The following is a 108,974-nucleotide window of genomic DNA, read 5'->3' as shown; positions in this document are numbered from 1 at the left end:
AGGTGTGCCAGCGGACCGTGTCGGACTGCGGGGTCCCGTGCACCGGGGTCGTCGCCGCCGACACGGCGCACCCGCTCGGGAGCTGCGCGAAGCCGGACTGCGCGAGCAGCGCCTCGTCGCGCAGCGCGAGGAACTGCCCCGGGCTGAACGGCGCCGTCACGGTGGACACGGCGTTGGCCGGGAGGCCGCCCACCGTGGGCAGCCCGAGGTTGACCCGGTTGGCCGTCAGGCCCGAGCTGCCGACCCGCTCGACGTGGGTCTCCAGGGGAAGGCGGGACTGGGTCACCTCGAGGACGGCGAGGGGGTGCGCGAGCACCTGGTCGGCCGAGGCGTCCACGGCCGCCAGGCTGGCGAGCAGGTCGCCGTCGAGGGGCTGGCGGGCCTTCCACGCGTCCTTGTCCTGCAGCCCCTGCTGGACGAGCGCGAGCGGGCTGGTCGACGCCTCGAGCGGCGGGGGCGGGTCGCCCCACGTGACCGGACCGAGGTCGAAGTGGAACGTGGGCAGGAACCAGACGTCGATCGTGGCGGTGCCCTCGATGCTCCACGGCTTGGTGCCCTGCAGCGACCCCTTGAACGACACCGACGCGAAGCTGCACCCGAACACCTCGATGTCGAGCCCGATCTCGAGGTCGATGGCGAAGCCGAACCGCGGCACCCAGTAGAAGATCATGTCGAGCGAGAGCCAGGCGTGCGCGCTCGCGACCGCGACGTCGGCCTTGAAGTCGCCCTTGACGCCGGCCATGATCGCGCCAGCGGTCACGGCGAAGTAGCACGTGACGACGATCTTGATCGGGCCCTTGCCCTTGCCCTTCTCGTCCTTGACCGGGGACAGGTCGATGGTGACCCGCTCGAGCCCGGCCAGCTCCTTCGGGGCGTCCTTGTACCGCGGGTGGAAGCCGCCGATGGACAGGGCGAACGCCCCCGTCCCGCCCCACTGGATCAGCAGGCCCAGGTCGCCCGAGACGTCGATGAGGGCGATCTTGGAGTTGCTCATCCGGGCGATGACGAGCAGGTGGTCGCTGGTGACCTCGCCGAACACCTCGCACCGGATGTCGGTGACGGGCGCGACCTTGGCCGGCGCCTGGATGCGGATCGCGCCGAGGATGATCAGCTTCGGGTCGGGCAGCGACAGGACGACGCCGAGCTTGGCCTCCACCATCTTGGTCTGCGAGCCCCAGCCGAGCTCGATGATGGGACCGACCACGAAGCCGCCGTCCCGGGGCGGGAAGACCTTCGCGACCTTGTTCAGCAGGGTCGGCGCCTCTGCGACGGGGTCGTCCGGGAAGAGCACCTTGTCGATGAAGTGGTCCTTCATCCCCTTGACCAGCTCGTCGGTGTCGACGGTGCGGTTGATCGCGAGCATGCCGCCGACGCCGTTGAAGGTGAACCCGAAGGACAGCTCGATCGCGGTCGGGAAGCGCACCCCCATGACGACGACCATGGAGAACGGGTCGGGGCTGAGCAGCCCGATGGCGTAGACGCCGACCTTGAGGATCTCCAGCTGCAGCACGCCGCCGAACTCGACGAGCTCCTTGCCGTCGTAGGTCCGGGTGACCCGCTCGAGGTAGCCGCCGCCGGTGACCGGTCCGGCCTTGATCCGCAGGCCGATCCGGTCCGGCCAGCGGGGGGAGAACGCGATCGGGAACATCGACTGCGGGGTCGGCTGGCCGTCGAGGCCGATGACGGCACCGGCCCCACCGATCTGCATCCCCACGGCGCTGCCGAGCTTGGCCGCGATGATCGTCGTCAGCTCCAGGCCGGTGACCTCCTTGGCGGGGTTGCGCACGATCCCCAGCGCCACCTCGCGGATCTCGACCATCGGGAAGTTGAACTGCACCGGCAGGACGGCCTTCTCGTTGCCGGCCCCCCGGCCGTCGCCGAGGTAGAGGCCGTCGACCGAGTCCAGGGTGATGGCAGTGGGCTTGATCGTCTCGGGGTCGGTCGATCCCGGCATCACCTTCTTCAGCAGCGGGTCGTTCTGCAGGCCAGGCTTGATGACGGTGTAGATGCGCAGCCCCAGGACCGACTCGTCCGCGCGGTACCACTTGCCGCTGCGCTCGACGAGGCTCTTCTTGTCCTCCTCCGACGGGTTGAGGAACTCGCGCTCCTTGAACGACAGGAACGCCTCGAGCCTGGTCTCGTTCAGGCGCAGGACCCCGTAGTCCTTCTGGCCGGTGGAGACCAGCTGGGCGGCGAGGCGGAAGTTCGCCTGGTCCCAGCTGAGGACGTCACCCAGGGACTTGGTCGCGTGGTCGACCCCCAGGAGCTCCTTGCCGAGGGAGTCCACGACCTTGCCGGCACCGTCGGCGAGGTCCTGGAACGGCTTGACCCAGGGGTTCCACGCCTCCATGAGCTGGTCGACGATCGGCTGCTGGACGTGTCCCTGGGCGTCCTTGGACAGCTCCCGGGCGACGATGCGGACGGCCTCGTCCATCGCCAGCAGCGCCGTCCCGATCCGGGTCGCGATGCGGGTGGCCTCGTTCACCGAGAAGCCGGGCACGTTGATGTCGGCCGCGCAGTCGCTGGCCATCTTCGCGATGACCTTGGTCTGCTTGTCGATGGCCTTGACGATGGGCTCGACGATCGCCTTGGCCTGCTCGATGTCGGACTTGAGCTGCTCGAACGCCGGCTTGGTGTTGTCCGGCACCCCGTCGACCAGCGAGCTCATGAGCGAGCCGGTGTCGTGCCAGGTGGACGAGGAGGCCCGGCCCAACCGGGTCGTCCCGAACGCCGAGACCGCGTGGAGGAAACCCGTACCCACATCCGTCATGACAGCCCCCCGGCTGGCGAACCACGATGTGACTGCTGCGTCTGCTCGGTGGTCCCGGCCCTGGCTGGTCCCGGGTCCCTCATCGCACCCAGCCGAACGAACCGGCGGTATGTCGAGGCTAAGGAAGGATTCCGAAGGCTTCACGCTATGGCGGGGTCCTAGTACGCGGCATCGGCCATACGTCGTAGACAAAAGGGATGAGTGACGTCGAACCACCACGGACCGACCGGGCAGCGTCCGCGGCGACCCTCCCCTAGCGTGGAGCCCATGACAGCCAAGGCGAGCTCCCCCGCCCTCGAGGTCGAGGTCGGCGACCGCGAGGTGCGGATCAGCAACCCCGACCGCGTCTACTTCCCCGCCCGGGGCGAGACCAAGCTCGACCTCGTCAACTACTACCTGTCGGTCGGCGACGGCATCGTCAACGCCCTGCGCGAGCGGCCGTGCATGCTCCACCGGTTCCCCAAGGGGGTCGGGGGCGGGGACAAGGTGCACCAGAAGCGGATCCCCCAGGGCGCGCCGCCGTGGGTGGAGACCGTCCGGCTCACCTTCCCCCGCTGGAACCGGACGGCCGACGAGCTGTGCGTCACCGAGCTCGCCCAGGTCATCTGGGCGGTGCAGATGTCGACCGTCGAGTTCCACCCGTGGAACAGCCGCCGCGCCGACGTCGAGAAGCCGGACGAGTGGCGGATCGACCTCGACCCAGGCCCGGACTGCCCGTGGTCCCGGGTGCAGAAGGTGGTGCCCGTCGTGCACGAGGTGCTCGATGAGCTGGGTGCCGTCGGGTGGCCGAAGACCAGTGGTGGCAAGGGGGTCCACGTCTACGTCCGGATCGAGCCCGAGTGGGGCTTCAAGGACGTGCGCCGGGCGGCCCTGGCGTTCGCCCGCGAGGTGGAGCGCCGTCTGCCGGACGACGTCACCACCACGTGGTGGCGCAAGGACCGCGACCCGGCGGACCTGTTCGTCGACTACAACCAGAACGCGCGCGACCACACCATCGCCGCGGCATACTCCGTGCGCGGCAACGCGATCGGCACCGTCTCGACCCCGATCACCTGGGACGAGGTGGACGACGTGGAGCCGGACGACTTCACCATCGCCACCGTGCCGGGACGGTATGCCGAGAAGGGCGACCTGCACGCAGGCATCGACGACGCGGTGTTCCGGATCGACCCACTGCTCGAGTGGGCCGATCGGGACGAGCGCGACGGCGCCCAGGACCCGCCGGAGCCGGAGGACTCCTGATCCGCGGATCAGTGCCGATGGCCCTGTTCCACCCGCACCTGCGTCTGTAGAGTCGCTCCCATGCCGCTCATGAGGGTCCGTGACGCCGCCACCTTCCTCGGCGTCAGCGACGACACCGTGCGCCGCTGGGTCGACAGTGGTGCGCTCCCGGCCGAGGCCGACGACGCGGGGCGCAAGGTCGTCGACGGCTACCGCGTCGCCCTGCTCGCGCGCGAGCAGGCTCGAGCCGTCGAGGACCCGTCGGGCGTCGGGCGCTCGGCCCGCAACCGCTTCGTCGGCCTGGTCACCGACATCCGGCGCGACACGGTCATGGCCCAGGTCGAGCTGCAGTGCGGGCCCTTCCGCGTGGTCTCGCTCATGAGCAGCGAGGCCGTCGACGACCTCCGGCTCGAGCTCGGCTCGGTCGCGATCGCGGTGGTCAAGTCGACGACCGTCATCGTCGAGACCCCGGTGGGGGCGTCATGAGCCTCCCGTGGCGCAGGCCGGCCGGCGCACGGGCCGCCCGGACGCTCCCGGCGCTGGCCGTCCTCGCGGTGGTGGGGCTCGTCGCGGCCTGCGGGTCCGGCGAGGCGTCACCCCAGGGCAGCGGCTCGCGCCCGGTCTCAGGCTCGGGCTCGACCGGTGCGACCTCCGGCGGCCCGCTGTCCGGCGAGATCACGGTGTACGCCGCTGCCTCCCTGAAGAAGACGTTCACCGAGATCGGCGCGCAGTTCGAGAAGGCGCACCCGGACACCACGGTCAGCTTCAGCTTCGCCGGCTCCTCCGACCTCGTCGCCCAGCTCCAGCAGGGGGCGCCGGCCGACGTGTTCGCCTCGGCCGACGAGAGGAACATGGCCAAGGCGACGGCCGACTCCCTCACGGCCGGCCCGCCCGTCGCCTTCGCCACCAACACGCTCGAGATCGCAGTTCCGCCGGGCAACCCCGCCCGGGTCGCCTCGCTGCAGGACCTGGCCCGGCCCGTCCTGAAGGTCGTCGTCTGCGCCCCGGCCGTCCCCTGCGGCGCCGCCGCGGCCAAGGTCGAGACGGCCGGGAAGGTCGACCTGAAGCCGGTCAGCGAGGAGCAGTCGGTCACCGACGTGCTCGGCAAGGTCTCCACCGGCGAGGCGGACGCCGGCCTGGTCTACGTCACCGACGTCAAGGGCGCCCACGGCTCGGTGCAGGGCGTCGAGTTCCCCGAGGCGTCCCAAGCCGTCAACACCTACCCCATCGCGGCGCTCAAGGGCAGCCGAAACCCGGCGCTCGCGTCCGCGTTCGTGCAGGCCGTCACGGGCGCTCAGGGCCAGGAGGTCCTCGCCCGTGCCGGCTTCGCCGGGCCCTGAGGTGCGCGCCCACCGGGTCGGGCTGCCCGCCTGGCTCTTCGTCCCCGCCGTCGTGGGGGCGGCCTTCGTCGCGCTGCCCCTGGTCGCGATGCTGACACGGATCGAGTGGAGCCGGTTCGGCGCCCTGGTGTCCTCGGAGTCCTCCCAGGCCGCCCTGTGGCTGAGCCTGCGCACGTCCCTGGCGAGCACGGTGCTGTGCGTGCTGTTCGGGGTCCCGATGGCCGTCGTCCTGGCTCGCACCCGGTTCCGGGGCCAGGCCCTCGCCCGCTCGCTGGTCCTGCTGCCCCTGGTGCTGCCCCCGGTCGTGGGCGGCATCGCCCTGCTCTACACCTTCGGCCGGCGCGGACTGCTGGGGCGAAGCCTCGAGGTGCTCGGCGTGCAGGTCGCCTTCTCGACCACGGCGGTGGTCATGGCCCAGACGTTCGTGGCCCTGCCCTTCCTCGTCGTCAGCCTCGAGGGCGCCCTGCGCAGCTCGGGCGAGCGCTACGAGGAGGTCGCCGCGACCCTGGGGGCACGCCCCACGACGGTGTTCCGGCGCGTGACGCTGCCCCTGGTCCTGCCGGGTCTCGCGTCGGGTGCCGTGCTGGCGTTCGCCCGTGCCCTCGGCGAGTTCGGGGCCACGATCACCTTCGCCGGCTCCCTGCAGGGAGTGACCCGGACCCTGCCGCTCGAGATCTACCTCCAGCGTGAGACCGACCCCCAGGCGGCGGTCGCGCTCTCGCTCGTCCTCGTGGCGGTGTCGACCGTCGTCATCACCTTCACCCGCCGCTCCCGGACCGCCCTGTGAGCCTGCGGGCGCGCATCGACGTCCCCGAGCGCGGGCTCGAGCTGGCCCTCGACGTCCCCACGGGGCATACCGTCGCGCTGCTCGGGCCCAACGGCGCGGGCAAGTCCACGACCCTGGCAGCCCTGTGCGGGCTGCTCCGCCCCACTCGCGGCGAGGTCGTCCTCGACGACCGGATCCTGTTCCGCAGCAACGGATCGCAGCGCGAGGTGCCGCCGCACGCCCGGGGAGTGGCCCTGCTGGCGCAGGACGCCCGGCTGTTCCCCCACCTGTCCGTCGCCGAGAACGTCGCCTTCGGCCCGCGCAGTGCCGGTGTGCCGCGCGGCCGCGCGCGCGAGCTCGCCTCCCAGTGGCTGCGCGAGGTGGACGCGGCCGACCTGGCCGACCGCACCCCCGCACAGCTGTCCGGCGGACAGGCGCAGCGGGTCGCGGTGGCGCGGGCCCTCGCCACCGAGCCGGCCCTGCTGCTGCTCGACGAGCCGCTGGCGGCCCTCGACGTCGAGGCGGCTCCCGCCCTGCGCCAGCTGTTGCGCCGGGTGCTGGCCGAGCGCACCACCGTCCTGGTGACGCACGACGTCCTGGACGCTGTCCTGTTGGCCGACCAGGTCGTCGTGCTCGACTCCGGCCGGGTGGTCGAGCAGGGCTCCACGTCCCGGGTGCTCACCCGGCCGACCAGCGCCTTCGCGGCGCGCATCGCCGGGCTCAACCTCGTGCGCGGGACCGCCCGCGGGGGCGGCGTGGACGGGCCCGGCGGGCTGCACGTCGCCGGCATGTCCGAGCAGGGCCTGCGCGAGGGCGAGCCGGCCGTCGCCGTCTTCAGCCCGGCGGCGGTCGGCGTCTACCGCCAGGAGCCGCACGGGAGCCCGCGCAACGTGGTTCGGACCACCGTCACGGAGCTGGAGCCGCACGGCCACCTGCTGCGCGTGCACACGCCTCACCTCTCGGCCGACATCACCCCAGCGGCCCTGGCCGAGCTCGGCATCGCACCCGGCGACGAGGTCGTGCTCACCGTGAAGGCCAGCGAGGTCGCGGTCTACGGGGGCTGAGACCCCCGCGGTGGCCGGGTCCGTCCGGGAGGGCTCCGCAGGAGCTCCTCCGGCTGCCCGTCCGCGTCGGGCGGTCAGGTGGTCAGGCCGACCGGTCCGGCAGCTGCTGGAGGGACCACACGTTGCCGTCGGGGTCGGTGAAGCGCACGAACCGGCCCCACGCGAGGTCCTGGACCTCGGAGCAGTCGATCCCCCTGCTCGTGAGCTCCGCGTGGGCCTCGTCCGCGTCAGCCACCACGGCCTGGAGGTGCTGCGTCTGGCCTTCCGGGAACATCTGCAGGCCGGTGCCGAAGCAGAACGAGCACGCCGAGCCCGGTGGGGTGACCTGGACGAAACGCAGGCCCTCCGCGGGGGTCTGGTCGTGCTCGGCGGTCCAGCCGACCTGCTCGTAGAAGGCCTTCGTCCGGTCGACGTCGGCGCTGGCGATGGGGACGAGCTCGATCCGGTAGTCCATGACGGTCCTCTCGTGGTGCCGCCGGGAGGTCCGGCGACCGGTTTCCACGCTAGGGACCCCAGCGGTCAGTTCCTGACCGGAATCAGACCGGGGCGGAGTCGGCCGCCGACCGGCGGTGCAGCTCGGCGAGGATCGCCTGCTCGCGGTCGATGGCGGCCTGCAGGTAGGGCGGGACCCGGGTGCCGGACGCCACGGGCCGATCGCGCAGGGCGTCCTCGAGCTCGGCGAGCGCCGCGACGAGCTGGCGCACGGTCCACTGCGCCGGGTCGGCCGGGAGCCTGGTCGCCGAGGAGGGCCTGCCGGCGACCGTCGGCTCGAGGAAGTCGGTCATGACAGGGCTCCTGGCGACGACGATGTCTGGGGGCCCCGACTGCTTGAAGCCAATCGATCGTCGACCGCTTTGTCATGTTCTGTCAACTGGAACAGGACGAGCCTGCCGCGGCTGACGCCCCCGGTCGCGGGGAAGTGAACCGCGGTCGGTCCGCTCACGTCAGGACGGGTACCAGTTCCGTGAGAGTTCCGAGGCGCGTCATGTCCAGTCCATCACCCACCACCCTCCGCGCCGCTGCGGCCGTCGCCGGCGCCCTTCTCCTCGCCGGGTGCGGATCCTCCAGCGGGTCCTCCGGCGGCGGCCTCTACGGCAACGCTCCCGCGGGCTCTTCGTCGGCGGGCGGCTCGGCCGCCACGACCAGCTCGTCCGGCTCGTCGGCCGCGGCCGGCCGCTACGGCAACCCACCCGCCCGGTCCAGTGCCTCGTCGGTCGTCGCCGGCGGAGGCGGTGTGGCCACCGCCGGATCCCGCTTCGGCACCATCCTCGTGACGTCCCAGAAGATGACGATGTACGCGTTCGCCCGCGACACCAAGGGCCACTCGAACTGCACCGGATCGTGCGCGACCTACTGGCCGCCCGTTCCGGCCGCCGACGCGCCCACCCACCCGGTCCCGGGTGTGACCGCCACGTTCGGCGCGATCACCCGCTCCGACGGCACGAAGCAGCTCACGGTCGACGGGTACCCCATGTACACGTACGCCGCCGACCGGGCCGCAGGCGACGTCAACGGCCAGGGCGTGAACGCCTCCGGTGGCCTGTGGTGGGTCGTGTCCCCCAACGGCTCCTGGGACGAGAAGACCGGCTGACGGTCAGCGCAGGCAGGACCGACGACCCGGTTCCGGGCGCTGCGTCCACCCTCGCGTCGGGGAACGCATCCGAGGGCTCCGTCAACAACACTCCACCCGGGGCGAGAGCGCGTCGCAGCACCGGCGCTGGCCGAGCTCGGCGACCCCCATCCCCACGACGACGAGCGCTCCCCCGAACCACCCGGGGACGCCGAGTGGCCGCTCGCCGAGCACAGCGGCGATCACGGCCGCGAACACCGGTTCCATGGTCATCGTGACCGCCGCGGTGGTGGCGCTCAGCGCGCTCTGGGCCCACGCCTGCACCGCGAACCCGACGCACGTGGCCAGCAGCGCCAGGTAGAGCACGGCCGCCCATCCGCCCGCGGTCGCCGGGGGACCGAGGTCGCGGCCCGCAAGGGCCGCGCCGAGGCACACGACGGCGGCCACCGTCACGCTGGCCGCGGTGAGGGCGTATGCCGTGTGCGGTGTCGACCACCGGCTCAGGCCGGCGATGTGGACGGCGAAGCACGCCGCACCACCGAGGGTGAGGGCGGCACCGGCCGCCGGGGGTGCACCGGCGCCACCGGTCAGTGCCGAGATGCCGACCGCCGACGTGGCCACGGCGAGCCACCCGGACAGGCCCACCCGCTCCCGGAAGAGCAGCCCGGCCACGACCGGCGTGAGGACCACGGCGGCGCCCGTGATGAACCCCGACACCCCCGCCGGTGTGGAGCGAAGACCGTTGGTCTGCAGGAGGAATCCTCCCGACAGGGCCGCACCCAGCACCGTGGCGCGACGCCACTCGGCAGGGCCCAGCCGCGTCACTGCCCCCGGGCGCACGAGGAGCAGGACGACGGCCGCGACCCCGAACCGCCACGTGAGGAACGAAGCGGGCGCAAACTGCTCCAGCGACCCCTTGGTCACCACGAACGTCGAGCCCCACACCGCCGTGGCAGCGACCAACGCGGCTGTCGCTGGAAGCGTCCGGTTCACACCCATCCCCCGAACCCGAGTACGCCGCCACGGATGGCCGGCTGCCCGCCATGTTCCTCCGGCTCCTCCACCCTGTCACCGGGGCGAAACCTCACGAGGGCGCCGGGAGCACGGCTCGGCCGAGCCCGGGGTGCCTCAGCCGGCGAGCATGCCCTTCATGGTGGAGATCTCCTTCGCCTGCGCGTCCACAACGTCCTGGGCGAGCGTGCGGACCTGGGGGTTCTTGGTGGTCGCGAGGACGTTCTCGGCCATGGTCACCGCGCCTTCGTGGTGGGCGACCATCATGGTCAACCACATCCGGTCGAACGCCTGACCACCCGCCTGCCGCAGCGCGGCCATGTAGGCGTCGCTCATCATGCCGTCGGTGCCGTGGTCCATCCCGCCGGCCGTGGCCGGGGCGGCCCACTCCCGCAGCCACCCGTTCATCGTGGTGATCTCCGGCCCCTGGGCCGCCTTGATGTCGGCGGCGAGCGACTTCAGCGGAGCGGACTGTGACCTGGCCAGGGCCAGGTCGGCCATCTCCACGGCCTGCTGGTGGTGGGGCACCATCATCTGGGCGAACATGACGTCCCCTGCCGAGGCCGATGAGGGTGCCGACCATGCGGCGCCCGGAGACGTCCCCATGCCGTTCATGCCGGTCATCGTGTCGTGCGAGCCGGACCCGCATTCTGCGACTGCCAGGGTCGTCGCCAGCGAGGCGGTCACGGCGAGGGCGCGGAGGGTGCGGCGCACGGGGGCTCCTTGAGTGGTCGGCTGCGAGGTCCGGTCCCGAGACGGGGCCGGCACCACTGCGCAGGGGCGCGGCTCGGCTCCTGCGGCACCACCCTCGCCCGCGCGCCCGCGGGGTCCCGTGGGCATCCGATGAAGGTTCGATGAAGACCCGGGCGCCGCGGCGTCGCGCCCGGACGGTGGGCCGGGTGCGCGGCCCCGGATGTCAGGTGCGGTAGGACAGGGTCGTCATCATGCCCGCCTCGCCGTGGTAGGCGTTGTGGCAGTGCGTCATCCACTGCCCCGGGTTCGTCGCGTCGAGGTCGACGAGCACCGTCTGCATGGGCCGGACGATGACCGTGTCCTTGCGGACCCCAGGTCGGCCGGTCGCGTCGACGACACCGAACGTGTGGCCGTGGACGTGCATCGGGTGGAACATCATGGTGGCGTTGCGCAGCCGCAGCCTGACCCGCTCCCCCTGGCGCACCTCGAGGGGTTGCTGCTCGTCATAGGTGCGCCCGTTGATGGTCCACCGGTAGCCGCGCATCGACCCACCGAGCAGCAGGTCGTGGGCGCGGTCGACCCGCCGTGCCCTCATGGCCACGGACTCACGGGCGGACAGGTCGGCCACGGTCAGGAGACGGCCGCCGAGCTCCCCCGGCACTGCGCCGGCCGACGGCGCCGCCCCCGAGGCGGTACGGATCACGGCCAGCCCGTACCCGGACCTGCCCTCGGCCGACGCGACCAGCGGGAAGGCGCCGTCGCCCAGCCTGAGCAGGAGGTCCACCCGTTCTCCCTGGCCGAGCAGGACCGCCTGACCGGTGACCGGCTCGACCGGCAACCCGTCGGCGTGGGTGGCCGTCAGCAGGTGCCCGCCCACGGCCACCCGGAAGGCCGTGTCGGACGCGGCATTCACCACCCGCAGCCGGACGCGCTGCCCGGACCGCCCGGTCAGGGTCACCGGCGCCGCCGGCACCCGTCCGTTGACGAGGAAGTAGGGGTAGTCGACGTCACCGGCGTGCCCGAGCAGCGCCGAGCCTCCGGACGCGCCCAGGCCGCCACCACCCATACCGCCCATGCCGCCCATGCCGCCGCCCATCCCCGCACCCGGGGTGCCGGCACGCAGCGACGCCAGGACCTCGTCGGGGGTACGGCCCGTCCCGTCGACCCAGTCGTCGAGGACGACGAGCCACTCGAGGTCGTAGGCCCCGGGCTCGGCCGGGTCCTCCACGACCAGGGTGCCGTACAGGCCGCGGTCGAGCTGGACGCCGACGTGCGGGTGGAAGAAGTAGGTGCCGGGGTCCGGGACCGTGAAGTCGTACCGGAACGCCGACCCCGGAGCCACCGGGTGCTGCGTCACGTCCGGCACGCCGTCCATGTCGTTGCGCAGCGCGACTCCGTGCCAGTGCAGTGTGGTCGGGTCGGGCAGGTGGTTCGTGAGGTCCACCACCAGTCGGTCACCGGCGGTGGCTCGCAGGGTGGGACCGGGGACGGAGCCGAACGACCAGGTGTCCACCACGGCCCCACCCAGGTCCACCCGGCCGGGAGCGGCGGCGAGCCGGGCAGTCACCGTGCGACCGGTGTGGCGGCGCGCACGCTCGGCTCCCCGCACGGCTGCCGCCGAGGGAGTGACGAGCGTCGACCCGGGGCCGCCGCACGCCGCGAGCACACCGACCCCCGACAGTCCCGCGACACCCGCGAGGACCGCCCGTCGGGACAGCAGGCGGGCACCGGCCGTGGGTGCGCTCATGCCCTGCCCCGCAAGGCGGCCAGGCGAGAGGCGTACTCGGCCTCGTCGATGTCACCGCGGGCGAGACGCTCGGCCAAGACCTCGTGGGCGCGCTCCGTCCGCGGCTCGGTGTCTCGCCTGTCCACGCTGCGCGGGGTCGCGGTCCAGCGCAGCAGCGCGACGATGCCGACGACCACCAGCGTCCAGAACGCGACCATGACCAGCACCATCGACACCCAGGTGCCCCAGCCCGTCCCCTCGTACCAGCCCATCATCGTGACCACCGTTCCTTTCCTCGGTGTTCACAGGGTCCGCCGCCCGTCCCCCTGGTCGGGTCGTCGGACGATGAAGGTTCGCTGAAGAAGCAGCACCGGGACCCTCCGCCCGGGCGACCGGTGCCATCGGGCTGGGACGATGGCACCGTGACCATCAGCGCGTCCCCACCCCCGAGCCGCACGACCGGGCTGCGGGCCCTGGTGGTCGAGGACGACGAGCCGATGGCCGACCTGGTGGCGAGCTACCTGGTCCGGGACGGCTACGAGGTGCAGGTGACGCACGACGGGCTCCGCGCCGTCGAGGTGGCCCGAGAGCTCGACCCCGACGTGGTCGTGCTCGACCTGGGGCTTCCGGGACAGGACGGGCTCGAGGTGTGCCGAGAGCTGCGGACCTTCTCCGACGCCTACGTCGTCATGCTCACGGCTCGCAGTGACGAGGTGGACACGCTGGTCGGGCTGTCCGTGGGGGCGGACGACTACGTCACCAAGCCGTTCAGCCCACGCGAGCTCGTCGCCCGGCTGAGGGCCATGCTGCGGCGCCCCCGGCCGCTCGGCACGAGGGGGCAACCGCAGTCGCACGTCCGGTCGTTCGGCGCCCTGTCGATCGACCCGCTCGGACGCGACGTATGGGTCGACGGCGAGCCCGTCCCGCTGACGCGCACCGAGTTCGACCTGCTCGCCGCCCTGGCCGAGCGGCCTCAGCTTGCCTTCACCAGGCGCCAGCTCATCCACGCCGTGTGGGGGACCGGATGGGTCGGCGACGAGCACCTCGTCGACGTCCACGTCCTGCACCTGAGGCGCAAGCTGGGCGACGACGCCGCGGCGTCGCGCTTCATCCGGACGGTGCGGGGCGTGGGGTACCGCATGGGTACGGGCACGTGAGCGCCGGGACCCGGCCTCGAGCGGGTCGTCCGCTGGGGCTGTCCACCCGTCTGCTGCTGGCCCAGGCGTTGCTCCTCGTCGCGGGGGCGGGCACGGCCTGGCTCGTCGCGTCGGCCATCGGCCCGGGGATCTTCCACCAGCACCTGGTCCAGGCCGGCGGCGGCCACACGAGCGGTGAGCTGCAGCACATCGAGCGCGGGTTCCGGGACTCGCTGCTGGTGGCCCTCGGGACCGGGCTGCTCGCCGCCGTCGCCATCGCGCTGGTCGTCACCGCCTGGTTCAGCCGCCGCCTGCAGCGCTCGACCGACGCGGTCGCGGGCTCGGCCACCCGGATCACCGACGGGCACTACGACACCAGGGTCCCCACGGTGGGTCTCGGGCAGGAGTTCGACCACCTCGCCGGCACGGTCAACGAGCTCGCCACCCGCCTCGGCGACGTCGAGCGCACGCGCACCCGGCTGCTCTCCGACCTCGCCCACGAGATGCGCACCCCGCTGGCCAGCATCGAGGCCCACCTCGAGGCCATCGAGGACGGCGTGCGGGCCGCCGACCCCGCCACCATGACGGTCCTGCGGGACAACACCCGTCGCCTGCACCGCCTGGCCGACGACATCAGCGCGGTCAGCCGAGCGGAGGAAGGTCGCCTCGACGTCCACCCCGTCGCCACGCCCGCCGCAGACCTCGTCCACGCCGCCGCAGCAGCGGCGGCCGAGGCGTACCAAGGGCATTCCGTCACCCTGCGCACGGAGGTGAGCGCGTCCGGCAGCGTCGAGGTGGACGCCGACCGCATGGGCCAGGTCCTGGCCAACCTCCTGGACAACGCCCTGCACCACACACCGGCCGGTGGGGTCGTGAGCCTCCTGGCCCGGCCCGGCGCCCGGGACACCGTCGAGCTGGTGGTCACCGACACCGGATCAGGCATCAGCGCCTCCGACCTGCCCCACGTGTTCGAGCGCTTCTACCGCGCCGACCCTGCCCGGCGGCACCACGGCGGGACGGGCATCGGGCTGACCATCAGCCGCGCCATCGTGGACGCCCACGGCGGAACGCTCACGGCGAGCAGCGACGGGGCCGGCCGGGGGGCGACGTTCACCGTCCGAGTGCCCCTCGCGCGCGCCCGGGGCGGAGCTACGGGTGGGAGCCGGACGGGCTGACGTGGATGACCGCGCTGGACAGGCGCGGCAGCGCCTCGAGGAGGTGCGCCTCGGCGTGGTGGGCGATCTCGTGTCCCTCGACGACCGGCAGCTGCGCGGGGACGGTGACGTCGGCGTCGGCGTGCAGGGTGTGCCCGATCCAGCGCAGTCGCAGGTCCCGCACGTCCAGCACTCCGTCCACCGTGGCGACGGCCGCGCGTCCGGCCCGGACGAGCTCCGGCTCGACGGCGTCCATCAGCCGGGCGCCGACCTGGCGGACGGCCGAGCGCAGGACGCCGAGGATCGCCACCGCGATCAGCAACCCGATGACCGGGTCGGCCCAGGGCAGGCCCGCCGCCACCCCGGCTGCTCCCGCGACGACGGCCAGCGACGTGAACCCGTCGGTCCTCGCGTGCAAGCCGTCCGCGACCAGGGCCGCCGACCCGATCTGGTGGCCGACCCTGATCCGGTACCGCGCCACCAGCTCGTTGCCGGCGAACCCGATGACGCCGGCCGCCGCCACGGCCCACAGGTGTGACACCTCGCGCGGGTGCAGCAGTCGGCTTACCGCCTCCCACCCTGCCAGCAGGCTCGACAGGGCGATCATCGCGACGACGAAGAGCCCGGCGAGGTCCTCGGCCCGGCCGTAGCCGTAGGTGTAACGGTCGTTGGCCGGCCGTCGGGCCAGCCAGAACGCGATGAGGAGAGGCACCGCCGTGACGGCGTCGGCGAGGTTGTGCAGCGTGTCCCCGAGCAGCGCGACGGAGCCCGTGAAGGCCACGACCAGCCCCTGGAGCAGGGCGGTGACGGCCAGGGCAGCGAGGCTGATCCACAGGGCACGACGGCCTCGGGCGTCCGCCTCCAGCGCCTCGTCGACCTGGCCGGCCGCGTCGTGGGAGTGTCCGCCCAGCAGCTCCGACAGGGCGTGCAGCACTCGCGGCCACCAGCCTGAGGCGTGGTCATGGTCATGGTCGTGACCGTGGTCGTGACCGTGGCCATGGTCGTGACCGTGGTCCGGGTCCTGATGGCCCGGGCCGTGGTCGGGCAGCCTGTGCGTCACGCCGTCGCCTCCGCGGTCCGGTGGCGGGCGGGCACGGCATCGAGCAGGTGCTCGACGTGTCCGATCGTGTCGACGACCAGCTGGCGCACGTGCCCGTTCTCGACGCGGTACAACACGGAGGTCCCCTGCTTGCGCGTCGTGACCAGCCGGGCCATGCGCATCTTCGCCAGGTGCTGGGAGACCCCGGGCACGGGCTTGTCCAGCGTCGTGGCGAGATCGGAGACGGACTGCTCCTCGTCGAGGAGCAACCCGGCGAGCTGCAGCCGGGTCGGGTCCGCCAGCACGCGCAGCACCTCGACCGCCAGGGTCACCACGTCGTCCGGCCAGACCGGAGGTTGCGTGCTTGCATGCATGCGCAAACTCTACAGGAGGTATGCCGGAGAGCCTTCGCCCCCACCCATACGTCCGCGGCAGCGCCGGCACGCCTGCGCGGCCGGGCCAGCCGCCATCGGGCAGTCCCGGCGGCCAGGAGCAGAGCGGCGTCGCGAGCAGGTCGGTCGGATCGGCACGCAGGACGCGGTGGACGACGACCCCGCGGAAGGCGGCCGCAGCTTCAGCCGGGAGGATTCACCAGGGTGAGGCCTGCGGCCGTGGCCACCACGGCATTGACGAACGCTGGGGGGATGTGGGGGTGGCACTTCGACACCCGCCCGTGGGCCTCCCGTTTGTCGTCGTCCGATATCAACGGGAAGTGCCTACGCGCCACGCTTCAACGGAACAACCGGACATTCCACGCAACCCTGCCGATGACCGGGCGCTTCATCGAAGGGCTAGACCAGATGCGGCTGGTGAGCTGCGAGATACCACCAGAGCCACAGGGCATAGCCGGCTGCGACGAAGCCGAACGACGCTGCAAGGACGACCCAAGGGCGTGCTGGCCAGTGTCGGCGTCGCCACAGCGCCACGAGGGTCGCGGCCAGAACGGTTCCGCCCAACCAGACGAAACTGTCGAATGCGGGCGGGGCCATGTCGACTGCGATGAGCGCCGCTGCGACCAGAGCAGTCAGCGCAGCGACAAGCAAGGCCTCAGCCTTGGGGGACCTGGTGGACTCCACTGCGCCCCCTGGGTCGGATCTCCACTCGGATATGCCAACACTGCCGTCCCCGGACTGCGCGCGGGGCCAGAACACACTCATCCGCCGCCGTCAGTGCTGGCCAAACCGTTGCTGGGCAGCTTGACGCGAGATGTCCAGCGCAGCACCGATCACCGTCCAAGAGTCGCCGGCCGCACGGGCCGCGCGGACCGCCTCCCGCAGCTCCTGCTCGGCATGCACCAGCTGACTCCTGGCGGCGATGATGCGGCGAAAGGACGCGGCATCGCGGGCCGGGTGAGTCGATGGGTCAAGCTCGTCCAAACCGGTGTGGTCATGGTTGGTCTTCAGTGCCATGTCATTCACCTCATCTCAAATAGTCGAAGAACCTGGGCCGTAGCCGATCGCCGTGGATGATCTGGGTCGGCTCTCCGGCTGGCACAGCGACGAGCTCCAGCATCCGACCGTGTTGGTCCGGGCCGATCACTAGAAGACGGTCCTCGCCGCCGTACTCGTACTCGACCAGCCGGATGGCGTTGGTCCATTCATGTCTGATGTCGGCTTCGTCGATCCCGTGCTTCAGGGCGGACTCCGCCACCTCCATGGCGTCAAGGTTAGGTTGACGGGGGTGCCGCGTCAACCACGGCTTGACGCACCGAGATACCGCGATGCGTGGGCGAGCGGGGTGCTGTGGACCCCGGCCTGAGGTGTTCGTGCTGGTCAGAGAGCCGGCGATGGGACTCGAACCCACAACCCCCTGTTTACAAGACAGGTGCGCTACCGATTGCGCCACACCGGCGTGCCCGCCAGGCGGACGGCGACGATCGTACCGGCGGCACGGCATACCCACCGCACAGGCCGACGGGCCCGCGCGTGGTGCGCGGGCCCGTCGGAGTGGTCCGTCAGGGTCGACCCACCAGCGGTGGGTGACGGGTCAGTGGCTGTTGAGGTAGCTCTGCAGCGCCCGGACCGTCGCGCGGTCCAGCGAGTGGGACCCGTTGTGGCGGGCACCGATCTTGGTCTGCAGGGCGCCGACCGTCTTGGGGCCGATGACGCCGTCCGGGGTCGAGCCGACCTTGCGCTGCAGCGCTCGCACGTCCGACCGGGAGAGGGACCCGTCGACCGCGGCACCCACCCAGCGCTCGATCGCGGCGTTCGACTTCGGGCCGCGGATGCCGTCGACGGCCAGCTTGCCGGCCGGAGCGGCCTGTCGGGCGGGGGCCCTGCGCACGGTTGAGCGCGACACCGAGTCACCCGAGGACGTCGAGCCCGCACTGACCGCGCCGCCGTTGGAGCGGGTCAGGCCGGCCCGTGCACCGCAAGTGGGCCAGGCGCCCGGACCCTGCGAGGCGAGCACGCGCTGGGCGACGGTGATCTGGGCGCCCTTGCTGGCGAGGTCCGCGCGGGGCGCGTACCGGCCACCGCCGTAGGCGCTCCAGGTGCCGGACGAGAACTGCAGGCCGCCGTAGTAGCCGTTGCCGGTGTTGATGCTCCAGTTGCCGCCGCTCTCACAGGCGGCGACCCGGTCCCAGACCGTCCCCGCTGCGGAGGAGGAGGTGGCGGTGGCGATGCCGCCGGCGACGGTGGCGGCACCGGCGACGGCGACGCCCGCGACCCGGCGGCGGACCGGGTTGGGCTTACGGGCGGAGTGCTTGGGGGCATAGAACATGGGGGCGGGGGGTCCTTCCTGACCGGCGCCTTCGAGGTGAGCTGTCGGGTTCGGGCTGTCAGGTGCCCGGCCGGCCGGAGCCGGCTTCACCCCAAGGCCGCCGTCGGCGACCGAGGTGGTTCCCCCGCCCTCGTCTGCCCGGGCTGGTGCCCGGCGGGACACCCACCTGACGAGGTTCGGCGCGGTGGGTGTGCGGTTGCTGTGGGTATGCCGTGTGCAGTTGTGGCGTGAGCCGGGAGGCGCACTCGTCCAAGGTAGATAGGTCACGGGACGGTCACAAGCCCAGGTCGACATATCATCCGAACGGACGAGGACTTATCTGGACCTGGCGCGCCTTTTCTGGACAATTCGCCGGTCGAAGGGGGCCCCCAGGTAGTCACCGAGGACGGTGCCCGCGGCGATGGCCAGCAGCACCGCCATCGCCCCCAGCAACGTCGTCAGACCACCCTGCAGGGACAGCGTCCCCGAGTCCGGCCGCGACCCGTTGACCATCTCGTACAGCCCTCGGAAGATCGCCAGACCGGGCAGCAGCCCGTACGACGCCGGCACGACCAGGACCATCGCCGGGGCGCGCAGCCACTGGCCCCCGACCCGCCCGAGGGCGCCCAGCGCGGTCGCCGCGGCGCCGGCCGCCGCGAGCGGGCCGAGCCCGTCGACCCTGCTCACGAAGAGCGAGGCGACACCCGCCGCCGCACAGAGCAGCCCCGCGGGCACGACGAGGCCGCGACGGCTGCGCAGGGAGAGGGCTCCTGCCACGCCCACGACGAACGCACCGGCGACGGCCATGCCCACCGGGGCGGAGTACTGGCGGGTGGCGACGATGGAGGGGTTGACCAGGCGCAGGTCGAGGGCCTGCGTGACGGCCAGGGTCACGGAGAGCCCGGTGGCCACCCCGAGGATGATCCCGGCCGTGGTGAGGAAGACGCCGAACATGCGCCCCGCCCCGGTCACCGAGTAGCCGGAGATGGCGTCCTCGAAGGCCGACGCGACCGTCCGCCCTGGCAGCAGCACCGTGATGCCGCCGGCGACGATGTAGGCGAACTCGGTCGACGACACGGGCACCCATCCGGCGGCCCCGAGGCTGAACGCGCCCCAGGCGACGGCGGTCGCGAGGAACCCGCCGACCGCGCACTGGTAGAAGTCCGGCAGGCCCGCGCGCCCGAGCGAGCGCGCGGCATACCCGACGAGCAGCCCGGCAACGCCGGCGACCAGGGCGGCCATCGGCCCGGCCCCGAGCATCACCGCGATCGCGGCGGCCAGCACGCCGAGGGCGCCGCGCACAGCCCACCGCGGCCAGAACCGGGGCGCCCGGCGGATCTCGCGCAGCCTCGCGGCGGCGGCCTCGCGGTCGTAGCTGCCGGCGACGAGGTTCTCGACGAACTCGTGCACCGCGGCCAGCCGGGCGAAGTCGCGGGTCGACGACCGGACGACCCGCAGCATCGTCAGCGGCGCCCCCGACGGGGAGGTGCACTGGACGAGCAACGACTGCAGGGTGATGTCGACCTCGAGGTTGTCCAGGCCGGCCGCGGCTGCGACGGCCACCACGGACGCCTCGACCTGGGGCGCCCCTGCACCGCAGCGCAGCATCAGCTCGCCCACGCGCAGGGCGAGGTCGAGGGAGGCCCGCGCCTCCCGCTCCTCCGCGACCGCCTGGCGCACCCGCGCGTTGCGGTACGGCGTGTGCCGCAGCGAGTCGACCATAGAGATCGTCTCGGTGACCTCCTCGCCACGCCAGATGCGGCTGTGGCGCAGCGCGGGCCGGCGCGGTCGCGCCGGGCGGGTCCCCTCGGTCATCAGCGGACGGCGACCCCGCCGGGCAGCAGCCCGGACGGGGACTGCGCGGGCCACCAGTCGGGCTGGCCGGCGTGCTGGAGGCTCCACAGGGCGCACCCGGCGGCGACCACGAGCGACACGGCGACGAGCACCTGGGCCGCGCGGGGGCCCCGGCTGACGCCACGGACGATGCTGCGCGAGCCGCGGCGCAGGCCCGAACCGCCGGGCCCCCACCAGGCCATCAGGGTCGTGAGCGCACCGCCCACGGCGAGGGGCAGCGCCGCGTCCGGCTGCGGCGAGCCCCCCGTCACCGCCACCGTCGCCAGGGCGGCGCTGAAGACCGCGCACGCGCCGACGACCAGTGGCAGGAGCGCTCCGGCCACGGTGGCGAGGGCTCCGACGACGAGGTGCCACGGGCTCGCCGCGACGGCGAGCGGCACGTCCGAGCGGCGCCGACCGCGGTGGTAGCGGCGCACGACGAGGGAGGTCACGGACCGGTCGGCGGTGCGCGCCGCCCAGGACCACAGGACCGCCACGGCCCCGGCGACGACCGGGAAGGCGGCCGTCAGCGCGACGACGGCGACGAGCATGGCCACCAGGGTGCCCGTGCGCTGGGGGCGGTCGATGCGGGGGTCGGGCTCACCCGGGCCGCCCTGCCAGGCCGCCTGCCAGTCGGAGACCTCCTCGCCGCCGTCCCAGGGAACGAGGTCCTCCGGCTGGTCCCCCGGCCGGTCGGTCCACGCCTGCGGCTGCGGCTCCACGTCCCTCCGGAACCACCCCTGGTCCTGCGCCGGGGACCCGGCTGGCAGGAGCCCCGCCGGCGGTGCACCCTCGGCCCTCTCCCACTGGGCGGTGGGTCGCTGCTCGAGCACCTGCGTGCCCCGCACAGGCGGCGGCAGCGCCTGGGTGACGGGCCGCCCGGTGGCATACCGCTCGAGCGCGTCGAGCACCTCGTCGATGTCGGGCCGCTCGCGCGGCACGGGGGACAGGGCGGCGTGCAGCAGCGGGGCGAGCCTGGGGTCCACGCCGGTGAGGTCGGCCTCCCCGCGGCTGACCCGCGACAGGACGAGGTCCATCGGGCCGCGGCCGAAGGGCGGTGCCCCGCTGGCGGCGAAGGCCAGCGTGGCCGCCCAGCCCCACCAGTCGGTCGCCACCGTGACCGGGGCCCCCTCGACGACCTCCGGCGAGAGGTAGCCGGGCGTGCCCATGACCAGGCCCGTCATGGTGATGCGCACGTCGTCGGCGACGTGGGCGATGCCGAAGTCGATGAGCACGGGGTCGTCGTCGAGCATCAGGACGTTGCCGGGCTTGAGGTCGCGGTGGATGACGTCGGCCGAGTGGATGGCGTCGAGCGCCTCCGCCAGCCCACGACCGAGACGCAGCAGCTGCTCCCCACGGACCGGGCCGCCGTCCCGGACCACCTCGTCGAGCGGGGGCCCCGGCACGTAGCGCGTCACCAGGAAGGGCCGCTCGCCGTCGAGGTCCGCGTCGATCACGGTCGCCACCCGCGGGTCCTCGATCCGGCGCAGCACGTCCACCTCGCGGGCCAGGCGCGCCCGGGCGTCACGGTCGTGGGCGACGTGCGGGCGCAGCAGCTTCAGGGCCACCGCCCTGCCGTGGGGGTCCAGGGCGAGGTGGACCACGCCCATGCCGCCCTCGCCGAGCTCGGAGATGACTCGGTAGGCGCCGATCCGGGTCTGCTCGGGCAGCCCGCGGCCGCCGTCGCTCCCCTGGATGGCCTCGGTGGTCACGTCCCTACGGTAAGGGACCGGGCCGGAGCTTTCCGTGAGGCTGGCGTTACTGCTGGATGTAGCCGACGAGCTGGTCGCGCTCGGCCTGCAGCTCGTCCATCCGGTGCTTGACGATGTCGCCGATGCTCACGATCGCGTGGAGCCGGCCGTCGACCACGACCGGCACGTGCCGGATGCGCTGGTCGGTCATGGTGCGCGCGAGGTCCTCGAGGGACACGTCGGGGTCACAGGTGGTCACGTCCGCGGTCATGATCGAGGAGATCGTGGCGCGGACCACGTCCGGGCCGTCGCTGTGCAGGTGCCGCACGACGTCGCGCTCGCTGACGATGCCGGCCACCTGCTCCCCGTCCTCGCTGACCACGACGGCACCGATCCGATGGTCGGCGAGGAGCTGGAGCAGCCGCTCCACGGTCTCGTCGGGACGGATGGTGACGACGTCGTCACCCTTGCGGCGCACCACGTCCGAGATCCTCATGGACAGACCGTAGTCCCCGGTCGCGAGCGACCGCTAGGGGAGCCGCATAGGGTGGACCCAGCCGATGACGACCCTCATGGAGCTGATCCCCGTGCCCCGCAGCCGCAAGACGTTCGACCTGGTGGTCGCCGCCAACCGACTCCCCGTCGACCGGGTGGTGGAGGCCGACGGCAGCTCCACCTGGCGCACCAGCCCCGGTGGGCTGGTGACCGCGATGGAGTCGGTCATGAAGGGCCGCGACGGCGCCTGGGTCGGCTGGGCCGGCGAGGCCGGCGACGCGCCCGAGCCGTTCACCGAGCAGGGCATGTACCTGCGCCCGGTGCCGCTGTCGGCGCAGGAGGTCGCCGAGTACTACGAGGGCTTCAGCAACGACACCCTGTGGCCGATCTACCACGACGTCATCGTGCCGGCCTCCTTCCACCGCCAGTGGTATGCCGCGTACGAGCGCGTGAACCGCCGGTTCGCCGAGGCGATCGTCGAGGTCGCCGAGCAGGGCGCGACGGTGTGGGTGCACGACTACCAGCTGCAGCTGGTGCCCGCGATGGTCCGCGAGCTGCGGCCCGACGTGCGGATCGGCTGGTTCGACCACATCCCCTTCCCGCCCGTGGAGCTGTTCGCCCAGCTGCCGTGGCGCAAGGCCGTGCTCGAGGGCCTGCTCGGCGCGGACTACCTGGGGTTCCAGCGGGTGGCGGACGCGCAGAACTTCGTCCGCGCCTGCCGCCAGCTGCTCGGCCTGCCCACCAAGGGCGACGTGGTCGCAGTGTCCCGGGCCGAGGACGCGCGCCGCGTCCGGGCGAGCGCGGTGCCGATCTCGATCGACTTCGTGGGCCTGGAGGAGAACGCCCGGCGCCCGGAGACGGCGGTGCGGGCCAAGGAGATCCGCGAGTCGCTCGGCAACCCCCGGACGCTGATCCTCGGCGTGGACCGGCTCGACTACACCAAGGGCATCGGCCACCGGATCAAGGCCTACGGCGAGCTCCTCGCCGAGGAAAGGGTCGCTCCCCCGGACGAGGTGTTCGTCCAGGTCGCCACGCCCAGCCGCGAGCGCGTGGCGGCATACCAGGCCCTCCGCCAGGAGATCGAGGGCGAGGTGGGCCGGCTCAACGGCGAGTTCAGCCGGATCGGCGCGCCGGCCGTGCACTACCTGCACCACTCCTACCCGCGCGAGGAGATGGCGGCCCTCTACCTCGCCGCCGACGTGCTGCTCGTGACGCCGCTGCGCGACGGGATGAACCTCGTCGCCAAGGAGTACGTCACCTGCCGGTACGACGAGGGCGGCGCGCTGGTCCTGTCCGAGTTCACCGGCGCCTTCCACGAGCTGCACCAGGCGTTCGTCGTGAACCCGCACGACATCGCGGGTCTCAAGCAGATGATCATGCGGGCGATCGAGACCCCCGACAAGGAGAAGCGCCGCCTCATGCGGGCCATGCGCCGGCGGGTCGCGGACCACGACGTGCAGCGCTGGGCCGCACGCTTCCTCGAGAACCTCGAGACCGCGCCGGACCGCCCGCAGCGCACGGTGCGCGAGCAGCGGGCCGACGACGCCCACGCCGCCGCCGACCGCACCGCCCGCGACCGGCACCTGGCGACCCGGCCCACGGCAGCCCGCTGATGGGGCTGCCCGACGGGGTCGCGGACGCCCTCACGGCTGCTGCTCGAGCGGACTCGCTGCTGGTGGCGACCGACTTCGACGGCGTGCTCTCCCCGCTCGTCCTCGACCCGTCGACCTCACGACCCCTGCCGGGCACCGTCGAGTCGCTGCGCCACCTCGTCGAGCTTCCGGGGACGTATGCCGCCGTGGTGAGCGGGCGGGACCTCGCCACCCTGGGCCGGCTGACCGGGCTCGATGACGACGACGCCGTCACCCTCATCGGCAGCCACGGCGCCGAGACCAGTGCCGCGCCGGGCGGGACCGCCCTCACCGACGACGAGCGCGAGGCCCTGCGGGGCCTGACGGAGGAGCTCGAGGCCCTGCGCCGTCGGCTGCCCGGGATCCGGCTGGAGACCAAGCCCAGCGCCGTCGTGGCGCACACCCGCGGCCTGGGCGAGGACGACGCGGCCCGGGCCGAGCAGGCGGTGCTCGACGTCGTCGCCCGCCACGACGGCATCCGGGTCATGCAGGGCAAGCACGTCGTGGAGCTGAGTGTCCACGACGCCGACAAGGGCACGGCCCTGGGCGAGCTCCGGGCCGCCGTGGGCGCCGGCGTCCTCGTCTACTTCGGGGACGACGTCACCGACGAGGACGTGTTCACGCGCCAGCGGGAGGGCGACGTCGGCGTCAAGGTCGGCGACGGGCAGACCGCCGCCGGGTGGCGGGTGGCCGAGCCGCAGGATGTCGCGGACGCCCTCGCCCTCCTGGTGGCAGCGCGCCGCTCCCGCTGAGGCGCGCCGATCCGGCTGAGGCGAGCCGCTCCCGTTGAGGAGACACGAGACAAGCGGCCGCCGCGTCAGCGACCCGCCGCGGCTCCGGTCAGCGACCCGCCGCGGCTCCGTCAGCGACCCGCCGCGGCTGCGTCAGCGACCCGGCGCCGCCCCGGTCGAGCCCCGCACCACCAGCTCGGGCCGGAAGATGTACTCCGCCCGCGGCGCCGGCTCACCGGCGACCTCGTCGAGCAGCGCCCGGACGGCCGCCTCGGACATGGCCTGGACGCTCTGGCGCACGGTGGTCAGCGGCGGGTCGGTGAACGGGATGAGGGGGCTGTCGTCGTACCCGACGACCGAGAAGTCCTCCGGCACCCGGCGACCGGATCGCCGGGCCGCGCGGATCGCCCCGAGCGCCATGAGGTCCGACCCGCACACGACCGCCGTGCACCCCCGTTCCATGAGCCGGGCCGCGGCCGTGTCGCCCCCCTCGACGGAGAACAGCGTCCGCTCGATGAGCTCGTCGACGTCGTCGCGGCCCAGCAGCGTGCGCATCGAGCTGCGGAAGCCCTCGATCTTGCGGATGACCGGCACGAACCGGTCCGGGCCGACGGCCAGGCCGATCTGGGTGTGGCCGAGCTGCACGAGGTGCGACAGTGCGAGGTCCATCGAGGCCACGTCGTCGTTGGAGATGAAGGGCGCGTCGATGCCTTCGTGGTACCCGTTGACGAGCACGATGGGCAGGCCGCGGTCCCTCAGCGCGGTGTACCGCGCGGGGTCGGTCGTCACGTCGGCGTGCTGGCCCGAGACGTAGATGATCCCCGCGACGCCCCGGTCGAGCAGCATCTGCACGTACTCGTCCTCGTGCACGCCACCGGGGGTCTGGGTGCACAGCACCGGCGTGAACTGGTGGCGCGCCAGCGCCGTCTCGATGATCTGGGCGAACGCCGGGAAGATCGGGTTGGTCAGCTCCGGGACGATCAGGCCCACGAGGTCGGCGGTCTTGCGCCGCAGCCGGGAGGGCCGGTCGTAGCCGAGGATGTCGAGGGAGGTCAGCACCGCCTCACGGGTCGCCTCGCTCACCCCGGGCTTGCCGTTGAGCACCCGGCTCACCGTCGCCTCGCTGACCTCCGCGTGTGCCGCGATGTCGGCCAACCTCGCCTTCATGCGCAAAACCTAGCAAGGCCGTGCAAGAAGTTTCAGGGACCCGCCCAACGGCGCCCGTGGCCTCGTCCGGGCGTCGTCCAGGGCGGCGGCGGGGAACCCGGGCGAGGCCCCCACCTGCGCAAACGTTTCCACCATCCGGCCCGCTGTGGTCAAAACCCGCTCGGTCGGTCAGACTGAGCCCACCCGCGCACACCGATGTCCGCGGGCGTTCCACCTTTACAACGGATCGTCCGGCACGTTCCTGCCGGTGAAGGAAGGCAAAGACGCCATGGCAACTGTGAAGTTCGACGAGGCCACCCGCCTCTACCCGGGCAACGACAAGCCCTCGGTCGACCGGCTCAACATCGACATCGAGGACGGCGAGTTCCTCGTCCTCGTCGGCCCGTCCGGCTGCGGCAAGTCCACCTCCCTGCGCATGCTCGCGGGTCTCGAGGAGGTCAACGCCGGCAAGATCTGGATCGGCGACCGTGACGTGACCAACCTGTCCCCCAAGGACCGCGACGTCGCGATGGTGTTCCAGAACTACGCGCTCTACCCGCACATGACCGTGGCCGACAACATGGGCTTCGCGCTCAAGATCGCCGGCGTCGACAAGGGCGAGATCCGCAAGCGCGTCGAGGAGGCCGCCAAGATCCTCGACCTCGAGCAGTACCTCGAGCGCAAGCCGAAGGCCCTCTCCGGTGGCCAGCGCCAGCGCGTGGCCATGGGCCGCGCCATCGTCCGCTCCCCGCAGGTCTTCCTCATGGACGAGCCGCTGTCCAACCTCGACGCCAAGCTCCGCGTCCAGACCCGCACCCAGATCGCCTCGTTGCAGCGCCGCCTGGGCGTCACCACCGTCTACGTCACCCACGACCAGGTCGAGGCCATGACCATGGGTGACCGCGTCGCGGTCCTCAAGGACGGCCTGCTCATGCAGTGCGACACCCCGCGCCACATGTACGACCACCCCAACAACGTCTTCGTCGCCGGCTTCATCGGCTCGCCCGCCATGAACCTGCTCGACGTCGACGTCAGCGACGGTGGCGTGCAGGTCGGCGGGTCGAAGATCCCGGTCGAGCGCGAGCGCCTGGACTCCTCCAGCGGCAAGCAGGTGACCCTCGGCGTCCGGCCCGAGGACCTCGAGCTGACCACCGAGGGCCAGGGGATCCCGGTCACGGTGGACGTCGTCGAGGAGCTCGGCGCCGACGCGTACATCTACGGCACGACCAAGGCCAAGCAGCACGCCGACTTCGACGAGTCGGGCGCCGAGGTGCCCGAGCGCCCGTTCATCGCGCGGGTCGACGGCCGTCGTCCCCCGGCCAAGGGCGAGACGGTGTTCCTCGCGCCGAAGCCCGGCCACGTGCACCTGTTCGACGCCGGCAGCGGCGAGCGCCTCGGCGACTGACAGCCCGATCCCGTATGCCGTGTGGCCGGCTCCCGTCCGCGGGGGCCGGCCACACGCGTTCCCCCTCGAAGGTTGACCACCCATGGCCCTGTCCATCACCGCGTCGCGCCCCGACCCCGCCCTGCTCGACCTGCCCTGGGACCTGCCGTTGGAGACCTGGCCCGAGGAGCACCTCGCTGCGCTCCCCCGCGGCATCTCCCGGCACGTCGTCCGGTTCGTCAAGCTCTCGGGTCGCGTGCTGGCCGTCAAGGAGATCAAGGACGAGCTGGCCACCCGCGAGTACCAGATGCTGCGCATGCTCGACCGCCTCGACCTGCCGACCGTCGAGCCCTTCGGCGTCGTCAGTGGACGGGTGGGCCACGACGGCGAGCCCCTCGACGCCTGCCTGGTGACCCGGCACCTCCAGTTCTCCCTGCCGTACCGCGCGCTGTTCAGCCAGTCCCTGCGCGCCGACACCTCGAGCCGGCTCATCGACGCGCTCGCCGTCCTGCTGGTGCGGCTGCACCTCACCGGCTTCTGGTGGGGCGACGTCTCCCTGTCCAACACCCTGTTCCGGCGTGATGCCGGCGCGTTCGCGGCGTACCTCGTCGACGCCGAGACCGGCGAGCTGCACCAGCAGCTCACCGACGGCCAACGCGAGCACGACCTCGACATCGCGCGGGTGAACATCGCCGGTGAGCTCATGGACCTCGAGGCGGGCGGGATGCTGCCCGAGGGCGCCGACCCGGTCGACACCTCCAACCAGATCGTGACGCGCTACGCCGAGCTCTGGGGCGAGCTGACCGGCCAGGAGCGGTTCGAGCGCGGCGACCGGTGGCGCGTCGACGAGCGCATCCGCCGGCTCAACGAGCTCGGCTTCGACGTGGACGAGCTGGCGATCTCGACCGACGTCGACGGCACGCACATCCAGATCCAGCCCAAGGTGGTGGACTCCGGCCACCACTCGCGCCGGCTGCTGCGCCTCACCGGGCTCGACGTCGAGGAGAACCAGGCGCGTCGCCTGCTCAACGACCTCGACTCCTACCGGGCCGGGACCGACCGGCAGAACGACGACGAGGAGATCGTCGCCCACGACTGGCTCGCCCGGATCTACGAGCCGGTCACCCGCCGCGTCCCGCGGGCGCTGGCCGGCAAGCTGGCGCCGGCCGAGCTGTTCCACGAGGTGCTCGAGCACCGGTGGTACCTGTCCGAGCGCGCCGGCCACGACATCCCCGTCGAGGACGCCATCGCCGACTACGTCGCGACCGTCCTGCCGGGCAAGCCCGACGAGGCCACGGTCGTGGGGGTCGACACGGTGGAGATGCCGGTGCTGGCCATGTTCGACGACGAGGAGCCGAGCCGCTCCTGACCGCGGGGGCGCTCGCTAGGCTGGCGCGCGACGCCCGACGACGAGGGGATCCCGTGACCGACCAGACCGCGCCTGCCCACCAGCCCCACCCGGCCGGCGCCGGCGGCTACGAGCCCTGGGGTCCGCTGGCGACCTGGGGCATCCGGGTGGCCGCCTCGCTGCTCGACGCCCTGCTCCCCCTCATCGGGCTCGTCCTGTACATCCCCGGCATCTTCGCCATCGTCGCCGGCAGCCCGGACCGGCAGTTCGACCCCACCACCGGCACCTACGAGGCGAGTCGTGCGGGGAGCACCGGGCTCATGGTCGTCGGGTTCGTCCTCGTCGGGCTGGGAGGCCTCGCCATGATCGGCCTCCAGCTGTGGAACCGCGTGTTCCGGATGGGGCGGACCGGGCAGAGCCTCGGCAAGCGGGTCATGGGCATCCGGCTCGTCGAGGAGTACACCGGGCAGCCGATGGGCGCCGGCATGTGCTTCGTGCGCGAGCTGGCCCACACCCTGGACGGCTTCTTCTACCTCGGCTACCTCTGGCCGCTGTGGGATGCCAAGCGCCAGACCTTCGCCGACAAGATCCTCTCCACCGTCGTGGTGCACCCGAGGGCCTGACCGACCCGGCACGGCGCGACGACGGAGGCGGCCCCGGCGATGCCGGGACCGCCTCCGTGGGCCTCGCTCAGTACCGCGGGGCAGACTGTGCCTCGTAGTACTGCGTCGACTCCGGCCGGTAGAGCAGGTAGATGATGTACGCCCCCAGCGCGAGGCTGACCAGGCTCACGACGAGGCTCAGGACCGGCGGGTGCTGGACCAGGCTGCCCAGGGTGCTGAGCACGCTCAGCCCGAAGAAGACCGTCGCCACGATCCGCGCCCACTTGCGGCCCTTGCCGTTGGCCGAGGCCATCCAGAGCCAGAGCGCGACGCCGATCAGGCCGACCACGACGGAGAACCCGATCGCGAGGCTGACGGCGGAGTCGACCTGGCTCGCGGTCATCGACGTCCCCGAGTCGGCGGACGCCTTCTCGACCGCGTCCCGGATGGTGCTGCGCATCACCACGGTGAACAGGATGCCCAGCAGGCTCAGCGCCGCGCCGACGTACATCAGCTTGACGGCCGTGGCGATCGACGCCGGCCGGCTCACGGCCGCTGCCTGCGGCGGTGCACCGGGAGTGGGCATCGACCCCATCTGCGGGTAGCCCTCCGCTCCCGGCCCCGGACCGCCCGCGGGCGGGGGCGGCGGGGTGCTGCTGTAGTCGGACATGACGTATCCCTCCCTCGGGCGCTCCCCCTCTGGGAGCGCCGTGCAGCCAACGCTAGCGAAGAAGCGCGCTCCTCCGGGGGTACCACGGCGTCCCGCGCGCCGCAGCGCGGCCGCGGACCGCACGCGCGACCGACGCGAAGGGACCGCCTACAGCGCCCGGCGGCGGGCCACCTCGTACAGCGCCACACCCGTCGCGACGCCGGCGTTGAGCGACTCGACCGCCGAGGACATCGGGATCGAGACGACCTGGTCGCAGGTCTCACGGACGAGCCGGGACAGGCCCTTGCCCTCCGAGCCGGTGACGATGACTATCGGCTCGGTGGCCAGCTCGAGCTCGGGGAGCTCGACGTCGCCGTCCATGTCGAGACCGAGGACGAAGAACCCGGCCTTGCGGTAGTCCTCCAGGCAGCGGGTGAGGTTCGAGGCCATCGCGACCGGCACCCGGGCCGCGGCCCCGGCGGAGGTCTTCCAGGCGCTCGCCGTCATGCCGACCGACCGCCGCTCGGGGACGACCACGCCGTGGCCCCCGAACGCCGCCACGGACCGCACGATGGCACCGAGGTTGCGGGGGTCGGTGATGCCGTCGAGGGCCACCACGAGCGGGATGCCGGGCGCCTCGGGGTCGATGAAGTCGCGCGGGTGCGCGTACTCGTACGCCGGCACCTGGAGCGCGAGGCCCTGGTGCACGGCGCCGTCGGTGATGCGGTCGAGCTCGCCGCGCGGGGTCTCGAGCACCGGGATGCCACGGGACGTCGCGGTCTTGAGCGCCTCACGGACCCGGTCGTCGGCGTCGATGCGACCCGCGACGTACATCGTGGTGACGGGCACCTCCGCCCGCAGCGCCTCGACGACGGCGTTGCGCCCGGCCACGACCTCGCTGGACGCCTTGCCGCCGCTGCGGCGGGTGCTGCCACCACGCGACGGACCACCGGGTCGCGTCGCCGTTGCACCGCCGCGCTTGGCGGCCGCCTTGGCCATCTTGTGCGCCTTGTGCGCCGGACGGTCCTCGGCCCGGGGCGTGGGCCCCTTGCCCTCGAGCCCGCGACGCCGCTGCCCGCCCGAGCCCACGGTCGGGCCCTTCTTGCCGCCCTTGCGGATCGCGCCGCGGCGCTGGGAGTTGCCGGCCATCAGGAACCGTCCTTCGTGGAGTCTCTGCGCGCGAGCGACCAGTTGGCCCCCGAGGCGGTGTCCTCGATGACCACTCCGGCCGCCGAGAGCTGGTCGCGGATCGCGTCCGCGGTGGCGAAGTCGCGGGCGGCACGTGCCGCGGCACGAGCCTCCAGCTGCACGCCGATGAGGGAGTCGAGGGCCGACTGGACCTCGGTGCCGGCGGAGTCCCGGCCACCGCCCCACCGCGGGTCGAGCGGGTTGACACCGAGCAGGTCGGTCATCGCCAGCACCGCGGCGAACGCCTGCTCCAGCGCGACGACGTCGCCGTCGTCCATCGCGGTGTTGCCTGCGCGCACGGTGTCGTGGACGACCGCGAGCGCACCGCTGACGTTGAGGTCGTCGTCCATCGCCGCGGCATACGCCTCGGGCACCCGGGTGGGGTCCGGGGTGGTCGACGTCCCGTCGGGCAGGGCCCGCAGGGCCCGGGCGAGGAAGCCCTCGATCCGCTCCACGGCAGCCTCGGCCTCGCGCAGCGAGCCCTCGTGGTACTCGATCGTCGACCGGTAGTGGGCCGCGGTGAGGTAGTAGCGGATGGCCAGCGGCCGGGCCACCTTGACGACCTCGGACACGATGAGGGAGTTGCCGAGCGACTTGCTCATCTTCTCGCCGCCGACGGTCACCCACGCGTTGTGCAGCCAGTAGTTCGCGAACCCGAGCCCGGCTGCGTGCGACTGCGCCTGCTCGTTCTCGTGGTGGGGGAAGCGCAGGTCGACCCCGCCGCCGTGGATGTCGAAGGTGTCGCCGAGGTACTTGCGGGCCATGGCCGAGCACTCGAGGTGCCACCCCGGCCGGCCGACCCCGAACGGCGTCGGCCACGACGCGCTCTCGGGCTCGGACTCCTTGCGCCCCTTCCACAGGGCGAAGTCACGGGGGTCGCGCTTGCCGCGGGGGTCGGCGTCCTGCGCCGCCTCCATGTCCTCGATCCGCTGGTGGGTCAGCGAGCCGTACTCGGGAAAGCTCTGCACGTCGAAGTAGACGTCGCCGCTGTCGTCCGGCGCGGCGTAGGCGTGGCCCTTCTCGACGAGCGTCTCCATGAGCGACACCATCTCCGGCACGTGCCCGGTGGCCCGCGGCTCGTACGTCGGCGGCAGCACCCCGAGCGCTTCGAGGGCGGCGGACGTGGCCAGCTCGTTGCGGTACGAGAGCGCGAACCACGGCTCCCCGGCGGCAGCCGACTTGGCGAGGATCTTGTCGTCGATGTCCGTGACGTTGCGCACCAGCGTGACGTCGAAGCCGTAGCGGCCGGCGAGCCAGCGGCGCAGCACGTCGAACGCGACGGCGAACCGGACGTGCCCGAGGTGGGGCTCGGCCTGGGTGGTGAGTCCGCAGATGTAGATCCCCACCCTGCCGGGCTCCAGCGGGGTGAAGTCGCGCAGCTCCCGCGCGGCGGTGTCGTACAGGCGAAGACTCACGCGCGCAAGGCTACCTGCGGGCGCACCCACCTCACGAAACGGCGAGTGGCGGCCTCGGACCGCGCGCGGGTCGTCGGGATGCTTGACGCCGCGCACAGGAACCTCAAAGGAACCGTCCAGACCGATCCGCCACCGTGGTAGTCGTGGACACCCTGATCCGCCTCACGGCGACCTATGCCCTGTACGTCGTCGCCCTCGTCGCGGCGGTGTCCTGGCTCCGCTCACCCCGGCAGACCAAGGGGCCGTATGCCGTCGCGGCCGTCCTCGCCGCCGGTCTCGTGGGCGTCCTCGTCAAGGTCGCAGGCACCGCCTGGACCGACCCGCGACCGTTCGTCGTCGACCACACCACCCCGCTGATCGCGCACTCGGTCGACAACGGCTTTCCCTCCGACCACACGGCGCTCGCTGCCGCCATCGCCCTGGTCGTCCTCGCGTGGCACCGCCGCACCGGCGCCCTGCTGCTGCTCCTCGCGGCGGTGCTCGGCGCCTCCCGCGTCCTCGCCGGTGTGCACCACGTGCCGGACGTCGCCGCCGGGTATGCCGTGGGAGTCCTGGCCGGCGGGGTCGCCGTCCTGGTGTCCCGGGCCCTTCCGTGGCCCCGCATCGAGGCGCGCGTGCCCCTGCTCGGGCGCGCCCGCGCCACCTAGACCGACCCGGTGGGCGCCCCGGTCTCCCCTGCTGCGCGGCGCCCGCCGGGTCACCCCCTGCTCGCGGCTCAGTGGCCGCGGTCGACCCACTCCTGCAGGTGCGGGGCCTCCGCCCCGATCACGGTGCTGTCACCGTGACCGGTGAGCACGACGGTCTCGTCCGGCAGCGTCAGCAGGCGGTCGCGGATCGAGGCGACGATCGTCGGGAAGTCGCTGAACGAGCGACCCGTGGCACCTGGGCCACCCTGGAACAGCGTGTCGCCGGTGAAGACCACGCCGAGCTGCGGCACGTAGAAGCTGCACGCCCCGGGCGTGTGCCCCGGCGTGTGGACGACGTGGATGTCGGCGTCGCCCACGTGGAGCACGTCGCCGTCGGCGAGGTCGTGGTCCGGGGTCACCGGGTACAGCTCGTCCCACAGCATCCGGTCCGCCGGGTGCAGGTAGGCCGGCGCGCGGGTGGAGTCGCAGACCTCGCCCGCGGCGTTGATGTGGTCGTTGTGGCCGTGCGTCAGGAGCACCGCGGTCACCCGGCGGCCGTGCGGGATCGACTTCACGATCGCGCGCCCGTCGTGCGCGGCGTCGATGACGACGCACTCCTTGTCGTCACCCACCATCCAGACGTTGTTGTCGACCTCCCACGACCCGCCGTCGAGCTCGAAGGTCCCGGAGGTCACGACCCGCTCGACGCGGACGCCCCCGGGCGTGGACCCGAGGTCGGTCAGCTGCTCGGCGGTCACCGCAGCACCACGACGGACCGCAGCACGTCGCCCTTCTCCATCTTCTCGAACGCCGCCTCGACGTCCCCCAGGGCGATCCGCTCGCTCACGAAGGCGTCGAGGTCGAACCGCCCCTGCCGGTACAGGTCGACGAGCATGGGGAAGTCGCGACTGGGCAGGCAGTCGCCGTACCAGCTCGACTTCAACGCACCGCCTCGGCCGAAGATGTCGATCATCGGCAGGGTGACCTGCTTGTCGGGCGTCGGCACACCGACCAGCACCACGGTGCCCGCGAGGTCCCGGGCGTAGAACGCCTGCTGGTAGGTCTCGGGTCGCCCCACCGCCTCGACGACGACGTCCGCGCCGAAGCCGCCGGTGAGCTCCCGCACCCGCTCGACCACGTCCTCGGTGCCACCGTGGACGGTGTGGGTGGCGCCGAAGGCCCTGGCCTGTTCGAGCTTCCGCTCGTCGACGTCGACGGCGATGATCGTCGTCGCACCGGCGACCTTCGCCCCGGCGATGGCGGCGTTGCCGACCCCACCGCAGCCGATCACCGCGACGGAGTCACCACGACCCACGCCACCGGTGTTGACCGCCGCGCCGAAGCCGGCCATGACGCCACACCCGAGCAGGCCCACCGCGGCGGCGTCCGCGTCCGGGTCGACCTTGGTGCACTGCCCGGCCGCGACGAGCGTCTTCTCGGCGAAGGCACCGATGCCCAGCGCGGGCGTCAGCTCGGTGCCGTCCGCCAGCGTCATCCTCTGCCGGGCGTTGTGGGTCGCGAAGCAGTACCACGGCTTGCCCTTCAGGCACGCCCGGCACTGCCCGCAGACCGCCCGCCAGTTGAGGACGACGAAGTCGCCGGGCGCCACCTCGGTCACGCCCGCGCCGACCGCCTCGACGACGCCGGCCGCCTCGTGCCCCAGCAGGAAGGGGTACTCGTCGTTGATGCCACCCTCGCGGTAGTGCAGGTCGGTGTGGCACACCCCGCAGGTCTGCACCGCGACGACCGCCTCACCCGGCCCGGGATCGGGCACCGTGATGTCGACGAGCTCGACCGGTGCGCCCTTGCTCAGGGCGACGACGCCCTTGACGGTCTGCGGCATGGGTCCTCCTTCGGGGGTGGCTCCTGTCGCACCGACCCTATGCCGGGCGCACGCCCCCGGCTCGACCGCCCACGTGGTGGCCGGCGCCGTCAGGCGAGCGGGACGACCAGGGCGGTGGCGATCGCCGCCACGCCCTCGCCGCGGCCGGTCAGGCCCAGCCGGTCGGTCGTCGTCCCGCTCACGGAGACCGGCGCCCCCACCGCCTGCGACATCAGCGCCTGTGCCTCAGCACGCCGGGTCCCGACCTTGGGCCGGTTCCCCACGACCTGGACCGCGACGTTGCCGACCTCGAAGCCGGCAGCGCGCACCAGCCGGGCCGCCTCCGCCAGCAGGGTGAGCCCGGGGGCGCCCGCCAGCTCGGGCCGGTCGGTCCCGAAGTGCTCGCCGAGGTCGCCGAGGCCGGCGGCGGAGAAGAGGGCGTCGCAGGCCGCGTGGCAGGCGACATCGGCGTCGGAGTGGCCCTCGAGGGCCGGCTCCCCCGGCCACGCGAGGCCGGCCACCCGCAGCTCGCGGCCGGGACCACCCCCGAAGGCGTGCACGTCGACGCCGATGCCCGTGCGCGGCATACCGGGAGGAGCCATGGCGCCATCCAACCACCGGCGCGGGAAACCCGGGTGAGCCCACACCGCCACCCCGGCTACGGTTGCCGCGCATGGATGCCCCGCTGCCCGTGCCCACCCTCTCCGACGACCTCGTGACCCTGCGTCCGCACTGCGAGGAGGACCTGGACCCGGTCTACGAGCGCTGCCTCGACGAGGACACCCGCCGTTACACGACGATCCCGCTGGAGTACACGCGCGAGATGGCGAAGGAGTACCTCACCGGGCTGCTCGAGCCGTCGGCCGCGATGGTGTCGTGGGCGATCGAGGTGGACGGTGCGTATGCCGGGACGATCGACCTGCGCCGGATGCCGGTCGATGCGGGCGCCGGCGACCTGGGCTTCGTGACCCACCCGGCCTTCCGTGGCCGCGGCGTCATGTCGGCGGCGGTCGGGCTGGCCGTGGGCCACGCGTTCGACGACCTGGGCTGGCAGGCCGTGCGGTGGCAGGCGCACGCCGGCAACTGGGGCAGCGCCAAGGCGGTGTGGCGCAACGGCTTCCCGGTGCCGGTGTTCGTCCCCGACCTGCTCCTCGAGCGAGGACACCTCGTGGACGGCTGGATCAGCACCCTGCACGCGCCGGGCTCGGGGGCCCCGGTGGTCCCCTGGGAGGACGTCGTCGCCGCGCTCGGCAGCTGACCCAGCGGCCGGCGAGGTGACGCTCGGCGGCTGACTCAGCGGTCGGCGAGGTGGCGCTCGGCGACGGCGAGGTCGTCCGGGGTCGTGATCTTGAAGGCGAGCGGGTCCCCGGCCACGACCCGGACCGTCCCGCCCTCGCGCTCCACCAGGGCCGCGTCGTCCGTCGCTGCCGCCCCGGCCGCGTGCGCCTGCTCGAGCACCCCGCGGCGGAACGCCTGGGGCGTCTGGATCGCGCGCAGGGCCGACCGGTCGGGGGTGCCGACCACCCGGCCCTCCTCGTCGACCTGCTTGATCGTGTCGGCCACCGGCAGGCCCGGGACGACGGCGTCGTGGCCGGCGCGCACCTCCCGGACGAGGCGGCTGAACAGGGTCGCGGGAGCCAGCGCGCGGGCGGCGTCGTGGACCAGCACGACCTGGTCGTCGGGCCGCAGGGCAGCGAGCCCGGCGGCGACCGAGTCGGTGCGCTCGGCACCCCCGGGCACGACGTCCACGTCCTGCGGGCGGGCGCTCCGGGACGCGATCGCGCCCGCCTCCACCAGGTGGGAGACGGGCGCGACCACGACGACGTGGGTGACCTCGGGTGCCAGGAAGGCCCGGGCGACCGCGTGCTCGAGGACCGTCACACCGGCCAGGGGCACGAACGCCTTCGGCTGGGCGGCCCCGAGACGGGTGCCCTGTCCTCCGGCGACGAGGACGACCGCAACGCTCAGGAGGCGAGCACCTCGTCGAGGATCGCCTCGGCCTTGTCCTCGTTCGTCTTCTCCGCCAGGGCGAGCTCGGAGACGAGGATCTGGCGTGCCTTGGCGAGCATGCGCTTCTCGCCTGCCGACAGGCCCCGGTCCTTGTCCCGGCGCCACAGGTCACGGACGACCTCGGCCACCTTGATGACGTCGCCCGACGCCAGCTTCTCGAGGTTCGCCTTGTAGCGACGCGACCAGTTGGTCGGCTCCTCGGTGTGGGGGGCACGCAGCACCGCGAAGACCTTGTCCAGGCCGTCCTGACCGACGACGTCGCGGACGCCGATGTCCTCGCAGTTCTCCGCGGGCACCTCGATCGTGAGGTCGCCCTGGGCCACCTTGAGCTTGAGGTAGATCTTCTCCTCGCCCTTGATCGTGCGGGTGTTGATTTCTTCGATCAGAGCAGCCCCGTGGTGGGGGTACACGACCGTCTCGCCGACCTTGAAAACCATGTGCTGTTTTCCCCTTTCGCGACCTCCAGAATACCACGACACGCCGACGGCGGGAAAGCCGGAGCAAACGCATCATCGCTGGTCAGAGCCCTGCAAAGGCCTTGAGGGGCAAGGATTTCGGTCTTGACAGAAGAGTGTCGCGCATGCAACGCGCGGGGGTGCATGCGAGTGGAGGGGCGCCCGGTAGGCTGTCCCGCGTGACTCGCCGAAGCCCCCTCGCCCCCCGTTCCGCCGGCCGCCCCACCGTTGTTCGTCGTCTCGTCCCGGTGGCCGTCCTGGGGGCAGCGCTCGTCCTGTCCGCCTGCCAGACGCAGTCGCCGGTCCAGACCGACGTCACCTACAACCCGGCCGACGGTGTCCCGGTCGACCTCGGCGCCGTGCAGGTGCGCGACCTCGTCATCGTGAGCACCGCCAAGGGGAAGCCCGGCGTGCTGAGCGGCTCGGTGAGCAACACCGGCAACACCGCCGAGCGCATCTCCTTCGCCCTGCCCAACTCGGCGCCGGTCTACGCGACGGCCCCCGCCAACGACGAGCAGCCGCTGTCGAACGGTACGCAGGTGCAGCTGCCCTCGGTCCCGGTCGAGCCCGGTGACGTCGTCAAGCTGCAGGTCCAGTCGCCGACGGAGCCGTCCGTGGTCGTCACCGTCCCGGTCCTGCCGCCCGACAACTACTACTCCACGCTGTCTCCGACCAGCGCACCGACGAGCGCTCCCACCAGCGCACCGACGAGCTCGCCGAGCGGCACGGCGACGGCGACCGCGTCGCCCAGCACCACCCCCTGACCCCGGCGGGTCAGTCGCTCTCGAACTTGTAGCCCAGGCCCCGCACCGTGACGATGTGCCGGGGCTCCGCCGGGTCCGGCTCGACCTTGGCCCGCAACCGCTTGACGTGGACGTCGAGCGTCTTGGTGTCGCCGACGTAGTCGCTGCCCCAGACCCGGTCGATGAGCTGCATGCGGGTGAGCACCCTGCCGGTGTTGCGCAGCAGCATCTCGAGCAGCTCGAACTCCTTGAGGGGCAGTGGCGTGGGACGCCCGGCGACCGTCACGATGTGCCGCTCGACGTCCATGCGCACCGGACCGGCCTCGATCGTCGTGGGCAACAGGTCCTCCGGCTCCTGGCCGCGGCGCAGGACCGCCTTGATCCGCGCGAGCAGCTCGCGGGAGGAGTACGGCTTGGTGACGTAGTCGTCCGCGCCGATCTCCAGCCCCACGACCTTGTCGATCTCGCTGTCCTTGGCGGTAAGCATGATCACCGGGACGGTCGAGCGCTGGCGCAGGGCCCGGCACACCTCGGTCCCGGACAGCCCCGGCAGCATGAGGTCGAGCAGCACCAGGTCGGCGCCCTGGCGGTCGAAGTCGTCGAGGGCGTCCGGCCCGGTCTCGGCGACCGACACCTCGTAGCCCTCCTTGCGGAGCAGGTAGGACAGGGGGTCCGAGAACGACACCTCGTCCTCGACGACCAGGATGCGGGTCATGCTGGGGCCTCTCCTTGCTCCGGCGCCCCGGGGGCGCGCTCGGTGCGTTCCGGGCCGGCGCCGGTGCGGTCGACGGCTGCGGGCAGGCGGATCGTGAAGGTGGACCCGCGTCCCTCCTCGCTCCAGACGGCGACGTCGCCCCCGTGGTTGGCGCAGATGTGCTTGACGATCGCCAGCCCGAGGCCCGTGCCCCCGGTGGCCCGCGACCGGGCGGCGTCGACGCGGTAGAAGCGCTCGAAGATGCGCTCCTGCTCGGACTCGGGGATGCCGAACCCCTGGTCGGTGACCGTGATCTCGACCATCTCGTCGTGGAGCCGTCCACCGACCGCGACGCGGGCGCCGGGGTCGGAGTAGGCCACGGCGTTGCCGACGAGGTTGCGGACCGCGGTGACGAGGAGGTCCTCGTCACCGAAGACCTTCAGGTCGGGGGCGCAGGCCTCGACGATCTCGATCTGCTTCGCGTCGGCCGCGACCCGGGTGTAGTCGATGGCCTCGTGGACGGCAGCCGTGACGTCGACCAGCCTGGGCTCGTGCAGCGTGTCGGCCACCTGCAGCCGCGAGAGGTCGACGATCTCCTTGACCAGCTGGGCCAGGCGCGCGCTCTCCACCTGCATCCGTGTGGCGAACCGGGTGACCGCCTCGGGGTCGTCCTTCGCGTCGAGGACGGCCTCGGCGAGCAGGCCGAGGCCCCCGACCGGGGTCTTGAGCTCGTGGCTGACGTTCGCGATGAAGTCGCGACGCACCTCCTCGACCCGCCGGGCCTGGGTGTGGTCCTCGACCAGCAGGAGCACGTGGTTGCTGCCGAGCGGGGCGACCCGGGCGTGCATGATCGAGTGCGCCTGGCCGAGCGGTCCCCTGGCCAGCTCGAGCTGCGCCTCGCGGATCACCCCGTCGCGACGGACCTGCCGGGCCAGGTGGCGCAGCTCGGCGTGGACGAGGTCGCGTCCGCGGACCAGGCCGTACGCGACGGCGGACGGGGAGTTGTTGATCACCTCGTCCGCGGAGTCGACCACGATCGCACCACTGCGCAGGACGGCAAGCACGTCCGCCACCCCCGCAGGCAGGGCGGGGACTGCGGACGCGTGCGCGGGCATACTCATCTGCTGGCGCTCGGAGTAGCGGACCGCGACGACGGCGAGGGCGCCGGTCAGCAGCCCGGCGAAGCCGGCGAGCAGCGCAGCGGTCGTCGCATCCACGCCTCCAAGATACGGTGCGCGGACGCCACCTCCGACCGGTCGTGCGTGCTCCCGCGGGCCGGTCCCCAGATGTTCACCTGAGTTCACCCGACCGTTCACTGCCCCGTGGGAGCCTCGGGCGGACGCAGACCACGCACGCCCCGTGCCGACACCCAAGGGAAGCAATGCGCAACGCCTTTCACGAGGACCTCGACACCATCTCCGACCAGCTGGTGGAGATGACTCGGCTCGCTGGTTCGGCCATGGCCAGGGCCACGACGGCCCTGCTCGACGCGGACATCCGGCTCGCCGAGTCGGTGATCGAGGCCGACAAGGAGCTCGACACCCTGCGCGAGGACCTCGACGCCCGCTCGATCGACCTCCTCGCCCGCCAGCAGCCCGTCGCCACCGACCTGCGCATGGTGGTCACGTCGATGCGGATGAGCGCCGACCTCGAGCGGATGGGCGACCTGGCACGGCACGTCGCGAAGGTGGCCCGGCTGCGCTACCCGGACTCCGCCGTCCCCGCCGACATCCGCGCCACCATCCTGCAGATGGGGCAGGTCGCCGAGCGCATCGTCGCCAAGGCCGGCCAGGTCATCGCCGGCAAGGACGTCGAGGACGCCAAGACCCTCGAGCGCGACGACGACGCCATGGACGAGCTGCACCGCGAGCTGTTCAGCCACCTCATCGACGGCACGTGGCAGCACGGCACCGAGGCCGCGGTCGACATGACCCTCGTGGGGCGCTACTACGAGCGCTTCGCCGACCACGCGGTCTCCGTCGCCCACCGCGTCGTGTACCTGGTCACCGGCGAATGGGATGTCGCCGAGGACCACGAGGAGCAGGAGGACCGCGCCGACGGGCTGCGGTGACCCCTGCTCCACGAGGGGCCCGGTCCGCCATGGGGGCGCAGACCGGGCCCCTCGGCCTGTCCCCGGCCGGCCGTGTCGCCGAAGTCGCGCCCACTCGCTCTCAACCTCGGGGACACTTACCGACGTCCAGAAGGGCATGAGCACCGCAGTAGCAGGGAGGGGGGTCGCCGTGGACACCACGGAGGAGGACTTCGCGCGGTTCGTCCGGACCCGCTGGGACAGCCTGGTCCGCACGGCCTACCTGCTCACCGGAGACCGGGGACGCGCCGAGGACCTCGTGCAGACGACCCTGGTCAAGGTGCACCGGCGCTGGTCGCACGTCGCCGCCGAGTCGCCGTACGCCTACACGCGTGCGGCGTTGGCCAACGAGTCGGCCTCCTGGTGGCGCAGGCGGCGCGTGGCCGAGTCCCTGGGCGACGTGCCCGTCCACGCCGACCGGGCACGCGGGGACGCGTATGCCGCGGTCGACGCCCGCGACGAGCTCGCCCGGGCGGTGCTCCAGCTGCCCCCTCGGATGCGGGCGGTGATCGTGCTGCGCTACTTCGAGGACCTGTCGGAGGCCGCCACCGCGGCGGCCCTCGGGATGTCGGCCGGCTCGGTCAAGAGCCAGGCCTCACGGGGGCTGGAGCGGTTGCGCACGGTGATGCAGGGGCAGGACGACGCGACGGACGAGAGGAGCCTGGCATGAGCATCGAGACCCAGCTGCGCGAGGCGCTGGCCGCCCGCGCCGAGGAGCTGTCGCCGTCGCCCGGGGACGCCTACGGCCGGGTGAGCGGCGCGATCCGCACGTCCCAGCGGCGCCGCCGCACGGCATACGCAGGTGTGGCGGCCGTCGTCCTCGCGCTCGCGGTGGTCGTCCCGGGCCTCGCCGGCGGTGACCACCACACGACCACCCCGGCCACTCGTACCCACACCCTCCCGCTGCCCTCCCCGGACGATCCGCGCTGGAGCTCGGTGTCGACCTGGCCGGTGCGCGGCCCGCTGGCCGACGACAAGGCCTTCATCGACTCCGTGGGGCAGCAGTTCGCCGACGCGCACGTCGTGTACGCCGGCGACCTGCCCACCTCGCGGGTCGTGGTGAGCTACAACCCGAGCACGGACGGGGCGGAGAAGCTGACGATGTACTCCGGCCCCCGGGGCGCCGCGGCCGCGGACATGGCCGAGGTGTCCTCGGCGTCGGGAGGACTCAGCGACGTCGTGAGCATCCGGGAGCACGCGGACAACGACTCCACCCTCGTCGTGCTGGCCAGTCCTGCGACACGCCAGGCCTCCATCTCGCCGTCCGTGCACATCGGGCTCGACGGAACGGTCACCCGCGACGCCTTCCGCTCGGTTCCCCTGTCCGACGGGATGTACACCGAGCTGCTCGAGAACTCGCCGCCGATGCTCACACGCGTCTCGGTCGGAGCCGACGGCCGCGCGGCCGCGGCAACGGCCCAGCGCGTGACCCTCACGGGTCGGCCGACCGAGGACGTCAGCGGCAAGGGTTCGATCTGCCTGAGCTGCACCGGAGAGGACTTCCGCGTCAGGGCCGAGCAGGCGATCGGGGAGGGGGACGCCTACCGGCTGGGCCTCGACCCGCAAAGCGTGCACGCCACGACCCGCTTCTTCGGCAGCGCAGACCCCCGGGTCGTCGAGCGAGCAGACTTCGGCACCAAGAGCCCGGTCCAGAACCACGTGATCGTGGTGGACACCAAGCTCCCCGCCGGCCAGGTGCTCCGCAGCGCCCTGGTCGTCGTCAGCGCCAAGGACGGCAGCCAGTCCATGACGGTGGAGTCCGCCTCAGGCGTGCCGATCGACGCGTCGACCGCCGCCGACCGCCCGTTCGTCCTCAAGCGCGGGCTCGACGAACACCGAGTCCTCAACGAGGTGTTCGCCCCGACCGCCGCGAAGGCGCAGCTGGTGTCATCGGCCAGCCTGGCCTACCCCAGCTCGGCGGTGGTGCCCGTGCGCAAGGGCACCGCGCTCGTCGTCACCTCGCCGACCGACCCGGCCATCGCGACCTACGACGTCGTGACGTTCGACTCCTCCGGCAGGCAGATCGGCCGGTGGCCCGTCGACCTCCCGTCCGAGGAGTCCTGGACGGCCGGCACCACGCCCTGACGGCCTAGCGGCCCTGGTTCGCGACGGCCGCGGCGGCCTCGGCGGCGGCCTCGGGGTCGAGGTAGCGCGCCGGCTCCGACGGCATGAAGTCCTCGCCGAGCGTGTAGAGCAGGGGCTGGCCGGTCGGGATGTTGAGCCCCGCGATGTCCTCGTCGCTGATCTGGTCGAGGTGCTTGACGAGCGCACGCAGGCTGTTGCCGTGGGCGGTGACCAGGACCGTCTCCCCCGCCCGGAGGTCGTCCTGGATCGCGCCCTCCCAGTACGGCATCATCCGCGCGATGACGTCCTTGAGGCACTCGGTGCGCGGCACGTCCACGCCGGCGTAGCGCGGGTCGCCCGTCTGGTCGTACTCCGAGCCGACCTCGATGGGCGGGGGCGGGACGTCGAAGGACCGGCGCCACAGCATGAACTGCTCGTCGCCGTACTTGTCCCGCGTCGCGGCCTTGTCCAGGCCCTGCAGGGCACCGTAGTGGCGCTCGTTGAGCCGCCAGCTGCGCCGCACGGGGATCCAGTGCCTGTCAGCGGTGTCGAGGGCAAGGTTGGCGGTGGTGATGGCCCGGCGCAGGACCGACGTGTGCACCACCGTGGGCAGGATCCCGTTGTCCTTCAGCAGGGTCCCGCCGTTGACCGCCTCGGCCCGGCCCTTGTCGTTGAGGTCGACGTCGACCCAGCCGGTGAAGAGGTTCTTGGAGTTCCACTCGGACTCGCCGTGACGCAGCAGGATCAGGGTGTGGGCCATGGCCGCAGCCTAGTGCGCGACCCGCGCCGCCCGGACTGCTGCCCGCTGCTCGGCCAGGGCCGCCCGCAGCTCGGGGTCGTCCATCGCGAGGTAGACCAGTCCGCAGTCCTGCGGACCCGTCGCACCGGGGAAGCACAGCGAGCACGGGTCGCCCGGTCGCAGGGGGCACTGTGCGACGGGGCGAGGACGGGTGCTGGTCACGACACCACCATCGCCGGGCGCCGAGCCGCGCGCGAGGGGCCTAGGTCCCGTCGCGAGGGGCCTGGGTCCCGTCGCCGTCCGGCCCCGGGTCGCCGGCACGCTGCAGCAGCGGCCGGAACGCCTCGAGGTTGCGCAGCGACTCCCCGCGCGAGACGCGCCAGTCCCACTCCTTGCGCATGGACCCGAGGAACCCGATGGCGAGGAGCTCGTTGAAGTGCGAGTCGGCCGCCTCGAGCACGGCGCCGCACAGCCGATCCAGGTAGGCCGCGTCCACGCCCTGGAGGGGGACGCGTCCGGTGACGTACACGTCGCCGGAGGGGTCGATGGCGTAGGCCAGTCCCGGCAGGCGCAGGTTGCGCCGCAGCAGGTAGCGGTAGAACTCGGCGTGGTTCTCGTCCGGGTTGCGGATGACGAAGGCGGAGACGGACAGGGAGTCCTGCCGGACGATCAGCGAGGCCACCGTCCGCAGCTTCTTCTCGCCGGGCAGCGTGACGACGTACTCGCCGGCCCGTGCCCCCGGCCCCCACTCCACCCCGGCGTCCGCCAGGAACTCCTCGATCGCCGCAGAGGCGGAGGCGCGGACGGCGCTCACGGGACCACCGCCGACGGCACTGCGGCCAGGGAGTCTCCGGGACGGACCCGCCCGCCCGGACGTGGGGTGGCGCCTCCGCTGCGCCCGACGTCTGCGCCGGGGCGAAGTGCCCCGCCGTCCCGCTGCCCGTCGAGGTCTGCGGCAGCGGCCGCCGGCCTCGCCGGCTCAGCCATCGCCGCCTCCGGTGCGCCGAGGTTGTCCAGTCGGGCACGCCCCGCCTCGACGTAGACCTCGAAGAGGCGCTCGGTCGTGCGGTCCCAGCCGAACAGGGCCGCGTGCTCCACGGCTCGGCGGGACAGCTCCTGCCGTCGGCCCGGGTCGAGCAGCAGCGACTCGATCGCGTCCGCCCAGGTGGGGACGGCGTGACCGTCGACGAGGACGCCGGCGTCGCCGACGGCGGTCGGCAGGCCACCCACGTCGGCAGCGACCACGGGGGTGCCGCACGCCTGCGCCTCGACCGCGACGAGGCCGAAGGACTCCGAGTGCGAGGGCACGGCGACGAGGTCGGCTGCGCGGTACCACTGGGCGAGCTCGGGCCGGGGCACGGGCGGCACGAAGCGCACCTGCGCGGTGACCCCGAGCTGCTGGGCCAGCTGCTGCAGCGACTCGGGGTGCTCGAGCCCGGAACCGCTCGGGCCGCCGAGGATCGCCACCACCAGCTCCCCCGCCCACGAGGGGTGCCGGGCCAGCAGCTCGGCGGCCGCCCCGACCAGGACCTCGGGAGCCTTGAGCGGCTGGATCCGCCCCACGAACAACAGCACCTTGGCCTCGGCAGGCAGGCCCACGGCCGCCCGCGCGGCGAGCCGGTCACCCGGGGCGAACAGCTCGAGGTCCACCCCCGGCGGGACCACGACCACCTTGCCGGGGTCCGCGGCATACAGCTCGATGAGCTCGCGCCGCTCGCCCAGGGTGTTGGCGATGAGGCGGTCCGCCGCCTCGACGACCTGCACCTCGCCGATCTCGCGGCCCGCCGGCTCGGGGGCGTCCTCGGAGGCGAGGTGGAGGTTCTTGACCCGCGCCATGGTGTGCATCGTGTGCACGAGAGGCACCTGCCACCGGTCCGCGGCCAGCCAGCCCACCTGCCCGGAGAGCCAGTAGTGCGAGTGGACGAGGTCGTAGTGGCCCTCGGGCGCGTGGGCGCCGATCCGCATCACCCCGGCCGCGAACGCGCACAGCTGCCCGGGCAGGTCGTCCTTGCGCAGCCCCTCGAACGGCCCCGCCGTGACGTGCCGGACCAGCACCCCGGGCTCGAGCTCGTGCACCGGCGGCTGGTCCCCCGACGTGGCGCGGGTGAAGATCTCGACCTCGACGTCGCGACGGGCCAGCTGGCGGGCGACCTCGACGACGTAGACGTTCATGCCACCCGCGTCGCCGGTGCCCGGCTGCTCCAGGGGCGAGGTGTGGACGCTCAGCATCGCGACGCGGTCGATGCGGTCCGGGGCCATGCGCCCGAGTCTGCCACCTGGGGCAGGACCCGGCTGTCCAGCCCGGACCGCGGCGGGACGGGTCAGCCGGTGCCCTCGGCGTGCGACTGGGACGAGACGCTGAGGAAGGTCGCGTCCGACCAGATGTGGACGTCGGTGCGTCCCGGTGCGCGGACGTCCACGCCGCGGGGCACCCGCTGCGGCCCCAGCCCCACGTCGGTGCCGAGGTTGCTGGTGAACGCGGCCTGGCCCTCGAGGGTCGTGGGGCGCAGCCACCGGGCGGACCCGCGCAGGTTGACGTGCGGCAGGCCCGGGGGCAGGCCTGTCGTGAGGGGGCGGTGGTCGAGGTGCCACACCACACCGTCAGCGCCGTTGACGTTGACCCCGATCTTGACGACTCCCCCGGCGAGCTCGATGCGCAGGGTGAACGGCAGGGAGCCGTGGCTGTCGAAGAGCTCCCCCACGTACGTCGCGCGACCGGGGAGGAAGACCAGGCTCTCGACCCGCATGTTGTCGAACCGGCGGTCCACGTGCTCGTGGGTCGAGCTGCCGGTGCCCGTCGTGCGCCCCTCGACGGCGGACAGCAGCGATCCCCCGATCACGGACTGGAAGAGCAGGCTGTCACCACGGACGACCCGCATCCCGTCGGTGTACAGGCTCACGGTCACGCCGCCACCCAGGGTGGCCACCCCCTTGGCGTCGGCCTCCACGGTGAGCAGGCCCGGCGTGACGGTCTGGAAGCCGCGGTCGTCCCCGAGCCACTTCGGGACGTGGGTGACCAGCCCCAGCAGCGCGAGCGCGCCCAGCGAGGCCACCAGCGCGACCATGCTGCGGCTGATGTCCTGCTCGCGCCACCGCACCCGGCCAGCGTAGAGGGGTCGAGGCACCGTGACCGCACGGTCGCTCGTGGGGGAGCGCCGCGCGCCGGGTGTCCTGCACACGGCGGTCGCAGCCTTCCGTGGGGCGGTGGCGCCAGCCGTGGCGGGCGGCGCCGTGCGGTCTCCGTATGCTGCGCGCGTGGCTTCGCAGCGTCCCGTCGGCACCGTGACCCGCGGGACCACCAACCCCAACCGGCTGCGCCGGGTCGACCGGTGGCTGGCCGGCCCCCAGGCGTGGCGGCTGCGGACACCGTCCGCTCCCCCCGTGGTCGTGGACCTCGGCTACGGCGCCTCACCGGTGACGGCCGTGGAGCTGCACGACCGGCTGCTCCGGGTCCGGGCCGACGTGCAGGTGGTCGGGGTGGAGATCGACCCCGGCCGGGTGGAGGCAGGTCGTCCCCTGGCGCGGGAGGGACTGTCGTTCCGGCTGGGTGGGTTCGAGGTGCCCCTGGCGAAGGGCGCCCGCGCCACCGTGGTGCGCGCCTTCAACGTGCTGCGCCAGTACGACGAGGACGAGGTCGCCGACGCCTGGCGGACCGTCCAGGCCCGGCTCACCGACGACGGCCTGCTCGTGGACGGCACGTGCGACGAGCTGGGTCGTCGCAGCACGTGGGTGGCGGTGGACCGGACCGGTCCGGTGTCCCTCACGCTGTCCTGGCGGCTGCGTGGGCTGCAGGCGCCGTCGGAGATCGCCGAGCGGCTCCCCAAGGCGCTGATCCACCGCAACGTGCCCGGCGAGCCCGTCCACACCTGGCTCAGCGCGCTCGACCGGGCCTGGGCGCATGCCGCCCACCACGCCAGCTTCGGGGCGCGGCAACGGTTCCTCGCGACGGTCGAGACCCTGCGGGACGAGGGCTGGCCGGTGCACGACACCGCGGCCCGGTGGCGCCTCGGCGAGGTCACCGTGGCGTGGGAGGCCGTCTCGCCCCTGCCGTCCGCGGCTCAGCGGGCGTAGTCGTCCTCGAGCCGCACGATGTCGGCCTCGTCGAAGTCGCCGTAGGCGATCTCGAGGAGGCGGCCCGGCCGGTCCCCCTTGTTGGCCATCCGGTGCAGCGAGCCCACCGGCACCCACACGGACTCCCCGGGCGCTGCGCTCCAGGTGCGCTCGCCCACGGTCACCTCGATCGGCACGTCGAGCACCTGCCAGAACTCCCCCCGGTGCGAGTGCGTCTGCAGCGAGAGCCGGTGGCCGGGCTCGACGGTGATGATCTTGACGGTGACCCGCTCGTTGGAGACGAACTGCTGGAAGTTCCCCCAGGGACGGTCCACGCTGAAGATGCCGTCGCGCGGGTCGGGCAGCGCCTCGGTGGTCGTCGCCGTCGGCGCCTCGGTGGTCCTGTCGCTCATGTTTCCCCCTGTCACCACGGGCCGTAGGGACCCATGTGCTGGTTGCCCCCGCCTCGCCCTCCGCTGACCTGCCGCAGGGCCGGGCGCACGTCCGCGAGGTAGATCGCCGCGCCGACGAAGCCGATGAGGCCGATCGAGAACAGCAGCCCGGACCCGATCGAGATGAACCCGAACAGCGCCGCCACCGCCGTCACGATCGTCCAGAACTTCTTGGTGCGCTTGCCCGCCGCGACGAACGCGTCGGGGCGGTTCCGGACGCAGTCCACCAGGGCGAAGAGCTCGGCCCCGAAGGCCGCGAGGCTCAGCAGCCAGACGACGAGGTTCTGGGCCGACCCCAGTGCGGAGAACATGCCGCCAAGAGTAACGGGACCGGGCCGCTCACACGTCCACCACGAGCGTGACAGGTCCGTCGTTCACCAGCTCGACCTGCATCATCGCGCCGAAGATGCCCGTCGCGACCTCCAGGCCGCGCTCGCGCAGCGCCGCCACCAGCGCGTCGACCAGCGGCTCGGCCACCGGCCCCGGCGCCGCGGCGCCCCAGGAGGGGCGGCGGCCCTTGCGCGTGTCGGCATACAGGGTGAACTGGCTGACCACGAGCACGGGCGCACCCTCGTCGAGCACCGACCGCTCGTCGTGCAGGATGCGCAGCTCGCTGATCTTGCGGGCGAGCGTGGCGACCTGGTCGGGACCGTCGTCGTGGGTGACCCCGACGAGGGCCACGAGGCCCGTCCGGGTGATCTCGCCCACGACCTCCCCGTCGACGACGACCCGCGCGCGGGAGGCTCGCTGCAGGACGGCGCGCACGGCTCAGATCCCGACCGCGACGACCGCCCCGACGGGCTCGCCGTGGCCGAGGACGGGCGCGTCCTCGAGCTGGGCGAGCGCGGCGGACTCGATCCCCAGGCGGCGCATGACGGCGGCGAGGATGACCGGCTTGGCGCGGGTGCCGCCGTCGGCGACCTTGAGGGCGATGCCGCGGCCGTCGGCCAGGCCGACGGCATACACCGCCTCGGCGCCGTCCTTGGCGACGAGTCCGGGAGTGCCCTCCACGAGGGCCGTGACGTCGCGGCCGGTGCCGCCCAGGTATGCCGGGAACGCCCGGATGCCGTCGGCCACCATGGCCTCCGGGGTGCCGGGCTCCGCCGAGGCGAGGCGCCCGAACGCCCGGGCCAGTCCCGCGAGGGTGACGGCCATGACGGGGGCGCCGCAGCCGTCGACGGCGGTCGCCGTGATCTCGTCACCGGTCAGGTCGGCCAGCGTCGCGGCCATCGCGCGCTGCAGGGGGTGCTCCAGCTCGCGGTAGGTCGCGGTGTCCCACCCGTTGACGACGCAGGTGGCGAGCATCGCCGCGTGCTTGCCCGAGCAGTTCTGGGTGATCGGCAGCTTGCCGCCACCGCCCCGGATCACGGCGTTGCGGGCGGTCTCGTCGAGCGGGTAGTCCGGGGTGTTCTGCAGGGCGCCCTCGGTGAGGCCGACCGACGCCAGGACCTCGCGCACCCCGGCGAGGTGGAAGTCCTCGCCCGAGTGGCTGGCGGAAGCGAGGGCCAGGTGCTGCGGGGCGAGCCGCAGCCCTGCGCGGACCATCGCCAGGGTCTGCAGCGGCTTGTTCGAGGACCTCGGGAAGACCGGGTCGTCGACGGCGCCCAGGGCCAGCAGGTGGCCCCCGTCGGCGTCCGTCGCGACGACGGACGCGCGGTGGGCGGACTCGACGAAGCCGCCGCGCACGTAGTGCGCGAGCACCGGGGCCTGGTCGAGGGCGGGCGGGGTGGGCAGGGCCGGTTCGGTCACCCGGCGAGGGTATCCACCACGGTGCCGGGAGGCGCCGCGGGGCGACCGGCACCCACCATCGTCGGGGACGGGGTGGACCCGGGAGGCGCCGCCGGGCGACGGGCACCACCACTGCCGGGGACGGGGACGGCCCCCACCCGGAGTGCGGGTGGGGGCCGTCTCACGCGGCAGGAGCGGTCAGTCGCCGACCTTCTCGGCGGCAGCGGCCGTGGCCTTGGTGCTCGCGGCGGCCGTCTTGCGGGCGCTGGTGGCGGCGCGCTTGGCCGAGCTCTTCGTGGTCGCGGCGGACTTCTTCGTGGTCGTCGCCGTGCGCTTGGCGGCGGTGCGGGTGCGGGCCGCCGACTTCTTCACGGTCGCGGTGGCCTCGGTCGCCTCGGCGCTCACCGAGTCCGCGACGGCGTCGACGGTGGCGGCGGCCTCGCGGCGGCCCGTCGTCAGCGTGGCCTTGGCCGAGCGCTGGATGTCGGTGGCCGACTTGCGCACGGTGGTCACCGCACCCTTGCCGAGGGCCATGGTGGACTCGGCCTGGGCGAGCAGGTCGCGGGTGGACTTCTGGGTCCGCACGCGCTTGACCAGCTTCTCGCCCCGGGCGACGACGGTCTCGTACTCCTCCTGGGCCTTGCCGGCCAGGACGAGGCCACGGTTCAGCGCGAGGGCGGGCAGCTCCCTACCCTGCTCGAGGGCCTCGGCGGCGCGCGCCTGCGCCCGGGACTGCAGGGCGGTCGGGTCGAGCTCGGCGCCGACGGTGCGGGCCTTCAGCCGTGCGGCGCGGACCTTCTCGACGGCGAGGTCGGTGAGCCCGACGACGGCGTAGACGGGGGTGGTGTCCGTGACGGTCTTGCGGATGTCGGCAACGAGTGCCATGGGAATCTCCTTCGGTCAGGCGGTGGGCTTGGTCGGGCGGGCGGTGGCGGCCTTGCCGGCTGCCGCCCGCTTCGCCGGCCTGGCGGCCGGCTTCCCTGCGGTCGTGGTGGCCGCCGGACGGGTGGTCCTGCGGGCGGCCTTCGCAGCGGTGCTGGCGGCGGGCTTCCCGGCACCGACGAACGAGTCGTAGATGTCGAGCAGGGCCGCCTTCTGGCGGTCGGTGAGCTCCGGGTCGGCGCCGATGACGGCCCGGGTGTCGAGCGGCTCGGCCTCGTGGCCGTGGCGCTCGTCGAGGATCCCCGCCCGCACGTAGAGCGACTCCGCGGAGACCTCGAGGCCCTTGGCGAGCTGCTGGAGGATCTCGGCGCTGGGCCTCTTCAGGCCCCGCTCGATCTGCGACAGGTAGGGGTTGGAGACCCCGGCCAGCTCCGACAGCTGGCGCAGCGAGAGCCGGGCCGACTGACGCTGCTCGCGCAGGTAGTCGCCCAGGCTGTTGCCGGCCAGCGGGCCGAGCGGGATCCGGGTCATGTCTCCAGTGTGCTTGCTGAAGTTAGCAAAATGCAAACCGCAGGCAGCGTGACGGTGGCCACACGGCGACACGACGCGCGAAACAACGGTTGCGCGGCAACCCGCGGGACAACAACCCGAGGTATGCCGCGCAACCGTTGTTTCGCGGGGGCGGGGGTGGGGACGGTCAGGCGGCGGGGCGGCGGTCCTTGACGCCGAGCAGGGCGCGGGCGTCGTCGGTCGACATCGCCGGTCGCTGCATCACGTCGGCGAGGTGGGCCGCGCGCTCGACGAGCTGGGCGTTGTGCTCGACCGGCACGCCCCGGGCGTAGACGACGTTGTCCTCCATGCCGACGCGCAGGTGCCCGCCCGCTGACAGGGCCGCCGCCGCGACGGGCAGGTGCGAGCGCCCGATGCCCGTGGCCGACCACGAGGTGACCTCGGGCGGCAGCATCGCCACCCCCGCCATGAGGGCGGCCGTCGTGCCCGGCATACCCCCTGGCACGCCGGTCACGAAGTCGACGTGCACCTTGCCCCCGAAGGGCAGGCCGTGGCGGTCGAGCAACCGCGCGAGGGCGGCCACGTGGCCGAGGTCGAACAGCTCGAACTCGGGGACGACCTCGCGCTCCTGCGCCTGGACGTACAGGTCGGACATGAAGCCCCAGGGGTTGAGGAACACGTCGTCCCCGAAGTTGGTGGTCCCGCACGTCAGCGAGCACGAGTCCGGCTCGGCGTCGAGGACGGTGAGCCGCTGCTCGAGCGGGTCGTGGACCGAGCCGCCGGTCGAGAGCTGCACGACGAGGGCGGTCTGCTCGCGGAGCGCCTCGACCGCCGCCGCGAGGTAGGCGTGGTCCAGGGTCGGGCGGTGGTCGGCGTCGCGGATGTGCAGGTGGATCATGGCCGCCCCGGCGGCCTCGCACGCGGTGGCCGTCTCGACGAGCTCCTCGAGCGTCGTGGGCAGCTGCGGCACGTCGGCCTTGTCGAGCTCGGCGCCGGTCGGCGCGACGGTGATGAGGGTGCCGGGGGTGGTGGGCATGGCGACATTCTGGCAGCGACCGCCCGCGCCTGAGCCCGCGGACCAGCGGGCTCGTGTGGGAGACTGAGCACCGCTTGCGCGCAAACACGCGCAAACCGGTGCCGACGACGGGCCGGGGTGACATGAGCGAAAGCGGGACCGTGGACCTTCACGACTACTACCGGGTGGTGCGCAAGCGCTGGCGCACGATCGCCTCCTGCACCCTTCTGCTGGTCGCTCTGGCGGCTCTGCTCACGCTCTGGAGCCCGAAGACGTACCAGGCCCGGACCCAGCTGTTCGTCTCAACGTCCGGGGGGTCGGACTCCACCCAGCTGCTGCAGGGCAACACGTTCACCCAGCAGCGGGTCAAGTCCTACGCCGACCTCATCAACACGCCGACCGTGTTGAGCCCGGTCATCAAGCAGCTCGGCCTCGACATCACCCCCGACGCCCTCGGCGCCAAGATCACGTCTGACGTTCCCCTCGACACCGTGCTGATCGACGTCCTCGTGACGGACCGCGACCCCCAACGCGCAGCCGCGATCGCCGACGCCGTGGGCAAGCAGTTCAGCAGCACCGTGGCGGAGCTCGAGCGGGTCTCCGACTCCGCCCCGAGCCCCGTCAAGGTGTCGGTCGTCCGCCCCGCGGCCGTCCCGAACGGGCCGATCAGCCCCAATCCGGTCAGGAACATCGGGCTCGGCGTCGTGCTGGGCCTCCTGGTCGGGCTGGGCGCGGCCCTGCTGCGGGACACCTTCGACACCTCGGTGAAGAGCGAGCGAGACGTGAAGGACGCCACGGACGAGACCATCCTCGGCGGTATCGCCTTCTCCGAGGAGAGCGCCAAGCAGCCGCTGATCATCCAGTCCGACCCGCATGGGCCCCGCGCCGAGGCGTTCCGCTCCCTGCGCACCAACCTGCAGTTCGTCGACGTGGCCACCCACCCCCGCTCGATCGTCTTCACCTCTTCCCTTTCGGGCGAGGGCAAGACGACGACGACCGCCAACCTCGCCATCAGCATGGCGGCAGCCGGTGCACGGGTGTGCGTCATCGAGGGCGACCTGCGGCGGCCGCGCCTGCTGCAGTACATGGGCATGGAGGGGTCGGTGGGCCTGACCAACGTCCTCATCGGCCAGGCCGACCTCGAGGACGTCATCCAGCCCTTCGGCGACACAGGGGTCCAAGTCCTGGGCGCGGGGCAGATCCCGCCCAACCCGAGCGAGCTCCTGGGCTCGGAGACGATGGCGCGGGTCATCCGCCAGCTGGAGCAGATGTTCGACTACGTCGTCATCGACGCCCCGCCCGTCCTGCCCGTCACCGACGCGACGGTGCTCAGCACCATCACGGGCGGCGTCGTCGTGGTGGCCGGCTGCGGCGTGGTGGCCAAGGAGCAGCTCACCCGGACGATCGCCTCCATCAAGGGCGTCAACGGCAACGTGCTGGGCATCGTGGTCAACCGCATCCCGACCCGCGGCGCCAACGCCGAGACCTACTACTACGGCGAGGGGTATGCGCCCCTGACGCCGGACCGCAGCCGCCGCGAGCGGGCCCGCGACCGCCAGAGCGTGCGCGTCTGACCGCCGCCCGCCGCATCGACCGGCCCGCCACCCCGAGTGGCGGGCCGTCGTCGTCAGGGGACGACGACGACCTCCTGCGCGGCGCTGACGCCGCCGGCGTCGAGCGTGGCGTCGGTCGGAGTGTTCCGCTTCACCAGGGCCAGTGCGATGGGGCCGTCCTCGTGGTGCCGGGCGACGGAGGTCAGGAAACCCACCTGGCGCTCACCCGCGGTGACCGGGGCACCGCGCTCGGGAAGGGTGTGGCCCGACCCGTCCAGGTGCAGGAAGACGAGCCGCCGCGGCGGCCGCCCCAGGTTGTGCACGCGGGCGATGGTCTCCTGCCCGCGGTAGCACCCCTTGTGCAGGTGGACCGCCGTCCGCAACAGGTCGACCTCGTGCGCGATGGTGCGGTGGTCGGTCTCGAACCCGAGCCTCGGCCGCCACGCCGCGACCCGCAGCGCCTCGCTCGCCCACGTACCTGCGAGGTCACGGTCCGCCACGGCGTCGCCGAGCCCGTCGCGAGGGACGAGGACCTCGCGCCAGCGCCGGCCCTCGGCCGGATGCCCCTCGAGGAGTCCGTATGCCGCCGTGTCGCCGACCGGGCCCGGCCACGGGTCGCGCCAGGCCAGGTGCTCGCCCGGCTGGGACTCCGCGGCGGAGGGCTCACCCACGACGGCCCACCCTGCGGTGACGTCTGCGACCTCCACGCGGAGCATGAACCGCATCGAGTCGAGCCAGGCGACGAGCGCGGCCTGCGTGCCCGGCTCGGTGGTGAGCCACGTGGTGGTCCCGTCGTCGACGAGGTGCAGGTCGTGCTCGATGTGCCCCTTGGGACTGAGGACCAGGGCCTCCCGGGACTCGTGCGGGTCCAGGCCCGTGAGCTGCTGGCTGGTGATGGAGTGCAGCCAGGAGAGCCGGTCGGGGCCAGTCACGGTGACGACACCGCGGTGGGAGAGGTCGACCACGGCCAGGCCCTCGGAGAGCAGACGCTGCTCGCGCATCGGATCGCCGTAGTGGGCCGCCACCCCTGCATCGGGGCCGTCACCCTCCACCGCTCCCGGCTGGTCCAGCAACGAGGACCGGGGGACCGGCACGACCGCGTCGGTGTCGTCTGTCATCGGCTGCACTCTGCACACTCCCCGTGGACGGCCATGTGGGTCACGTCAGCGACAAAGCCGCTGGCGGCAAGAACATTCCCGACGAACCCCTCGGCGAGGCGCTCGGGGCACTCGTCGACCCGGCCACACAGGCGGCACACCAGGTGGACGTGACCCGCGTGGTCGGCGAGGTGGTAGCTCGGCGCCCGGTGGTCCAGGTGGGTGTGGCCGAGGACCCCGAGGGACTCGAGGGCATCCAGGGCGCGGTAGACCGTGGACGCCGCGAGCGGCGGCCCGCCGTCGGCGGCGACGAGCGAGACGACCCGGTCGGGCGTCACGTGCCCCTCCCGCGTGACGACGTGGAGCACCCGGCGACGCTGGGGCGTCATCCGCAGGCCCCGGGCGCGCAGCTGCTCTCCGACGTCCTGCACCCCCCCACTCTACGGTCCTGGCACGAACCGGCCCCCGGGTTACCTACACTGGGCGGGTGCTAGACCAGTTCGAGCAGACCAGGCCCAGTTCGCCGACCCCCCGCCGCAGGCACCGGGTCCGGCGCGTCATCGCGATTCTCGTCGCGCTCGTGGTGCTGGTCGTGGTCGGCGGGGCCGCGGCCTACCTGCTGTTCCTCAACCACACCGTGGAGGCGAACGTCAAGCACGAGTCGCTGCTCCCCACGCCGGGGGTGAGCGGTGCGGAGGCGGCACCGACCAAGAAGCCCAACGCCGCCAAGGCCCAGAACATCCTGTTCATCGGGTCCGACGCACGCGCAGGTCTGGCCGGCGCCCGGTCCGACGTCATCGTGCTCATGCACGTGTCCGGGGACCGCTCCAAGGTCACGCTCGTGCACTTCCCCCGGGACCTGTACGTCAGCGTCCCGGGCCACGGGAAGGACAAGATCAACGCCGCCTTCGCCTACGGCGGCGCCCCGCTGCTGGTGCGGACCCTGCAGGACCTCGTCGGCGTGCCGATCGACCACGTGGCGATCAGCAACTTCGAGGGGTTCAAGAACATGACCGACGCGGTCGGCGGCGTCAACGTCTACGTCGAGGAGCCGAGCAACGAGGGCGGCGTCGTCTTCCGCAAGGGCTTCCAGGAGATGAACGGGACCCAGGCCCTCGCCTTCGTCCGCGAGCGGCACCAGCTGAGCGAGGGAGACATCTCCCGCGGCCGGCGTCAGCAGGCGTTCATCAAGGCCCTGCTGCTCAAGTCGCTCAGCAAGGACGTCCTCACCAACCCGGTGCGCCTGGCGCAGTTCGTCGACGCGGGCACGAAGAACCTCATCGTCGACGAGAAGTTCAGCGTCGGCGAGATGCGTAGCGAGGCGCTGTCGATGCGCAACCTGCGCGGCAAGGACGTCAGCTTCGTCACTGCCCCGTTCGACGGCTTCGGCACTTCCCCCGTGGGGGCGTCCATCGACATCCTCGACGAGCCGGGCATGCGGGCGCTGGGCGACGCGCTGCAGAACGACGCGATGGCGGACTACACGGACAAGACGCTGACGCCCTGATCGGGAAGGCGCTGACGACCTGAAGGGTGCCGCTTCGGGGTGGTCCAGCCACTCAGGGCTACGGGGTGGTCCAGCCGCTCAGGTCGCTCTTGGCCGTGCGGACCTCGTCGCCGATGCGCAACCAAGCCCTGTCGGGCGTCAGGGACAGCGCGACGGTTCCGGGCTCGACGGACTCCAGGTCGGTCTCGACGCAGCCGACCGCCTTGGTCGGCGACCCGCTCGCCACGACCGCAAGGCCCTTGCAGCCGTCGACGGAGGGCGTGACGAGGTAGGAGTCGCCCGAGCCGTCGATTGCGACGGCCAGCGCGCCCTCGGCGGTCGTGACGGTGCGCCACGACGAGCCGGTCTTGCTCGAGAGCAGCTTGCCGTCCGCGCAGAGCACCTGGGTGCCGCTGTCGACGACGGCAAGGTCCACCACGTCAACCGATCCGCAGGGCTTTCCCCGCTTGCCCGGGGGGATGCCCACCGTGTCGGAGGCACGCGGGTCGCGGTACCAGGCGTCCTTCGCGCTCACACCGGCTCCGAAGTCGGCGCTGACGGCTGAGGTCTGCTTGAACGAGGGGGTGCAGGCGCCCTTGTCGGCGCCCACGGCGAAGGCGGAACCGTCGTCACGGACCCTGATCCGCACGATGACGTCGAAGGGAGCCGAGCGCGGGCCCCAGGTCTTGCCACCGTTGGTCGTCAGCTCGAGCGTCGCGCCACCCTTGTCGCAGGAACCCCGGGTGAAGCGGAGTGCGCGCCTGGCGTCGAGTCCCACCACACCCACGGCTACGGGAGCCACCTTGAGAGCCTCCGGAGTGGAAGGGGCCGTGGCGGTCGAGGGTGTGGGCGTTGTGCCCGCCGCCCCCTGGCCGGCCGCGCCGACCGTCTCCCCGCCACGGGCGACCGGCTGGCGGGTGCTGTTCACCGCGAAGCCGACCAGCGCGACGTCCACGACCAGGAAGGCGGCCAGCGCGACCAGGCCGGCTCGCTCGGTGAGCGGCGCCATCAGGGCCGCCCAAGGGCGGTCACGACGGCGGGCAGGGAGGCACCGATCTCGTCGGCCATCTGCTCGAAGACCTCGGGACCGCGGCGGTAGGGGTCGACGATGTCGGCCTCGGCGTCGGGCAGCGGGGGACGCACCCCCCGCTGCGCAACAGCCAGGGCCACGACCCGCGCGACGTGCTCACGGGCCGAGCCCGAGGGCCGGCCCACCGCTGCGGGGTCCACCCCGCCGAGCAGGTCGGCGAACTCGCGGAAGGCGAACACGTAGCGAAGGGCGCGCGGGTGCAGGGTCGCCACCTTGCCGCGGTGGGCCCGGGTGGCAGTCAGCACGAGGTCGGCGGACTCCACGTGCTCGGGGAGCAGGGTGCGAGCCACGAAGCCCTCGGCCGGGTACCCGAGCCGGTCCATGATGACCCGCGAGCCCTCGTCGACGGGGTCGCCAGCCAGGGCCCCGGTCCCACCGCTGGTGACCTCGACCTCGCCCGGGCCCCACGACCGGTCGAGCTCGGTCTGCAGGGCACGCTCGAGGTAGGGCGAGCGGCACACGTTGCCCGTGCACACGGTGAGGATCCGCGCGGGCGTCGTCATGGGTCAGCCGACTCGCTTCAGCTCGGCGGAGACGTGGCTCTGCAGCGGCTGGCCGACCGCGGCCATGTCCATCGCCCAGAGCAGGTTGGAGTTCACCAGGCCGTACAGCCGGCTCGCGGCGTTGTACTCCTTGGCGTGCGGGCTGCGCAGGACGCCGTCGGTGCGCAGCTCGACCTTGGCGGGCTCGGCCTTCCCGTAGTACATCTCCACGATGCCGGTGGGGTGGGTCAGCAGCAGCTCGACCTCACCGCCCTCCACGGGGCGCCAGAACCCGAGCTCGGTGGCGAGCGGGCGGACCTTGTTCCCGGCGTCGTCGAGCAGCCAGGTGCGGCTGTGCCACTCCAGGAAGGGACGCCCGTCGTGGCTCACCTCGACCTCCTGGCCGAAGTTGGCGGACTCGATGGTGGGGTAGCCGACGACGCCGGCGCCCTCCCAGCGCCCGATGAGCCAGGCCAGGGGCGCGAGCTCCCGCGGCAGGTCGGTGTCGAGGGTGAACGGCATCAGCGCGGGGTCTTCACCAGGCGGTAGACGACGTACCCGGCGAACCAGGTCACCGCGACGGCCGTGGCCACGAGCAGGGCGATGTAGAACGTGTGCACGCGCCAGATCGTAGCCTGTGGGCCATGTCCGACCTGCGAAGCCGCCTCGTCGTCAAGGTCACGTCCGGCGTCGAGGCCCTCGAACGGCTCAACCAGGCGTTCACCGTGGCCGCCACGGCCGCCGCCAGCGGGGTCGAGGTCAGCCTCTGGCTCACCGGAGAGGCGTCGTGGCTCGCGGTGCCGGGCCGGGCGGAGCAGGTGAGCCTGCCGTATGCCGCGGAGCTGGCCGAGCTGCGCGACGCCGTGCTGGCGTCGGGCTCGCTCACCGTGTGCGGCCAGTGCGCCGCCCGGCGGGGCCTCGAGGTCGCCGACCTGGTGCCGGGGACATCGGTCCGGGGGGCGGCCGCCTTCGTCGAGGAGGTCATGGCCGACGGCGCGCGGGCGCTCGTGTACTGACCGGGCGCCGGGGCCTCAGCCGGAGAAGAGCGGCGAGGTCACCACGGTGAAGGCCACGACGCCCACGAGCATCGACGCGGCCATCGCCGAGGCGAGCTGTGCCCGGGGTTGCGGCGAGGCCGGCAGCGGCGCGAGCACCCGGCGGGTCGCGTGCGAGATGGCCGCCGCGAGCAGCCCGAGGAGGGCGGCGGAGCCCACGGTGGGCTCCCCTGCGACGAGGGCGACCACCAGGGCCGCGACGCCTCCGCTGAACATGGCGATGAACAGGGCCCACTGCCGCAGGCGGGGCACCGAGATCAGCGGGTCGGCCAGCGCGCCGACGGCCAGGCCCGCCATCGCCGCCGCCAGCCCGTGCTGGCCGTTGAGGAACTGCGGGATGGCGGCGAGGGCGGCCCCGGAGGACACCACCGCCAGCCCGGCCACGACGGACGCGACCGACTCGGTGAGCCGTGGCCGGCCGTCCCGCCGCAGCAGCTGGTGGCCGAACGCCACGATGACCGCCACCGCCATGGCTGCCGGCAGCCACTCCAGGTAGGGCTCGTCCCGGGTCAGGAACACCGCGCCGGTGGCCAGCGCGGTGCCCACCGACAGCACCGTCGTGGTCCCCCTCGGGCTGGGGAGCCCGAGCAGCACCGGCCAGCCCCAGGCGAGGACGAAGCCCGCCAGCGCGACCGCGACCGCGACGAACCTCGGGCTGGCGTACCCCGTCAGCGCGACGAGGACGGCGAACGCCACGGTGGCCACGATGGACACCGGTCGCACGGCCAGTGCCCGGCGGGGCACGTCGTGGCGCGAGCCCTCCGCCTGCGCGCGGCGTTCGCGGCGCGTCAGCGGCAGGACCGGTGCTGACTCCTGCTCGGGGACCTCGGGCACAGCCCGCATCCTCCCATCACCCCCCGGCGAACGGGGGCAGGACCTCCACCACCGCCCCGACCGGCAGCGGGTCGGAGCGCTGGGCCGCCCTGCCGTCGAGCAGCAGGCTGCTCACGGCGGCCACGGCCGCCAGGCCCGGCCGCAGGGCAGTCGCCGCGGCCACGGCGTCCCCGACCGTCGAGCACCCGGTCACGACGTCGCACTCGGCACCGGCGGCGGCACGCGCACCGGCCCAGTAGCGAACGGTGACGGAGTGCAGGTCCTGCTCTGACGGCATACCTCGTCCTCTCTGGTGGGACATCGATCTCACCATGCGTACCCACCTCCGGTCACGCCACCCTGCCCGTATCCTCGACAGGGATGGCCCGACTGCTGCTCCTCACCAACGCGCTGGCTCCCAGCGCGGACGTGCTGCCGGCCCTGGGGCTCCTGACCCACCAGGTGCGGATCATCCCGGCCGAGCCGACCGCGCTGGTCGACGCTCCTCCCGCCGACGCGGTGCTGCTCGATGCCCGCCGCGACCTGGCCGTGGCCCGGTCGCTGTGCCGCGTGCTGCGCGCCTCGGGCATGTCCGTGCCCCTCCTCGCCATCCTCACCGAGGGCGGCCTCGCCGGCATCACCGCCGAGTGGGGCGTCGACGACGTCCTCCTCGAGTCCGCCGGGCCGGCGGAGGTCGAGGCGCGGCTGCGGCTGGCCGTGGGACGCATCGCCGAGGCGCAGGAGCCCGAGGAGCTCCAGATCACCTCCGGGGACGTGACGATCGACGAGGCGACCTACTCGGCCCGGGTCAAGGGGCGGCTGCTCGACCTGACCTACAAGGAGTTCGAGCTCCTCAAGTACCTCGCCCAGCACCCCGGCCGGGTGTTCTCCCGCGCGCAGCTGCTGCAGGAGGTGTGGGGGTACGACTACTACGGCGGCACGCGCACGGTCGACGTCCACGTCCGGCGCCTGCGGGCCAAGCTGGGGGTCGAGTACGAGGTGCTGATCGGCACCGTCCGCAACGTCGGGTACCGCTTCGTCCCCGCCGAGGACGTCGCGGCCGACGCCTGAGCGGCCCCCACCCACGCACGCACGGCGGACGGCGCCCCACCCGGTCTCGGGTGGGGCGCCGTCGCGGTGTCGCTGTGCCGAGCCCGCTGGTGGCTCGGCACCGGGTCACGGCGTGGTCGTGATCCGGGTCAGCGGACCGGGGGTGTAGGGCGAGCTCGCCTCGAGGTAGTTGGCGAACGCGTCGATGTCCAGGCCGCCGTAGTAGACGTTCGTCCCCTTGGCCATGGTCGGGAAGTTGTCCCCACCGCCCTGGAGGAAGTTGTTCGTCACGATCCGGTAGGTGGTGGTGTCGACGAGCGGCTGGCCCTTGAGGGTCACCGCCCCGAGCGTGGTGCCCGAGTAGGTGTAGTTGAAGTCCTTGTTCACCTGCAGGATCTTCTTGGCGGTGCCGGAGTTGCTGCCGCTCCACTGCTCGGTGAGCAGCTGCTTGATCTGCGCACCGGTGAGGTCGAGCGAGACGAGGTAGTTGTTGAACGGCTGCACGCCGAACGCCTCTTCGAAGGTGACGTCACCGGGGGCCTCGCCGTACTTGCTGCTGTCGTAGGTCAGGTCCGTCCGGATGCCTCCGGGGTTCATGAAGGCGATCTGGGGTGCCTTGCCGCCGGTCACCACGGAGGGGTCGGCGAGCTGGGCGTCGGCGATGAGGTCACCGAGCTGGGACTCCCCGCCGGCGTTGCGGTCACGGGTGACGTCGGTCGTGATGTGGCCGATCACCTTGCTGGCGATGGGCTTGACCAGCTCCTTGTACCGGTCGATCAGTGCCGTCTGGGCGCCATCCTTGGGGACGTCCCGGGTCACGATCATGTTGGCGCTGTCCACCGAGGTGCGGACGATGTCCTGGGTGCGGCGGTCGTAGGTCAGCTCGGTGTCGGTGATGAGCCGGCCGAACGAGGACGCCGAGGTCACCATGCGGGGCTGGCCGGCGGGGTCCTTGATGTCGCAGACGTAGGGCTGGTGGGTGTGGCCGGAGACGATCAGGTCGATGGCCGGGTCCAGACCCTTCGCGATGGGCAGGATCGGGCTGTCGGGTGCAAGGCTGCCGCCACCCGTGCAGGTGTAGTCGTAGGTCGGGTTGACCTTGTAGGGCTTGTTGTCCGGCCCGAACCACACCTGCTGGTTCGGGGTGCCGCCCTGGTGGATGAGCACGACGATCGCCTTGACGCCCTGTGCCCGCAGCACGGGGACGAGCGCGTTCGCGGTCTCGACCTCGCCCTTGAACTGCAGCCCGGCGACACCGGCGGCGGTGACGATGGTCGGGGTGTCCTGCAGGGTCATGCCGATGAAGCCGATCTTGGCGCCCTTGATGTTCTTGATCGTGTAGGGCGGCAGGATGGTCTTGTCGGTGCCGGAGTAGACGACGTTCGCGGCGAGGTAGTCGAAGTTCGCACCCGTGAAGGTCTTGCCGCCGGGGCAGGAATCCTGGTTGTTGGCCCCGGTGCCGTCGTTCAGGCAGCCACCGTTCGCCATCCGCTGCAGCTCCTTGTAGCCCTCGTCGAACTCGTGGTTGCCCACGGCGCTCGCGTCGAGGCCGAGCGAGTTCATCGCCTCGATGGTGGGCTCGTCGTGGAACGCCGCGGACAGTAGCGGCGAGGCGCCGATGAGGTCACCGGCGGCCACGGTCAGCGAGTACGGGTGGCCCTTGCGGGCCTCCTTCAGGTGGGTGGCGAGGTACTCCACGCCGCCGGCGTCGGTCGTGACGTCCTTCGGGATGGGATTGCCGTTCTTGTCGAGGACGAGCTTGCCCTCGTCGTCCTTCGTGAACTCGTGTCCCGTGACGATGCGGCCGCTGGAACCCGACGGGGGCTCGAGGTTGCCGTGGAAGTCGTTGAACGACAGCAGCTGGATGTCCATGGTGGGGCCGTTCGGGGCAGCTGTGGAGCTGCCGCCGGTCATGGCCATGCCGGTGGCAGCCATCGCAGCCACCGCGACGACCGCCGACAAGCGGCGGGTGCGCAGAGAGGTCATGTGTGAGTCCTTGTGCGGAGGAGGTTCCCGGCCGGTGGGCCGGATCCGTGCACGCTAACCGCACCCCGCCGGTTAGGGAAGATGCATGATGCAATGCTTCCCGTGCCTTCACCACGAATCCGCCTGATCGACGCCTTGACCGCCACCGAGCAGGAAGACGTCCGCCGTCTCGCCGCGCGAGCCGCGGACACCGACCGGGTAGGGGCACTCTCGGAGCAGACCCTCCTCGCCCTCTCCTCACCACCCGGGCGGGTCCGCCACCTGCTGGCGTATGCCGGGGACGAGCCCGCCGGGTACGCCCAGCTCGAGGGGGGCGGCGAGGGCCACGCGGACGAGGGCCACGCGGACGAGGGCCAGGTGGACGAGGGCCACGCGGACGAGGGCCAGGTGGACGAGGGCCACGCGGACGAGGACGACGGGGACGAGAACCCCGACGGGCCCTCCGGCGAGCTCGTCGTGGACCCGGGCCACCGGCGTACGGGCATCGGTCGGGCCCTGCTGGAGGCCGTCCTGGCTGCCGCACCCACGAGCCGCGTGTGGGCACACGGCAACCAGCCGGCCGCGCGCGCGCTCGCCTCCTCGGCCGGCCTCGACGCGGCGCGCGAGCTGCACAAGATGTCCCGCGCCCTTGGCCCTGAGGACGCCACCTCCCCGGCGACCGCCCTGCCGACCGGGTACACGGCGCGCGCCTTCGAGCCCGGCCGGGACGAGGAGGCGTGGCTGGCGACGAACGCCGCCGCGTTCGCGCACCACCCCGAGCAGGGGCGGCTGACGCTGGCGGACCTGCGCGAACGCATGGACCAACCCTGGTTCGACCCGGCCGGCTTCATCCTCGTCGGCACCGCGGACGCCCCAGACGAGGTCGCAGCCTTCCACTGGACCAAGGTGGACCCCGAGCAGCACTCCACCCTCATGCCAGGCGGCACGGCCGGCGAGGTGTACGTCGTGGGGGTGCACCCCGACCACCAGGGCCGCGGTCTCGGCAAGCCCGTCACGGCTCTCGGGCTCGCACACCTGGCCCGGCAGGGGCTCCCCGAGGTCGTCCTGTACGTCGACGGGGACAACACGGCCGCGCTGCGCACCTACACGGGACTCGGATTCCGCAGCATCATGGTCGACGTGATGTATTCGCGCGCCGTTCACCGGCCCCTGTGAGGATGACCGCATGAGCGTGACGACCGAGGCCGACACCTTCGACACCGACGAGGCCGGCCACGAGGTGTCCATCGCGAGCGCCCAGCCCCGCGCCGCGAACGGCCGGTTCATGCGGGTCGTGCCGTCGGCGGGGTGGCAGGACGACAGCGGCCTGCCCGCCGACCGGTTCCTCGACCGCGAGATCTCCTGGCTGCAGTTCAACGAGCGCGTGCTCCAGATGGCGGCCGACGAGGCGGTCCCCCTGCTCGAGCGCGCGCGCTTCCTCGCGATCTTCACCTCGAACCTCGACGAGTTCTTCATGGTCCGGGTGGCCGGCCTCAAGCGCCGGATCGCCACCGGCCTCGCCGTCCGGTCCGCCTCCGGGTTGGAGCCTCGGGAGGTGCTCGAGCAGATCTCCCTGGTCGCCCACGAGCTCCAGGCCATGCACACGGCGGTCTACAAGGACAAGGTGCAGCCGGCCCTCGAGGAGGAGGGCATCGCGATCGTGCGCTGGGACGAGCTCAGCGACGACGAGCGGGCCCTGCAGTCCGAGCAGTTCACCGAGCGGGTCTTCCCGGTGCTGACGCCACTGGCCGTCGACCCCGCCCACCCGTTCCCGTACATCTCCGGCCTCTCGCTCAACCTCGCGGTCGTCCTCGTCAACCCCAAGACCGGCAAGGAGCACTTCGCCCGCGTCAAGGTGCCGCCGCTGCTCCCCCGGCTGCTGCACATCCAGCCCGAGCTCGGCGAACCGGTCGTCGCCGACCTCTTCCACACCCGCTTCGTGCCGCTCGAGGACGTCATCGCGGCCCACCTCGACATGCTCTTCCCCGGCATGGAGGTGCAGGAGCACTTCACCTTCCGGGTGACCCGCAACGAGGACCTCGAGGTGGAGGAGGACGACGCGGAGAACCTCCTCACCGCGTTGGAGAAGGAGCTCACCCGTCGCCGCTTCGGGCCCCCGGTGCGCCTCGAGGTCGACGAGCTCATCGACGACCACGTCCTCGACATGCTCGTGCGCGAGCTCGGGGTCAGCGACAGCGAGGTGTACCGCCTCCCGGCGCCGCTCGACCTGCGCGGGCTGAACCTCGTCGCCGACCTCGAGCGGTCCGACCTGCGCTACCCGCCGTTCCGGGGCCTGTCCCACCCGGACCTCGCGCCCGCCGAGAGTTCCAAGGCGTCCGACATCCTGCCCGTCGTCCGCGACAAGGACGTGCTGCTGCAGCACCCGTACGACTCGTTCTCCACGTCGGTGCAGGCGTTCATCGAGCAGGCAGCCGCCGACCCGAACGTCCTGGCGATCAAGCAGACGCTGTACCGCACCAGCGGCGACTCCCCCATCGTGGACGCCCTCATCGACGCCGCGGAGGCGGGCAAGCAGGTCCTCGCCGTCGTCGAGATCAAGGCGCGGTTCGACGAGCAGAACAACATCTCGTGGGCCCGCAAGCTCGAGCACTCCGGCGTGCACGTCGTCTACGGCATCGTGGGCCTGAAGACCCACGCCAAGCTGTGCATGGTCGTGCGCCAGGACGCCGACGGCGTGCTGCGGCGCTACTGCCACATCGGCACCGGCAACTACAACGGGAAGACCGCCCGGCTCTACGAGGACTTCGGGCTGCTCACCTCCGACCCGCAGGTCGGCGACGACCTCGCCCGGCTGTTCAACCAGCTCTCGGGGTTCGCGCCGCGCAGCAAGTTCAAGCGCCTGCTCGTGGCCCCGCGCTCGATCCGCAGCGGCCTGGTCGAGCGGATCGAGGGCGAGATCGAGCACGTCGCCGCGGGCGGGCCGGGTCTGGTCCAGCTCAAGGTGAACTCGATCGTCGACGAGCAGGTCATCGACGCCCTCTACCGGGCCTCGCAGGCGGGCGTCCACGTCGACGTGTGGGTGCGGGGGATCTGCGCGCTGCGACCCGGGGTGGAGGGGCTGTCGGAGAACATCGAGGTGCACTCCATCCTGGGCCGGTTCCTCGAGCACTCGCGGATCTTCCACTTCGGCGGCGGCGGGGAGCCCGAGGTGTGGATCGGCAGCGCCGACATGATGCACCGCAACCTCGACCGGCGGGTGGAGGCGCTGGTCCGGATCACCGACCAGCGCCACGTCGACGACCTGCGCTGGCTGCTCGCGCGGGGCATGAGCGACGAGTACGCACACTGGCGACTGGGCTCCGACGGGCGGTGGACCCGCGTCAACACCGCCCCCGACGGGGAGCCCCTGCAGGACCTGCAGGCGGCCCTCATCGAGCAGCACGCCAAGCGCCGCCGCAAGGCCCGCCGGCGTTGACCACGCCCATCCCGGCCGCGGGGACGCTGCCCTGGCGACGTCGACGCGGCAGCCTCGAGGTCGCCCTCGTGCACCGGCCGAAGTACGACGACTGGTCGTGGGCCAAGGGCAAGCTCGACCCCGGCGAGGCCTGGCCCGTGGCGGCCGTCCGGGAGACGGCGGAGGAGACCTCGCTCGAGGTCGGCCTCGGCCGTCCGCTGCCCGGAGCCTGCTACACCGTGCTCGACGGTGACGGCCAGCCGGCGACCAAGGAGGTGCGGTACTGGGCCGCCGAGGCCACCCGGCCGCCGGGTCCGCTGGCCAACGAGGTCGACGAGGTGCGCTGGCTCGACGTGGTCGCCGCCTCGGACCGGCTGGACTACGCCCGCGACCGCGAGCAGCTGCGAGCCCTGGTGCGCGCGGACGCGGCCGGCACCCTCACCACCTGGCCACTCGCGCTCGTCCGGCACGCGCACGCCGTGGGCCGCGGCGCCTGGTCCCGCGAGGACCCCCTGCGTCCGCTGAGCCCAGCCGGGCGCGACCGCGCCGAGGAGGTCGCGCGGCTCCTCACGGCATACGCCGTGCGCCGGCTCGTCAGCTCGCCGTCCGTGCGGTGCGCCGACACCCTGCGCCCGTATGCCGCGCTGCGCGGTCTCCCGCTGCGCACCAAGGGTGGCCTGAGCGAGGAGGGGCACGCGGCGGACCCGGCCCGCGCCAGCCACCACCTGGCCCGGCTCCTCGACCGGGGCGTCGCCGCCGCCGTGTGCAGCCACGGCCCGGTCCTTCCGGGCCTGCTCGACCGGCTGCACGAGCGGGTCGAGGCCGGCGAGCCCGATGCGGACGCCACCCGCGCCACGCTGCGGGCGGCCGCCTCCGAGAAGATGTCCAAGGGCGAGGTGCTCGTGGCGCACGTCGTGGGCAGCGGGGACCTGGCGCGCGTGGTCGCGGTCGAGCGCCACCTGCCCTGACCTGCACGTTCAGCCGTTTCCTGACCGACTCCTGACCCGCAGTTCACCCGCTGGACCGGTCCGGGCCCGGGGGCTGCCGTCCAGTGTCTGGCTGCTGTTCACCGCACGTTCACCTCCGACGGGCCACCACGTCACCAACCCTCCCTACCTTCAGGGTCGTCGGGCAGTGCGCCCGCCCCGAAGTTTCCCTGTGGAGAGGTTTGAACACCGTGAAGATCCAGCGTCTCGGCCTCGTGGCCAGCGTGGCCCTGGTCGGCTCCATCGCGTTGTCCGCGTGCGGCTCCGACAACAACACCGGTTCCGACGCCGGCGCCTCGGGCTCGGCGTCCAGCTCGACCGCGTCGTCCGACTGCCCGCAGGGCGGCGGCACGCTCAACGCCGAGGGCTCCTCCGCCCAGAAGAACGCGATCGAGGAGGCCATCTCGACCTTCCAGGACGCGTGCTCGGGCACGACCGTCAACTACAACCCCACCGGCTCGGGCGCCGGCATCAAGCAGTTCATCGCCGGCCAGGTCGACTTCGCCGGTTCGGACTCGGCGCTGAAGACCAAGCCCAAGGACGGCAAGATCGAGGCTGACGAGGCCGCCAAGTACTGCGGGTCCCCCGCCTGGAACCTCCCGATGGTGACCGGCCCGATCGCGATCTCCTACAACCTCAAGGGCGTCGACAAGCTCGTCCTGACGCCGGCCGTCGCCGCGCAGATCTTCAACGGCAAGATCACCTCCTGGAACGACAAGGCGATCGCGGCCGTCAACCCCGGCGTCACCCTGCCGAACGAGCCGGTCAAGGTCTTCTTCCGCTCCGACGAGTCGGGCACGACCGAGAACTTCACCAAGTACCTCAACGCCGCCGCGCCCAAGGACTGGACCGCCGAGCCGGGCAAGACCTGGACCGGCAAGGGCGAGGGCAAGCCGAAGTCCGACGGTGTCGCGAACGCCGTGAAGTCGACCGAGGGTGGCATCACCTACGCCGAGTGGTCCTACGCCAAGGACAACAAGCTCGGCATCGCGCAGATCGACAACGGCGGCGGCGCCGTCGAGCTCACTGGTGAGTCCGTGGGCAAGGCCGTGGCGGCCGCGAAGCAGGACGGCCAGGGCAACGACCTGCGCCTCAAGCTCGACTACGCCACCAAGGAGGCCGGCGCGTACCCGATCCTCCTCGTCACCTACGAGATCGTCTGCTCCAAGGGCAAGGACCCCAAGAAGGCCGAGCTGACCAAGGCCTTCCTGAAGCACTTCGCCGACAAGCAGACCCAGCAGTCCTTCGAGGAGATCGGCTACGCGCCGCTCCCCGAGGAGGTCCAGACCAAGGTCGAGGCCGCGATCTCCGCGCTCTCCTGACCGACCGGGTGCCGCGGGGCCGACCAGCCCCGCGGCACCCGTGCTGCGTCCCCCGCGCAGCCACCCCGCACAGCGGAGCACGTCCCTCCGCGGCAGCCGTGCCGCGGCGAAGCCCCACCCAGCAGCACCAGATCCCCCACATCCCCCACATCCCAGAGGCATCCCAGTGGCAACAGTGACCGGAAGGACGCTCGAAGGCGACCTGCAGGGTGACCGCGCAGGCACCGGACGGCTCGGTGACCGCCTGTTCGGCGGCGCCGCGAAGGCCTCGGGCGGTCTCGTCATCGGCATCGTCACCCTGGTCGGCCTCTTCCTGCTGTGGCAGGCCATCCCGGCCATCGCGGACGACAAGGTCAGCTTCCTCACCTCCCGCGAGTGGTCGGTCGGCGACCCGACCAACCTGCGGTTCGGCATCCTCGAGCTGCTGTGGACCACGGTCGCGGCCTCCACCATCGCGATGCTGATCGCGGTGCCGGTCGGCGTGGGGGTGGCCCTGTTCATCACGCAGTACTCCCCCCGCTGGCTCTCCCGCCCGGCCGCCAACCTCGTCGACCTGCTCGCCGCGGTGCCGTCGATCGTGTACGGCCTCTGGGGCCTGAAGACCTTCGGGCCGAAGTTCGACCCGGTGCAGGGCTGGCTCACCGACCACCTGTCGTGGTTCCCGCTGTTCTCGAACACCTCCACCAGCGGGGGCACCATCCTGTTCATCGGCGTGGTGCTCGCGATCATGATCCTGCCGATCGTCACGGCGCTGTCCCGCGAGGTGTTCGCGCAGACCCCCACCGCCCACAAGGAGGGCGCCCTCGCCCTCGGCGCCACGCAGTGGGAGATGATCCGCACGGCCGTCCTCCCCTTCGGCCGGCCGGGAGTCGTCTCGGCAGCGATGCTGGCCCTGGGCCGCGCCCTCGGCGAGACGATCGCGGTGACGATCATCGTGTCGTCCCTCGCGCCCGGGACGCCCTGGAGCTGGTCGCTGCTCAACGGCGGCGAGACCTTCGCCTCGCGGATTGCCAACAACGCCAGCGAGTTCGACTCCCCCAGCAAGACGGGGGCGTTCATCGCGGCCGGCCTCGTGCTCTTCCTCCTGACCTTCGTCGTCAACGCGGTCGCCCGGGTCGTCATCGAGCGCAGGAAGGCCTTCACCGAATGAGCACCGACACCGTCGCCGGCGGACCTCGCGTCGGCTCGCCCGGGGCCACCAGCCCCGGCGGATCCGTCCCCGCGCTGGGCCACCGGGCACGCGGTCGGGAGGCCCGTGACCTCCTGGCCCGGGTCGTCATGTGGCTGGCCTTCGCCCTGGCCCTGGTCCCGCTCGTCTGGATCCTGTGGACCGTGACGTCCAAGGGCATCCACCTGCTGCTGCAGCCGGAGTGGTGGACGAACTCGCAGAAGGGCATCACCTCCCGACGCGAGGGCGGGGGCGCCGTCCACGCCATCCAGGGCACCCTCATCCAGGGCCTGGTCACCGCGGCGATCTCGGTGCCGGTCGGCGTGATGACCGCCATCTACCTCGTCGAGTACGGCCGGGGCCGGTTCGCCAGGGTCGTGTCCTTCACGGTCGACATCCTCACCGGGGTGCCCTCGATCGTCGCCGGCCTCTTCGTGTATGCCGTGTGGGTCACCACGTTCGGCTTCCAGCGAGTGGGCTTCGCGGTCTGCCTGTCGCTGGTGCTGCTGATGGTCCCGGTCGTGGTCCGCTCGACCGAGGAGATGCTCAAGCTGGTGCCGAACGAGCTGCGCGAGGCGTCCTACGCCCTGGGCGTGCCGAAGTGGCGCACCATCGCGCGCGTCGTCCTGCCCACGGCGTTCTCCGGCATCATCACCGGCATCCTGCTCGGCCTGGCCCGGGTGATGGGCGAGACGGCACCCCTGCTGATCCTGGGCCCGTACACGAAGTCGATCGCGACCGACCTGTTCGGCGGGTACATGGCCACGCTGCCCACCATGATCAACCAGGACCGCACCGAGAGCCTGCAGCCCGCCGTCGACCGCGTCTGGGCCGCCGCCCTCACCCTCATCCTGCTCGTGCTGCTGCTCAACCTCGCCGGCCGGGTCCTCGCCCGGTTCGGCTCGGTGAAGAAGTAGCACCCCACGTGCGGCACCCGGCATACCGCGACGGAGCGGCTCCTGCCCACCACGTCCCCGACATCCCCTGAGACCACATCCCATCCCGAAGGACGAAGAACCCCCATGGCCAAGCGAATCGACGTCAGCGACCTGAACGTCTACTACGGCGCCTTCAAGGCCGTCGAGGGCGTGACCATGACGGTCGAGCCGCGGTCGGTGACCGCGTTCATCGGACCGTCCGGGTGCGGCAAGTCGACGTTCCTGCGCACCCTCAACCGCATGCACGAGGTGATCCCCGGCGGACGCGTCGAGGGCAAGGTCATGCTCGACGACCAGGACCTGTACGCCTCGAGCGTCGACCCGGTCGCGGTGCGGCGGACCGTCGGCATGGTCTTCCAGCGGCCGAACCCGTTCCCGACGATGTCGATCTACGACAACGTGGCGGCGGGGCTGCGGCTCAACGGCATGCGGGGCCGCAAGAAGCTCGACGAGGTCGTCGAGAAGTCGCTCCAGGGCGCGAACCTGTGGAACGAGGTCAAGGACCGGCTCGACAAGCCCGGCGCCGGGCTCTCGGGCGGCCAGCAGCAGCGGCTGTGCATCGCGCGGGCCATCGCGGTCGAGCCGCAGGTGCTCCTCATGGACGAGCCGTGCTCGGCGCTCGACCCGATCTCCACGCTGGCCATCGAGGACCTCATCTCCGAGCTCAAGGAGACGTACACGATCGTCATCGTCACCCACAACATGCAGCAGGCGGCGCGGGTCTCGGACCGGACGGCGTTCTTCAACCTGGCGGCGACGGGCAAGCCGGGCAAGCTGGTCGAGGTCGACGACACCCAGCGCATCTTCAACAACCCCAGCGTCAAGGCGACCGAGGACTACATCTCCGGCCGCTTCGGCTGACCCCAGTTTCCCACTTGCTGCCACCTGGTGGTCACCACACCGGGTTTCGGCGGCCGGGGTGACGACTACGTGGCAACAAGTGGGCGGGGATGCGCGGAGCTGCCGGCAGGTCGCGCCACTCCCTCAGCTCGTCCCTCTGGTCCTGCCGCCAACAGCACCGCACGCGGGCCGCGTCCGCACGTCGACGTGCCCGGACGAGGACGGCGTCGAGGCCGGCGCCCCCACCACGCAGCTCGGCCGCTCCCCATCGCGCCACCGCCAGCCCCAGTGACTCGAGCTCACGCTCACGGTCCCGCTCACGAAGCATGAAGCTCGCGGCGCGGCCGGCGTCCCACTCCTCGTCGAAGCTGCCGAGGTACTTGCTCCGTCCGTCGGCCTCGCCCACGATGCCGAGACCGCCCCACAGGAGGTCGACCCGCCCGACGAAGGATCCGTCGAGCCGATGGATCGAGACCTGGCTCATCGGCGGCGGCCATCCGAGGGCGACCGCCGTCGCCACCGACGCGGACTCCAGCCAGGACTCGCGCCGACTGTCCGCGAGCGCGATGCCCAGGTCGGCGGTCCGTATGCCCGGCCACCTGCGCTGACAACGGCGCACCGCCCGCAGCTGCTCCTCGGCGGCCGTCCCTCGACCCAACGCGACGTCGGCGATCGCCAAGCCGTCCCTCAGCCGAAGGGTGCGCAGGCAGTCGACGACAGTGCGGGCCACCGTCGTCACGCGCACGCCATCCACCTCGGTGACGTCCTCGGGAGACAGGGCGCCGTCGAGGACCCGCCGCCAGTCCTCGGTCGCAGCCGTGCGGGTCGTCTGGAGCGCCGTGAGGCAGACGCTCGAGCCCATGGGTCCCCACGGCTGCGGGAGTCCGTGGAGGAGCGCCGCCGTGGCATGGCTGACCACCGAGCCGGGCACCGAGACCTGTCCCGCGCGTGCGAGGCCCAGGTGCGCCGCGACGGGCGACAGGGCCGACCACGCGGCGCTGGCGGCATACAGCTGCGGTGCGGGCACCACGAGCTGTCTGCGCCGCACAGCCCCCGCGATGGCGTTACTGGTCAGGCCGACAACCCGTGCCTCCCGCGCGAGGAACGGCTGGGGAAGGGCGAGCCACGCTGCCTCCGGGGTGGTGCGCACGTGCCGACAATGACCCGGCCAGGGCCCGCGAGACCGGGATGTGTTCGTGACTGTGGACGACCGCGTGACCTGCCGCTCGCCTGTGGACAGCCGCACCAGGCTCGTCCCGAGATCCGTTCAACGTCCACTTGTTGCCACGTCGTGGTCACCGCAGCACCGAAACCGGCCCCGAGTGACCACCAGGTGGCAACAAGTGGGAAGACCGCACCGACGGGGAGGGTGCGGAGGGGGAACCGGAGTCAGACGAAGAGGTGGATGACCCAGAAGCTGACGGCGGCGACGATGCCCGCTCCGGGGAAGGTGAGCACCCAGGCGCCGACGATGTTGCCGGCCACGCCCCACCGCACGGCGGACAGGCGCTTGGTGGCACCGACGCCCATGATCGCCGAGGTGATCGTGTGCGTCGTCGAGATCGGGGCGCCGAACGCCAGGCCCGCGACGTACAGGATCGAGGCTGCGGTCGTCTCGGCCGCGAACCCCTGGGGCGGGTCGAGGTGGATGATCCGGCGGCCCAGCGTGCGCATGATCCGCCAGCCACCGGCATACGTGCCGAGGGAGATGACGACCGCGGAGATCAGCAGCACCCACAGCGGGACGTTGTTGCCCGAGTGGTACCCACCGACGGTGAGGGCGAGGACGACGACGCCGACGGTCTTCGACGCGTCCTGCAGGCCGTGGCCGAAGGCCATCGCGGCGGCCGAGGCGGTCTGGGCGTAGCGGAAGCCGCGAGAGACCTTGCCGGGCTGGGCGCCCCGGAAGAGCCACAGGATGACGGTCATGACGATGTAGCCGAGGATCACGCCGACGATGGGCGAGAGCACCATCGGGATGACGACCTTCTCCCAGATGCCGTGCCACTTCACGGTGGCGCCGGCAGCCAGCGCCGCCCCGCCCAGGCCTCCGATGAGGGCGTGCGAGGAGGACGAGGGCAGGCCGTACCACCAGGTGAGCAGGTTCCACCCGATGGCGCCGATCAGGGCAGCCGCGACGATGACCAGGCCGGTCGAGCCGATCGGGGCGTCGATGATGCCCTTGCCCACGGTGTCGGCGATCTTCTTGCCGAAGAACGCGCCGAACAGGTTGGCGACGGCGGCCATCGCGAGCGCGACCCGCGGGGTGAGCGCGCGCGTCGACACCGAGGTGGCGATGGCGTTGGCGGCGTCGTGGAAGCCGTTGGTGTAGTTGAACCCCATCGCCAGGGCGATGACGATCCCGACCGGAAGCCATTCCATGGGGTGGCTCAGGACTCCTTGACCGCGATGCCCTCGACCTTGTGCGCGACGCTCTCGAACGCGTCGGCCGCGGCCTCGAGCTCCTCGACGACCTCCTTGAGCTTCATGATGGTGATGGCGTCGGAGCCGAAGTCACCGTTGAAGAGGCCCGCAAGGAGGCGGCGGTAGGTCTGGTCGGCCTGGTTCTCGAGCCGGTTGATCTCGATCCAGTACTCGGAGAGGTCCTTCATCGAGCGCAGCCGCGGCATCGCCTCGGCGGTCAGCTCGGACATCCGCGAGAGCACCTCGACCTGGTCGGAGACGCCGGCCGGCAGGTCACCCACGCGGTACAGCACGATGAGGTCGACCGCAGCGTCCATGAGGTCCATGCAGTCGTCGAGCGCGGAGGCGAGCCCGTGGATGTCCTCGCGGTCGAAGGGGGTGATGAACGAGCTGTTCACCTTGCGGATGATCTCGTGGGTCGACTCGTCCGCCGCGTGCTCGATCTCGCGCATGCGCGCGGCGATCGAGTCGCGCTCCCCGACGCCGGCGCCGAGCATCTTGGTCAGCTCGCGCGACCCCTCGACGAGGTGCGAGGCCGACTTGGCGAACAGATCGTAGAAGCTGTTCTCCTGGGGGGTGAGGCGAAAGCCCACGGTTCTCTCCGGTCAGGCGGGGGGATGGCCGGGGACGATGCTACGGGCAACCGCACTCCGGAGCGCAACCCGGGACCTCGGAAGGGGACCGGCCCCAGTGCCCGGATCGTCCCCTTCGAGGGGAGATGTCGCCCTCAGACGTGCAGGCGCGCCGATGAGCGGTGCGGGGCCGGGCCGCCACCGTGCGGGGCGCTGCGGTGCCCCTCGACCAGGCCGAGGGCGCGGTCGATCTCCTCGTCGGTGAGGGGCCGCTCGCTCGCGGACGCGGCGACGACGAGGTCACCGACGAGCTCGATCTCGCCCTGCAGGGCGTCGTCGGTGAGGTCGCCTGAGGCGTCCGGGTCGGTGGTCATGGCACGACGCTAACCGAGCACGGTGCCCGAGGGGCAACGACCTTTGCCATCTCTTGACCGCCGGGGCCCCAGAACCACCCATCCGGGTCATGGATTCCGGCAGTGACTAGTCACCCCGTCCTATGCCGGATGATGGAGGTATGCCGGGCACCGAGCCTCCGTCCCCTCCCGCCGAGGCGCCCGGGGACCACCCCGTCGCCGGCCACGCAGGCACCGGGCCCGGTGACGTCAGGGCGGTGCTGGTCGAGCGGGGCTCGTTCGCACACGCGTCCTGCACGGTCTGCGGGTGGCTGGGGCCGGGCCGCAGGTCACGCAAGAGTGCCCGCGAGGACGCACAGTCCCACCCGGCGGCCTGCCCGGGAGAGGCCACGACGGACTGACGCCCGCGAAAGAATGCCCTCCCGGAGGAGGGCGGTGCGCCCGGGCACCAGTGCCCCGGTCCCGAGGAGGGTGGCCGCCGAGGACGGCAACGGGCCCCACCGCGAGCTGGTTGTGCGCCGGGCCGGGAGCGCCTCACGGCGCGTGGCCGCTCGTAGCGGCTTCAGTTGGGACCCGGGGCTACCGCGGCCCGGCGCACGTCCGACTGTAACCCCGGCGGCGCCACAGATGTTCCACGAACCCACAGGCGGGTTTGGTGCAAGGGGCCGTTCAGGTGAGCTGGCCCGCCTGCCACAGGTGCGCCCCGGCCTCGAGGTCCTCGGCGGTGGTCAGCATGTTGGCCGCGCGTCGCGTCTGCCGCCCGGCCGCCTCGCGGTCGGTCGCGTCGGTGCTGTGCGCCCGGTCGGCGCGCCCCGCCGCCACGACCCGGCAGAACGCGGCAGCCCGCTGCAGGGCGAGGTCGAGCTCGCCGGCGAACACCCCGCGCAGCACGGCGTCGGTCAGCTCCTGCAGCTCCGCGGGCCCGGGGGGCTCCGCCACCCCCGCGACCACGTGGTTGACGTCGGTGAAGCGCATCCCGGCGGCGTAGTCGGCGCTCGCCTCCTCGGGGTTGCGCTGGACCCACTCGCGCAGGGCGTAGAGCCGCCAGAGGGCGCCGGGGAGGCTGCGCGCGGGACGGTCCGCCCAGAGCTCTGCGACCGTGGAGAGGCCGAGCTCGTCGACGAGGGCGACGAGGCGCTCGGTGAGAGCGGGGTCGTCCGCCGAGCGACCCGTGCCGACGAGCACCGCAGCCGTCTCGTGGGCGATCTCCGTGACCTGCGCGGGGTCGGGGACGGTGCCGCCCTGGGACTCCATCGCGGCGGGGCTGAAGAACGCGGGACGGCGTGGGTTGTCACGACCGCTGGGCTCGTTTCGCATCGCCACCCATCCTCCCACCGTCGGCGGGGTGACGCCGGTTCCGACCGGATCCCGCATGGCCGCCGGAGGCGGGGCGCCTCTAGTCGAACAGCTCGCTGAGGAAGGACTTGCGGCGACGTCCGTACTGGCCGTGGGGAGCCTTCGACGTCGCCCGGTACGGCGCCTGGTGCCCCTGGGCCGGTGGCTGCTGCCAGGCGTTCTGCGGCTGCCCCTGGTACCCGGGTTGCGGGGTCGTGGGCTGCGGCACGTTCGCGTGCCAGGCGTTCTCGGCCGCCACCAGCGCCTCGAGCTCTCCGCGGTCGAGGAAGAGGCCGCCGCATCCTGTGCACTGGTCGACGTGCACCTGGTTCCGTTCGTAGCTGCGCATCGCGGATCCGCACTTGGGGCAGGTGAGGGTGCTCATGACGGGCCAACGGGTCGGCGGGGCCGGGGGTTCCGTGCGCGCGTCCCCGACCCTCGGCATACACGGCGCACCCCTGCCGTATGCCGTGGAGGCGCACCTCCCGCTCCTGGGGACCTTCGGCCCTCCTGGTCCTCGGGCCACGGACCCACGGTGAGGGGGTCGAGCGAGAGCTGTTGGCCGCCAACGGAAAGGGCCGCGGCAGCCGATCGGGTGAGGAGGTCCGGATGCTCGCCTGGAGGGTACGGATCGTCGTGCTGTGGATCGCGCTCGCGATGTGCCAGTCGGCCAGCATCGGCCTGCTCCTGCAGCGTCCCGGCGCCCTCCGGGACCTGGCGCAGGGCCGTCTGGACGGCCAGGACGTCCAGACACCTGCCGCGCAGCTCACCACCCTGCTGGCCTGGCTGGTTCCGATGGTGATGGCCTACCTCACGCTCGTGCTCAGGGACGCGGACTGTCGCGGCACCAACCTCGTGCTGGGCGCGGGAGGTCTGCTGTACGGGATCACGAACCTCGTGCCGCCACCGCAGTGGACGGCTGCCACCGCCCTTCTCGCCGCCCTCGGCACGGTGGTGGTCCCGGGGTTGATCCTCTGGCACGCGTGGAAGTGGCCGCGGCCTGACGGGATGCCGGTGGGGCGTCACTGAGGTGGGCCCCGGCGGGCGGGCGGTTGCGCGGGGGTTGACCGGGGTTCCCCGACCCGCGGTGGGCGACTCGTCGGCGCCACCCGCAGCAGCATCCACCCGTCAGTCAGCGAGCATCCAGTCGACGGCACGTTCGCAGTGGATGGCGGCGGTGTCGTAGAGCGGCACGGACGCGTCGTCGGCCCCGACGAGCAGCCCGATCTCGGTGCAGCCCAGGACGATCCCTTCGGCGCCGCGCTCGACGAGGCGGTCCATCACCTCGCGGTAGCGCCGACGCGAGGAGTCGCGGATGACGTCCTGGCACAGCTCGTCGTAGATGATCCGGTGCACGTCCGCGCGCTCGGCCTCCCCGGGGACCAGGACCTCCAGGCCTCGGTCGCGCAGACGCCCGACGTAGAAGTCCTGCTCCATCGTGAAGGCGGTCGCCAGCAGCGCCACGGTGCGCACGCCGTCTGCGCTGAGACGATCCGCGGTCGCGTCGGCGATGTGCAGCAACGGGAGGTCCGTGCCCGCCTGGAGCTGGTCCGCGACCTTGTGCATGGTGTTCGTCGCCAGGACCAGGCCCTCGGCGCCGACCCGCTCCAGACCCTGCGCGGCCTCCAACAGCAGGGCCGTGGTGCCCTCCCAGTCCCCTTCGTGCTGCATCTGGGCGACCGCTGCGAAGTCGACGCTGTGGAGGAGCAGACGCGCGGAGTGCAGGCCGCCGAGCCGGGCGGCCACGCCCCGGTTGAGGTGGCGGTAGTACTCGACCGTGCTGGTCCAGCTCATCCCGCCCAACACCCCGAGAACGCGCACCGCGAAAGGCTAGGCCTGGCTTCGCGGGCCGGTCAACGATGCTCGACCCGGTCCTTGCCCGGGAACAGGTATGGTCGTCTCGCGGTCAGACCGGGCTCGAGATGCCCACCTGTCGTCCCGGGTTCGGCGACCGAGTCCCTCACCCCGGGCCTCTAGCTCAATTGGCAGAGCTGCGGACTTTTAATCCGTAGGTTGTGGGTTCGAGCCCCACGGGGCCCACGACGCCGCAGGTCATAGCCCCGCGGCTCGGACCCACCGGTCGGCTGGGCACCAATGCGGGGACCGCCCGCAGATCCCGGAGAGTGCGGTCCGGGCTCTGCCGTGGGTCGGCTACCCGTGGCTGACACTCAGGCCTTCAGATGTGCGAAGGCCACGATGTTGTCGACGTAGTGGCCGGTGCTCTGGTCGAAGGCGCCGCCGCAGGTGATGAGCCGGAGCTCGGCGCGGCCCTTGGTGTCGCCGTAGACGAGGGCCGTGGGGAAGTCCTTCTTGGCGTAGCGGGCGACCTTGTCGACGACGAACCTGGCGGTGCTGCCGTCCTTGCGGGTCACGACCACCTCTGCCCCCTTCTGCAGGGCTCCCAGCCGGTAGAACACGGCAGGGCCGGCCTTGCTGTCGACGTGGGCGCCGATGACCGAGGGCCCGAACTCGCCCGGGGTGGGGCCATCGGCATACCAACCCGCACGGTCGAAGTCGGTGGGCGCCTCCAGCTCCCCGCGGGAGTCGAGGTGCAGGTCGACGATGCCCCGCGTCCGGACCCCGATCGACGGGATCGACAGGGCCACCGGCGGGCTGGGCCTCAGGATCGGCCCCGACGAGTTCCCAGGCGGCGTGGTCGGCGCGGCCGCCTCGTGACTCCCCGTGGACGAGCTGCTCGCCGCCGTCGCGGTTGGTGAGCCGCTTGCCGTCGTCGTGGAGGCCGGGGTCGAGGTCACAGCAGCGGCGGGGCGTGGCTGGGGCGGCGGGCCCGGGGCGGTGAGCCCTCGCAGGACGAGCACACCGCCGACGAGCGCGAGCAGCGCGGTGACCACCACGACCCAGCGGCCGTGGTGGTCACCGATCCTGCGCACGAGGGACATCAGGCGCGGTTGCGGACCTTGCGGGCAGCCAGGGCGCCGGTGCCGGCCGCTGCGAGCAGGAACCCGCCACCGAGGAGCATCAGCTCGTCGTTGGTCGACCCGGAGGTGCCACCGGCGCCGGTCTGCATGCCGCCGGCCGGAGCAGCCCGCAGGGCGCCGCAGATGGCCGGGTCCGTGGCCTCGGTCGGCAGACTGGGGTCGAGGTCGCTCTTGGTGGTGCCGTCGTACTTGCCGTCCTTGTTGTAGTCGACGCCGTGCACGACCACGACGGCCTTGCCGTCCACGATGGCCTGCGCAACGTCAGGCGACACGTTGATCGAGCCGCGCTCGTAGCTGAGGTTGCCTCCGGGGGCGGTGTCGAAGCGGTCGACCGCCAGGGTGCTCTTGGGCGAGGTGTCCCCCGTCTTGGTCAAGGACACGACGACGGGTCCGTATGCCGGGCCGCCCTCGGTGGTGTTGAGGTGACCGTTGCCGTCCTTGTCGTCGCTCGCCGTCGGGCACTCGTGTCGGGCGTCGGCGCCGAAGTGGATGTGCGCTGCGTGCGGGTTGTCCGGCAGCAGGCCGTTGGCACGCATGGTGACGTCGATCCGCGTGCCGTTGACGGTGACCATGGCGGTGCCGCTGCCCTGGACGCCGTTGAGGGCGACCGGCCGCAGGGTGGCCGTGGTGGTGCCATCGGCGGCGTGCGCGACGCCGGCGCCCAGGAACGGGACCAAGGCCGCCGTACCGAGCGCGATGCCGGCCAGCTTGGAGGTGGTGCGCATGCATGACTCCCTTGTCAGGTGCGGCCACAGCGACCGCCTTTTGGATCTGGCTCTTACGCAGGGAGTTCGTATCCGTAACGCACTTGGATTGGATGCAGAGTCAAACTACTTCGACAGCCAGGCGGCTCCTTCCCGGCTGGGTGCGGAATCCCGGTGGAGCGTGCTCAGTGTGCGGGTGAGTGGGTCAGCGGTATTGCTCGATGCTCTCAAGGTCCTCCACGGACCAGCCGTGGTCCGCGATGAGTCCCCAGTAGTCCGGCCGCGAGCCATCGACATCGGTGACGTCGTAGGCATCCGCGAGCTGGCGGGCCGTGACCACGCGGCCCCCGAAGCGTTCTCGCTGCTCATCGGCAGCCAGCGCGCACACTCCGCGCGCGACATAGGTCGGTGACTCGGAGATTGCGAAGCTGGGCTCCTTGCGACAGAACTCCTGCCAGGTCGCCTCGGTGACCCCGAAGCCTTCCAACATGCGCTCGGACCGCAGCCAGCCGGGAGTCACGCCCACAGCCGTGACCGGTGTGTCGCGCAGGTCCCGCGCGAAGTTGCGCACGAGCCGGTCGACCCCGGCCTTGACGTAGTCGTAGTAGAAGCCGACGCCGGGACGGTCGCCGGCGTTGGCCTCACTCGTGCCGTCAGTCATCTCCACGAGCAGCCCTTCCCCCGAGTCGAGCATGAGGGGGAGTGCCACCGCGGCGGTGATGATGTGGGTCTCGATGCCCATGCGCAGCATGCGCAGCCCACCCTCGAGGTCATGGCCCCACAGGGGCGTGTCCCACTGCGCGTAACGGTCACCTCCGAAGATGTCGTTCACCAGGACGTCGAGGCGTCCCTGTTCTGACCGGATCCGGTCCACGAGGGTGCGTACAGCGTCGACGTCCAGGTGGTCGACACGCAGTGCAACGCCCTGACCCCCGGCGGAAGCCATCAGGTCCCCGGTCTCCTCGATGGTTTCAGGTCGGCCCATGTCGGAAGGGCCCGAGGCGCGGCCGGAACGTCCCGTGGCGTAGACGACAGCCCCGGCACGCGCCAGCTCCACGGCCAGCGCTCGCCCTGCACCTCGCGTCGCCCCCGCAACCAGGGCTACCCGACCGGACAACTCCCCCATGGCAACCTCCCCGTGGCTGCCGCCAGCGTGCCATGGATCCACGGCTGTCGGCTCGAAGACCCTCGGCGCGAGCGGAGGTCGTCGGGGTCCACGCACCTGCCGGACCGCTGCGCACTCAACCCAGGCCGTTGCCTCCGTTGCGCCATCAAGGCACCCCGGCTTGGGCCGACGTCGATGGTGTCGCGTTTCTACAAGCCACCGCGGCGGATGCTCGGCCATCGTGGAACTCATCGACGTCGGACGGACAAGGAGCCCTGCATGCCCACCGCGAACCCCATCGCAGCACTGAAGATGGTCACCCTCGACTGCGCGGACCCCGGCGCGAGCGCCGCGTTCTGGACGGAGGTGCTCGGCTGGGACCAGGCCTATGCCGACGACAACTACGCGATGCTGACCGGGCCCGCTCACGCCCTCGGCTTCGGCCGCGTCGAGGGGTACCAGGCCCCGGCATGGCCGAACCCCAACGGGTCCAAGCAGTTCCACCTCGACCTGGCCGTGGACGACCTCGAGGCCGCGGAGCAGGCCTGCCTCGCCCTCGGCGCCACGCTGCCCGACGAACAGCCGGGTGAGGGCAGGTGGCGCGTCCTGCTGGACCCGGCCGGCCACCCGTTCTGCCTCACGCGTGCCGACGCCTGGCAGTAGGCGCACGGAGGAGTGAGGGCACCGTTGGACGAGGACAGGGAGGTCGTCGCGTTCGAGTCCGCCGAGGCGTTCGAGGCCTGGCTGGGCGTCCACCACGCGACGAGCGCGGAGATCTGGCTCAGGCTGCGCAGGAAGGGCACCGGAGACATACCGCTGGACTACGCCCGGGCCCTGGAGGTCGCGTTGTGCTTCGGCTGGATCGACGGGCGCAAGGACAGGTTCGACGACGAGCACTGGCTGCAACGGTTCACCCCCCGCACGTCGCGCAGCCGGTGGTCCAAGGTCAACCGGGACAAGGCGCGAGCGCTCATCGACCCGGGCCGGATGCGGCCTGCGGGGCTGGCCGAGGTCTTACGCGCCAGGGCTGACGGACGCTGGCAGGCTGCCTACGACGGCGCCCGCACCTCAACGGTGCCGGACGACCTGGCGGCGGCGCTGGCGGCGAACCCCGCTGCGGCAGCGTCCTTCGAGACCCTCGACGGGCACAACCGCTTCGCGATCCTGTACCGGATCCAGGACGTCAAGAAGCCCGAGACCAGGGCGCGCCGCATCGAGAAGTACGTCGCCATGCTGGCCGAGGGGAGGAGGCCCCCACCCCTGAGCTCCCCGTGCCTGCCCCACCACGCCGGGCGCGGCGCACCCCGGGCGGCCGCCCGATGTGCCCTAGGTTGGGGCCCGCAAAGGGGCGTAGGCCGCCCCCGCACGCGCGCGGCATACGGTGCCCCGTGGGTGCGCAGGACCGCCCTGGGTGAGGGACCGCTCCCGAGGCGCACGAGGGGGAGCGACATGGTCAACATCCTGCTGGCCGGCGGGATCGCGATGGTGGTCTCCCTGCTCGGGACACCGCTGCTCGTGCGGTTCCTCGTCCGCCGCGGCTACGGCCAGTTCATCCGCGACGACCTGACCCAGCACCACTACAAGCGCGGCAAGCCCACGATGGGTGGCGCCGTCATCATCGGCGCGGCCCTCGCAGGCTACTTCGGCTCGCACCTCGCCCTGCTGGCGGTGAGCTCGCGCGACAACGGCGCAGTGGCGCCGGGCCGCCTCACCCTCAGCGCGCTACTGGTCCTGGTCCTCCTGGTCGGCATGGGACTCGTCGGCTTCCTGGACGACTACACGAAGATCTCCAGGGCGCGCAGCCTGGGCCTGACCTCGAGGCAGAAGCTCCTCGGCCAGGCCCTGGTGACCGTGGCCTTCGCGCTGCCGGCCCTCCTGCTGGAGGACGCGAACGGGCGCTCGCCGGCGTCGACGGCGATCTCGGTCGCCAGGGACACCCGCCTCGACCTCGCCGTCGCCGGGCCCGTCCTCGGCGCCGTCCTGTTCGTCGTGTGGGCGAACCTGCTGGTCGCCGGGGCGTCGAACGGCGTCAACATCACCGACGGCCTGGACGGCCTCGCCACCGGGGCGTCGGTGATGGTCTTCGGAGCGTATGCCGGCATCGGCCTCTGGCAGTACAACCAGGGCTGCGCCAGCGCCCCCGGACCCGGCTGCTACGAGGTTCGCGACGCGCTCGACCTCGCGGTCGTCGCCTGCGCCGTGGCGGGGGCGTGCTTCGGCTTCCTGTGGTGGAACGCCTCCCCCGCGACCATCATCATGGGCGACACGGGCTCACTCTCCCTCGGCGCCGCCCTGGCCGGGCTGGCGATCCTCACCCGCACCGAGCTCCTGCTGCCCGTGATCGCTGGCCTCTTCGTCATCATCACGCTGTCCGTCGTCGCCCAGGTCGCCAGCTTCAAGCTGACCGGCAGGCGGGTCCTCCGGATGGCGCCGTTGCACCACCACTTCGAGCTCCTCGGGTGGGCCGAGATCACGATCGTCATCCGCTTCTGGATCGTCGCCGGCATCTGTGCGATCGCCGGGATGGGTGCCTTCTACGCGGAGTGGATCACCGCCACCTGAGCCAGCGACGCCGGAGGCAACCCTGCCACCGGAGGCCGGCCGCCGACGGCCGCACCTGACTCCCGAGCAAGCCCGTCATCCGGCAACGAAGGTCCCGTGGAGGCCGCCGCCGGCGTGGCTAGCGTGGCATCCGAGCGGCCCGCCAACGGGACCACGGGCGAAAGCACCGGGTCACCCGCGGCGGGAAGGGGTGGCGTCACCCTGCCGGGGCTCCCTTTCGGAGACGCCACACCAGCGCGTCGGGCCAGGGGGTGGTCCGGCGCGCGGCCGCCGCAGCACCCTCCCTGCCCCTGCCCAGGAGCCGCCGCCAGCTCGAGCTGTGGACGGGATCCCGCCGTGAGCGGCTGGTCCGCGCGTGCGTTCGCCGAGCTGCAGACGCCGGTCTCCGGCAGGACGAGGCGCACCTCGTCGGCCGCCGCGTCGTCACCGGCGAGGTGGGCGACCACCGAACGGACCTGCTCGTTGCCGGTCGTGACGAGGAAGGTCGGCGCCCGGCCGTAGGACTTCATCCCCACGACGAAGAAGCCGGGCTCGTCGACGTGCTCGAGCTCGCGCCAGCCGTGCGGTCTGACGGTGCCGCAGCTGTGCTCCTCCGGGGTGATGAGCGGACCCAGCGCCCGAGCCGACTGCAGGGCCGGGTCGAGGTCGAGTCGCAGCTCCCCGAGGATGCCGAGGTCCGGTCGGAAGCCGGTGGCGGCGACGACGGTGTGCACCCCCTCGACCACCCGCTCACCCTCGGCGGTGTCGCCGAGGACGCTCACCGTGCCTGCGTCCGCGTCGATGCGCAGCTCGCGCGTGGAGAAGCCGGTGAGGTATGCCGTCGAGCCCGCCTCCACGAGGCCGCGCACCTCGGCCCCGAGTCGGCCGCGGTCCTCGAGCTGGTCGGCCTCGGCACCACCGAAGACCCGGCGTGCGCTCGTGCCCCGGACGGCCCAGACGACCCGGGTCCCCGGTTCCTCCGCGGCCAGCTGGGCCAGGGCGACCAGGGTGTTCGCTGCCGAGTGCCCCATCCCCACCACGAGGGTCGAGCGCCCGGCGAAGCGGGCACGGTCGCGCCCCAGCACGTCCGGCAGCGGTCCGACCACGAAGCCCGCGGCCCGGGCCTGGTCCTCACCGATGGCCGGCAACCCCGAGGCCCCGAGCGGGTTGTGCTGCTGCCAGGTCCCCGAGGCGTCGATCACCGCGCGCGCCCGCACGTCCTGCACCACCCCACCGGTACCGGCGACCCGCACGACGAAGGGCCGCTCCGCCCGGCCTCGGGACCGGGAGCGGTCCAGGCCCAGCCTCGAGACCGCGACCACGCGCGACCCCGTCCGGACCACCGCGCCCAGGGCAGCGTCCAGGGGCTCGAGGTACTGCTCGACGATCTCCGAGCCGGTGGGAGACCGCCGCCCCAGGGGGCGCGACCACCCCCGGGTGGCCAGCAGCTGCTCCGCGGCCGGGTCGACGAGGTACTCCCAGGGCGTGAAGGTGCGGATGTGGCCCCACTCGCGCATCGCCGCCCCCACCCGGTCACCCGACTCGAGCACGAGGGCGGGCAGGCCACGCTGCAGCAGGTGCGCTGCCGCAGCGAGCCCGACGGGGCCGGCGCCGATGACGACGACGGGCAGCTCCGCCGCACCCGTCGCGCCGGGAGCGCCGGGCGTCAGGCGGCTCGGACCTGTACCGGTGGTGGGTGCCATGGCTCTTCTTCCGTCTCGGTGATGGTCAGGAGTCCTGTGTCGTCGCCGCGCCCGGCCTCACCGAAGAGGCCGGGTCCGTCCCCAGCTCGTCGAGCAGGACCAGCACGCGCCGCCGGATCTCGTCCCGGATCGGGCGCACGGCGTCGACGCCCTTGCCGGCGGGGTCGTCGAGCACCCAGTCCTCGTAGCGCTTGCCGGGGAAGAAGGGGCAGGTGTCGCCGCAGCCCATCGTCACGACGACGTCGGAGGCCTCCACGGCCTCGGTGGTCAGGACCTTCGGCGTCCGGGCGGCGATGTCGATGCCCTCCTCGGCCATCGCCTGCACCGCCGAGGGGTTCACCTGCTCGGCCGGCAGCGAGCCGGCGGAGCGGACCTCGACCGCACCACCGGAGAGGTGCTCGAGGTATGCCGCGGCCATCTGGGACCGGCCGGCGTTGTGGACGCAGACGAACAGGACGCTGGGCTTGTCGCTCACGAGCCGGCCTTTCGGGGAGAGGGGGAGAAGCGGCGGCGCAGGGCGAGGCTGACGTAGACGAGGCCCACGAGCGCGGGCACCTCGATGAGCGGCCCCACCACCCCGGCCAGCGCCTGGCCGGAGGCGGCACCGAAGGTGGCGATGGCGACCGCGATGGCCAGCTCGAAGTTGTTGCCGGCCGCGGTGAAGGCCAGGGTCGTCGTCCGCTGGTACCCCAGTCGCAGGGCCCCGCCGAGCGCGAACCCGCCGCCCCACATCACCGCGAAGTAGGCCAGCAGCGGGACGGCGATCCGCGCCACGTCCAGCGGGTTGGAGGTGATCGCCTCACCTTGCAGGGCGAACAGGATGACGATCGTGAACAGCAGCCCGTACAGGGCCCAGGGGCCGACCCGCGGCAGGAACCGCTCCTCGTACCACCTGCGCCCCTTGGCCCTCTCGCCGAGGCGACGGCTGAGGTACCCGGCCACCAGCGGCACGCCCAGGAACACCAGCACCGACCGCGCGATGTCCCAGGTCGAGACGTCGAGCGCGGCCTGGTCCAGCCCCAGCCACCCGGGGAGGACCTCGAGGTAGAACCAGCCGAGCCCCGCGAAGGCGACGACCTGGAAGACGGAGTTCAGGGCCACCAGGACAGCAGCGGCCTCGCGGTCGCCACACGCCAGGTCGTTCCAGATGATGACCATCGCGATGCACCGCGCCAACCCGACGACGATGAGGCCGGTGCGGTAGGCCGGGAGGTCCGGGAGGAAGACCCAGGCGAGGGTGAACATCAGCAACGGCCCGACCAGCCAGTTCAGCACCAGGGACGACACCATGAGCCGCCGGTCGGAGGTCACGGCGTCCAGCCGGTCGTACCTCACCTTGGCCAGCACCGGGTACATCATCACGAGCAGGCCCAGGGCGATGGGCAGCGAGACGCCGTCGACCTCGATCGCGGACAGCGCGTCGCCGAGGCCGGGAACCACACGTCCCAGCAGCAGGCCGACACCCATCGCGGCACCGATCCACAGCGGAAGGAACCGGTCGAGGGTGGACAGCTGCGCGGTCAGTGAGGAGTGCGGTGCCGGTCTGTGCTGGCTGGTGTCGGTGCTCACCGCGGACCCTCCACGAGACGGCGTACGCCCGGGGACGTCACCGATTGATTGACTGCTGTCTATGCATGAGGCTGGCACTTGCATAGATGCCTGTCAACATAGAGACTCATCGATGTAGCGAGGAGGACCATGGCCGTCACCACGATCACGACGTCGCCCCAGGACCTGGTTGCCGCCGGTTCGCGGTGCGGGGGCTCGGCGCCCCGACCGATCTCCCGGGACGAGGCAGAGCGGCGCGCCACGCTCCTCAAGGCCGTCGCCGACCCAGCGCGCCTGCAGCTGCTCTCCATCGTCAAGGGGTCCGACAGCGGCGAGGCGTGCGTCTGCGACATGGCCGAGGCCGTCGGGCTCACCCAGCCGACGGTCAGCCACCACCTTCGCGTCCTCGTCGAGGCCGGGCTGCTCACCAAGGAGAGGCGGGGCACCTGGGCCTGGTTCACCCTGGTGCCGGACCGCATCGCCGAGGTGGCTACCTTCCTCGACTCCCCTATGCCCCCGAACGTATCCTCGGAGGCGTGAGCCGGATCTTCACGAGCAGCGTCGCCTCCGTCTACCCGCTCTACCTGGCGAAGGTGGAGCGCAAGGGACGGACCAAGGACGAGCTGGACGAGGTCATCGAGTGGCTGACCGGTTACGACGACGCCGCCCTGGAGAGCCACCTGTCCGCGGGCACCACCTTCGAGGACTTCTTCGCCCAGGCGCGGTTGAACCCCGCGGCCTCCTCGATCGCCGGCACGGTGTGCGGCGTCCGTGTCGAAGAGGTTGAGGACCCCCTCATGCAGAAGATCCGCTACCTGGACAAGCTCGTCGACGAGCTGGCCAAGGGCCGGCCGATGACGAAGGTCCTGCGCGCCTGACGGTCAGTCCACGGAGCCCGGGAGCAGCCCGAGGAGCCGGTCGGCCCGGGCCGCGGCGCTGACCTCGTTGGTCGGGGCCAGCATGAAGTCGTCCACGAGCGCGCGCGCGAGGGTCGGCAGCGGCACCGCGCGCTGGCGGGCCGCCCACCAGAGCAGTTCGAGGGCGGCGTCGGGAGAGAGTCGGTAGGCCGCGACGAGGACGCCCTTGGCGTGTTCCACGACGGGGTCGAACGACGTGGGCTCGAGCACCGTCAACCCGCCGTACGGCTGGGGGTGGTCGACGAAGTCGGTGAGGTCGACGAAGTAGCCGTTGACGGCCACGATCCGGCGGTCGGCGTCGAACACGCCCACGCCGATCGACAGGACGTGCCGGACCCCGCCGTCCGCATCGACGATGCGGTGCCGGCAGCAGAACGGCTCCCCCGTCGCGAGCGCGCCGGACAGCGTGCCCTCGGTGCGCAGCCGGTCCTCCGGGTGCTTGTGCGCCAGCAGCAGCTCGGTGGTCGGCACGGTCTCGCCAGGCTCCATTCCGTGCAGGGCGAACATCTCGTCCGACCACCACCAGCGGTTGGCGCGCACGTCGTAGGAGAAGCGGGCCAGCGTCTCGGGGACGCCGGCTGCCACGGCCTCGAGCACCTGGTCGGCCTCCGGGACCGCGCCGAGGAAGGGGTCCTGCGTGAGCATGTCAGCCGTCCCGTCCTCGTGCGTCTCAGAAACTCGTGCAGGCCACCCTACCTGCGCAAAGAGCCCAAGGGTGACGACAGGGACACCGAGGCGGTGACGGGCGACGACCGGGCGGGTGAACCTCCCGGGACGGCGCCGGGCAGTCTGGCGTCGGCCCAGCCGGGAGGCCTAGGGTCGCCCTGATGGACACCTTTGAGCCGGGGGGCACGAAGGGGGAAGGGCACGGCGCGTCGACGAGAGCGAGGCGCCTGCTCGGCGACGTCGTCCACGGCTGGTGGGACGCGGCCTGGACGGCGGTGCGCACCGCGGGCCCGGAACGGGATGCCGCCCTGCTCATGGGCAAGGCTGCCCTCGCCACCGTCATCGCGTGGCAGTTCGCGGTTCACGTCATCGGCAGCCAGCAGGCCTTCTACGCGCCGATGGCAGCCCTGCTCGTCGTGGACCGCACCATGGTGCGCTCGATCGGGGCGAGCGCCCAGCGCGTCGCCGCGGTGGTCGTCGGCATGCTCACGGCCTGGCTGGTCGGGTCGACCCTGGGGGTGCACTGGTGGTCGATGCTGCCGGTGATCTACCTGGCGCTGCTCATCGCGCGGTGGCGGCGGCTGGGCGACCACGGCATCCAGGTGCCCACCATGGTCCTGCTCTCCCTGCTGACCGTGGGCGGCACCAACGTCGACTTCACCTACCTGACGGTCCTGGAGACCCTCGCCGGGGGCGTCATCGGCGTGCTCACGAACGCCATCGTGCTGCCGCCGCTGCACCTGCGGGAGCCCCGCGAGCAGATCATGACCCTGACCACCCGGGTGTCCGACCTGTTGGCCGCCATCGCCACGGGGCTGCGCGAGGGGTGGGACGCCGACGAGGCCCGCGGCTGGTACGACACCAGCACCGACATCATCCGGCTCGCGCCCCAGGTGCACGCGGAGATCGAGACGGGGCGGGAGAGCACCCGCTTCAACCCCAGGGACAACCTGCAGGGCCTCAACGTGGACTGGGCCGGCTACGCCGCCGCGGTGGAGGCGGTCCGGCGCAGCCAGTGGCAGGTCTCCGGGATCGCGCGCACGCTGGTCGACGCCGCCGACGAGGGCGAGTCCCTGCCGGCACCGAGCCAGCGCTTCCTCGAGGCCTACGCCGAGGCGCTCGACCACGTCGGCGCGGCGCTCACCCACTTCGGTCTCGCCGACGACGAGGAGAGGCGGGCGGTGAGCCGCGAGCTCGGCGAGGCGGTCACGGTCCTGGACCGGCTGGGCGACGCCGTGCGCGACACGCGGCTGGACGACCCCCGGGCCTGGCCGGCATACGGCGCACTGCTGCTCGACGCCCGCCGGCTCGCGCGGGAGCTCGAGCTGCACAGCGGGGACGCGGTCGTGCCCACCGACAGCGGGCCCATCCGGATGCCCAAGGACGGCCTGCGCCGCCGGGTGCAGGGCCGCTGAGGTTCCGCTCGGCGCACCCACGCGCCTCGACCCACCGGCCGCTGCGCCTCGGGGGCCGAGACGCCTCGGGAGCCCCGGCCCTGCGAACCTGCTCAGGCGGTCGGCTGCCCGGTCCGCTGCCGACGGACCGGGTGCCACACTGGGCAGGTGAGCAACGTCGAGAGCCGGCCGCGCGAGACGGTGGCACACGGGACGGACGACCGGGACGGCACACCCGGCGTCGAGGTGCTCGAGCCGCGCGACGTCCCCCTCGGCGGGCCCCGCGCGATGACGGTGCGGCGGACCCTGCCGCAGCGGCAGCGCTCGATGATCGGTGCCTGGTGCTTCGCCGACCACTACGGCCCCGACGACGTCTCGAGCACCGGCGGCATGGACGTGCCGCCGCACCCGCACACCGGGCTGCAGACCGTCAGCTGGCTCTTCGCGGGCGAGGTCGAGCACCGCGACAGCCTCGGCACCCACGCCGTCGTCCGGCCGGGCGAGCTCAACCTCATGACCGGCGGCCACGGCGTCGCCCACTCCGAGGTGTCGACACCGGGCACCACCACGCTGCACGGCGTCCAGCTGTGGGTGGCCCTGCCGGACGCGCATCGGGACGCCCCGCGCGACTTCCAGCACCACACGCCCACGCCGGTCGAGCTCGACGGCGCCACCGTGTCGGTCTTCCTCGGCTCGCTCGCGGGGCAGACCTCGCCGGTGCGGACGTTCACGCCGCTCCTGGGGGCCGAGGTCGTCCTCCCGCCGGGTGCGCGGCTCGACCTCGCGCTCGACCCGGAGTTCGAGCACGGGGTCCTCGCCGACACCGACGGGCTCGAGCTCGGTGGCACGCTGCTGCCCCGGGCCGGCATGGGCCACCTCCCCGCGGGCCGTGACACGCTCCTGCTCGCCAACCGGTCGACGTCCACTGCGCGTGCCGTCGTCCTCGGGGGTCCTCCCTTCGAGGAGGAGATCGTCATGTGGTGGAACTTCGTCGGCCGCACGCACGAGGACGTCGTGCGGGCCCGCGAGGAGTGGATGGCCGGCTCCGACCGGTTCGGTGAGGTGCAGGGGTATACCGGTGCCGTGCAGCACCTGCCCGCCCCCGCCCTCCCCGCGGTGCGGATCCGCCCGCGCCGCAACGCCTCCTGACGGCCGGGTGCCCGCCGGGCGTCCGCCGGCTCCCGGCACGGGTCCGGCGCCCGTCCGGCAGACTGTCGCCATGTCCCCCGCGTCCCCGCGCCCGCGCCGGTCCCTCGCCGCGACGTACCTTCCGCTCGTCGTCGCCATCTGCGCGATGGTGCTGGTCCGCGAGCTCGTGACGGCGCTGTGGCCCGACCTGTCGAGCTGGGTGGCGTTCGTCGCCGCTCTCGCGGTCGGGTGGTTGACCTATGCCGGGGTGGAACGCGTCCTCGCCCGGCGAGGGAAGGACCGCCCGTGACGGCCGCACCGCTCGGCCCGGTGCTCGTCACCGGCTGCTCGTCCGGCATCGGGGCCGCCAGCGCCGACCTGCTGCTCAAGGCAGGCCACACCGTCTACGCCACTGCCCGGCGGCCGGAGGTCCTGGCCGACCTCGAGTCCGCGGGCGCCCGCGTGCTGGCGCTCGACGTGACCTCCGAGGAGTCGATGTCCGCAGCCGTCAAGGCGGTCGAGGACGAGCACGGCCGGGTCGGCGCGCTCGTCAACAACGCCGGGTACGGCGAGTACGGCACGATCGAGGAGACCGACCTCGACAAGGTGCGGACGATGTTCGAGACCAACGTGTTCGGGCTCGCCCGGCTCACCCAGCTCGTGCTCCCCGCGATGCGCGCCGCCCGGGCGGGACGCATCGTCAACATCGGCTCCATGGGCGGCCGGCTCACCTGGCCGGTCGGCGGCTTTTACCACGCCACCAAGTACGCCGTGGAGGCGATCAGCGACGCCCTGCGCAACGAGGTCCGCTCGTTCGGCATCTCCGTCAGCCTCGTCGAGCCGGGGCTGATCCGGACCGGGTTCGAGGAGACGGCCCTGACGTCCGAGGCGCACGCCGGCACCGACGGCTCCCCGTATGCCGACCTGCTCGCGACCAGCGCGAGCATCACCTCAGGCGGCTATTCCAACCCCCTGCTGGCCAGCGGCCCCGAGGCCGTCGCCAGGGTCGTGCTCAAGGCGTTGGAGTCGCGCTCGCCGCGCAGCCGCTACGTCGTGACCGCCGCCGCGCGCGCCGCCATCACGGCCCGGACCATGGGCGGCGACCGGGTCTGGGACGCGATCGTCCGCAACCAGTTCGGCTCGCACTGACTGCTGCGTCACTCATCCGCACCCGGATCAGTGACGCAGCACCCGGACCAGCCCTCGGCGGGCAGGCTGCCGTCCTCGCGGCCCGACCTAGACTCGGGCCCGTGCAGTTCCTCAACGGCCTCCAGCCCCAGCTCGACCTGACCTACGACGACGTCTTCATGGTCCCGAGCCGCTCCGACGTCACGAGCCGGCTCGACGTCGACCTGACGAGCTCCGACGGCAGCGGCACGACGATCCCGCTCGTCGTCGCCAACATGACGGCCATCGCCGGCCGCCGCATGGCCGAGACCGTCGCCCGCCGCGGCGCCCTGGCGGTCATCCCGCAGGACATCCCGGTCGACGTGGTCAGCGAGGTCACCGCCTGGGTCAAGCGTCGCCACCTCGTCCACGACACCCCGATCACCCTGAGCGCGCACGAGACCGCAGGCGCTGCCCTCGTCCTGCTGCCCAAGCGCGCCCACGGCGCAGCGGTCGTCGTCGACGAGTCGGGCCGGCGCCCCATAGGCATCGTGACCGAGGCCGACCTGACCGGTGTCGACCGCTTCACCCAGGTGCAGGAGGTCATGACCCGCGAGCCGGTCCTGGTCACCGACGGCACCGACCCGGAAGAGGCCTTCAACACCCTCGCGACCACCCACCACCACGTCGCCCCCGTGGTCGACGAGGCGGGCGACCTGGTCGGCATCATCACCCGCGCCGGCGCCCTGCGGGCCCGGCTCTACTCCCCTGCCGTCGACGCGCAGGGCCGCCTGCGGATCGCCGCCGCCGTCGGCATCAACGGCGACGTCGCGGGAAAGGCCGCAGCCCTCCTCGAGGCCGGTGTCGACCTGCTCGTCATGGACACCGCCCACGGCCACCAGGAGAAGATGCTCGACGCGCTGCGCGCCGTGCGGGCCCTCGACCCGCAGGTGCCCATCGCCGCCGGCAACGTCGTCTCCGCGGCGGGCACCCGCGACCTCATCGAGGCGGGTGCGGATATCGTCAAGGTCGGGGTCGGACCCGGCGCCATGTGCACCACCCGGATGATGACCGCGGTCGGCCGACCGCAGTTCTCCGCGGTGCTCGAGTGCGCCACCGAGGCCCGCCGCCACGGCAAGCACGTCTGGGCCGACGGCGGGGTGCGCCACCCGCGCGACGTGGCCCTCGCCCTGGCCGCCGGCGCCTCGAACGTCATGGTCGGCTCGTGGTTCGCCGGCACCCTGGAGTCGCCCGGCGACCTGTTCACCGACGAGCGCGGCCGCCGCTTCAAGGAGTCCTTCGGCATGGCCAGCAGCCGCGCGGTCCGCAACCGCACGGCGACCGACACGGCCTACGAGCGGGCCCGCAAGGCGCTCTTCGAGGAGGGGATCTCCTCGGCGCGCATGTTCATCGACCCCGAACGGCCGAGCGTGGAGGACGTCATCGACCAGATCGTGGCCGGCGTCCGCTCGAGCTTCACGTACGCCGGGGCTCGGACGATCGAGGAGTTCGCCGAGCGCGCGGTGGTGGGGCTGCAGAGCACCGCCGGGTTCGCCGAGGGCCGGCCGCTGCACACCTCCTGGTGAGCCGGGAGGGTATGCCGCGTGGTCGCCGCCGTCGCCCCCCTCACCGCGCCCGTCGCGCCTGACGAGGCGCTGCGCCGGGTCGCCTTCCTGCTCGAGCGCGAGCGGGCGGGGTCCTACCGGGTCGAGGCGTTCCGCAAGGCCGTCCTCACCGTCCGCGAGACCCCGGAGGACGAGCTCCGTGCCCGCCACGAGGCAGGCACGCTGCAGGACCTGCCCGGGATCGGGAAGTCGACCGCGGGAGTCGTGGCGGAGGCGCTCGACGGTGAGCTCCCGGCATACCTCACGACGTTGCAGGACAAGGCGAGACCACTCGTCACGGGTGGCGAGGACCTGCTCGCGCGCATCACCGGCGACTGCCACTCGCACTCGAGCTGGTCCGACGGCGGCAGCCCGATCGAGGAGATGGTCCTGACCGCCGTCGAGCTCGGCCACGAGTGGCTGGCGCTCACCGACCACTCCCCCCAGCTGCGGGTCGCCAACGGGCTGACCGTCGAGCGGCTGACCAAGCAGCTGGCGGTCGTCGACGCGGTCAACGCCTCGCTCGGCGACAGCTTCCGGCTGCTCAAGGGGATCGAGGTCGACATCCTCGACGACGGCTCGCTCGACCAGACCGACCGCATGCTCGGCCAGCTCGACGTCGTCACCGCCAGCGTCCACTCCAAGCTGCGGATGAACGCCGCTCCCATGACGAGGCGGATGGTGGCCGCGGTCTCGAACCCGCGCGTCAACGTCCTCGGCCACTGCACCGGGCGGCTCGTGGAGGGGACGCGGGGCAAGCGCCCGCAGTCGGAGTTCGACGCGCGCGCGGTCTTCGAGGCCTGCGCCGAGCACGGCACCGCCGTGGAGATCAACAGCCGCCCCGAGCGCTGCGACCCGCCCGACGAGCTCGTCGAGCTGGCCCTGGACCTCGGCTGCCTGTTCGCGATCGACTCCGACGCCCATGCGCCCGGGCAGCTGGAGATGAAGGCCTACGGCTGTGAGCGCGCCGAGCGCCTCGGCATCCCCGAGGACCGGATCGTCACCACCTGGCCGGTCGAGCGCCTGCTGGAGTGGACGGGGTCGCAGTCGTGACGCGGCCCCTGGTCACGATCGACCTCACGGCGGCGGACCCGCCGTTCGAGCAGGTGCGTGCCCAGGTGGCCCGCCGGATCGCCGGCGGGGACCTCCGGGAGGGCGACCGGCTGCCGACGGTGCGCGCCCTCGCGACCGAGCTGGGGCTCGCGGTCAACACCGTCGCCCGCGCGTACAAGGAGCTGGAGGCGGACGGGCTCGTCACGACCGGGCGCCGGGCCGGCACGGTCGTCGCGCCGGGCGCCCAGGCCACCGACGTCGCCCTCGGGCGCAGCGCCCGCGGACCTCGCCGAGCGGGGCGGTCGCCGCCGGGCTCGGCGACGCGGAGGCGGTGGAGCTGCTGCGCGCGGCCCTGCGAGCGGCGAGGTCCTAGCACCGAGGCCGGGGACGGGACCCCGTTTTGGAGATCGGGGCGGGGTGCCCCTATGCTTTCGGAGTCCTCGACGGATCCGAGCGCAGTCGCTGGGCGAGGGTTCGGCGAAGTGCCGGTCCCCATCGTCTAGCGGCCTAGGACCCCGCCCTTTCACGGCGGTAGCACGGGTTCGAATCCCGTTGGGGATACTGTTTTGCAAGGCCTCAGAGCCATCCGAGGCCCCGTAGCGCAGTTGGTTAGCGCGCCGCCCTGTCACGGCGGAGGTCGCGGGTTCGAGTCCCGTCGGGGTCGCCCAGAGCGAAGGGCCCACACGAGAGTGTGGGCCCTTCGTCGTTCCCGTCGCCCGGCACGCGCCGCGCCGGTGCCTGCGCGCTCGTCGAGGCACGGCAGGCGGGAGACCCTGCCCGGAGCCGCGTGGGCAGGGCCCACCTAGGGTTGAACCATGGCAGCCCTCACCGACGGACTCGACTGGCTCCTCGACAAGTCGGTCGTGCTCGGCTACAGCAAGGTCGGCCCCGCCCTGCGCCGGTCGTGGTGGCCGGACGACCCGCGCCCGGGCGTGCTCGCCGGCCGCACCGTGGTGGTGACCGGGGCGAGCGGCGGGCTGGGACTCGCCACCGCCACCGGCCTGGCCGGCCTCGGCGCCCGCGTGCGCCTCGTCGGCCGCGACGAGGGACGGCTCGAGACGGCCCGGCGGGGGCTCGTCGCCGAGGTGCCGACGGCCCAGGCCGACGTCGACGTGTGCGACCTCAGCGACCTGGACGCCGTGGAGGCGTATGCCGCGCGGCTGCGCGACGAGCTCCCCACCCTGCACGCCCTGGTCCACAACGCCGGCGTGCTGCCGCCCGAGCGACGCACCAGCGCCCAGGGCCACGAGCTGACCTACGCGACGCACGTCCTCGGCCCGCACGCCCTCACCTTCGCCCTGGGGGACCGGCTCGCCGGTGGTCGGGTGGTCGTGGTGTCCTCCGGCGGCATGTACGCCCAGCCGCTGCCCGTGGACGACTACGAGTACACGCAGGGCACCTACTCGGGCACCACGGCATACGCCCGGACGAAGCGGATGCAGGTCGTCCTCGCCGAGCGGTGGGCGCTCGAGCTCGCCGGCCAGGGCACCGGAGTGCACTCGATGCACCCGGGCTGGGCGGACACGCCGGGGGTCACCGACTCGCTCCCCGGCTTCGCCAAGGTCGTGGGCCCGATCCTGCGCGACGCCCGGGGTGGCGCCGACACGGTCGTCTGGCTGGTCGCGACGGACGCGCCCCTCGGGACCGGGAAGTTCTGGCACGACAGGCGGGCCCGGGCGACGCACTACGCACCGGTGCGCGTGGAGGACGACGCGGCCCGCGACCGGCTCTGGCAGGCCGTCACGGAGGCCACCGGCCGGCCCTGACACGCCAGCGAGCCTGACACGACGGCGCCCCGGGGACGCGATCGTCCTGGGGCGCCGTCGGTGCGCGTCACTCGCTGACGCGGATCGCGACCTTGCCGCGGACGTGGCCGCCCTGGCTCAGCTCGAACGCCTTCGCCGTCTCCTCCAGCGGGAACGACTCCGCCACCGGCACCGTCAGCTTGCCCTGGTCGGCGAGGTCCGACAGGACCTGCAGGTCGGCCGCGTTGGGACGCACCCACGCGTAGAGGCCGCCCTTCTCGGCGACCGTGCCGTCGGCCACCGACCCGTGCCGGCCGCCGTCGGCGAGGACGCCGAGGGTCGAGTCGAGCACGTCCCCCACGAAGTCCGCGACGACGTCGACGCCCCCGGGCGCCAGCGCGCGGACCCGCTCGACCAGGCCCTCGCCGTACGTCACCGGCTCCGCCCCCAGCCCACGCAGGAACTCGTGGTTCGACTCCGACGCCGTGCCGATGACCCGCGCGCCGAGCGCGCGGGCGACCTGGACGGCCAGAACCCCGACGCCGCCGGCGGCCGCGTGCACGAGGACCGTCTCACCCTCGCGCAGCCCCAGCCGGCTGAGCAGCTGGTATGCCGTGAGGCCCGCGAGCGGCAGCCCGGCGGCCTGGTCCCAGTCGAGCGAGGCGGGCTTGCGCGCGGCCGTGCGCACCGGCACCGACACCAGCTCGGCGAACGTGCCCTGCTGCACCCAGTCCTTGCGCGCGTAGGCGATGACCTCGTCGCCGAGCGCGAACTCGGGCGTGTCCAGCCCCACCGCCTCGACCACGCCAGCGGCGTCCCACCCGGGGATGGCGGGGAAGTCCACCTGCATCAGCGGGTCCAGGTAGCCGGCCATGACCTTCCAGTCGACCGGGTTGACCGAGGCCGACCTGACCCTGACCAGCACCTCTCCCGGCCCGACCCGGGGATCGGCCTGCTGCGTCAGCTCCAGGACCTCAGGACCGCCGTACTGCGCATACGTGAGTGCTCGCATGGTGGGGACAACAGCCCGCGACCCGACTCCTCTTCCGCGACCTGTCCGAAATGGGACGTGACCTCCCGCACGTGGCCAGAGGAGCCGAGGAGGGGCGGAGAAGGACCGAGGCGCGCTGGTTGGGCCTGGCAGGAGCACCGGAGCTTGCGGAGGTGCGAGCGGACTCGCGCGCCGAGGCCCCTCTCCGTCGCGACGACCCCTGAGACACGCGGCCGTTGTGGGACAGTGAGCCCGTGAGCGCGACGGACGTCGGCGGCGCCGGGACCGCCCCGCGGAGGGGTCGCCCCGGCCGCGACCAGCAGACGGTCCTGCGCCGCGCGGTGGACCTGTTCAACGAGCAGGGCTACGACGGCACCAGCATGGGCGACCTCGCCCGGGCCCTCGGGTTCAGCAAGTCCGCGATCTACCACCACGTCCCCGGCAAGGAGCACCTGCTGTCGCAGGCCCTCGACGAGGCGCTCGACGGCCTGACCGCCGTGATCGACGAGGCGGAACGCCACGAGCCGGGGTCCAGCGCCTACGAACGACTGCGCCGCGCCGTGCAGCTGTCGGTCGAGGTCCTCGTCGAGCACCAGCCCGCGGTCACCCTGCTGCTGCGGGTGCGCGGCAACAGCCCGGTGGAGGTGGAGGCGCTGCGCCGCCGCCGCGCCATCGACGCCCGGCTCGCCGACCTCGTCCGGGAAGCCGTCGACGAGGGGTCGCTGCGCTCCGACGTGTCGCCCCAGCTCGTGAGCCGCCTGCTGTTCGGCATGGTCAACTCGCTGGTCGAGTGGCACCGGCCCGGCGGCCCGGCCGACGCCAGGGACCTGTCCGAGGCCATCACCACGATCGCGTTCGACGGCCTCGCCGTCAGCCCCGGGTCACCTCACCAGTCGTAGAAGCCGCGGCCCGCCTTGCGGCCGAGCTCGCCGGCGGCGACCTTGTCCCGCAACAGCTGCGGCGGCTCGAACCGTGGCCCGAGCTCGCGCGCCAGGTGCTCGGCGATCGCCAGCCGCACGTCGAGCCCCACGAGGTCGGTGGTCCGCAGCGGGCCCACCGGGTGCCGGTAGCCCAGCGTCATCGCGGTGTCGATGTCCTCGGCGCTGGCCACGCCTTCCTGCACCATCCGCATCGCCTCGAGCGCGATCGCGACCCCGAGCCGGCTGCTGGCGAACCCCGGCGCGTCCTGCACCGTGATCGCCGTCTTGCCGAGCGCCTCGACCCACGAGCGGGCCTCGTCGACCAGGCCGGGGTCGGTGCGTCGCCCGACGACCACCTCGACGAGGTCGCTGACCGGCACCGGGTTGAAGAAGTGCAGGCCGACCAGCCGCTCCGGACGCGACAGGCCCTCGGCGATGGAGTCGATCGACAGCGAGCTCGTGTTGGTGGCCAGCACGGCCTCCGGCGCCGCCCGCTCGACGGTCGCGAACACCGTCTGCTTGAGCCCGGCGTCCTCGGGCACCGCCTCGACGACCAGCGTCACCTCGGCGAGGTCGGCCGGGTCCGTCGTCGTCCGGTATGCCGCGTGCGCGACTTCGGCGTCGACCCCCAGGGTGCCGCGGTCGGCCGCCTTCGCCAGACTGCCCGCGATCCGGGCGGAGGCCGCGTGAGCGGCCTCCGCCGAGCTCTCGACGACGACGACCTGCGACCCGGCCGAGACGAAGGCGTGCGCGATGCCGGCGCCCATCCGGCCGCCGCCGTAGACCCCGACCCGTGCCGGCAGGCGGCGCGCGGGGGGCCCGGACTGCTCCGCGGCGGTCACGGGCGCTCCAGCAGCAGGGCAGTGCCCTGCCCGACGCCCACGCACATCGTCGCCAGGCCCCGCCGGGCGCCGGCGCGCTCGAGCCGACCGAGCAGGGTCACCACGATCCGGGTTCCCGAGCAGCCGAGCGGGTGGCCGAGGGCGATGGCCCCGCCGTCGGCGTTGACGACCTCCTCGTCCAGCTTGAGGTCCCGGACGCAGGCCAGGGACTGCGAGGCGAAGGCCTCGTTGAGCTCGACGGCGTCCAGGTCCTCGACCGTCCAGCCGGCCCGGTCGAGGGCCTTGCGCGTGGCGGGGACCGGGCCGATACCCATGACCTCCGGGGCCACACCGGCACTGGCACCGCCGACGATGCGGGCCCGCGGGGTGAGGCCGTGCTTCTGCACGAACGCCTCCGAGGCGACGACGACCGCTGCCGCACCGTCGTTGAGGGCGCTGGAGTTGCCGGCCGTGACGAGGCCGTCCGGGCCGTGCAGGGGCCGCAGCCTCGCGAGCTTCTCCAGGCTGGTGTCGGCGCGCGGGCCCTCGTCGACCGTGACGGCGCTGTCGCCCACCGGCACCGCGACGGTCTCGGCCTCGAACCGGCCCGCCTCGATGGCGGCCACGGCCCGCTGGTGGGAGCGCAGCGCGAAGGCGTCGAGCTCCTCCCGGCTCAGCCCCCAGCGCTGCGCCACCCGCTCGGCGGTCTGCGGCATGGTCAGCGTGGTGTCGACGTCGAACCGGGGGTTGGTGAAGCGCCAGCCGATCGAGGTGTCGAACGCCGCACCGGGGCGGCCGAACGCCTTGGCCGGCTTCTCCTGCACCCAGGGCGCGCGGGTCATCGACTCGACCCCGCCGGCGACGACCAGATCGGCGTCACCCGAGGCGACCATCTGCCGGGCTGTGGTGATCGCGGTCATGCCCGAGGCGCACAGCCGGTTGACCGTGAAGCCGGGCACCGAGTCGGGCAGCCCGGCGAGCAGCCACGCCATGCGGGCGACGTTGCGGTTGTCCTCCCCCGCCTGGTTCGCAGCACCGAGGACCACCTCGTCGACGAGCGCCGGGTCGACCCCGGCGCGGCGGACGACCTCGCCCACCACGAGCGCCGCCAGGTCGTCGGGGCGCACGGTGGCCAGCGCACCGGCATACCGGCCGATGGGGGTCCGGACCGCATCGACGATGAACGCTTCGGGCACGTCAATCTCCTTGCAGGACAGGGGTGGTCACGCGTCGAAGTCGACGGTGACGTGCTCGCTGACGGGGTAGGACTGGCAGGTCAGGACGAAGCCCTCGTCGACCTCGCCGTCCTCGAGGGCGTAGTTGCGACGCATGTCGACCTCGCCCTCACGGACGAGGGCGCGGCAGGTGCCGCAGACGCCGCCCTTGCACGCGAACGGCAGGTCGGTACGGGTGCGCTGGGCGCCGTCGAGGATGCTGGTCGACCGCGAGATCGGGGCGGTGCTGGTGAGCCCGTCGAGCACCACCGTGACCTCGCTCGTCTCCCCCGCGAGCTCCTCGTCGGGCCGGTGCAGCTCCGGCGGCGGCGCGTCGACGTAGAAGAGCTCGAAGTGCACGCGCCGGGGCTCGACACCGAGGTCGGCGAGCGTCTCGCGTGCCCCCTCGATCATCGCGTGCGGGCCGCAGAGCCAGACGTGGTCGACCGCGTCGATCGGGACGAAGGCGCCGGTGAGGGCGCGGATGCGGTCGGCGTCGAGGCGGCCCGAGAAGAGCGGGACGTCCCGCGGCTCGCGGGACAGGACGTGCACGAGCTGGAACCGCGAGCCGTAGCGGTTCTTGAGGTCGGCCAGCTCCTCGGCGAACATCACGGAGGCGGTGGTGCGGTTGCCGTAGAACAGGGTCAGCTCCGAGCCCGGGTTGGCCAGCACGCTGGCGGCGATCGACAGCATCGGCGTGATGCCCGAGCCGGCCGCGATACACAGGTGGCGCTCGCCCACGGTCGGGTCCGCGCGGAACGAGCCCGACGGCGTCTGCACCTCGAGCACGTCGCCGGCCCTGACCTCACGGACCAGCCAGCGGCTGAACAGGCCGCCCGGGATCTCGCGGACGCCGATCCGCGGGCGCTCCGCCGCGGCCGCGCAGATGGAGTACTGCCGACGCTCCTCCACGCCGTCGATGGTGCGCCGGATGGTGAGGGACTGGCCCGGCGCAAAGTCGTACTCGGCGGCGAGCTCCTCGGGAACGTCGAACGTCACCGCTGCGGAGTCGTCGGTCAGCCGCTCGACGGAGTGGACCGTGAGCTCGTGGAACCGCGGCCCGCGCCGACGGCCGGCGGGGACGAGGAGGGAACCCGTGGCGGTCACTCAGATCTCCTTGACGTGCTCGAACGGCTCGAGGCAGGACGTGCAGCGGTAGAGCGCCTTGCACGACGTCGGCCCGAACTCGGAGGTGAGCGCGGTGTCGGCCGACCCGCAGCGGGGGCAGGTGACGGCGCGGCGGGTGGGCGCGAGGGTGAGCGGTACGGGGCCACCGGCGCGGTGACCGACCCGGTGCGGCGCGGAGATCCCCGCGTCGGCCAGGGCGGCGCGACCGCGCTCGCTGATCCAGTCGCTCGTCCACGCCGGCGACAGGGAGACGCGCACCCGCGCGTCCAGACCGGCGTCGGCGAGCGCGCGGACGAGGTCGTCGCGCATGGTGGCCATCGCCGGGCACCCGGAGTACGTCGGGGTGATCGAGACGACGACCGTGCCGTCGGCCTCGACGTCGACACCCCGCAGGACCCCGAGGTCGTCCAGCGTCAGCATCGGCAGCTCGGGGTCCGTGACGGTGCGGGCCACGGCATACGCCTGCGCGCGGAGGTCCTCGGCCAACGAGGCGGTCGCCGGGCGCCCTGCCACCGCCGACGCGTCCTCGACCCCCCGGCCGACGCGGGTCGACACGGCGGTCACCACTGCCCCATCGGGTGGGCACGCGCCACGGACTGCATCTCGGCGAGCAGCCGGCTCAGCGCCTCGGTGTGCATGCCGTCGCGCCCGGTGCGGCCGGCCACCGCGGCCATCCGCACCGTAGCGGGCTGCTCGACGCCGCTCATCGCGAACACCTGCGCCAGGACGACCCCGACCTCGTCCGCCACGGTCGCCGGGTCCACGCCCACGCCCTGCTCGGCGGCCGCGCGCTCGGCGTCGTGGGTGTCGAACAGCTCGGCGAACAGCGGCCAGACCGACGCCAGTGCGGCATCGAGCCGGCGCCGGGACTCCTCGGTGCCCTGGGCGAGCGTGAGGAACCAGCGGCCGGCGAAGTCGCGGTGGTAGGTCAGCTCCTTGACGCCCTTCGCGGCGACGGCGGCCAGGACGTGGTCGCGGCTGTCGGCCAGCCGCTCGAACACCGCGATCCGGGCGCAGGAGAACAGCAGCAGCTTGACGATCGTCACGGCGAAGTCGCCGTTGTCGAGCTCGACGAGCCGGACGTTGCGGAACTGCTGGTCGCCGCGGAAGAACGCCAGCGCGTCCTCGGGCGGGACGGGCGAGCCCTCGGGAAGGGCGGGCACGAGCGAGGGGTCGGCGGCCGCGGCCCGGGCCAGCAGGAGCCGCGCCTGGCCCAGCAGGTCGAGCGCGATGTTCGCGAGGGCGATGTCCTCCTCGAGGTCGGGCGCGCGGCTGCACCACTCCGAAAGCCGGTGCGAGGCGATGAGCGCGTCGTCGGCGAGCATGAGCGAGTAGGCGCCGAGGACCGCCGGGTCGACGCCCTCGGGGATCGTGGTGTCGACGCCGGCGAGCGGGTCCTCGAAGTCGGTGCCGAAGGCCCAGTGCGCGGCGTCGCCGGCCGGCTCGTGCTCGAGCAGCCCGTCGTAGACGGAGCCGGCGGCGTCGTTCGGGTCGGGGGTGGGGTGGCTCATCGCACGCTCACATGTGGGGGACGTCGTCGGGGATCGTGTAGAAGGTCGGGTGCCGGTAGACCTTGTCACCGCTCGGGGCGAACAGCGGGTCCTTCTCGTCCGGGCTCGACGCCGTGATGTCGGCCGACTTCACGACCCAGATGCTCACGCCCTCGTTGCGCCGGGTGTACACGTCGCGGGCGTGCATCAGCGCCATCCGGTCGTCGGCGGCGTGCAGCGACCCGACGTGGACGTGGTTGAGCCCCCGCTTGCCGCGGACGAACACCTCGTACAGCGGCCACTCGGCGCGCACGCCCTGGGCCTTCGCCGTCTCGTCGGTCATGCCGCACCCTCCTGGTCGTGGGCCGCGGCAGCCTGCTTCGCCGCATACGCGGTCGCCGCCTCGCGCACCCAGGCGCCGTCCTCGTGCGCCTTGCGGCGGTGGGCGATCCGCTGGGCGTTGCACGGTCCGTTGCCCTTGACGACCTGCATGAACTCGCTCCAGGCGGGCTGGGTGAAGTCGTGGGCGCCGCGCTCGGCGTTCCAGCGCAGGTCGGGGTCGGGGAGGGTGACGCCGAGCGCCTTCGCCTGCGGCACGGTCATGTCGACGAAGCGCTGGCGCAGGTCGTCGTTGGTGTTGCGCTTGATCCCCCACGCCATCGACTGCTGGGTGTTGGGCGACTCGGCATCCGGCGGGCCGAACATCATCAGCGCCGGCCACCAGAACCGGTCCACCGACTCCTGCACCATGGCTCGCTGCTCGTCGGTGCCGCGCATCATCGTCATGAGCAGCTCGAAGCCCTGCCGCTGGTGGAAGGACTCCTCCTTGCAGATGCGGATCATCGCCCGGCCGTACGGGCCGAACGAGGTGCGGCACAGCGGCACCTGGTTGCAGATCGCGGCGCCGTCGACGAGCCAGCCGATCGTGCCGACGTCGGCGTAGGACAGGGTCGGGTAGTTGAAGATCGAGGAGTACTTCTGCCGGCCGTCGATGAGCATCTCGGTGAGCTCCTGGCGCGAGACGCCGAGGGTCTCGCACGCGGAGTAGAGGTACAGCCCGTGGCCGGCCTCGTCCTGCACCTTGGCGAGCAGGATCGCCTTGCGCCGCAGCGAGGGCGCACGGGTGAGCCAGTTGCCCTCCGGCTGCATGCCGATGATCTCCGAGTGCGCGTGCTGCGCGACCTGCCGGACCAGCGTCCGCCGGTAGCCCTCGGGCATCCAGTCCCGTGGCTCGATGCGGTCGCCGCGTGCGATGGTGGCGTCGAAGCCCGCTTCGTATGCCGCGTCGTCGCCTCCCGTGCCGTCGCCGCGGGTGCGTTCCGGAGCCGTCGTCATCGCGTCCTCCCGAGGGTGGTGGGAACCAGCATCCCGCGCCCCCGGGAAGAGAGCACGGCCGGTGGCACGGGGAATGGCCGCGCAGGCATTTACTGACCGAGCGGTCTGTATTAGTGTGGCACGCACCGAGGGAGAGGACAACACCCCATGTCGATGCTCGAGAGCTATGCCGCGGGCCGGTGGTTCCGCGCCTCCGACGAGGGCACCCCCCTGCGGGACGCCACGACCGGCGAGGAGGTCGCCCGGATCTCCTCGACCGGCCTCGACGTCGGCGCCATGGTGGAGCACGCGCGCACGGTGGGCGGGCCCGCGCTGCGGGACCTGACGTTCCACGAGCGCTCGGCCATCATCAAGCAGCTCGCCGCGCACCTCACCGCGAGCAAGGACGAGTTCTACGAGCTCTCGACCCGCACCGGGGCCACCAGGCGCGACTCGGCGGTGGACATCGACGGCGGCTTCGGCACGCTCTTCTCCGTCGCGAGCAAGGGCACCCGTGAGATGCCGGCCGACACGGTCTACCTCGACGGCGGCTTGGAGCAGCTCGGGCGCCAGGGCCAGTTCGTCGGCCAGCACGTCTACACGACGCGGCCGGGCGTGGCGGTCCAGATCAACGCCTTCAACTTCCCCGTGTGGGGCATGCTCGAGAAGCTGGCGCCCGCCTTCATCGCCGGGGTGCCGAGCATCGTCAAGCCGGCCAGCCAGACGGCATACCTCACCGAGATCGTGGTCCGCCGGATCATCGAGTCCGGGATCCTCCCCGAGGGCACGCTGCAGCTGCTCAGCGGCAGCGCGTCGGGGCTGCTCGACGCCCTCACGGTGCAGGACTCGGTCGCGTTCACCGGCTCGGCCCACACGGCCGGCATCCTGCGCAGCCACCCCAACGTGCTGCACGGCGGCGTCCAGCTCGGCGTCGAGGCCGACTCGCTCAACTGCTCGGTCCTCGGCCCGGACGTCACGGTGGACGACCCCGAGTTCGACCTGTTCGTCAAGGGCGTCGTCACCGAGATGACGGTCAAGGCCGGCCAGAAGTGCACGGCGATCCGGCGCGCCATCGTCCCGGCAGGCATGGCGGACGCGGTCGTCGAGGCGATCGGCGACCGGCTGGAGAGGACCACCGTCGGCAACCCGGCGAACCCGGACGTCCGCATGGGTGCGCTGGCGTCGGTGGAGCAGCGCGACGAGGTGCGCAAGGCCATCGCCTCGCTCCAGGCCTCGTGCGACGTCGTCTGGGGCAACCCGGACTCGGCCGAGCTCCTCGACGCGGACTTCGCGGTCGGCGCCTTCCTCGCGCCGGTGCTGCTGCGGGCCCGCGCCGGTGCGGTCGAGCCGCACGACGTGGAGCCGTTCGGGCCGGTGAGCACGGTCATCTCCTACGACACCGTCGACGAGGCGATCGCCCTCGCGGCGCGGGGCAAGGGCTCGCTCGTGGGCTCGCTCGTGACGCACGACCCGGCCGTGGCTCGGGACATCACGCTCGGCCTCGCGCCCTGGCACGGCCGCATCCTGGTGCTCGACCGCGCGGCGGCCCCGGAGTCGACCGGCCACGGCTCGCCCCTGCCCATGCTCGTCCACGGCGGCCCCGGTCGCGCCGGTGGCGGCGAGGAGCTCGGCGGCGTCCGCGGCATCCTGCACCACATGCAGCGCACGGCCCTGCAGGGCTCGCCCGACATGCTCACGGCGATCACCGGCCGCTGGACGAAGGGGGCACAGCGACGGGTCGAGGAGGTGCACCCGTTCAGGAAGTCGTTGGCAGAGCTGCGGATCGGCGACACGGTGCAGTCGGCGTCGCGCCGGGTGACGCTCGAGGACATCGAGCACTTCGCCGAGTTCACGGGCGACACGTTCTACGCCCACACCGACGAAGCGGCGGCACAGAAGAACGAGCTGTTCGGCGGGATCGTGGCTCACGGCTACCTCGTGGTGTCGCTCGCGGCCGGCCTGTTCGTCCAGCCCGACCCGGGGCCCGTCCTGGCCAACTTCGGCGTCGACAACCTGCGGTTCCTCACGCCGGTCAAGGCCGACGACGAGATCTCCGTGCTTCTCACCGTCAAGCAGATCTCGCCGCGGCGCTCCGCCGACTACGGCGAGGTGCGCTGGGACGCGGTCGTGAGCAACTCGGCCGGCGAGCCGGTCGCGACCTACGACGTGCTGACCCTCGTGGCCAAGGGGCAGCCGCAGTACTGACCGTCAGGCAGGCGGGGAGACCTTGGGCGCCAGCCCCTCCCACGCGAGCGAGGTGAGCAGCTCGACGAGGCGATCCTCGGGGATCGTGGGCCGGTCGAGCCAGCGGTGGGTCGCGAGCTGCACGAGGCCCACCACGGCATACGCCACGTGCTCGTCGTCGTCCGCGGGCTCGCCGCGACGGGTGGCGAGCAACGCCACGAGGGCCTGTGCGACCGCCGACTCGACGCCGCCCACGAAGTCGCCTCCGTCGCCGAGTCCGTTGTGCGCGAAGGCGAACCGGTAGAGGTCGCGGTCCTCGCGCACGGTGGCGACGTAGGCGCGGACGGCCGAGGCGACGACGGCGCGGTCGTCGGCGGAGCCGGTCTCGAGGGCCTGCACGAGCCGAGGGAGGAAGACGTCCTCGGCGGCGAACTCGAGGACGGCGCGGAACAGGTCGTCCTTGTCCTTGAAGTGGCGGTAGACGACCGGCTTGCTCACCCCGGCCACCGCGCAGACGTCGTCGAGGCCGATGCGCGGGCCGTGCTGGCGGATCGCGGTGACGGCCGCCTGGACGAACTCCCGGCGCCGCTCCTCGCGATGGGCCCGCCAGCGCTCCGACCGGCCGTCCGGTCGGACGCGCTCCGCGCCGTCCGGGCGCCCGCGGTCCGCGACGTCCGGTGGGACGCCCCCCTTGACGGCATCGCTCTTCATGTGAACCATGGTAGGCGTTACTCGGATTCACACATATCCGGAGGAGCCCCCATGACCCCCACGACCACCGCGCCGGCCCTCGAGCGCGTCCGCCCCCGGCACGACCGCGACACCACCGCGCGGCGGCTGCTCGCGTCTGCCGCGAAGACCTCGTACGACCCACAGAAGGACATCGACTGGTCCGAGCCGCTCGAGGCCGGGCTCTACGGCATGTCCGCGCAGTGGTCGTCGCTCTACGCCACCCCGCTGTGGGACGAGCTCACGCTGGAGCAGCGGATCCGCCTGACCGAGCTGGAGTTCTGCTCGATCTCGGGGGTCGGCATCTGGTTCGAGATGATCCTGATGCAGATGATCCTGCGCGACGTCTACGACCAGGACCCGGCCACTCCGCACGTGCAGTTCGCGCTCACCGAGATCGGCGACGAGTGCCGCCACTCCGTGATGTTCGCGCGCACCGCGGAGAAGTTCGGCGCGCGGTCGTACCAGCCCACCGGGCTCGACCACCAGCTCGGCCGCCTCTTCAAGACCCTCGCCACCGGGCCCTCGCTCTACGCCTCGATCCTCGTCGCGGAGGAGGTGCTCGACATCTTCCAGCGGGAGGTCATCGACGACGAGCAGGTCCAGCCGCTCACCCGGGCCGTCAGCCGGATCCACGTCGTCGAGGAGGCACGCCACATGCGGTTCGCGCGCGACGAGATCGCGCGCCGGGCCGAGGCGATGGGTCGCGCCGAGCGGGCGCGGCAGCGCGTCGTCCTCGGCATCGTCGCCAACATCATCATCCACAACCTCGTCCAGCCCGACGTGTATGCCGCGGTGGGCCTCAACCCCGACGCCGCCGTGCGCGCCGCGAAGGCCAACGAACACCACACCGCGAAGCTGCGTGGAGCGGCCGAGAACCTCACGTCCTTCCTCACCGACTGCGGCCTCATCGGCGGCCCGTCCGCCCGGTTGTGGCGGGGCGCCCGCCTCGTCTAAGCAGCCTCTCGGTGGCGTCCGGGCGGTCCCTACGGTGGTTCGGGACGGCCCACCGGATGGGCTATGATCGACCGGTCGCGGCGGGCCACCCCGTCGCGATGGTGCGCTCGGCGCACCACGGCCAGGTAGCTCAGTTGGTACGAGCGTCCGACTGAAAATCGGAAGGTCGGCGGTTCGACCCCGCCCCTGGCCACCAGTCAAAATTCGCAGGTCAGGGACCCCTGACCTGCGGCTTTGTCCATCCCGGGTCGAGTCTGGCGGGACGGCTGACGTACCGTGACTCACCGTCAGAGACCCCGATGGGCCGAGAGATATAGCACGAGATGTTGCACGAAATTTCAACGGCAAGAGATCCGGCAAGCCGTCCTGGCCGGGCGGCTCTGTGTCCAGCTTGGGAATCCTGTGAACGGCTGCGTCGACGGCTGAGTCGTGCTCCCGCAGGTGCCCCCTAGTGCCCTCAGAAACCTCGTGTCGGCCGGTGCTAATGGCCCGGTTGTGGCCCGTTGCGGCTCCTGTCGATACCCCGCCGTAGGAGTGGCCGCGGCCCCTGCCGCGTATCGCGAGCCGCCCTGATCCTCATCTAAGGGGACGGACGTCACATCACGACGTCCAGTCCGCCGCGTATCGTTGGCGTTCCGATTTTCAGGAGTGGGTGAGCGTGCCCGGGCGGCTCCGAGGCATCTTTGCCTACGCCCCCGAGCCAATACACCTCCGTTGTCGTCCAGCTGTGTCGGGTCCCGATGCTGTCAGCGTTGCTGTCCAGCTGTTTCACTCGAGAGTGGCGGGGTCCGCTGAAGGCGCAGTGCTCACCGCCCTCGGGCGAGCGTCCCAAGGAGTGGTGGGGTTTGGGGTAGCGGAGTGGCTCCGGGTGTAGGGGGGCCATCGGCGTGATTCTCGGTGTGTACCGCCAAGTACTCATCGAAGGAGATCTCACCGATGGCCCTGT

116 protein-coding genes, 5 tRNA genes, 1 pseudogene and 1 riboswitch (1 of these 123 running past the window's edge) are annotated in these 108,974 nt (G+C 72.4%); of the genes and pseudogenes, 52 read left to right on the top strand and 70 right to left on the bottom strand.

All coding sequences use genetic code 11. The features are described 5' to 3' along the window. Window positions 1–2,770 carry the 5' portion of a DUF6603 domain-containing protein gene (locus ACYVDO_RS09925; protein WP_460935289.1) on the bottom strand. The gene continues 326 nt to the left of window position 1, outside the view, so only the first 2,770 of its 3,096 coding nucleotides appear in the window; it begins with the start codon at window positions 2,768–2,770; its stop codon lies beyond the left edge, outside the window. A 267-nt stretch (window positions 2,771–3,037) separates the two neighbouring features. On the opposite strand from ACYVDO_RS09925, the gene ligD reads away from it, so the two are divergent. From ligD to ACYVDO_RS09900, 5 genes are read left to right on the top strand one after another with little or no spacing between them, the layout of a single operon-like run. After that, window positions 3,038–4,012: a non-homologous end-joining DNA ligase gene (gene ligD, locus ACYVDO_RS09920; RefSeq protein ID WP_460935287.1), complete on the top strand. Its 975-nt coding sequence runs from the start codon at window positions 3,038–3,040 to the stop codon at window positions 4,010–4,012. 60 nt (window positions 4,013–4,072) lie between these two features. Beyond that, complete coding sequence (locus ACYVDO_RS09915; protein ID WP_460935284.1) at window positions 4,073–4,477, top strand: TOBE domain-containing protein; 405 nt, start codon at window positions 4,073–4,075, stop codon at window positions 4,475–4,477. Further along, entirely contained in the window at window positions 4,474–5,331 is an 858-nt protein-coding gene (modA, locus tag ACYVDO_RS09910; protein WP_460935282.1) for a molybdate ABC transporter substrate-binding protein, read from the top strand. Before ACYVDO_RS09915 ends, modA begins: the two co-directional genes overlap by 4 nt. A gap of 22 nt (window positions 5,332–5,353) precedes the next feature. Continuing rightward, complete coding sequence (locus ACYVDO_RS09905; protein ID WP_460935763.1) at window positions 5,354–6,118, top strand: ABC transporter permease; 765 nt, start codon at window positions 5,354–5,356, stop codon at window positions 6,116–6,118. Continuing rightward, window positions 6,115–7,161 (top strand): sulfate/molybdate ABC transporter ATP-binding protein, encoded by a 1,047-nt coding sequence (locus ACYVDO_RS09900; protein WP_460935280.1) that lies wholly within the window; start codon window positions 6,115–6,117, stop codon window positions 7,159–7,161. Before ACYVDO_RS09905 ends, ACYVDO_RS09900 begins: the two co-directional genes overlap by 4 nt. 82 nt (window positions 7,162–7,243) lie before the next feature. Here ACYVDO_RS09900 and ACYVDO_RS09895 read toward each other — a convergent pair whose 3' ends face one another. Then, a complete protein-coding gene (locus tag ACYVDO_RS09895; RefSeq protein ID WP_460935278.1) occupies window positions 7,244–7,615 on the bottom strand; it encodes a VOC family protein in 372 nt (123 codons plus the stop codon). Between the two features lie 82 nt (window positions 7,616–7,697). After that, window positions 7,698–7,946, bottom strand: a complete 249-nt coding sequence (locus ACYVDO_RS09890; protein WP_460935276.1) for a hypothetical protein — start codon at window positions 7,944–7,946, stop codon at window positions 7,698–7,700. A gap of 200 nt (window positions 7,947–8,146) precedes the next feature. Between ACYVDO_RS09890 and ACYVDO_RS09885 the strand changes: the two genes are divergently transcribed. Further along, on the top strand, window positions 8,147–8,752 hold the full coding sequence (locus tag ACYVDO_RS09885; protein ID WP_460935274.1) for a COG4315 family predicted lipoprotein: 606 nt from the start codon (window positions 8,147–8,149) through the stop codon (window positions 8,750–8,752). Between the two features lie 81 nt (window positions 8,753–8,833). Here the strand turns inward: ACYVDO_RS09885 and ACYVDO_RS09880 are convergent, their stop codons facing one another. The 4 genes from ACYVDO_RS09880 to ACYVDO_RS09865 form a co-directional block, all read right to left on the bottom strand. Continuing rightward, complete coding sequence (locus ACYVDO_RS09880; RefSeq protein WP_460935272.1) at window positions 8,834–9,694, bottom strand: DMT family transporter; 861 nt, start codon at window positions 9,692–9,694, stop codon at window positions 8,834–8,836. 165 nt (window positions 9,695–9,859) lie between these two features. After that, window positions 9,860–10,456, bottom strand: coding sequence for a DUF305 domain-containing protein (locus ACYVDO_RS09875; protein ID WP_460935270.1), 597 nt, complete (start codon window positions 10,454–10,456; stop codon window positions 9,860–9,862). A gap of 202 nt (window positions 10,457–10,658) precedes the next feature. Beyond that, window positions 10,659–12,182: a multicopper oxidase family protein gene (locus ACYVDO_RS09870; protein ID WP_460935268.1), complete on the bottom strand. Its 1,524-nt coding sequence runs from the start codon at window positions 12,180–12,182 to the stop codon at window positions 10,659–10,661. Then, window positions 12,179–12,445, bottom strand: a complete 267-nt coding sequence (locus ACYVDO_RS09865; protein ID WP_460935266.1) for an SHOCT domain-containing protein — start codon at window positions 12,443–12,445, stop codon at window positions 12,179–12,181. The genes ACYVDO_RS09870 and ACYVDO_RS09865 overlap by 4 nt, the downstream gene beginning before the upstream one ends. A gap of 213 nt (window positions 12,446–12,658) precedes the next feature. Between ACYVDO_RS09865 and ACYVDO_RS09860 the strand changes: the two genes are divergently transcribed. Next, window positions 12,659–13,318, top strand: coding sequence for a winged helix-turn-helix domain-containing protein (locus ACYVDO_RS09860; protein ID WP_460935761.1), 660 nt, complete (start codon window positions 12,659–12,661; stop codon window positions 13,316–13,318). Then, window positions 13,315–14,472, top strand: a complete 1,158-nt coding sequence (locus tag ACYVDO_RS09855) for a sensor histidine kinase (protein WP_460935264.1) — start codon at window positions 13,315–13,317, stop codon at window positions 14,470–14,472. The genes ACYVDO_RS09860 and ACYVDO_RS09855 overlap by 4 nt, the downstream gene beginning before the upstream one ends. Here ACYVDO_RS09855 and ACYVDO_RS09850 read toward each other — a convergent pair. From ACYVDO_RS09850 to ACYVDO_RS09810, 9 genes are all read right to left on the bottom strand, one after another. Next, a complete protein-coding gene (locus ACYVDO_RS09850; RefSeq protein ID WP_460935262.1) occupies window positions 14,447–15,385 on the bottom strand; it encodes a cation diffusion facilitator family transporter in 939 nt (312 codons plus the stop codon). The two genes, ACYVDO_RS09855 and ACYVDO_RS09850, sit on opposite strands and share 26 nt — an antisense overlap. Before the next feature lie 122 nt (window positions 15,386–15,507). Further along, window positions 15,508–15,864, bottom strand: coding sequence for an ArsR/SmtB family transcription factor (locus tag ACYVDO_RS09845; protein WP_460935260.1), 357 nt, complete (start codon window positions 15,862–15,864; stop codon window positions 15,508–15,510). A gap of 792 nt (window positions 15,865–16,656) precedes the next feature. Continuing rightward, complete coding sequence (locus tag ACYVDO_RS09840) at window positions 16,657–16,899, bottom strand: hypothetical protein (RefSeq protein WP_460935257.1); 243 nt, start codon at window positions 16,897–16,899, stop codon at window positions 16,657–16,659. Between the two features lie 10 nt (window positions 16,900–16,909). Next, on the bottom strand, window positions 16,910–17,146 hold the full coding sequence (locus tag ACYVDO_RS09835; RefSeq protein WP_460935255.1) for a hypothetical protein: 237 nt from the start codon (window positions 17,144–17,146) through the stop codon (window positions 16,910–16,912). Window positions 17,147–17,268: 122 nt separating this feature from the next. Beyond that, a tRNA-Thr gene (locus ACYVDO_RS09830) sits at window positions 17,269–17,341 on the bottom strand. Window positions 17,342–17,476: 135 nt separating this feature from the next. Beyond that, a complete protein-coding gene (locus ACYVDO_RS09825) occupies window positions 17,477–18,211 on the bottom strand; it encodes a transglycosylase family protein (RefSeq protein WP_460935253.1) in 735 nt (244 codons plus the stop codon). A 32-nt stretch (window positions 18,212–18,243) separates the two neighbouring features. After that, window positions 18,244–18,338: riboswitch (cyclic di-AMP (ydaO/yuaA leader) on the bottom strand. 188 nt (window positions 18,339–18,526) lie between these two features. Next, window positions 18,527–20,005: a threonine/serine exporter family protein gene (locus tag ACYVDO_RS09820; RefSeq protein WP_460935251.1), complete on the bottom strand. Its 1,479-nt coding sequence runs from the start codon at window positions 20,003–20,005 to the stop codon at window positions 18,527–18,529. Continuing rightward, a complete protein-coding gene (locus ACYVDO_RS09815; RefSeq protein WP_460935249.1) occupies window positions 20,005–21,735 on the bottom strand; it encodes a serine/threonine-protein kinase in 1,731 nt (576 codons plus the stop codon). Before ACYVDO_RS09815 ends, ACYVDO_RS09820 begins: the two co-directional genes overlap by 1 nt. Before the next feature lie 46 nt (window positions 21,736–21,781). After that, entirely contained in the window at window positions 21,782–22,210 is a 429-nt protein-coding gene (locus tag ACYVDO_RS09810; RefSeq protein WP_460935247.1) for a CBS domain-containing protein, read from the bottom strand. A gap of 64 nt (window positions 22,211–22,274) precedes the next feature. Here ACYVDO_RS09810 and ACYVDO_RS09805 point away from each other — a divergent pair, with 64 nt between their 5' ends. Together ACYVDO_RS09805 and otsB are read left to right on the top strand one after the other, a co-directional pair. Continuing rightward, window positions 22,275–23,822: an alpha,alpha-trehalose-phosphate synthase (UDP-forming) gene (locus tag ACYVDO_RS09805; protein WP_460935245.1), complete on the top strand. Its 1,548-nt coding sequence runs from the start codon at window positions 22,275–22,277 to the stop codon at window positions 23,820–23,822. Further along, window positions 23,822–24,592: a trehalose-phosphatase gene (gene otsB / locus ACYVDO_RS09800; RefSeq protein WP_460935243.1), complete on the top strand. Its 771-nt coding sequence runs from the start codon at window positions 23,822–23,824 to the stop codon at window positions 24,590–24,592. The genes ACYVDO_RS09805 and otsB overlap by 1 nt, the downstream gene beginning before the upstream one ends. Before the next feature lie 132 nt (window positions 24,593–24,724). Here otsB and ACYVDO_RS09795 read toward each other — a convergent pair whose 3' ends face one another. Further along, window positions 24,725–25,738: a LacI family DNA-binding transcriptional regulator gene (locus ACYVDO_RS09795; protein WP_460935241.1), complete on the bottom strand. Its 1,014-nt coding sequence runs from the start codon at window positions 25,736–25,738 to the stop codon at window positions 24,725–24,727. A 268-nt stretch (window positions 25,739–26,006) separates the two neighbouring features. Between ACYVDO_RS09795 and ACYVDO_RS09790 the strand changes: the two genes are divergently transcribed. From ACYVDO_RS09790 to ACYVDO_RS09780, 3 genes are all read left to right on the top strand, one after another. Further along, window positions 26,007–27,122, top strand: coding sequence for an ABC transporter ATP-binding protein (locus ACYVDO_RS09790; protein ID WP_460935239.1), 1,116 nt, complete (start codon window positions 26,007–26,009; stop codon window positions 27,120–27,122). A gap of 82 nt (window positions 27,123–27,204) precedes the next feature. Further along, on the top strand, window positions 27,205–28,470 hold the full coding sequence (locus tag ACYVDO_RS09785; RefSeq protein ID WP_460935237.1) for a DUF4032 domain-containing protein: 1,266 nt from the start codon (window positions 27,205–27,207) through the stop codon (window positions 28,468–28,470). A gap of 53 nt (window positions 28,471–28,523) precedes the next feature. Beyond that, on the top strand, window positions 28,524–29,072 hold the full coding sequence (locus ACYVDO_RS09780; RefSeq protein WP_460935235.1) for an RDD family protein: 549 nt from the start codon (window positions 28,524–28,526) through the stop codon (window positions 29,070–29,072). 67 nt (window positions 29,073–29,139) lie between these two features. On the opposite strand, the gene ACYVDO_RS09775 is transcribed toward ACYVDO_RS09780, so the two are convergent. From ACYVDO_RS09775 to cysS, 3 genes are all read right to left on the bottom strand, one after another. Next, window positions 29,140–29,721, bottom strand: coding sequence for a hypothetical protein (locus ACYVDO_RS09775; RefSeq protein ID WP_460935233.1), 582 nt, complete (start codon window positions 29,719–29,721; stop codon window positions 29,140–29,142). A 147-nt stretch (window positions 29,722–29,868) separates the two neighbouring features. Next, window positions 29,869–30,849 (bottom strand): 23S rRNA (guanosine(2251)-2'-O)-methyltransferase RlmB, encoded by a 981-nt coding sequence (gene rlmB / locus ACYVDO_RS09770; protein WP_460935231.1) that lies wholly within the window; start codon window positions 30,847–30,849, stop codon window positions 29,869–29,871. Further along, window positions 30,849–32,303, bottom strand: coding sequence for a cysteine--tRNA ligase (gene cysS / locus ACYVDO_RS09765; RefSeq protein WP_460935229.1), 1,455 nt, complete (start codon window positions 32,301–32,303; stop codon window positions 30,849–30,851). Before cysS ends, rlmB begins: the two co-directional genes overlap by 1 nt. A gap of 143 nt (window positions 32,304–32,446) precedes the next feature. Here cysS and ACYVDO_RS09760 point away from each other — a divergent pair, with 143 nt between their 5' ends. Next, a complete protein-coding gene (locus ACYVDO_RS09760; RefSeq protein WP_460935227.1) occupies window positions 32,447–32,950 on the top strand; it encodes a phosphatase PAP2 family protein in 504 nt (167 codons plus the stop codon). Window positions 32,951–33,018: 68 nt separating this feature from the next. On the opposite strand, the gene ACYVDO_RS09755 is transcribed toward ACYVDO_RS09760, so the two are convergent. The 3 genes from ACYVDO_RS09755 to ispF form a co-directional block, all read right to left on the bottom strand. Then, a complete protein-coding gene (locus tag ACYVDO_RS09755; RefSeq protein ID WP_460935225.1) occupies window positions 33,019–33,687 on the bottom strand; it encodes an MBL fold metallo-hydrolase in 669 nt (222 codons plus the stop codon). Then, window positions 33,684–34,772, bottom strand: coding sequence for an S-(hydroxymethyl)mycothiol dehydrogenase (locus ACYVDO_RS09750; protein WP_460935223.1), 1,089 nt, complete (start codon window positions 34,770–34,772; stop codon window positions 33,684–33,686). Before ACYVDO_RS09750 ends, ACYVDO_RS09755 begins: the two co-directional genes overlap by 4 nt. Window positions 34,773–34,861: 89 nt before the next feature. Continuing rightward, window positions 34,862–35,353 carry a 2-C-methyl-D-erythritol 2,4-cyclodiphosphate synthase gene (gene ispF, locus ACYVDO_RS09745; RefSeq protein ID WP_460935221.1) on the bottom strand — a complete coding sequence of 164 codons (492 nt, stop codon included), beginning with the start codon at window positions 35,351–35,353 and terminating at the stop codon, window positions 34,862–34,864. Between the two features lie 71 nt (window positions 35,354–35,424). Here ispF and ACYVDO_RS09740 point away from each other — a divergent pair, with 71 nt between their 5' ends. Next, window positions 35,425–36,009, top strand: coding sequence for a GNAT family N-acetyltransferase (locus ACYVDO_RS09740; protein WP_460935219.1), 585 nt, complete (start codon window positions 35,425–35,427; stop codon window positions 36,007–36,009). A 35-nt stretch (window positions 36,010–36,044) separates the two neighbouring features. Here the strand turns inward: ACYVDO_RS09740 and ispD are convergent, their stop codons facing one another. Together ispD and ACYVDO_RS09730 are read right to left on the bottom strand one after the other, a co-directional pair. Continuing rightward, on the bottom strand, window positions 36,045–36,719 hold the full coding sequence (ispD, locus tag ACYVDO_RS09735; protein ID WP_460935759.1) for a 2-C-methyl-D-erythritol 4-phosphate cytidylyltransferase: 675 nt from the start codon (window positions 36,717–36,719) through the stop codon (window positions 36,045–36,047). Then, window positions 36,716–37,198 carry a CarD family transcriptional regulator gene (locus ACYVDO_RS09730; RefSeq protein ID WP_310151095.1) on the bottom strand — a complete coding sequence of 161 codons (483 nt, stop codon included), beginning with the start codon at window positions 37,196–37,198 and terminating at the stop codon, window positions 36,716–36,718. The genes ispD and ACYVDO_RS09730 overlap by 4 nt, the downstream gene beginning before the upstream one ends. Before the next feature lie 197 nt (window positions 37,199–37,395). Here ACYVDO_RS09730 and ACYVDO_RS09725 point away from each other — a divergent pair, with 197 nt between their 5' ends. After that, window positions 37,396–37,980 (top strand): hypothetical protein, encoded by a 585-nt coding sequence (locus ACYVDO_RS09725; protein ID WP_460935217.1) that lies wholly within the window; start codon window positions 37,396–37,398, stop codon window positions 37,978–37,980. A 10-nt stretch (window positions 37,981–37,990) separates the two neighbouring features. On the opposite strand, the gene ACYVDO_RS09720 is transcribed toward ACYVDO_RS09725, so the two are convergent. After that, on the bottom strand, window positions 37,991–38,674 hold the full coding sequence (locus ACYVDO_RS09720) for a response regulator (protein ID WP_460935215.1): 684 nt from the start codon (window positions 38,672–38,674) through the stop codon (window positions 37,991–37,993). Then, window positions 38,671–39,870: a sensor histidine kinase gene (locus ACYVDO_RS09715; RefSeq protein WP_460935213.1), complete on the bottom strand. Its 1,200-nt coding sequence runs from the start codon at window positions 39,868–39,870 to the stop codon at window positions 38,671–38,673. Before ACYVDO_RS09715 ends, ACYVDO_RS09720 begins: the two co-directional genes overlap by 4 nt. Before the next feature lie 164 nt (window positions 39,871–40,034). Here ACYVDO_RS09715 and phoU point away from each other — a divergent pair, with 164 nt between their 5' ends. The 3 genes from phoU (at window position 40,035) to ACYVDO_RS09700 (ending at window position 42,827) form a co-directional block, all read left to right on the top strand. Continuing rightward, entirely contained in the window at window positions 40,035–40,724 is a 690-nt protein-coding gene (phoU, locus tag ACYVDO_RS09710; RefSeq protein ID WP_460935211.1) for a phosphate signaling complex protein PhoU, read from the top strand. A 169-nt stretch (window positions 40,725–40,893) separates the two neighbouring features. Continuing rightward, on the top strand, window positions 40,894–41,412 hold the full coding sequence (locus ACYVDO_RS09705) for a SigE family RNA polymerase sigma factor (RefSeq protein WP_460935209.1): 519 nt from the start codon (window positions 40,894–40,896) through the stop codon (window positions 41,410–41,412). Further along, window positions 41,409–42,827: a hypothetical protein gene (locus tag ACYVDO_RS09700; protein WP_460935207.1), complete on the top strand. Its 1,419-nt coding sequence runs from the start codon at window positions 41,409–41,411 to the stop codon at window positions 42,825–42,827. The genes ACYVDO_RS09705 and ACYVDO_RS09700 overlap by 4 nt, the downstream gene beginning before the upstream one ends. 4 nt (window positions 42,828–42,831) lie before the next feature. Here the strand turns inward: ACYVDO_RS09700 and ACYVDO_RS09695 are convergent, their stop codons facing one another. The 5 genes from ACYVDO_RS09695 to ACYVDO_RS09675 form a co-directional block, all read right to left on the bottom strand. Beyond that, a complete protein-coding gene (locus tag ACYVDO_RS09695) occupies window positions 42,832–43,566 on the bottom strand; it encodes a phosphoglyceromutase (protein ID WP_460935206.1) in 735 nt (244 codons plus the stop codon). 9 nt (window positions 43,567–43,575) lie between these two features. Further along, window positions 43,576–43,767 (bottom strand): DUF6767 domain-containing protein, encoded by a 192-nt coding sequence (locus ACYVDO_RS09690; protein ID WP_460935204.1) that lies wholly within the window; start codon window positions 43,765–43,767, stop codon window positions 43,576–43,578. Between the two features lie 40 nt (window positions 43,768–43,807). Then, window positions 43,808–44,359: a YbjN domain-containing protein gene (locus ACYVDO_RS09685; protein WP_460935203.1), complete on the bottom strand. Its 552-nt coding sequence runs from the start codon at window positions 44,357–44,359 to the stop codon at window positions 43,808–43,810. After that, window positions 44,356–45,804 carry a D-inositol-3-phosphate glycosyltransferase gene (mshA, locus tag ACYVDO_RS09680; RefSeq protein WP_460935202.1) on the bottom strand — a complete coding sequence of 483 codons (1,449 nt, stop codon included), beginning with the start codon at window positions 45,802–45,804 and terminating at the stop codon, window positions 44,356–44,358. The genes ACYVDO_RS09685 and mshA overlap by 4 nt, the downstream gene beginning before the upstream one ends. A 62-nt stretch (window positions 45,805–45,866) precedes the next feature. Further along, entirely contained in the window at window positions 45,867–46,643 is a 777-nt protein-coding gene (locus ACYVDO_RS09675) for a hypothetical protein (RefSeq protein ID WP_460935201.1), read from the bottom strand. Window positions 46,644–46,800: 157 nt separating this feature from the next. Here ACYVDO_RS09675 and ACYVDO_RS09670 point away from each other — a divergent pair, with 157 nt between their 5' ends. Next, on the top strand, window positions 46,801–47,616 hold the full coding sequence (locus ACYVDO_RS09670; RefSeq protein ID WP_460935200.1) for a class I SAM-dependent methyltransferase: 816 nt from the start codon (window positions 46,801–46,803) through the stop codon (window positions 47,614–47,616). On the opposite strand, the gene ACYVDO_RS09665 is transcribed toward ACYVDO_RS09670, so the two are convergent. The 7 genes from ACYVDO_RS09665 to ACYVDO_RS09635 form a co-directional block, all read right to left on the bottom strand. Next, window positions 47,604–48,008 carry a phosphomannose isomerase type II C-terminal cupin domain gene (locus ACYVDO_RS09665; protein WP_460935198.1) on the bottom strand — a complete coding sequence of 135 codons (405 nt, stop codon included), beginning with the start codon at window positions 48,006–48,008 and terminating at the stop codon, window positions 47,604–47,606. The two genes, ACYVDO_RS09670 and ACYVDO_RS09665, sit on opposite strands and share 13 nt — an antisense overlap. 11 nt (window positions 48,009–48,019) lie before the next feature. Then, window positions 48,020–48,358, bottom strand: coding sequence for a DUF2516 family protein (locus ACYVDO_RS09660; protein ID WP_460935196.1), 339 nt, complete (start codon window positions 48,356–48,358; stop codon window positions 48,020–48,022). 28 nt (window positions 48,359–48,386) lie between these two features. Then, window positions 48,387–48,812 carry a D-aminoacyl-tRNA deacylase gene (dtd, locus tag ACYVDO_RS09655; RefSeq protein WP_460935194.1) on the bottom strand — a complete coding sequence of 142 codons (426 nt, stop codon included), beginning with the start codon at window positions 48,810–48,812 and terminating at the stop codon, window positions 48,387–48,389. Between the two features lie 3 nt (window positions 48,813–48,815). Continuing rightward, complete coding sequence (locus tag ACYVDO_RS09650; RefSeq protein ID WP_460935192.1) at window positions 48,816–49,796, bottom strand: asparaginase; 981 nt, start codon at window positions 49,794–49,796, stop codon at window positions 48,816–48,818. A gap of 177 nt (window positions 49,797–49,973) precedes the next feature. Further along, entirely contained in the window at window positions 49,974–50,660 is a 687-nt protein-coding gene (locus tag ACYVDO_RS09645; RefSeq protein WP_460935190.1) for a hypothetical protein, read from the bottom strand. Between the two features lie 15 nt (window positions 50,661–50,675). Next, the gene (locus ACYVDO_RS09640; protein ID WP_460935188.1) at window positions 50,676–51,188 is read right to left on the bottom strand and encodes a helix-turn-helix domain-containing protein; all 513 of its coding nucleotides are present in this window, start codon (window positions 51,186–51,188) and stop codon (window positions 50,676–50,678) included. A gap of 166 nt (window positions 51,189–51,354) precedes the next feature. After that, window positions 51,355–52,203: a beta-keto acid cleavage family enzyme gene (locus ACYVDO_RS09635; protein WP_460935186.1), complete on the bottom strand. Its 849-nt coding sequence runs from the start codon at window positions 52,201–52,203 to the stop codon at window positions 51,355–51,357. Between the two features lie 122 nt (window positions 52,204–52,325). Here ACYVDO_RS09635 and ACYVDO_RS09630 point away from each other — a divergent pair, with 122 nt between their 5' ends. Continuing rightward, window positions 52,326–53,756, top strand: coding sequence for a tyrosine-protein kinase domain-containing protein (locus ACYVDO_RS09630; protein ID WP_460935184.1), 1,431 nt, complete (start codon window positions 52,326–52,328; stop codon window positions 53,754–53,756). A 53-nt stretch (window positions 53,757–53,809) separates the two neighbouring features. On the opposite strand, the gene ygfZ is transcribed toward ACYVDO_RS09630, so the two are convergent. Both ygfZ and ACYVDO_RS09620 read right to left on the bottom strand, forming a co-directional pair. Further along, window positions 53,810–54,853 (bottom strand): CAF17-like 4Fe-4S cluster assembly/insertion protein YgfZ, encoded by a 1,044-nt coding sequence (gene ygfZ, locus ACYVDO_RS09625; RefSeq protein ID WP_460935182.1) that lies wholly within the window; start codon window positions 54,851–54,853, stop codon window positions 53,810–53,812. Beyond that, a complete protein-coding gene (locus tag ACYVDO_RS09620) occupies window positions 54,850–55,263 on the bottom strand; it encodes a Fur family transcriptional regulator (protein WP_460935180.1) in 414 nt (137 codons plus the stop codon). The genes ygfZ and ACYVDO_RS09620 overlap by 4 nt, the downstream gene beginning before the upstream one ends. A gap of 56 nt (window positions 55,264–55,319) precedes the next feature. Between ACYVDO_RS09620 and ACYVDO_RS09615 the strand changes: the two genes are divergently transcribed. After that, entirely contained in the window at window positions 55,320–56,339 is a 1,020-nt protein-coding gene (locus tag ACYVDO_RS09615; protein ID WP_460935178.1) for an LCP family protein, read from the top strand. 58 nt (window positions 56,340–56,397) lie between these two features. Here the strand turns inward: ACYVDO_RS09615 and ACYVDO_RS09610 are convergent, their stop codons facing one another. The 3 genes from ACYVDO_RS09610 to ACYVDO_RS09600 are packed head-to-tail and all read right to left on the bottom strand — an operon-like array spanning window position 56,398 to window position 58,412. Next, window positions 56,398–57,327, bottom strand: a complete 930-nt coding sequence (locus tag ACYVDO_RS09610) for a hypothetical protein (RefSeq protein ID WP_460935176.1) — start codon at window positions 57,325–57,327, stop codon at window positions 56,398–56,400. After that, window positions 57,327–57,911 carry an arsenate reductase/protein-tyrosine-phosphatase family protein gene (locus ACYVDO_RS09605; protein ID WP_460935174.1) on the bottom strand — a complete coding sequence of 195 codons (585 nt, stop codon included), beginning with the start codon at window positions 57,909–57,911 and terminating at the stop codon, window positions 57,327–57,329. Before ACYVDO_RS09605 ends, ACYVDO_RS09610 begins: the two co-directional genes overlap by 1 nt. A 3-nt stretch (window positions 57,912–57,914) precedes the next feature. Next, window positions 57,915–58,412, bottom strand: coding sequence for a heme-binding beta-barrel domain-containing protein (locus ACYVDO_RS09600; protein ID WP_460935172.1), 498 nt, complete (start codon window positions 58,410–58,412; stop codon window positions 57,915–57,917). A gap of 122 nt (window positions 58,413–58,534) precedes the next feature. Here ACYVDO_RS09600 and ACYVDO_RS09595 point away from each other — a divergent pair, with 122 nt between their 5' ends. After that, window positions 58,535–58,906 carry a DsrE family protein gene (locus ACYVDO_RS09595; protein WP_460935170.1) on the top strand — a complete coding sequence of 124 codons (372 nt, stop codon included), beginning with the start codon at window positions 58,535–58,537 and terminating at the stop codon, window positions 58,904–58,906. 15 nt (window positions 58,907–58,921) lie between these two features. Here ACYVDO_RS09595 and ACYVDO_RS09590 read toward each other — a convergent pair whose 3' ends face one another. Together ACYVDO_RS09590 and ACYVDO_RS09585 are read right to left on the bottom strand one after the other, a co-directional pair. Beyond that, entirely contained in the window at window positions 58,922–59,779 is an 858-nt protein-coding gene (locus ACYVDO_RS09590) for a hypothetical protein (RefSeq protein WP_460935168.1), read from the bottom strand. Between the two features lie 16 nt (window positions 59,780–59,795). Continuing rightward, complete coding sequence (locus tag ACYVDO_RS09585) at window positions 59,796–60,056, bottom strand: MoaD/ThiS family protein (RefSeq protein WP_460935166.1); 261 nt, start codon at window positions 60,054–60,056, stop codon at window positions 59,796–59,798. An 83-nt stretch (window positions 60,057–60,139) separates the two neighbouring features. Here ACYVDO_RS09585 and ACYVDO_RS09580 point away from each other — a divergent pair, with 83 nt between their 5' ends. After that, window positions 60,140–60,829: a response regulator transcription factor gene (locus tag ACYVDO_RS09580; protein ID WP_460935164.1), complete on the top strand. Its 690-nt coding sequence runs from the start codon at window positions 60,140–60,142 to the stop codon at window positions 60,827–60,829. Window positions 60,830–60,934: 105 nt separating this feature from the next. Here the strand turns inward: ACYVDO_RS09580 and ACYVDO_RS09575 are convergent, their stop codons facing one another. Next, on the bottom strand, window positions 60,935–62,794 hold the full coding sequence (locus ACYVDO_RS09575; RefSeq protein ID WP_460935162.1) for a bifunctional metallophosphatase/5'-nucleotidase: 1,860 nt from the start codon (window positions 62,792–62,794) through the stop codon (window positions 60,935–60,937). A 102-nt stretch (window positions 62,795–62,896) separates the two neighbouring features. On the opposite strand from ACYVDO_RS09575, the gene mshD reads away from it, so the two are divergent. The 7 genes from mshD (at window position 62,897) to pstB (ending at window position 71,463) form a co-directional block, all read left to right on the top strand. After that, complete coding sequence (mshD, locus tag ACYVDO_RS09570; RefSeq protein WP_460935160.1) at window positions 62,897–63,949, top strand: mycothiol synthase; 1,053 nt, start codon at window positions 62,897–62,899, stop codon at window positions 63,947–63,949. 10 nt (window positions 63,950–63,959) lie between these two features. Further along, window positions 63,960–66,209: an RNA degradosome polyphosphate kinase gene (locus ACYVDO_RS09565; RefSeq protein WP_460935158.1), complete on the top strand. Its 2,250-nt coding sequence runs from the start codon at window positions 63,960–63,962 to the stop codon at window positions 66,207–66,209. Next, window positions 66,206–67,156: an NUDIX hydrolase gene (locus tag ACYVDO_RS09560; protein ID WP_460935156.1), complete on the top strand. Its 951-nt coding sequence runs from the start codon at window positions 66,206–66,208 to the stop codon at window positions 67,154–67,156. The genes ACYVDO_RS09565 and ACYVDO_RS09560 overlap by 4 nt, the downstream gene beginning before the upstream one ends. Window positions 67,157–67,365: 209 nt before the next feature. Next, window positions 67,366–68,496 (top strand): phosphate ABC transporter substrate-binding protein PstS, encoded by a 1,131-nt coding sequence (pstS, locus tag ACYVDO_RS09555; protein ID WP_460935154.1) that lies wholly within the window; start codon window positions 67,366–67,368, stop codon window positions 68,494–68,496. Window positions 68,497–68,671: 175 nt separating this feature from the next. After that, on the top strand, window positions 68,672–69,646 hold the full coding sequence (gene pstC, locus ACYVDO_RS09550; protein WP_460935152.1) for a phosphate ABC transporter permease subunit PstC: 975 nt from the start codon (window positions 68,672–68,674) through the stop codon (window positions 69,644–69,646). Then, window positions 69,643–70,581: a phosphate ABC transporter permease PstA gene (gene pstA, locus ACYVDO_RS09545; RefSeq protein WP_460935150.1), complete on the top strand. Its 939-nt coding sequence runs from the start codon at window positions 69,643–69,645 to the stop codon at window positions 70,579–70,581. Before pstC ends, pstA begins: the two co-directional genes overlap by 4 nt. A gap of 105 nt (window positions 70,582–70,686) precedes the next feature. Continuing rightward, window positions 70,687–71,463: a phosphate ABC transporter ATP-binding protein PstB gene (gene pstB, locus ACYVDO_RS09540; protein WP_460935148.1), complete on the top strand. Its 777-nt coding sequence runs from the start codon at window positions 70,687–70,689 to the stop codon at window positions 71,461–71,463. Window positions 71,464–71,494: 31 nt separating this feature from the next. On the opposite strand, the gene ACYVDO_RS09535 is transcribed toward pstB, so the two are convergent. The 6 genes from ACYVDO_RS09535 to ACYVDO_RS09510 all read right to left on the bottom strand — a co-directional run bounded on the left by ACYVDO_RS09535 (window position 71,495) and on the right by ACYVDO_RS09510 (window position 76,511). Beyond that, the gene (locus tag ACYVDO_RS09535; RefSeq protein ID WP_460935146.1) at window positions 71,495–72,592 is read right to left on the bottom strand and encodes a hypothetical protein; all 1,098 of its coding nucleotides are present in this window, start codon (window positions 72,590–72,592) and stop codon (window positions 71,495–71,497) included. 239 nt (window positions 72,593–72,831) lie between these two features. After that, window positions 72,832–73,824, bottom strand: coding sequence for an inorganic phosphate transporter (locus ACYVDO_RS09530; protein WP_460935144.1), 993 nt, complete (start codon window positions 73,822–73,824; stop codon window positions 72,832–72,834). Window positions 73,825–73,832: 8 nt separating this feature from the next. Further along, the gene (locus ACYVDO_RS09525; RefSeq protein WP_460935142.1) at window positions 73,833–74,459 is read right to left on the bottom strand and encodes a DUF47 domain-containing protein; all 627 of its coding nucleotides are present in this window, start codon (window positions 74,457–74,459) and stop codon (window positions 73,833–73,835) included. A 134-nt stretch (window positions 74,460–74,593) separates the two neighbouring features. Next, entirely contained in the window at window positions 74,594–74,812 is a 219-nt protein-coding gene (locus ACYVDO_RS09520) for a hypothetical protein (protein ID WP_460935140.1), read from the bottom strand. 648 nt (window positions 74,813–75,460) lie between these two features. Then, complete coding sequence (locus ACYVDO_RS09515; RefSeq protein WP_460935137.1) at window positions 75,461–76,108, bottom strand: hypothetical protein; 648 nt, start codon at window positions 76,106–76,108, stop codon at window positions 75,461–75,463. 79 nt (window positions 76,109–76,187) lie between these two features. Beyond that, window positions 76,188–76,511, bottom strand: a complete 324-nt coding sequence (locus tag ACYVDO_RS09510; RefSeq protein WP_460935135.1) for a TFIIB-type zinc ribbon-containing protein — start codon at window positions 76,509–76,511, stop codon at window positions 76,188–76,190. A gap of 224 nt (window positions 76,512–76,735) precedes the next feature. Between ACYVDO_RS09510 and ACYVDO_RS09505 the strand changes: the two genes are divergently transcribed. Further along, window positions 76,736–77,155 (top strand): hypothetical protein, encoded by a 420-nt coding sequence (locus tag ACYVDO_RS09505; RefSeq protein ID WP_460935133.1) that lies wholly within the window; start codon window positions 76,736–76,738, stop codon window positions 77,153–77,155. A gap of 99 nt (window positions 77,156–77,254) precedes the next feature. On the opposite strand, the gene ACYVDO_RS09500 is transcribed toward ACYVDO_RS09505, so the two are convergent. Beyond that, window positions 77,255–77,947, bottom strand: coding sequence for an aspartate/glutamate racemase family protein (locus ACYVDO_RS09500; RefSeq protein WP_460935131.1), 693 nt, complete (start codon window positions 77,945–77,947; stop codon window positions 77,255–77,257). Between the two features lie 146 nt (window positions 77,948–78,093). Between ACYVDO_RS09500 and ACYVDO_RS09495 the strand changes: the two genes are divergently transcribed. Further along, a tRNA-Lys gene (locus tag ACYVDO_RS09495) sits at window positions 78,094–78,166 on the top strand. Between the two features lie 128 nt (window positions 78,167–78,294). Here ACYVDO_RS09495 and ACYVDO_RS09490 read toward each other — a convergent pair. The 3 genes from ACYVDO_RS09490 to ACYVDO_RS09480 form a co-directional block, all read right to left on the bottom strand. Further along, window positions 78,295–79,026 carry a class F sortase gene (locus ACYVDO_RS09490; protein ID WP_460935129.1) on the bottom strand — a complete coding sequence of 244 codons (732 nt, stop codon included), beginning with the start codon at window positions 79,024–79,026 and terminating at the stop codon, window positions 78,295–78,297. Beyond that, window positions 79,026–79,790, bottom strand: a complete 765-nt coding sequence (locus ACYVDO_RS09485) for a CHRD domain-containing protein (protein WP_460935126.1) — start codon at window positions 79,788–79,790, stop codon at window positions 79,026–79,028. The genes ACYVDO_RS09490 and ACYVDO_RS09485 overlap by 1 nt, the downstream gene beginning before the upstream one ends. A 184-nt stretch (window positions 79,791–79,974) precedes the next feature. After that, window positions 79,975–80,895, bottom strand: coding sequence for an SDR family oxidoreductase (locus ACYVDO_RS09480; RefSeq protein WP_460935757.1), 921 nt, complete (start codon window positions 80,893–80,895; stop codon window positions 79,975–79,977). Window positions 80,896–81,153: 258 nt separating this feature from the next. Here ACYVDO_RS09480 and ACYVDO_RS09475 point away from each other — a divergent pair, with 258 nt between their 5' ends. The 3 genes and pseudogenes from ACYVDO_RS09475 (at window position 81,154) to mraY (ending at window position 83,436) form a co-directional block, all read left to right on the top strand. Next, window positions 81,154–81,537 (top strand): VOC family protein, encoded by a 384-nt coding sequence (locus tag ACYVDO_RS09475; protein ID WP_460935124.1) that lies wholly within the window; start codon window positions 81,154–81,156, stop codon window positions 81,535–81,537. A gap of 324 nt (window positions 81,538–81,861) precedes the next feature. Beyond that, window positions 81,862–82,107 (top strand): annotated as a pseudogene (locus ACYVDO_RS09470) (YdeI/OmpD-associated family protein); the annotation flags it as partial. 216 nt (window positions 82,108–82,323) lie between these two features. After that, window positions 82,324–83,436, top strand: coding sequence for a phospho-N-acetylmuramoyl-pentapeptide-transferase (gene mraY / locus ACYVDO_RS09465; RefSeq protein WP_460935754.1), 1,113 nt, complete (start codon window positions 82,324–82,326; stop codon window positions 83,434–83,436). Here the strand turns inward: mraY and ACYVDO_RS09460 are convergent. Genes ACYVDO_RS09460 through arsB form a run of 3 tightly spaced genes read right to left on the bottom strand, consistent with a single transcriptional unit; the run spans window position 83,409 to window position 86,687 of the window. After that, window positions 83,409–85,118 (bottom strand): FAD-dependent oxidoreductase, encoded by a 1,710-nt coding sequence (locus ACYVDO_RS09460; RefSeq protein WP_460935122.1) that lies wholly within the window; start codon window positions 85,116–85,118, stop codon window positions 83,409–83,411. The genes mraY and ACYVDO_RS09460 overlap by 28 nt on opposite strands. Before the next feature lie 25 nt (window positions 85,119–85,143). Beyond that, complete coding sequence (locus ACYVDO_RS09455) at window positions 85,144–85,593, bottom strand: arsenate reductase ArsC (protein ID WP_460935119.1); 450 nt, start codon at window positions 85,591–85,593, stop codon at window positions 85,144–85,146. Beyond that, window positions 85,590–86,687 (bottom strand): ACR3 family arsenite efflux transporter, encoded by a 1,098-nt coding sequence (gene arsB, locus ACYVDO_RS09450; RefSeq protein ID WP_460935117.1) that lies wholly within the window; start codon window positions 86,685–86,687, stop codon window positions 85,590–85,592. Before arsB ends, ACYVDO_RS09455 begins: the two co-directional genes overlap by 4 nt. Window positions 86,688–86,816: 129 nt before the next feature. On the opposite strand from arsB, the gene ACYVDO_RS09445 reads away from it, so the two are divergent. Beyond that, the gene (locus tag ACYVDO_RS09445; protein WP_460935114.1) at window positions 86,817–87,206 is read left to right on the top strand and encodes an ArsR/SmtB family transcription factor; all 390 of its coding nucleotides are present in this window, start codon (window positions 86,817–86,819) and stop codon (window positions 87,204–87,206) included. Then, a complete protein-coding gene (locus ACYVDO_RS09440) occupies window positions 87,203–87,544 on the top strand; it encodes a DUF2200 domain-containing protein (protein ID WP_460935112.1) in 342 nt (113 codons plus the stop codon). The genes ACYVDO_RS09445 and ACYVDO_RS09440 overlap by 4 nt, the downstream gene beginning before the upstream one ends. Window positions 87,545–87,547: 3 nt before the next feature. Here ACYVDO_RS09440 and ACYVDO_RS09435 read toward each other — a convergent pair whose 3' ends face one another. Then, window positions 87,548–88,228, bottom strand: coding sequence for a PAS and ANTAR domain-containing protein (locus ACYVDO_RS09435; protein ID WP_460935110.1), 681 nt, complete (start codon window positions 88,226–88,228; stop codon window positions 87,548–87,550). Window positions 88,229–88,410: 182 nt separating this feature from the next. Here ACYVDO_RS09435 and ACYVDO_RS09430 point away from each other — a divergent pair, with 182 nt between their 5' ends. The 10 genes from ACYVDO_RS09430 (at window position 88,411) to ACYVDO_RS09385 (ending at window position 96,301) form a co-directional block, all read left to right on the top strand. Further along, window positions 88,411–89,664 carry an FUSC family protein gene (locus ACYVDO_RS09430; RefSeq protein ID WP_460935108.1) on the top strand — a complete coding sequence of 418 codons (1,254 nt, stop codon included), beginning with the start codon at window positions 88,411–88,413 and terminating at the stop codon, window positions 89,662–89,664. 147 nt (window positions 89,665–89,811) lie between these two features. Next, a complete protein-coding gene (locus tag ACYVDO_RS09425; protein WP_460935106.1) occupies window positions 89,812–90,792 on the top strand; it encodes a pirin family protein in 981 nt (326 codons plus the stop codon). Between the two features lie 70 nt (window positions 90,793–90,862). After that, window positions 90,863–91,081 (top strand): hypothetical protein, encoded by a 219-nt coding sequence (locus tag ACYVDO_RS09420; RefSeq protein ID WP_460935104.1) that lies wholly within the window; start codon window positions 90,863–90,865, stop codon window positions 91,079–91,081. Further along, the gene (locus tag ACYVDO_RS09415; protein ID WP_460935102.1) at window positions 91,078–91,920 is read left to right on the top strand and encodes an SDR family NAD(P)-dependent oxidoreductase; all 843 of its coding nucleotides are present in this window, start codon (window positions 91,078–91,080) and stop codon (window positions 91,918–91,920) included. The genes ACYVDO_RS09420 and ACYVDO_RS09415 overlap by 4 nt, the downstream gene beginning before the upstream one ends. A gap of 101 nt (window positions 91,921–92,021) precedes the next feature. Next, entirely contained in the window at window positions 92,022–93,464 is a 1,443-nt protein-coding gene (locus ACYVDO_RS09410) for a GuaB1 family IMP dehydrogenase-related protein (protein ID WP_460935100.1), read from the top strand. Window positions 93,465–93,482: 18 nt separating this feature from the next. After that, the gene (locus ACYVDO_RS09405; protein ID WP_460935098.1) at window positions 93,483–94,535 is read left to right on the top strand and encodes a PHP domain-containing protein; all 1,053 of its coding nucleotides are present in this window, start codon (window positions 93,483–93,485) and stop codon (window positions 94,533–94,535) included. Further along, window positions 94,514–95,038 (top strand): GntR family transcriptional regulator, encoded by a 525-nt coding sequence (locus ACYVDO_RS09400; RefSeq protein WP_460935096.1) that lies wholly within the window; start codon window positions 94,514–94,516, stop codon window positions 95,036–95,038. Before ACYVDO_RS09405 ends, ACYVDO_RS09400 begins: the two co-directional genes overlap by 22 nt. Beyond that, window positions 95,024–95,096: transfer RNA gene (locus tag ACYVDO_RS09395), tRNA-Glu, on the top strand. The genes ACYVDO_RS09400 and ACYVDO_RS09395 overlap by 15 nt, the downstream gene beginning before the upstream one ends. A gap of 29 nt (window positions 95,097–95,125) precedes the next feature. Beyond that, a tRNA-Asp gene (locus ACYVDO_RS09390) sits at window positions 95,126–95,199 on the top strand. Window positions 95,200–95,350: 151 nt separating this feature from the next. Then, the gene (locus tag ACYVDO_RS09385; protein ID WP_460935094.1) at window positions 95,351–96,301 is read left to right on the top strand and encodes an SDR family NAD(P)-dependent oxidoreductase; all 951 of its coding nucleotides are present in this window, start codon (window positions 95,351–95,353) and stop codon (window positions 96,299–96,301) included. Window positions 96,302–96,368: 67 nt separating this feature from the next. Here ACYVDO_RS09385 and ACYVDO_RS09380 read toward each other — a convergent pair whose 3' ends face one another. Next, on the bottom strand, window positions 96,369–97,292 hold the full coding sequence (locus ACYVDO_RS09380) for an NADP-dependent oxidoreductase (protein WP_460935092.1): 924 nt from the start codon (window positions 97,290–97,292) through the stop codon (window positions 96,369–96,371). A 233-nt stretch (window positions 97,293–97,525) separates the two neighbouring features. Between ACYVDO_RS09380 and ACYVDO_RS09375 the strand changes: the two genes are divergently transcribed. Continuing rightward, window positions 97,526–98,170, top strand: coding sequence for a TetR/AcrR family transcriptional regulator (locus ACYVDO_RS09375; RefSeq protein WP_460935090.1), 645 nt, complete (start codon window positions 97,526–97,528; stop codon window positions 98,168–98,170). Here ACYVDO_RS09375 and ACYVDO_RS09370 read toward each other — a convergent pair. The 7 genes from ACYVDO_RS09370 to paaA are packed head-to-tail and all read right to left on the bottom strand — an operon-like array spanning window position 98,158 to window position 104,179. After that, on the bottom strand, window positions 98,158–99,033 hold the full coding sequence (locus tag ACYVDO_RS09370; RefSeq protein ID WP_460935088.1) for a 3-hydroxyacyl-CoA dehydrogenase family protein: 876 nt from the start codon (window positions 99,031–99,033) through the stop codon (window positions 98,158–98,160). The genes ACYVDO_RS09375 and ACYVDO_RS09370 overlap by 13 nt on opposite strands. Continuing rightward, on the bottom strand, window positions 99,030–100,208 hold the full coding sequence (locus ACYVDO_RS09365; RefSeq protein WP_460935086.1) for a thiolase family protein: 1,179 nt from the start codon (window positions 100,206–100,208) through the stop codon (window positions 99,030–99,032). The genes ACYVDO_RS09370 and ACYVDO_RS09365 overlap by 4 nt, the downstream gene beginning before the upstream one ends. Before the next feature lie 27 nt (window positions 100,209–100,235). Continuing rightward, window positions 100,236–101,333, bottom strand: a complete 1,098-nt coding sequence (paaE, locus tag ACYVDO_RS09360) for a 1,2-phenylacetyl-CoA epoxidase subunit PaaE (protein WP_460935084.1) — start codon at window positions 101,331–101,333, stop codon at window positions 100,236–100,238. Further along, entirely contained in the window at window positions 101,334–101,918 is a 585-nt protein-coding gene (gene paaD / locus ACYVDO_RS09355) for a 1,2-phenylacetyl-CoA epoxidase subunit PaaD (RefSeq protein WP_460935082.1), read from the bottom strand. It abuts the gene before it with no gap. Next, window positions 101,915–102,865 carry a 1,2-phenylacetyl-CoA epoxidase subunit PaaC gene (paaC, locus tag ACYVDO_RS09350; protein ID WP_460935080.1) on the bottom strand — a complete coding sequence of 317 codons (951 nt, stop codon included), beginning with the start codon at window positions 102,863–102,865 and terminating at the stop codon, window positions 101,915–101,917. Before paaC ends, paaD begins: the two co-directional genes overlap by 4 nt. 7 nt (window positions 102,866–102,872) lie before the next feature. After that, the gene (gene paaB, locus ACYVDO_RS09345) at window positions 102,873–103,187 is read right to left on the bottom strand and encodes a 1,2-phenylacetyl-CoA epoxidase subunit PaaB (protein ID WP_460935078.1); all 315 of its coding nucleotides are present in this window, start codon (window positions 103,185–103,187) and stop codon (window positions 102,873–102,875) included. Next, complete coding sequence (gene paaA, locus ACYVDO_RS09340; protein WP_460935076.1) at window positions 103,184–104,179, bottom strand: 1,2-phenylacetyl-CoA epoxidase subunit PaaA; 996 nt, start codon at window positions 104,177–104,179, stop codon at window positions 103,184–103,186. The genes paaB and paaA overlap by 4 nt, the downstream gene beginning before the upstream one ends. A 153-nt stretch (window positions 104,180–104,332) precedes the next feature. Between paaA and paaZ the strand changes: the two genes are divergently transcribed. After that, the gene (paaZ, locus tag ACYVDO_RS09335; RefSeq protein WP_460935752.1) at window positions 104,333–106,363 is read left to right on the top strand and encodes a phenylacetic acid degradation bifunctional protein PaaZ; all 2,031 of its coding nucleotides are present in this window, start codon (window positions 104,333–104,335) and stop codon (window positions 106,361–106,363) included. A gap of 3 nt (window positions 106,364–106,366) precedes the next feature. Here the strand turns inward: paaZ and ACYVDO_RS09330 are convergent, their stop codons facing one another. Continuing rightward, entirely contained in the window at window positions 106,367–107,053 is a 687-nt protein-coding gene (locus ACYVDO_RS09330) for a TetR/AcrR family transcriptional regulator (protein WP_460935074.1), read from the bottom strand. A 51-nt stretch (window positions 107,054–107,104) separates the two neighbouring features. Between ACYVDO_RS09330 and ACYVDO_RS09325 the strand changes: the two genes are divergently transcribed. After that, window positions 107,105–108,028 carry an AurF N-oxygenase family protein gene (locus ACYVDO_RS09325; protein WP_460935072.1) on the top strand — a complete coding sequence of 308 codons (924 nt, stop codon included), beginning with the start codon at window positions 107,105–107,107 and terminating at the stop codon, window positions 108,026–108,028. 119 nt (window positions 108,029–108,147) lie between these two features. Beyond that, a tRNA-Phe gene (locus ACYVDO_RS09320) sits at window positions 108,148–108,224 on the top strand. Window positions 108,225–108,974: the final 750 nt, after the last annotated feature.

The sequence above is a fragment of the Phycicoccus ginsengisoli genome, from assembly GCF_054779295.1.
This window is presented reverse-complemented; position numbering and strand designations above follow the sequence as displayed.

Bases quoted from the DNA above. Each gene is read 5' to 3' on its own strand.
- otsB (WP_460935243.1), top strand. From the start codon at position 23,822: ATGGGGCTGCCCGACGGGGTCGCGGACGCCCTCACGGCTGCTGCTCGA.
- ACYVDO_RS09520 (WP_460935140.1), bottom strand. From the start codon at position 74,812: ATGACCACCGACCCGGACGCCTCAGGCGACCTCACCGACGACGCCCTG.
- ACYVDO_RS09835 (WP_460935255.1), bottom strand. From the start codon at position 17,146: ATGGAGGTGGCGGAGTCCGCCCTGAAGCACGGGATCGACGAAGCCGAC.
- ACYVDO_RS09730 (WP_310151095.1), bottom strand. From the start codon at position 37,198: ATGGTTTTCAAGGTCGGCGAGACGGTCGTGTACCCCCACCACGGGGCT.
- ACYVDO_RS09895 (WP_460935278.1), bottom strand. From the start codon at position 7,615: ATGGACTACCGGATCGAGCTCGTCCCCATCGCCAGCGCCGACGTCGAC.
- rlmB (WP_460935231.1), bottom strand. From the start codon at position 30,849: ATGGCCGGCAACTCCCAGCGCCGCGGCGCGATCCGCAAGGGCGGCAAG.
- ACYVDO_RS09635 (WP_460935186.1), bottom strand. From the start codon at position 52,203: ATGCCCACCACCCCCGGCACCCTCATCACCGTCGCGCCGACCGGCGCC.
- pstA (WP_460935150.1), top strand. From the start codon at position 69,643: ATGAGCACCGACACCGTCGCCGGCGGACCTCGCGTCGGCTCGCCCGGG.
- ACYVDO_RS09510 (WP_460935135.1), bottom strand. From the start codon at position 76,511: ATGAGCACCCTCACCTGCCCCAAGTGCGGATCCGCGATGCGCAGCTAC.
- ACYVDO_RS09445 (WP_460935114.1), top strand. From the start codon at position 86,817: ATGGCCGTCACCACGATCACGACGTCGCCCCAGGACCTGGTTGCCGCC.
- ACYVDO_RS09845 (WP_460935260.1), bottom strand. From the start codon at position 15,864: ATGCATGCAAGCACGCAACCTCCGGTCTGGCCGGACGACGTGGTGACC.
- ACYVDO_RS09885 (WP_460935274.1), top strand. From the start codon at position 8,147: ATGTCCAGTCCATCACCCACCACCCTCCGCGCCGCTGCGGCCGTCGCC.
- paaB (WP_460935078.1), bottom strand. From the start codon at position 103,187: ATGACCGACGAGACGGCGAAGGCCCAGGGCGTGCGCGCCGAGTGGCCG.
- mraY (WP_460935754.1), top strand. From the start codon at position 82,324: ATGGTCAACATCCTGCTGGCCGGCGGGATCGCGATGGTGGTCTCCCTG.
- ACYVDO_RS09630 (WP_460935184.1), top strand. From the start codon at position 52,326: ATGAGCGAAAGCGGGACCGTGGACCTTCACGACTACTACCGGGTGGTG.
- ACYVDO_RS09870 (WP_460935268.1), bottom strand. From the start codon at position 12,182: ATGAGCGCACCCACGGCCGGTGCCCGCCTGCTGTCCCGACGGGCGGTC.
- ligD (WP_460935287.1), top strand. From the start codon at position 3,038: ATGACAGCCAAGGCGAGCTCCCCCGCCCTCGAGGTCGAGGTCGGCGAC.
- ACYVDO_RS09595 (WP_460935170.1), top strand. From the start codon at position 58,535: ATGTCCGACCTGCGAAGCCGCCTCGTCGTCAAGGTCACGTCCGGCGTC.
- ACYVDO_RS09915 (WP_460935284.1), top strand. From the start codon at position 4,073: ATGCCGCTCATGAGGGTCCGTGACGCCGCCACCTTCCTCGGCGTCAGC.
- ACYVDO_RS09585 (WP_460935166.1), bottom strand. From the start codon at position 60,056: ATGCCGTCAGAGCAGGACCTGCACTCCGTCACCGTTCGCTACTGGGCC.
- ACYVDO_RS09490 (WP_460935129.1), bottom strand. From the start codon at position 79,026: ATGTCCCTCGTGCGCAGGATCGGTGACCACCACGGCCGCTGGGTCGTG.
- ACYVDO_RS09330 (WP_460935074.1), bottom strand. From the start codon at position 107,053: ATGAAGAGCGATGCCGTCAAGGGGGGCGTCCCACCGGACGTCGCGGAC.
- ACYVDO_RS09565 (WP_460935158.1), top strand. From the start codon at position 63,960: ATGAGCGTGACGACCGAGGCCGACACCTTCGACACCGACGAGGCCGGC.
- ACYVDO_RS09820 (WP_460935251.1), bottom strand. From the start codon at position 20,005: ATGACCGAGGGGACCCGCCCGGCGCGACCGCGCCGGCCCGCGCTGCGC.
- ACYVDO_RS09805 (WP_460935245.1), top strand. From the start codon at position 22,275: ATGACGACCCTCATGGAGCTGATCCCCGTGCCCCGCAGCCGCAAGACG.
- ACYVDO_RS09790 (WP_460935239.1), top strand. From the start codon at position 26,007: ATGGCAACTGTGAAGTTCGACGAGGCCACCCGCCTCTACCCGGGCAAC.
- ACYVDO_RS09475 (WP_460935124.1), top strand. From the start codon at position 81,154: ATGCCCACCGCGAACCCCATCGCAGCACTGAAGATGGTCACCCTCGAC.
- paaA (WP_460935076.1), bottom strand. From the start codon at position 104,179: ATGACGACGGCTCCGGAACGCACCCGCGGCGACGGCACGGGAGGCGAC.
- ACYVDO_RS09430 (WP_460935108.1), top strand. From the start codon at position 88,411: ATGGACACCTTTGAGCCGGGGGGCACGAAGGGGGAAGGGCACGGCGCG.
- ispF (WP_460935221.1), bottom strand. From the start codon at position 35,353: ATGGCTCCTCCCGGTATGCCGCGCACGGGCATCGGCGTCGACGTGCAC.
- ACYVDO_RS09860 (WP_460935761.1), top strand. From the start codon at position 12,659: ATGGCCGACCTGGTGGCGAGCTACCTGGTCCGGGACGGCTACGAGGTG.
- modA (WP_460935282.1), top strand. From the start codon at position 4,474: ATGAGCCTCCCGTGGCGCAGGCCGGCCGGCGCACGGGCCGCCCGGACG.
- mshA (WP_460935202.1), bottom strand. From the start codon at position 45,804: ATGGCCCCGGACCGCATCGACCGCGTCGCGATGCTGAGCGTCCACACC.
- ACYVDO_RS09610 (WP_460935176.1), bottom strand. From the start codon at position 57,327: ATGGCGCCGCTCACCGAGCGAGCCGGCCTGGTCGCGCTGGCCGCCTTC.
- ACYVDO_RS09435 (WP_460935110.1), bottom strand. From the start codon at position 88,228: ATGCTCACGCAGGACCCCTTCCTCGGCGCGGTCCCGGAGGCCGACCAG.
- ACYVDO_RS09740 (WP_460935219.1), top strand. From the start codon at position 35,425: ATGGATGCCCCGCTGCCCGTGCCCACCCTCTCCGACGACCTCGTGACC.
- ACYVDO_RS09480 (WP_460935757.1), bottom strand. From the start codon at position 80,895: ATGGGGGAGTTGTCCGGTCGGGTAGCCCTGGTTGCGGGGGCGACGCGA.
- ACYVDO_RS09575 (WP_460935162.1), bottom strand. From the start codon at position 62,794: ATGACCTCTCTGCGCACCCGCCGCTTGTCGGCGGTCGTCGCGGTGGCT.
- ACYVDO_RS09840 (WP_460935257.1), bottom strand. From the start codon at position 16,899: ATGGCACTGAAGACCAACCATGACCACACCGGTTTGGACGAGCTTGAC.
- ACYVDO_RS09485 (WP_460935126.1), bottom strand. From the start codon at position 79,790: ATGCGCACCACCTCCAAGCTGGCCGGCATCGCGCTCGGTACGGCGGCC.
- phoU (WP_460935211.1), top strand. From the start codon at position 40,035: ATGCGCAACGCCTTTCACGAGGACCTCGACACCATCTCCGACCAGCTG.
- ACYVDO_RS09380 (WP_460935092.1), bottom strand. From the start codon at position 97,292: ATGCGAGCACTCACGTATGCGCAGTACGGCGGTCCTGAGGTCCTGGAG.
- ACYVDO_RS09460 (WP_460935122.1), bottom strand. From the start codon at position 85,118: ATGGCACCCACCACCGGTACAGGTCCGAGCCGCCTGACGCCCGGCGCT.
- ACYVDO_RS09640 (WP_460935188.1), bottom strand. From the start codon at position 51,188: ATGACCCGGATCCCGCTCGGCCCGCTGGCCGGCAACAGCCTGGGCGAC.
- ACYVDO_RS09385 (WP_460935094.1), top strand. From the start codon at position 95,351: ATGGCAGCCCTCACCGACGGACTCGACTGGCTCCTCGACAAGTCGGTC.
- ACYVDO_RS09695 (WP_460935206.1), bottom strand. From the start codon at position 43,566: ATGGCCCACACCCTGATCCTGCTGCGTCACGGCGAGTCCGAGTGGAAC.
- ACYVDO_RS09515 (WP_460935137.1), bottom strand. From the start codon at position 76,108: ATGCGAAACGAGCCCAGCGGTCGTGACAACCCACGCCGTCCCGCGTTC.
- ACYVDO_RS09580 (WP_460935164.1), top strand. From the start codon at position 60,140: ATGGCCCGACTGCTGCTCCTCACCAACGCGCTGGCTCCCAGCGCGGAC.
- ACYVDO_RS09750 (WP_460935223.1), bottom strand. From the start codon at position 34,772: ATGCCGCAGACCGTCAAGGGCGTCGTCGCCCTGAGCAAGGGCGCACCG.
- ACYVDO_RS09605 (WP_460935174.1), bottom strand. From the start codon at position 57,911: ATGACGACGCCCGCGCGGATCCTCACCGTGTGCACGGGCAACGTGTGC.
- ACYVDO_RS09720 (WP_460935215.1), bottom strand. From the start codon at position 38,674: ATGACCCGCATCCTGGTCGTCGAGGACGAGGTGTCGTTCTCGGACCCC.
- paaZ (WP_460935752.1), top strand. From the start codon at position 104,333: ATGCTCGAGAGCTATGCCGCGGGCCGGTGGTTCCGCGCCTCCGACGAG.
- ACYVDO_RS09660 (WP_460935196.1), bottom strand. From the start codon at position 48,358: ATGTTCTCCGCACTGGGGTCGGCCCAGAACCTCGTCGTCTGGCTGCTG.
- ACYVDO_RS09775 (WP_460935233.1), bottom strand. From the start codon at position 29,721: ATGTCCGACTACAGCAGCACCCCGCCGCCCCCGCCCGCGGGCGGTCCG.
- ACYVDO_RS09810 (WP_460935247.1), bottom strand. From the start codon at position 22,210: ATGAGGATCTCGGACGTGGTGCGCCGCAAGGGTGACGACGTCGTCACC.
- ACYVDO_RS09890 (WP_460935276.1), bottom strand. From the start codon at position 7,946: ATGACCGACTTCCTCGAGCCGACGGTCGCCGGCAGGCCCTCCTCGGCG.
- ygfZ (WP_460935182.1), bottom strand. From the start codon at position 54,853: ATGACAGACGACACCGACGCGGTCGTGCCGGTCCCCCGGTCCTCGTTG.
- ACYVDO_RS09600 (WP_460935172.1), bottom strand. From the start codon at position 58,412: ATGCCGTTCACCCTCGACACCGACCTGCCGCGGGAGCTCGCGCCCCTG.
- ACYVDO_RS09505 (WP_460935133.1), top strand. From the start codon at position 76,736: ATGCTCGCCTGGAGGGTACGGATCGTCGTGCTGTGGATCGCGCTCGCG.
- ACYVDO_RS09325 (WP_460935072.1), top strand. From the start codon at position 107,105: ATGACCCCCACGACCACCGCGCCGGCCCTCGAGCGCGTCCGCCCCCGG.
- ACYVDO_RS09700 (WP_460935207.1), top strand. From the start codon at position 41,409: ATGAGCATCGAGACCCAGCTGCGCGAGGCGCTGGCCGCCCGCGCCGAG.
- ACYVDO_RS09665 (WP_460935198.1), bottom strand. From the start codon at position 48,008: ATGAGCGACAGGACCACCGAGGCGCCGACGGCGACGACCACCGAGGCG.
- pstB (WP_460935148.1), top strand. From the start codon at position 70,687: ATGGCCAAGCGAATCGACGTCAGCGACCTGAACGTCTACTACGGCGCC.
- ACYVDO_RS09530 (WP_460935144.1), bottom strand. From the start codon at position 73,824: ATGGAATGGCTTCCGGTCGGGATCGTCATCGCCCTGGCGATGGGGTTC.
- ACYVDO_RS09795 (WP_460935241.1), bottom strand. From the start codon at position 25,738: ATGAAGGCGAGGTTGGCCGACATCGCGGCACACGCGGAGGTCAGCGAG.
- paaC (WP_460935080.1), bottom strand. From the start codon at position 102,865: ATGAGCCACCCCACCCCCGACCCGAACGACGCCGCCGGCTCCGTCTAC.
- ACYVDO_RS09420 (WP_460935104.1), top strand. From the start codon at position 90,863: ATGTCCCCCGCGTCCCCGCGCCCGCGCCGGTCCCTCGCCGCGACGTAC.
- ACYVDO_RS09825 (WP_460935253.1), bottom strand. From the start codon at position 18,211: ATGTTCTATGCCCCCAAGCACTCCGCCCGTAAGCCCAACCCGGTCCGC.
- ACYVDO_RS09785 (WP_460935237.1), top strand. From the start codon at position 27,205: ATGGCCCTGTCCATCACCGCGTCGCGCCCCGACCCCGCCCTGCTCGAC.
- ACYVDO_RS09645 (WP_460935190.1), bottom strand. From the start codon at position 50,660: ATGGCACTCGTTGCCGACATCCGCAAGACCGTCACGGACACCACCCCC.